Origin of the sequence: Asanoa sp. NPDC049475, assembly GCF_040676915.1 — a bacterium.
In the GTDB taxonomy this organism is placed as follows: domain Bacteria; phylum Actinomycetota; class Actinomycetes; order Mycobacteriales; family Micromonosporaceae; genus Asanoa.
Genome location: NZ_JBFAPY010000001.1, coordinates 931,616 through 1,043,824 on the forward strand (window position 1 = coordinate 931,616; position 112,209 = coordinate 1,043,824).

A 112,209-nucleotide genomic window follows, 5' to 3' on the forward strand; every position below is an offset into this window, starting at 1 on the left:
TGGTCGTGCCCAGCGGGCCGTGCCGGGTCGTGCCCAGCGGGCCGTGCCGGGTCGTGCCCAGCGGGCCGTGCCGGGTCGTGCCCAGCGGGCCGTGCCCAGCGGCCGTGCCGGGCTGGCACGCCTGCCGGGCACGGCCGCGGTTGGCCGGGACGGCTGTGGGCCGCCGGGCCGGGTGCCGTCAGGCTGGCAGGAAGACCTGTGGTTGGCCGGGAAGCTCGTGGAAGCGGCGCAGCCCGGCCGTCCCGGAAAGGATGCCTCCCCAGGCGGCGTAGGGAGGGTTGGCGGTGTCGAAGCCGCTCTGCACGAGGGTGAGCCGGGTCTTGCCCTCCGAGCCGGCCAGCTCCCAGGTGCCGACACCGGCCGGTCCGAAGTCGATCGAGAAGCGTGCGTCCGGCACCAGCTCCAGGATCTTGGCCGGGTTCGGGTTGGCGTCCAGGCCGCCCATCGCGAACCGGCCGCCCTCCCACGGCTCGATGCCGACCGGGAAGCCGAACCACTCGCTGGCCTGCTCGGAGTCAATCAGCGAGGCGAAGACCCGGTCGACCGGCGCGGCGACCTCGAACTCGGCGCGTAGGTCCTGCGCCGTGAAGTCGACCTTCGGCGTCAGGGCGCGACCCTCCAGGTGGTCGACGAGGTTGGCGACCGACAGCGCCCAGAAGGTCTGGAGGACGCCACGGATGCTGCTGCCGCTCATCATCTCGGCGAAGTCGAAGTGGCTCTGGTCGACGGCGATGATCGTGCTGTCCTCGCTCTCGGCCTCGAGCGCGATGTCGGCGGTGGTGTCGACCCCGTCCAGGCGCCAGGTGAACGCCACCCCATGCTCGTCGGCTCGGGTCGGACGCTGGTGCGGCGCATCGCCCTCGGGCGTGTAGCGGCCCCAGAACGCGTAGCGGTGCGGCAGGTCGACCTCGGCGTGCTCCGCGAGCCACACGCGCAGCTCGGCGGCGTCGGTCAGCGCGTGCCGTACCTGCTTGATCGGGGCGTTGACGCGGGCCTTGGCGATCACGGTCATCGTTCTTCTCCCTTGGGATAGCAGGCCACGGCGAGTTTGAAGGCGTCGCCTTCGGCACCGCCGTAGCGCGTGAACAGCTCTTGCAACGTCGACTGAAGGTCGTCGAGGAACTCCTGCCGCCGCTCGGGGCGGATGTGGATCTCACCGGAGACGCCGATCGACGGCAGCTCCGGCGCGGTGCGGTCGAGGGCGCCGATGTCGGCCTGCACCTCTTCCATCAGGTCGAGCAGGTAGCCGAGGCTCAGCTCGTCCTGGGCCTTGCGCAGGCCGATCCGGCCGACCAGCCGCGGCGACAGCCAGTAGGACCGCGCCTGTGCCTGGTAGATCCCCTCGCTGATGCCGCGCACCTTGCGCTCGGACACCTGGGTGACCAGGCCGGCGTCGACCAGCCGCTTGACGTGGTAGTAGACGCGCTGCGGCGTCTGGCCGAGCTCCGCCGCCACCTCGGTGCACGACCGGGGCTCGGCGAGTTGCCGCAGCACCTCGATGCGCTGCGGCTTGAGCAGTGCCTCGGCCTGCTCGATCTGCTCCAGGTACAGGACGTCTCTCATAACGAAAACAAGTCTTTACGTAAAAACAGATTTTGTCAATCAGGGTCTGATGGATCGACTGCGCGTCTGACCTGCGGGTTTTTTGCTAATTAGTCGGATTGGTGATGTGAAGAGTTCTTATGGTGAATCCGCACCCTCCAACGTGACGCCCGTGCAGGGCGTGGTTCGTGAGGAGTAGCCCATGTCCAGACGCGCCACCCTCGCAGCCATCGCTGCGGTCGCCGCCGCGGTGGGGTTCGGGGCCGCGCCCGCTGTGGCGGCGCCCGGCCCGACGGCCACGACCGGCATCACCTTCCAGATCACCGCGGGCGGCCTGACCATCACCGCGGGCGGCCTGACCATCACCGCACCGGGCAGCGTCAGCCTCCCCAACGGCGTATCCGGCGGGACGATCAACGGAGACATCGGCCCGGTCCAGGTCATCGACCAGCGCGGTCTGCTGGTCGCGGCATGGACCGCGACCGTCTCGTCGACCGACTACACCACCGGCGGCGGCACGGCGGCCGAGACGATCCCGAACTCCGCGGCCATCTACACCCCCGGTCTTCCGACGGCGACCACCGGTGTCCCGGTCCCGGTGGCCGGCCTGCCCGGCACGCTGGCCTCGCCCCGCACCGCGTACACCGCCACGGCGGTCGGCTCGAACTCGGTGACCTGGAACCCGAACCTGTCGATCGCCATCCCGGCGGCCGCGGTGGTCGGCACCTACACGGGAACGGTGACCCATTCGGTGGCGTAACCGGATGACGCACCTGGTGATGGCGATCGCGGCGCTGGGGGCCGCGGTCGTCATTCCGTCGCCTCCGGCCGCCGCGGCGGCCGAGGACGGGCAGGTGGGCATCCGGTTGCTCGAAGCGCCAGTGGCACGGCGGGACGACCCGCGGGCACACATGTACATTGTGGACCATCTCGCGCCCGGCATGCGGATCAGCCGACTCTTTCGAGGTCATCAACAAGACGGACGAGCGACGGGAGTTCGACATCTACGCCGGCTCGGCGAGCCTCCAGAACGACGAGTTCGTCTACGGCAAGGACCGCGAGACCAACGAGCTCAGCTCCTGGGTGACGTTGTCGAAGAACAAGGACACGCCGGACCCCGGCGAGACCGTCCAGATCGAGGCGACCGTCGTGGTGCCCAAGCAGGCGTCGCGAGGCGAGCGGTACGCCGTGATCTGGGCAGAGACCCGCGCCGCGCCGGACAAGCACGGCAACATCGGCGCGATCCGGCGTGCCGGGATCCGGATCTACCTCAGCGTCGGCCCGGGTGGTGAGCCGATCTCCAGCTTCGGCCAGGTCACCGTCTCGCGGGATGACGACGGCGTGCCGCAGATCTCGACCCTCGTCCACAACACGGGCGAGCGCGCGCTGGACATCAACGGCACGCTCAACCTGGAGGACGGGCCGGGCAGCATGCGAGCCGGCCCGTACAAGCTGGCCACGGTGACCACCCTCGCGCCCGGCGCCAGCGGCATCGTGGTGGCCGCCCTCGACGCGAAGCTGCCCGACGGCGCCTGGCGGCTAGAGCTGGACCTGGCCAGCGGCACGGTCAAACGCCATCTCGACCTAGCGGTCACGCTCCAACCGCCCGGCCTCAGCATGGTCGCCACGGTGATCGAGAACTGGTGGGGATGGTTCGGCGCCGGTGGCGCCGCGCTCGTGGCCATCGCCTTCGCGGCCCTGCTCCTCGTGCGGCGCCGCCGCCGCCGGCCGGCCGCGGCCGTCGCGTACCGGCCCCGGCACCTCTGACCGCGAAGCCCGGGGCCGGTCACGCGGCCCCGGGCAGGTTCCGCTGCATCAGGATCTCGTCCGGGTCCTCCTCGTTGGGCCCGGCGTCCCGGAAGCCGGCGCGTTCGTAGAGGCGGCGGGCCGGCGCGTTGTCCCTCCGCACCGCGAGCCTCAGCGAGGTCGCGCCGGACTCCGCCGCCCACGCGACGATCGCGGCAACGAGTGCGTCACCCACCCCACGGCCGCGCCCGGCCGGACTGACCCAAACAGAGATGATCTCGACGGTGTACGGGTCGGTCGGCACCCCGGTAGCCATCCCGACGGCCTCGTCACCGAGATAGGCCACGAGATCCCGGGCGCCGGGAAGACGCAACCGGTCGCGCCACCTCTCCTCCGCCGCGCCCTGCCAGTCAGCCAACTTGGACCCGAACGCATAGGGTGCCTCAGCCAAGGCAGCGAGCCGAAGATCCCGCCAAAGCTTCCAGTCGTCGTCGGACAAAACCCGAAGATCCACCATGCCGAGCAGGATGCCGGACCCACCCGACCACCGCCAACGGGTTAAAGCGGCCCGCGCAGCGGGCGATGCGCGCCCGGCCGCAGGGGTATCGCCGGTCGAGCGGCCTTGGCCGTTTCCAGCGGGTGGGGCGTTGGCGAGTTGCGCGGGTGTGGGCGTAAGCGGCCTGATCGGTTTCGACCGGCGGCGTGTGGGTGGCGGGGCGCGGGGGTCACCTCGGCCGCCTGGCGGATGGAGGCGAGCGGCGAGCGGAGCCCGTGGGAGGCGTCGGCGACGAACCGCTGCTGGCGGTCGCGCGCGGTCTGGCCGGTTGAGCGGCCTTGGCCGGCGTTCTGCGTGGGCGGGCGTGGGCGGTAGAACGGCCCTGGCCGGCATTTTGCGTTTGGTGGGCGTACGACGGCCTTGGTCAGGTTCTGCGTGGGTGGTTCCGGCGCGAAGCCAGTCAAGCGACCGCCGCCGGTTCCGAGGGCTCGCTCGCGCTTGTAACGGGCGCCGGTGCGCGCAGTCGGCGCACGCGAGGTGCCGTCAGCGCCCCCGCGGTGGCCAGCAACACCACGGCGGCGCAGCCCCACAGGGCAGGGGACGCGCCGGTCAGTGCGGCGATCGGACCCGCGACCAGCAGGCCAAGTGGTGCGAACGAGAGTGACCCGAGCAGATCCCACGAGCTGACCCGGGACAACGCGTCGGACGGCACCTCGCGTTGCAGAGTCGTCGACCACAGAACCCCGAAGATGTCGCCCGCCACGCCTGCCAGGAAGGCGCCGGCCACCACGACCAGCAATGGCGCCGCGCCGGCGAGCAGCGCCATCGGCAGGGCCGCGGTCGCCGTAATCAGCACCGCGACCAGGATCGGGCGGCTTGGGTGCACGCGGACCGCGATGCCGACTCCGAGGAACGTGCCGGCCGCCTGGGCCGCGGTGATCGCCGACCAGGCCGGTGCGCCGCCGAGCCGTTCGACCGCGAGCAGGGGGCCGAAGACCCCCACGTACGCGTTGATGGCGGCCACGACGAAGCCGTACTGCGCTGTCACCGCCCACAGCCACTGGCGCGACGAGAACTCACGCCAGCCGCGGCGTAGGTCGGACCAGGCGGTCGAGCGTGCCCGCTGCGCGGTGGCCGGCGTGCGGATGCCGGCGATCAGCGCCGCGGACACGAAGAACGACGCCGCGTTCAGGGCCACCGCCCAGCCCGCGCCGACCAGCGCCACCGTCGCGCCCGCCAGCGACAGGCCCAGGATCAGCCCGAGGTTGAAGCCGATGCGGAGCAGGCCGTTCGCGCTCTGCCGCCGCGCGGGCGGGACCAGGTCCGGCACGACACCGTCGTACGCCGGCAGGAACAGGGCACTGGCCACCCCGGCGAGCGCGGCGAAGACGCTGACCGCGGCCAGTGGCGCGTGGCCCGACAGGAACATGACGGTGAGGACCGTCCAGGCCACGCCGGCGAAGAGCTCGGCGGCGAGCAGCACGCGGCGGCGTGGAAAGCGGTCGCCGATCACGCCGCCGGCCAGGATCAGCACGAGCTGGGGGAGGGCCTGGCAGGCCAGCACGATCGACAGTGTCGTGGGTGAGGAGCCGGGCAGCGCCAGGACCGCGAAGGCCAGCGCCACCCGGCCGAAACCGGTGCCCAGCACGGAGATCGTGCGAGCGGTGAACAGGAGGGCGAAGGGCCGATCGGCCAGCAGGGCACGCATCGGCCGGGAACTCTAGTCCACCGTGTAGAGGTGGTGGGTGACGCCGGAGCGCAGGACGTCGCACTTCTCCAGGGTCAGCCGGAGCTGCGGGCCTTCGGCAGGGAACAGCCGCTGACCCACACCTACGACCAGAGGGTGGACCAGCAGGCTGAGGCGGTCGACGAGGCCGGCGGCGAGCAGAGCGCGGACCACGGAGATGCTGCCGACCACCGAGATCGGCCCGCCGGGGCCGGCCTTGAGCTCGGCCACGCGCGAGGTCAGGTCGCCCTCCGGGAGCAAACGCGAGTTGCGCCAGGCCAACGACGGCCGCGTGCGGGACACCACGACCTTGGCAGGTCGGTTCATCGGGCCGCCGATCGGGTCGTCGTCGGGCAGGGCGGCGAACGCGCCGGCGAAGCTGTCGTACGTGACCCGGCCGAGCAGCAGCGTGTCGGCCGGCTCCGACCAGATGGCCTGCATCATCTCCTCGTCGACGTACGGCATGTGCCACTTCTCCGGCGACTCGACGACGCCGTCCAGCGAGACGAACTGACCCACGGTGATCGTGCGCATGGTTGCTCCCAGCGAACCCAGGGCGGCCGTTCCGCCCGACACCCACACCGCGATCGGCGGGATCGGATTTCGACACGGACCGGCTAGATTTCTCGGAATGCGCTTCCTGATGACGTTGAACGCCCCGACCAGACCGCCGGATCAGGAGCTTTTCGCCGAGATGGGCAGGTTCGTCGACGAGCTCTCCAGGGCCGGCGTGCTGATCGCCACCGGCGGGCTGGGCCTGGAGGGCACCCACGTCTCGTCCCGCGGCGGCAAGGTGACGATGGTCGACGGTCCCTATCCGGAGACCAAGGAGACGATCGTCAGCTTCGCGCTGGTCGAGGTGGCGTCGAAGGACGAGGCGCTCGCGCTGTCGCGGCGGTTCTTCGGCATCGTCGGCGACGGCGAAGGCGATCTGCGCCAGGTGTTCGGTCCGGAGTAGCCATGGATCCACGGGCCACCGTCGAGTCGGTCTGGAAGCTCGAGTCGGCCCGGATCGTCGCGGCGCTGACCCGGTTGGTCCGCGACGTCGGGCTCGCCGAGGACCTCGCACAGGACGCGCTGCTCGCCGCGCTGGAGGAGTGGCCGGCCAAGGGTGTCCCGCCCAACCCGGGTGGCTGGCTGATGCTCACGGCCAAGCACCGGGCGATCGACCGGCTCCGCCGCGACGACCGGCTGCGCGCCAACCTGGCCGAGCTCGGCCGCGCCGCGGAGCACGAGCGGCAACCCGGCCCCGACGAGGCCGACGAGGACATCGAGGACGACGTCCTGAGGTTGATCTTCATCGCCTGCCACCCCGTGCTGTCCCGCGAGTCGAGCGTCGCGCTCACGCTCCGGATGATCGGCGGGCTGACCACGGCGGAGATCGCGCGCGCGTTCCTCGTGCCGGAACCGACGATCGGCCAGCGGATCTCCCGCGCCAAGCGGACGCTCGGCGAACGGAAGATCCCGTTCGAGGTTACCCCGCCCGACGAGCGCACCAGCCGGCTGGAAGCCGTCCTCGAAACGATCTATCTGATCTTCAACGAGGGGTACGCCGCGACAGCGGGCGACGACTGGATGCGTCCTGCGCTGGCCGAGGAGGCGATCCGCCTCGGCCGGATGCTGGCCGGGTTGACGCCGGACGAGCCCGAGGTGTACGGCCTGGTCGCGCTGATGGAGCTGAACGCGTCGCGGATGGCGGCCCGGCTGGGTCCCGGCGGCGAGCCGGTGCCGCTGCTGGAGCAGGACCGCGGCCGGTGGGACCAGGACCTGATCCGCAGCGGGTTCGCCGCCCTGCTGCGGGCACAGCGGTCCGACGGCCCGTACGTGCTCCAAGCCGCGATCGCCGCCAGCCACGCGCGGGCACGGACCGCCCAGGACACCGACTGGGAGAGCATCGCCGGCCTCTACGAGCTGCTGGTGCGCCGCACCCCGACCCCGGTGGTCGAGCTGAACCGGGCCGTGGCGGTCGCGATGGCCTTCGGCCCGGAGCGCGGACTGGCCATCGTCGACGCGCTGGCGGGCGAGCTACCCGACTATCACCTGCTGCCGGCCGTCCGCGGTGACCTGCTGCGCCGGCTCGGCCGGGACGCCGAGGCCCGCACCGAGTTCGCCCGCGCGGCCGAGCTTGCCCGCAACGCCAAGGAGCGTGACGTGCTCCTGGCGCGTGCCGCGATGTAGCCGGAATTTCCCATCAGTACATCCACATGTATCGACATGTTGGGGCCGATCGGGTCGACTGTTCCTCGTGAGCGGACACGAACACACCCACGAATCTGACCACCACCACGGCAGCAGCCTCACCAGGCGCGGCCTGCTGGCCGGTGCCGGCGGCCTGGTCGTGCTCGGGGCGACGCCGGGCAGCGCACAGGCCGCCCGCGTCCAGGTCGCGCCCGGCCTGGCCGCCGGCGCCGACCGGGCATCCCGGATCACCCAGGGCACCACCCTGGTCCACGGCGACCTGCACAACCACACCTTGATGTCCGACGGCGACGGCAACCCCGACCTCGTCTTCGGCTCGATGCGCGATGCCGGCCTCGACGTCGCCGCCCTGACCGACCACACCACGCTCTTCGCCATCGAAGGGCTGAGCAAGTCGGAGTGGAACCGGGCCGGCGCGCTCGCCGACGCCGCCAACGTGCCGGGCACCTACACGGCCCTGCGCGGGTTCGAATGGAGCCACCCGCTGCTCGGGCACGCCAACGTCTGGTTCACCAACAACTTCGCCGACCTGGGCGGCGCCAGCAGCATGGGCCGGTTCTTCAACTGGCTCGCGGGCTCCGGCGGCATCGCGGGGTTCAACCACCCCGGCCGGGAGATCCTCCGGTTCGACAACTTCACCTTCAACGGTGGCGTACGCGACCAGATGGTCAGCATGGAGATCTTCAACCGCGGTGACGACTACCTGTTCGACGGCTGGTCCGACACCGGCTCGTCCCCGTTGGTGGCCTGCCTGAACGCGGGCTGGCGGACCGGCATGGTCGGCGTCACCGACGAGCACGGCACCAACTGGGGCTTCCAGGAGGGGCTGGGCCGGGCGGGGCTCTGGGTCACCGGCAACACCCGCAACGAGGTCCTCAACGCGATGCGGGCCCGGCGGTTCTTCGCCACCCGGGTCAGCGGCTTCCGCCTGGACGCCACCGCGTCCGGCGTGCGGATGGGCGGCGTCCTCGGCATCACCTCGGGCGACGTGCGGTTCGCGGTCGACCTGGACCGCGGCCCGGAGTGGCTCGGCAAGCCGCTGCACATCCAGGTGCTGCGCCCCGACACCCGGGCGCCGAGGGTGGTCGACGTGATCGAGACGACCGCCGGCGCGGTCGCCGAGTTCACCGTGCCGTTGAACGTGGCCGACGGCAACTGGGTCGTCCTGCGGGTCTCCGACCCGAGCCGGCCGAACCCGTCGCCGGGTCCGGCCAACCACCCCTGCAACGACTTCGGTGTCGCGTACTCGAGCCCGTGGTGGCTCCAGCCGTAGCTGTGCGGTGCCGGCCGGCCCGCTGATCTGGCCAAATGCCACCCGTGGCAGTTGTTGGGAGGCAAGAATGAGAGCGGTGGACTAGTGCCGTCGTGATGCGGGGTTCACCGAAGACCAGGGTTTCCCCTGGGAGGCATCGATGGACACTCTGGTCATCGTCGTCATCGTGACGGCACTGGCCTTTGATTTCACCAATGGCTTTCATGACACCGCCAACGCGATGGCCACCTCGATCGCGACGAAGGCCCTGCGACCGCGGGTTGCCGTCGCCATCTCGGCGGTGCTCAACCTCGTGGGCGCGTTCCTCTCGGTCGAGGTCGCCAAGACGATCTCCAGCGGCCTGGTCGACGACGCGAAGATCACCCCTGCGGTGATCTTCGGTGGCCTGGTGGGCGCGATCCTCTGGAACCTCGTCACCTGGCTGGTCGGTCTGCCATCGAGCTCCTCCCACGCGCTGTTCGGTGGCCTGATCGGCGCCACCTGGATCGCGGCGGGTGGTGATGCGGTGAACTTCGGAACGGTCGTGACGAAGGTGATCGTCCCGGCGATCGCCTCGCCGATCATCGCCGGTGCGGTGGCCGCGACCGGAGTGTTCCTGCTCTACAACATCACCAGACGGGCGGCCAGACGCCGGACCAGGGAGGGTTTCCGGCACGGGCAGGTGGTCTCGGCGTCGCTGGTGTCGCTGGCGCACGGCGCCAACGACGCGCAGAAGACCATGGGTGTGATCACGCTGGTCCTGATCACGGCCGGCGTGCTGGGTGCGGGCAGCGGGCCGCCGCTCTGGGTGATCTTCACCTCCGGCCTCGCCATCGCGCTCGGCACCTACTTCGGCGGGTGGCGGATCATCCGTACCGTCGGACACCGGCTCACCAAGATCGAGCCGCAGCAGGGCTTCGCCGCGGAGACCAGCGCGGCGACCGTCATCCTCGCGTCGTCGCACCTCGGCTATCCGCTCTCGACCACCCAGGTCACGTCCGGCGCGGTGATCGGCTCCGGCATCGGCAAGAAGCTCTCCGAGGTCAAGTGGGGCGTCGCCGGCCGGATCGCGATCGCCTGGGGCCTGACCCTGCCGGCCGCGGCCGCGATCGGCGCGCTGGCGGGCCGGGTCGCGATCAGCGGGACCCCCGGCGTGCTCATCGTCGCGGGAGTGCTGGTCGCGTTGGCCACGACGTTCTACCTGCTGTCGCGGCGCAACAAGGTCGACAGCCACAACGTCAACGACGAGCCCACCGCGCCGAAGCCACGGTCGAAGGCCGCGGTCACCTCGAGGTACGCGCGATGAACGTTCCCTGGCGAGACCTCGGCACGGTCATGATGGTCGCCCTGTTCCTCGGCGGCGGTGTGATCGTGCTCTACGCGATCGGCGTCCGGGTGCTCAGCCCGGCGAGCGCTGACGGCGAGTCCGCGGGCCGCCCGACTCCGCTACGGATCGCGATCACCAGCCTGTGCTTCGCCGTCTGCGCGGCGGCAGTGGGATACGGGATCTATACGTTGCTCTAACAGCGGGTGGTGCGAGCCTGGCCGCACGGATACCGTGAAGGCGCCGAAACGCGGCCGACCCGGAGGTATCCCCGTGGGTACGGTGCTCGTCACCGAGCGCGACCAACTCGGCGTCGTCGTTGTCGAGATACACGGCGACGTAGGTGCCACCGACGCAGCCGACCTGCGGGCGGCGCTGGTGCGCGCGATCCGTCACACCGACTCGACCCGGGTGATCGTCGACCTGCGCGGAGCCGGGCACATCGAGCCCGAGGGCATCGGCGCAGTGGTCGCCGGGGCCGATGTGGCCAGCGACAGCGGCATATCGATGACGGTGCGCGAGGCCGCGCCCGACGTGGCCGAGCACCTGCTGGTCGCCGGGTTGCCGCGCGCCCAGGTCAGCCCGGCCGCGCGCGTCTGACCCGCATACCACCCCGGCATCGGGGTAGGAACAGGTCATGCGGACCGTGGTGGAGCGTGAGCGCAAGTTCGAGAGCCCCGACGGCTTCCGGATGCCGGACCTCTCCCGCGACGGCATCGCCGAGCTCGACGAGCCGGCCCTGTTCAAGCTCGACGCGACCTATTACGACACCCCCGAGCTGCGGCTGACCCGGGGCGCCCTGGCCCTGCGTCGCCGCACCGGCGGTGCCGACGCGGGCTGGCACCTCAAGGTCGGCGCCGCGGGTGGTGCCCGCACCGAGCACCAGCGTGCGCTGACCGGCGCCAAGACACCGCCGCGCGATCTCATGCGGCTGGTCCAGGCCGCGAGCCGAGGCGCGCCGGTGGAGCCGGTGGCCCGGATCGAGACCCGGCGCCGGGAATGGCGGCTCCTCGGTGCCGACGGTGCCGTGCTGGCCACGCTCGCCGACGACGCCGTGGTCGGTCACGACCTGGTCGACGACCGCCGCGTCGCCTGGCACGAGATCGAGGTGGAGCTCGTCGACGGCGACGAGGAGCTGCTCGACGCCGTCGAGCGGCGGCTGCGCAAGGCCGGCGCCCGACCAGGGTCGCCGGCGAAGATCCACCGCGTGCTGGGAGAGCGGCTCGGCGCGCTCACCGCGATCGACGCCGGCGCGGCCACGCCGGTGCTCGCCTACGCCGCCGCCTACCGGGACGACCTGGTCGCACATGAACCGGCGGCGCGCGAGGGCGACGTCGACGGGGTGCACGACATGCGGGTGGCGGTGCGCCGGTTGCGCAGCACGTTCCGCAGCTTCCGCAAGCTCTGGGACGCCGACCAGGTCGACGCCGTGCGCGCCGAGCTCAAGTGGCTGGGCGAGCAGCTCGGTGCCGTCCGCGACGCGCAGGTGATGGGACCTCGGCTGGCCAAGGCGGTGCGTCGGGAACCGGCCGAGCTGGTCCTCGGGCCGGTCGCCGCCGACCTGAGCGAGCGGTTCGCCGCGGACGAGGCCGCCGCGCTCACCCAGCTGCGCCGGGCGTTGAGCTCGCGCCGCTACGCCACCCTGCTGTCCACACTGGACGAGTTGGTGGAGACGCCGCCGGCGGTCGAGGTCAGCCCGCGCTGGGTTGACCGGCGGATCCACAAGGCGGTGCGCCGGGCCGACAGGCTGCTCGACACGGCGCTGGAACGGCAGGCCGAACGCGGTGTCGGCGACGACGATCCCGCGCTGCACGAGGCTCGCAAGGCGTACAAGCGCGCTCGTTATGCGGTCGAGGTCCGCAAGGTCGCGGGCGACAGGAACGCCCGCAAGCTGGTGCGTGGCCTCAAGGGTCTGCAGGACCTGCTCGGCGACCACCAGGACTCCGTCATCACCCGGCAGGTGCTGCGCGAGACCGGCGTCCGCGCCTACGGCCGCAAGGCCAACACCTTCACCTACGGCCTGTTGTACGCCGAGCAGGTCGCGCACGGCCGCGCGCTGGTCCGTGAGCTGCCCGCCGCGCAGGCCAAGGCCCGGCGTCGGAAGCTGCGTCGCTGGCTTCGCTAGACCCGCGTGGCCAGGGCCAGGAATCGGTGGTCCGCGTCGTCGTAGCGGTCGAGTCGCCAGCCGGCGGCGGCCGTGGACGCGGCCAGGGGACCACGTGACAGCGGCTCGTCGGCGCGGATCGGCCGGCCGTGCCGGGCGGCGAGCGCGACCCGTCCCGACGGATGGAAGATCACCAGCCGCCCACCGGGCCGGGTCACGCGGGCCAGTTCGCGCAGGCCGTCGGTCGGGTCGGGGAGGTGGGCGACCAGACCGGCCGCGAAGACCCCGTCGACCACCGCGTCGCGCAGCGGCAGGCGGCGGGCGTCGGCCAGCGACAGCGTGGCGGCCCGTCCGCGCGCCACGGCCAGCATCTCCGGTGTGATGTCGACACCGAGCACCAGCCCGGCCGGGCCGACCGCGGCCCGCAGTGCCGGCAGTGCCCGGCCGGTGCCGCAACCGACGTCGACCGCGGTGCCGCCGGCCGGCAGGTCCGCCTCGGCCACGGCGGCCGCGTAGGCGGGGAGGTCGTCACCGAACTTGGCGTCCCAGGTGGCCGCGCGAACGGCGAAGAAGGCCCGGCTCTCCAGCAGGTACCACCGGGTGCGGTCCGCCAGCCGTCGGTCGACGTGCCGGATGACCGGCCAGTCCGGGTCGTGCAGGTCGATCACGACGTCGGCCTGGTGCTCGGGGCCGTCCGCCCGGCCCGGCACGAGGCGCAACCAGACCAGCGCGTCGGGTCTTCGCGACCGCCAGCTCGAGCCGGCGGTCACCGTGACCCGCGGGTCGAGGGCCTGGATCAGCCGGTCTGCCACGAGCGCGTTGCGCTCACCGGCACCGTCGACCACCACCGTCGCCGGCGCCGCCGGGAGCAGATCGACGAGGTTGTCGATCATCTCTTGCCACCTGGTCACTGTTCCATCTTGCAGTTGCTGGCTTATTCTGGCCAGTGGCTGGGGAGGATGCCAACCTGGAGCCTGGTTTTTCATCGCATCTGCGATGCCTGAGACAAGGGAGGTGTCCGTGCGGGCACGTTGGACCAGCATCGTCCTGGCCGCCGTCACCGCCGCGAGCCTGACCGCGTGCGGCAGCTCCGACAAGGCCACCATCGGCGGCGGTGCCGGCGGGGTCTCCGGTCCGATCACCGTGTTCGCCGCCGCGTCGCTGACCGGCTCGTTCACGCAGATCGGCAAGGACTTCGAGGCGGCGAACCCGGGCACGACGGTGACGTTCAGCTTCGCCGGCAGCTCGGCCCTGGCCACCCAGATCAACCAGGGAGCGCCGGCCGACGTGTTCGCGTCCGCGGCCCCGGCCAACATGAAGACGGTCACCGACGCCGGCAACGCCGACGGCACGCCGCAGAGCTTCGCCAAGAACCAGCTCGTCATCGCGGTGCCGAAGGGCAACCCGCAGAACATCACCACGCTGGCCGGTCTGGCTCAGCCGAGGGTGAAGGTCGCGCTCTGCGCTCCGCAGGTGCCGTGCGGCAACGCCGCCCAGAAGGCGCTGCAGGCCGCCACCGTCACCGTCACCCCGGTCACGCAGGAGCAGGACGTGAAGGCGGCGCTGTCGAAGGTGACCCTCGGCGAGGTCGACGCCGCCCTCGTCTATCGCACCGACGCCAAGGCCGCGGCGGCCGACATCGACGGGATCGAGTTCCCCGAGTCGGCCGGCGCGATCAACGAGTATCCGATCGTCGTGCTCGAGAACGGCCCGAACACGGCAGGCGGCCAGGCGTTCGTCGCGTACGTGATGTCCGAGCCGGCCAGGAAGGTCCTGACGGACGCCGGCTTCCAGGCGCCGTGAGAGGTCGCCGGGCGCCGGTGGCGCTGGCCCTCCCCGCGGTGGTCGGCCTGCTGTTCCTGGTGCTGCCGCTGGTCGGCCTGCTCTACCGGGCGCCGTGGAGCACCCTGCCCGAGCGTCTGACCGAGCCGGGCATCCTGAGCGCGCTGCGGCTCTCGCTGCTGACGGCGACCATCGCGACGCTGGTCTGCCTGGTGCTGGGCGTGCCGCTGGCCTGGTTGCTGGCCCGGGTGTCGTTCCCTGGCCGCCGGATCGTGCGCGCGCTGGTGACCGTGCCGCTGGTGCTGCCACCCGTGGTCGGCGGCGTGGCCCTGCTGCTGGTGTTCGGCCGGCGGGGGCTGATCGGCGAGTGGCTCGACAGCACGTTCGGGATCACCCTGCCGTTCACGACGGCCGGGGTCGTCCTGGCGGAGGCGTTCGTCGCGATGCCATTCCTGATCATCGCGGTCGAGGGCGCGCTGCGCGGCGCCGACTCCCGCTACGAGGAGGCGGCGGCCACCCTCGGCGCCGGGCGCTGGACGACCTTCACCCACGTCACGCTCCCGCTCGTGGCGCCGGGAGTGGCCGCCGGTGCGGTGCTCTGCTGGGCGCGGGCACTCGGTGAGTTCGGTGCGACGATCACCTTCGCGGGCAACCTCCCGGGGCGGACCCAGACCATGCCGCTCGCGGTCTACCTGGCGCTCGAGACCGACCTGGAAGCGGCCATCGTGCTGAGCCTGCTGCTGTTGTTCGTGTCGGTGGTGATCCTTGCCAGTTTGCGCGACAAATGGATCTCGACCTCATGACCCTGCTCGACGCCCGGCTCGTCGTCGACCGCGGCACCTTCCGGCTCGACGCCCACGTGCGGATCGCGGCGGGGGAGGTGCTCGCGCTGCTCGGGCCCAACGGTGCCGGGAAGTCCACTGCCCTGCGGGCGCTGGCCGGGCTGGAGCCGCTGACCGCCGGGCACGTCACGCTCGGCGAGCGGGTCCTGGACCGTCCCGACAGTCGGGTGTGGACGCCACCCGAGCGTCGTCCGATCGGCGTGGTGTTCCAGGACTACCTGCTCTTCCCACACCTGTCGGCGCTCGACAACGTAGCGTTCGGCCCCCGGCGGCACGGCGTCGACCGGCGCCGGGCGCGGGCCGAGGCGGCGCGGTGGCTGGCCCGGGTGGGCCTAGGCCCGTTGGGCAAGCGCAAGCCGCGGCAGCTCTCCGGCGGTCAGGCACAGCGCGTGGCGTTGGCTCGAGCCCTGGCCACGCACCCGGAGCTGCTGCTGCTCGACGAGCCGCTGGCGGCGCTGGACGCGCGTACCCGGCTGGACACCCGGGTCGAGCTGCAACGCCACCTGGCCGAGCACCCCGGCGCGACGCTGCTGGTCACCCACGACCCGCTGGACGCGCTGGTGCTCGCCGACCGGCTGATGGTCATCGAGGACGGCGCCGTGGTGCAGGAGGGCGACGCGGCCGCGGTGACCGCCCGGCCGCGCACCGACTACGTCGCCCGGCTGGTCGGGCTCAACCTCTATCGCGGGAACGCGTCCGACCACGGGGTGCGGCTCGCCGACGGGTTCACCCTCGCGGTCACCGACCGGGTCAGCGGCGAGGCCTTCGTCGCGTTCCGGCCATCGGCCGTGGCGATCTACAGCGAGCGCCCGGCCGGCAGCCCCCGCAACGTGTGGGCGGCGACGGTCGGTGGCATCCAGCGGCACGGCGACAACCTGCGGGTGGTGCTGCACGGCCCGGTCGAGGCGGCGGCCGACGTCACGCCGCCGGCCGCCGCGGAGCTCGGCCTGACGCCCGGGCAGCAGGTCTGGGCGGCGGTCAAGGCGACGGAGACGCACGCCTATCCGGCGTGAACCAGCTCGCGTGCGGGTCTTGCCGGCCCGCTGGGCAGGTCGCGAGCGGTGCGGATCGGTCCGATCAGGAGGATCAGGCCGGACGCCACCGCCGCGAGCATGCTCAGCCAGATCGTGGGTCGCAAACCGAGGGTGGCGCCGAGCGCACCGCCGATCACCGCACCGAGCGGGATCGTGCCGTAGTTGAGCAGCTGCATGCTCACCGTGACCCGGCCGAGCAGGTGATGCGGCACGTACGTCTGGCGGAAGCTGCCTTTGACCACGTTGCCGGCGCTGACGCCGGCGATCAGCACGGCGACGCCGGCGACCGCCAGCGCGAGCCGTGGCCCCCGCTCCGCCAGCGGCAACAGCAGGCCGCACGGTGTCGCCAGCAGGTTGCTGGCCAGGAGGGCGCGGGCAGTCCCGAGGCGGCGACCGAGCGCGCTGCCCGCGGCCGCGCCGAGCACGCCGCCGAGGCTGGTCGCGGCGACCAGGCCGCCGACGACGCCGGGTGCCACGCCTACCTCGCGGACGAGGAACACCACCAGCACGGACTGGTAGCCGATCAGCGCGAGGTTGCTGACCGCGCCCCACACCGTCAGCACCCGCAGGTACGGGTCGCCCGCGACGAACCGCAGTCCCTCGGCCACCTCCGCCTTGAGCGACCGGCGCGGTCCACTATGGAGCTCTTCCCGCACGCGGACGCGCCACAGGCAGATCGCGGAGACGAGGAAGCTGACCGCGTCAACGAGCAGCCCGGTGACCGCGCCGGCGAGCTGGGTGAGCAGGCCGGCGATGCCCGGGCCGGCGACGTGCGCCGCCTGCTCGGTGCTCTGCAGCCGCGCGTTGCCGTGCGGCAGCTCGGTCCTTTCGAGCAGCGTCGGCAGGAAGACCTGGTCGGCGGTCTGGAAGAAGACGCCGGCCGTGCCGGTGACCAGTGCCGTCACGAACAGGTGGGTCAGCGTGAGCGAGTCGAGCCACCAGGCCACCGGGATGCTGACGACGGCGACCAGGCAGAGCAAATCGCAGGTCATCATCAACGGGCGGCGGGGGAGCCGGTCGACCCAGGCGCCGGCCGGTAGGCCGATCAGCAGCCACGGGAGCCACGTGAACGCGGCCAGCAGGGCGACCTGCAACGTGCCGGCGTCGAGGGTCGCCACCGCGGCCAACGGCAGGGCCACGGAGCTCACGCTGCTGCCGAGCTTGGAGGTGGCCTGGCCGAACCAGAACAGCCTGAAATCCCGGCTGGCCACCGTGCCGGCGGTCACGGCGTCGCCGGAATGCCGTGCGCGAACACGAAGACCGGGCGGCGGACCGCGCCGCTGTCTTGCTCGGCGTCGTCCCTGCGATCAATGTCAGCTTCCGCCTCAGCGTCGTGGCTGGTTTTGGCGTTGGCCTCGCGGGCGGCTGCGGCCTCTGACGATCGGGCCGACCAGCGGTCGAGGACGGCGACGATGTCGCGGCTGAGTTCGAGCAGCTCCGCGGGTGTGAGGTGCAGCCAGCGGTCCGCGGCAAACGCGCTCTCACCCCAGACGGCCTGTTCCTCGTCGGGCGCGCCGTACCACTCGCGGACCAGGCCCACCTGGTGGTCCAGGTTGAGCGACTCCGCGGCGCGCAGGACTGCGGCCTCGCCCGGGTCGTCGCCGAAGTCCCGGCCGGACCAGCGCAGCCCGGCGCTGACCGGGCGCCACCAGCGCTCGCGGCGGTCGCGGGCCAGCTCGGGCGCCTCTTCGACCAGGTCGCACTCGCGCATCACCTTCATGTGATGGCTGATGTTGGCCGGCGCCTGACCGGTCCGCTCGGCGAGCGCGCCGACGGGCTGCGGGCCGTAGACCGTGAGCACGTCGAGCAGCCGCCGGCGCAGCGGGTGGGACATCGCGGCGAGTACCCGCGAGTCGGTGACCTGTCGGACGTGACGTTCTGCCATGCGGCCAGCCTGGCATGGCAAGAATTGTTGCGCAACAGCTATTGCGAAAGATGTCTTTAGAAGTCGGTGGAGCGGGAGAGGTCCGCCCAGGTGGCGAGCTCGTCGGCCAGCGCCTGGTTGTGCCGCTGGGCGAGGCCCAGCGCGTCCGAGCCGAGCGGCAGGCGCTTCGGCGGGTCGTCCAGGTCGACCACGTCGACCAGCACCTGGGCCGCCTTGGCCGGGTCACCGGGCTCTTTGCCGCCGGCCTCCTCGCGGTAGCGGGACATGAAACCGACCGACTCGGCGTACTCGGGACCGCCGTCGTCGATCCGCATCGAGGACCCGGCCCAGTCGGTGCGGAAACCGCCGGGTTCGACGATCGTCACCTTGACGCCGAACGGCTCGAGCTCCGCGGCCAGCACCAGCGAGAAGCCCTCCACACCGAACTTCGCGGCCTGGTACGGCGCGATGCCCGGAGTGCCGCCCACGCGCCCGCCGATCGACGAGAACTGGAGATAGTGGCCGGACCGCTGAGCCCGGAAATGCGGCAGCGCCGCCTTCGAGACGTACACGACGCCCAGCAGGTTGGTCTCGATCTGCTGGCGGAACTCGTCGAGCGACGTGTGCTCGATCGGTGCGCTGTTGGCGCTTCCGGCGTTGTTGGCGACCACGTCGATCCGGCCGAACGTCCCGACCGCCGCGTCGACCGCGCCCTCCGCGGCGGCCGGGTCGCTGACGTCCAGCGCCACCGCGCTCACCCGGTCGCCGTAGGTCTCCACGAGGTCGCTCAGGTCGGCCGGCCGGCGTGCGGTGGCCACGACGTTGTCCCCCCGGTCGAGCGCGGCCGTGCAGAGCGCGCGCCCGAGCCCGCGCGAACTTCCTGTGACAAGCCAGGTCTTCGGCATGGTGGCACCCCCTTGCGCCAACCGTAGGCACGCTAACGTCGGCACATGTTGTCGACGATGCGGTTGCGACGGATGCGCGACGTACTGACCGGATACGTCGAACGGGGCGACGTGCCCGGTGTGGTGGCGCTGGTGAGCCGGCGCGGGCAGACGCACGTCGAGACGATCGGCACGACGGCGTACGGCGGCGGGCGCCCGATGAGCGCCGACACCATCTTCCGGGTCAGCTCGATGAGCAAGCCGGTCACGGCGGCCGCGACGATGATGTTGGTCGAGGAGTGCCGGATCCGGCTGGACGACCCGGTCGACGCCCTGCTGCCCGAGCTCGCCGACCGCCAGGTGCTGCGCAGCATGGGCGCGGGGCTGCACGACACCGTGCCGGCCTTCCGGCCCGTGACGGTGCGCGACTTGCTGACGTTCACGTGGGGCTTCGGGCAGGTGTACGCGCCTGCCGACGCGTACCCGGTGCTGAAAGCGGCTTGGGATCTGGGCATCGGGATGGGCGAGCCGCGGCCGCGCGCGATGCCCGACCAGGACGAGTGGCTCAAGCGGCTCGGCTCACTGCCGTTGATGGCGCAGCCGGGGGAGAAGTGGTTCTACAACACGGGTTCGGACGTGCTCGGCGTGCTGCTGTCGCGGGCTTCCGGACTGTCCTATGCGGACTTGCTGCGGGAGCGGGTGTTCTCGCCGTTGGGCATGCACGACACGGGGTTCGCTGTGGATCCCTCGGCGTTGGACCGGCTGGCGCACGGCTACTGGGGGGACCCGGTGGAGCCGCTGGACACGGTTTCGGAGTGGGCCAGTGTGCCGCCGTTCTTCTCCGGTGCCGGTGGCCTGGTTTCCACGGCGGAGGATTTCTTCGCCTTCGGGCGGATGATGCTGCGCACGGGGGAGCAGCGGCTGCTGTCGCGGCCCTCGCTGGCGACCATGACGGCCGACCACCTGACGCGGGAGCAGAAGGTGCTGCCGCACTGGGTGGCCGACGAGTTCTCGGGGGCCGGGTGGGGATTCGGCGGCAAGGTGACCAACCGGCGGCAGACGATCGCCGACACACCGGGCCGGTACGGGTGGGACGGCGGCCTCGGGACGTCGTGGCGGATCGACCCCTCGGAAGAGATGATCACCATTTTGATGACCCAGCGGGCGTGGTCGTCTCCGGAACCGCCGCCGATCCTGCGCGACTTCTGGACGTTGGCCTACCAGGCGATTGACGACTGACTGGTCAGCGCACGCGGCGGCCGCGCAGGATCACCGCGGTGGGCTTGTCCAGCTGGGCGAGATCCTCTCGCGGGTCTTGCGCGTAGACGACGGCGTCGGCGGGTGCACCCGGTTCGAGGCCTTCGCGGCCGAGGTACGCACGGGCTGACCAGGATCCCGCGGCCAGTGCGTCGTGTGCCGGCACGCCGGCTTCGACCAGTGCTTGGATCTCGTCGGCGACCCGGCCGTGTGGGCGCGAGTCGGTGCCGGCGAGCAGCGTCACGCCGGCCTCGGCCGCCGCGGCAACGAGCGCGGGGTGGGCACTCGCCCCGCCTACGTACCACCGTTTGCCCGGGCTGTCGGGTGCGTCCCTGCGCTTTTTCAGCGAGTCGGTGAGCGCGGCGAGGGTCGGGGTCAGGGCCGTGCCTTGTGCCGCCATCCGGGTCAGCAGCGCGGGGTCGAGCCACATGCCGTGTTCGAGCGAGTCGACGCCGGCCGCCACGGCGATCGCGCAGCCCTCGGCGTTCTGGGCGTGCACGGCGACGCGCCCGCCCACCGCATGCGCCGCGGCGACGACGTCCCGGACGACGGCTTCGGGGAACGGTGGGTCGCCGGGCTTCCAGTCGCCGATCAGCTTGACCCAGCCGGTCGCCGCGGCCTGGGTCGCCGCGAGCCCTGGCAGGTCGGCGTGGCTCGGGCGGCGGCCCCAGGCGTCGAAGAACTGGCCCTGCTGGGCGAACCAGGGACCGGCGTGCACCGCGCGGGGCAGGTCCGGGTCCTCGCCGAACCACGGCGGCGGGTGGCCGGCCAGCCCCGGCGCGCGGATCAGGGTGACGCCGCTGTCCGCGTGGCGGCGCAGGTCCGCGCGGAGGACGTCCTCGTCGAGCGGGGCACCGGGCTCCTCGGCACCGGGGTGGGTGTGCGCGTCCACCAGGCCGGGCAGCAGCCAGCCCTCGGCCGCCAGGTCGGCGCCGGGCACCGGGTCGGTGGTCCAGCGGTCGCCGTCGGCGTACAGGTCGATCGGTTCGCCGCTGGGCAGGGCACGGCCGCGGATGCGCAAGACGCTCATGGCCGGGAGGCTACGCGGTCTTTCTTGTCGTAGGGGCGCGCTAGCGTCCGGCGCATGCGAAACGACTTCGATTTCTTCGTGGGCACCTGGACGTCGCGGCAGCGACGACTGCGGTCGGTTCTTTCCGGCAGCACGGAGTGGTACGAGTTCGAGGGCTTCAGTCGCAGCTGGAGCGTGTTCGACGGCGCGGGCAACGTCGACGAGGTGACGTTTCCGTCGCAGGGTTTCGGTGGTGTCACGTTGCGGCTCTACGACGCCTCCCGTGACGAGTGGTCGCTCTACTGGGCCAGCAGCCGCACGGGGTTGTCCCTGCCTCCGGTGGTCGGGCGGTTCGACTCCGGGGTCGGAGTGTTCACGGCGGAGGAGGACTACGCCGGCCGCCCGATCACCGTGCGCTTCACCTGGTCCGACATCACGGCGAGTTCGTGTCGGTGGGCGCAGGCGTTCTCTGTCGACAAGGGAGAGACGTGGGAGACCAACTGGATCGCCGACTTCAGCCGCACCACGTCAGAAAATGTCGTAGCGACGCGCTAGCGTCCTGCCATGCGAAACGACTTCGATTTCCTCGTCGGCACCTGGACCTCGCGGCAGCGGCGGCTGCGGTCGATCCTTTCCGGCAGCACCGAGTGGTACGAGTTCGAGGGCACTAGTCGCAGCTGGAGCGTGTTCGACGGTGCCGGCAACATCGACGAGATCTCCTTCCCGTCGCAGGGCTTCGGCGGGGTGACCTTGCGGCTCTACGACGCCGAGCGTGACGAGTGGTCGCTCTACTGGGCGAGCAGCCGCACCGGGTTGTCGGTGCCGCCGGTGGTGGGCCGCTTCGGCGAGAACGGTGTCGGGGTGTTCACCGCGGAAGAGGTCTACGAAGGACGCCCGATCATGGTGCGCTTCATCTGGTCCGACATCACCGCGTCCTCGTGCCGCTGGGAGCAGGCTTTCTCGCCCGACCAGGGCGCGACCTGGGAGACCAACTGGGTCATGGAGTTCACTCGGAGCGGGGGGTGACCGCGGGCGCCGCACTGGCCTTCTGGGCCGCGGCCGAGGCTCGCGACTGGTCCGGGTTCGGTGCCCTGCTCGCCGACGACGTGGTCTACGAGCTACCGCAGACCCGGGAGCGCATCCGGGGCAAGGCCGCCTACCTGCGGTTCAATGTGGAATATCCCGGCGACTGGCATCTGACCGTGCGGCGGGTGGTGAGCGAAGGGCGGCAGGCGGCGACGTGGTGCCACTTCGTCACCGACGGCTCGCCGGCCGAGGCGGTGACGTTCTTCGAGTTCGACGAGGCTGGTCTGATCACGTCTCTCACCGAGTTCTGGCCCGAGCCCTACGAGCCGCCGCCGGGCCGCGAGCATCTGGTCGAACGCTTCTGACAGTCGCGGTTTACATGACATCGACGCGCGACGATGATCTGTGGAATGGGAGACAACCGTGAAAGCCAGGAGCGACCCACGGCTACCCGCCGGGCGTTCCTGTCCGCATCCGCAGTCACCGCCGCGGCGGCCGTTCCGCTGGTTGGCGCGGCACCCGCGCGGGCCGACGGCCGGTGGAGCGACCCACCGGTCAAGGGGCCGGGTCGTCGGCTGAGCCCACAACGCCCGAGTGCCGCGCTGCGCCGCGCGCTGCGCGAGATCGACGCCGACCGCATCGAGGCCGACGTGCGCCGGCTGGCCGCGTTCGGCACCCGGCACACGCTGTCGACGCAGACCGACCCCGTGCGTGGCATCGGCGCGGCCCGCGACTGGTTGTTCGACGAGTTCTCGCGGATCGCCGCGAAGTCGGGCGGCCGGATGACGGTCGAGAAGCAGTCGTTCACCCAGCCGGTGTCGCCGCGCATTCCGACCCCGACGGTGCTCACCAACGTGATCGCCACGTTGCGCGGCACTGTCACGCCCGAACGGGTCTACGTGCTGACGGGGCACTACGACTCGCGGATCTCCGACGTCATGAACTTCACCGACGACGCGCCCGGTGCCGACGACGACGCGTCCGGGGTGGCGATCCTGCTGGAGCTGGCGCGCGTGCTGGCGGGCCGCCCGCTCGAGTCGACGCTCGTGCTGGGCGCGGTGGCGGGTGAGGAGCAGGGCCTTTACGGCTCCATCTACCTGGCCCAGACGATGAAGGACGCCAACACCGACATCCAGGGCATGTTCTCCAACGACATCGTGGGTTCGAGCTGGGCCGACGACGGCACCCGCGAGCCGCGCACGGTCCGGTTGTTCGCGGAGGGCGTGCCGACCTCGGAGACACCGGCGCAGGGCAACACCCGACGTTCGGTCGGCGGCGAGAACGACTCGGCGAGCCGGCAGCTGGCCCGGTTCGTCGACGCCGTCGCCGACAACGACGAGACCGACATGCACGTCCGCGTGATCTGGCGGCGCGACCGCTATCTGCGCGGCAGCGACCACATCTCGTTCCTGGAGCGCGGCTATCCGGCGGGCCGGTTCACCGAGCCCAACGAGATCTTCGCGCACCAGCACCAGGACGTCCGAGTCGAGAACGGCGTCCAGTTCGGCGACCTGCCCGAGTTCTGCGACTTCGACTTCATCGCCCGGGTGGCCAGGGTGAACCTGGCGACGGTCTGGTCGCTGTCGCAAGCGCCCGGCACCCCGAAGGGCGTCGTGATCGTGACGACCAACCTGACCAACGACACCCAACTGCGCTGGCAGGCGGGCACCGAGCCGGACCTGGCGGGCTACGAGATCGTCTGGCGCGAGACCCGCGAGGACACCTGGACCCACGTCATCGACGCGGGCAACGTCACGGGCGCGACCGTCGACCTGTCGAAGGACAACGTCTTCTTCGGCGTCCGCGCCTACGACCGCGACGGCCACCGGAGCCCGGTCGCGTTCCCGGTGCCCGGCACGTGACATCGCCGTGAGCCGGGCCGCCGAGCAGGCGGCCCGGCTTGCCCGGCCGCGCCGTTGTGTCCGTCTACGGCGGCGTGGCGATCCGCGCCGTCGTGCCTTGCGACGATCGCGGAGTTCGGCACGACCGGGCTCACCGTCGGCCAGCCGGACGACGTAGACCTGTTCTCGGCGGAGTAGTGGCCGGGCACTGCGGTCGCCCACCGACGGACAGCGGGACCCTTCGACATGCGTGGTTTCCGGCTTGGCCGCATGATGCGCAGACTCATCCGGTCGCCCCGGGACGGCGCCGGAGGCGACTGTGTCCGGGTTGTCCTGCGTCGGGTCGTAGGCCGACGACTTCACGACGGTCCACCACAGCTCCTGGCCGACCGGCAGCGTCGTCGAGCTCGCGGAGAGGCCGACGGCACCGCCCCGGCGTCGATCCAGGAGATCGCGCGGTCCGCGCGGTGGTCCCCGTCCGTGTTCATGGTCATCGCCGCGACGCTCACCGTGGACGTGACGGTCGCCTAATTGCGTTGAGGGATCGGCGATTCCGGCGCAGGCTGGAGGTTCGCCAAACCCCCGGGGGACCACACCCATGCCGCTGCTTCGCGACCTCTGGTCGACCGCACCGCTACGGACCGCTGTCGTAGCGGTTCTCGTGTTGGTCAACGCGGTCGGGATGGCTCTGGCCGCGGCACTCGCCGGGCCCGTGCTGGTCGACCACTCGACGGCCGCCTTTGTCGCGTTGGCCATCGCGCTGACCGCCGCCGTGTTCAGCGACACCGCCACCGGGTTGTTGATGGCCCGGGTCAGCGCCGACTGGACCGCCGACGTGCGGCGGCGACTGTGCCGGGTCGCGCTCGGGCAGGACATTCCGAAGTTGGAGTCCACGCCGGTCGGCGAGCTGCTCGACCGGATCGACAACGACGTCTACCAGATCGGTGGTGACCTGCGGGGGAGCGGCATCCGGGTCGTCCAGTCCGTGGCGATCGGCCTGATCTCGGTGGTCACCGCACTGATCGTCTGGTGGCCGGCGGGCATCGGCATGGTCGTGGTCACCGCGATCCTCGTGCTCTGGCTGGCCAAGCCGACCCAACGGATCGCGCCGGCGCGGATGGCCGAGGAGGAGGCCTGGTCCGACCTCGCCGCCGTGATGGAGGAGTCCATCCACGGGCAGGACGACGTGCGTACCACCCTGGCTCGGCCGTATGTCCTTCGCTTGTTCGCCGCTCGTTCCCGCGAGGTGCTGCGGCTCGGTCGGGTCGTCTGGCGCCTCTCCGCCAAGGTCACCACGATGGCCGTCGGCGTGATGCGGGTCGGGGTCGCGTTCGCCGTTGTCGGCGGGGTGTGGGCGCTGACCACCGGGCGCATCGACGGCGCGCGGCTCACCGCGATCTGGCTGCTGGTCATCGGGTTCGCCGGCGTGGTCGAGCACATGAGCCGGATGGTCCCGGAGCTGCAGAACGCGCTCGGCGCCTGGGGACGGGTGCTGCTGCTCAAGGCCTCTCCGCAGGAGCCGGTGGGCGGCACCCCGCCGCCCGACGCCGACATCGCGGTGCGCGGGTTGACCTTCCGCTATCCGGCGGCCGAGTCGAGCGGGCGCCCCGCCGCGCTGCGCGACGTCGACCTCTCCTTCGTACGCGGCCGCTCGTACGCCGTGGTCGGTCGCACCGGTTCCGGCAAGTCGACGCTGGCCAAGGTGCTCACCCGCTCGGTCGACGTGCCGCGGGGCACGGTCCGGCTCGGCGACACCGACCTGGTCGACATCGACCTCGAGGGACTTCGCCGGTGGGTCGCGATCGTCCCGCAGCGCACCGAGATCCTGGCCGGCACGCTCGCCGAGAACGTGGCGCTCTTCGACCCCGAGCTGATCGGCCGGGCCGGCGCCGCGCTCGACGAGCTAGGCCTGTCGACCTGGGTCGCCGAGCTTCCCGACGGGTTGGAGACCCGGCTCGGCGAGGGCGGCAACGTGCTCTCCGCGGGCCAGGAGCAGCTTGTCGCGTTCGCCCGGATCCTCGTGCGCGACCCGCACGTGGTGATCCTCGACGAGGCGACCGCGCGGCTCGACCCCGTCACCGAGGGGCGGGTCCAGCAGGCCACGCAACGCCTGCTCCGTGACCGGATCGGCATCGTGATCGCCCACCGGCTGTCCTCGGTGCGCCGGTGCGACGAGGTGATCGTGCTGGCCGACGGCCAGGTGCTCGAGGCCGGTCCGCTGCGCGAGTCCGAGCGGTTCGCGACGCTGATGGCCCGCAGCCGCGGCGGCAGCGCCGGCGGCGTCGCACTCGCCGACCGCCCGAACGAAACCCACGACCACGACGGCGTCCGGGACGACCCGACCGGCGACCTGGTGCTCGGCGACGAGACGGCGACCAGCCAAGCTCCCGCCGTCGCGCGCCCGGCGACCGCCGTCACCGTCCCGCCCAAGGCCGACCCGCCGCCGATAGCCGAGCCGTCGAGGCCGGGCACGCTGCGCGAGATCCTGCGCCTGATGACCAACGACCCGCGGTTCGGCATCGCCGGCCTGGTCGTCTTCTGCGGCATGACGCTGCTCGGGCTCGACGGCTCGGTGCTCCCGTACCTCTGGGCCATCCTGGTCGACGGCAGCGGCGGCGTGTTCTGGCCGACCGTCGGCATCATCGCCGGCCTGCTGATCTACCTGCCGATGCCGTACGTGAGCTCCGTCTGGTACCCGGAGTGGTGGGTCCGGCAGATGCTGCGCATCAGCCTGCGGTTGCTGCACGGCCAGACCGGCCCGCGCCGGGTCAGCAAGCACACCCCGGCCGAGGTGGTCGCGCAGGCCGGCGACACCGAGCGCGTGGTGCTGATGGCCGACCACCTGGTCGACCAGACGATCTGCGTGTTCCTGCTGGTCTCGATGACGTTGGTGTCGCAGTCGCTGGTGCCGGCCGCGTTCTTCCTGGCGACCGTGCTGATCTCGGGCCTCGTGGCGACCGCGTTCGGCGGACGCCTGGAGAGACTGGCCCGCAGCACCGTGGCCGCCCGGGCCGCGTTCGCCACCGCGTTGGTCTCCTCACTCTCGGCGGCGCGCACGGTCAAGCTGGCCGGCGCCAGCGAGCCGGTGCTCGCCCACCTGGCCCACCTCGACTTCCTGCGCAGCGACAAGCAGCGACGGGAGATCTCCACACAGGTGCTGGCCCGGTCGACGCCGTCGATGATCAGTGGTCTGTTGCCGATCGGCGCCTGGGCGCTTTATCTGAGCGGCGGCCTGTCCGGCGGAGCGGCCCTGGTCACGGTGGCAACGCTCGGCGCTGCCCGGTGGTTCGCCTGGACCACCGCCTCGCTGGTCGCCCAGCTGCCGTCGGCGCGCGTCTGGACCAGGCGCACCGCGGCGATGGCCGGGCGGCCGGACTACTCGGCCGAGGTGCCCGGCGTCGACATCTCGCTCGGCATCGCGCCGGCGCCGGTGGCCGCACCCCGCACGCCGCTGCGGGAGCTGGAGCTGCGTGGGTTCTCCGCCGTGCACGAGGACGGCACCATCGGCGTACGCGACGTCGACCTGACCCTGCGCCGCGGCCAGCTCGTGCTCGTGGTCGGCCCGGTCGGTGCCGGCAAGTCGTCCCTGCTGCGGGCGATGGCCGGCATCGTGCACCACGGCGGCCTGCTGCGGTGGAACGACGAGGCGGTCACCGAACCCGAGCTGTTCCTGCGCCCCAACCAGGTCGGCTACGTCGGCCAGCTGCCCCGCGTGCTGTCGGGCACCGTCGCCGACAACATCGAGCTCGGCCACCAGGTCGACGCGGAGAAGGCGGTGACCATCGCCCAGCTCTCGCACGACCTCGCCGCGGCGGGCGGTGGCCTCGGCCTGCTGATCGGGCACAAGGGCACCCGACTATCCGGCGGCCAGCTGCAACGGCTGGCACTGGCCCGGGCGTTGGCGCCGCGCACCGAGTTGCTGATCGCCGACGACGTGTCGTCCGCGCTCGACGTGACGACGGAGCTCGACCTCTGGCGGGCGCTGCGGGCGACGGGAGTCACGGTGATCGGCTCGACGTCGAAGCAGGCCGCGCTCGCCCAGGCCGACCACGTCGTCGTGCTGACCGAGGGCACCGTCGCGGCGAGCGGCCCGTGGCACGAGCTGGCGCCGCGCTGGGGGCATCTCGCGGGCTGACGTGGGCTATCTTCATGGCCGGCACGTGAGGCACGGGGGTGAACAATGGCGGAACTGACGGCGTCCGGGCGCGCCGCCCGGGTCGTCGCGGCGGCCATCGGGGTCGCGCTGCTGCTCGCCGGCACCGTGTGGGGCCAGGACGACAAGTTCCCGTTCGGCCCGTTCAGCATGTACGCGGGCGTCAACGGCCCCAACGAGCCGGCGCCGGACACGCGCGTCGAGGGCACCGACCGCACCGGTCGCACGATCGTGCTCAACGAGCGCAACGCGGGCGTACGCCGGGCCGAGATCGAGGGCCAGGAAGGCGCGTACGTCGACGATCCCAGCCGGCTGGCCCGCATCGCGGATGGTTATCAAGGCCTCAATCCGGGGGCGCCACCGCTAGACAAGGTGGCGCTGATCGTGCGGCTGCACGAGATCAAGCGCAGCAGCGCGACGGGCAAATGGCACGACGACGTCCGCGCGGTCTGGCAGCGGCCGGCATGAGGGCCTGGCTGTTCGAGCGGGTCCCGCGCGGCCGGGTCGCCGCGCTGCGCACGCTGACGTACCTCTTCATCGTCTTCGATCTGCTCGTCTACAGCTCCTGGGTGCGCACGCGGGGCGACGTGCCGACCGACCTCTACCAGCCACTGTGGATCGGTCGCGAGCTGCACCTGCCGGCGCCGACCGCGACGCTCGTCAACGTGGTGTTCTGGGCGTTGCTGGTGCTGGCGCCGCTGGCCGCGACCGGCCGCTTCCCGCGCCTGCTCGGCTGGCTCGTCTTCGGGCTCTACTTCGAGTGGCTGATCATCGCGATGAGCTACGGGAAGGTCGACCACGATCGGTTCGCGTTCCTGATCGCGCTGGCCGTGCTGCCCACGGTCGGCCGCGCGCGGCACGGCGACCGGTCGCAGAGCGAGGCGGCGGGCTGGGCGCTGCGGATGATCCAGATCGCGGTGGTCGCCACGTACTTCCTCGCGGCCTGGGCCAAGATCCGCTTCGGCGGGCTCGGCTGGATGACCGGCTCGGTGCTGGCGCGCGCCTTCATCCGGCGCGGCTCGGAGCTCGCGGACCTCATCGCCAGCGTGCCGTACCTGATGATCGCGGCGCAGATCGGCATGGTCACGTTCGAAGCACTCAGCCCGCTGGTGTTCGCGCTGAAGGGCCGCTACCGCTACGCCGCGATCGCCTTCTTCTATTCGTTCCACCTGCTGTCGTTCGCCACGATCTCGATCTCGTTCGCGCCGCACCTGATCGCGATGACCTCGTTCCTCCCGCTGGAGCGGGTGCGCCCGATCGAATGGCTCCGCAGCCGGACAAGGCCGAAGCCGGCCGTGGATACCCTTGAACCGGTGGGCGCCGAGGCAGGCGGAGGTTGACGGCATGACCGAAACATTCGTGTACGACGGCGACTGCGCATTCTGCACGATGTGCGCACGCTTCATCGAACGCCGCATCCACACGGGCGCCACGGTCATCCCGTGGCAGTTCGCCGACCTGGACGCCCTGGGCCTGACCCGCGCCGAGTGCATCGAGGCGGTGCAATGGGTGCCGACGACCGGCCCGACCTCGGCCGGCCCGGTGGCGATCGCCGATCTGCTGCGGTCGAGTGGCCCGGTGTGGCGGCTGGCAGGCCGCATCCTCGGCCTGCGGCCGGTGACTGCGCTGGCCTGGCCGGCCTACCGCTGGGTGGCCCGCAACCGCCACCGCCTACCGGGCGGCACCGCCGCCTGCGCCATCCCGGCCGACTCGCCAGCCCGCCGCCCAGCCGCCTGACACTTTTATCCGCACCACCTTCGCCTGGGGGCGGCGGGTCGGCCGTCTGGCCGCTCGCCATTCGGTGCCGCAACCTTCGCGATCCCTGCGGTCGGTCTGGCGGCCTGAGGATCGCCCGGCGGCGCTTGCGCCAGCGCGGTCGCTGCGGGTCTGAGGATTGCCCGCCGGCGGCTCCGTCGGCGCGATTCCCGGCTGGTCCGATGGTCTGAGGATTGGCTGGCGGTGTTTGCGTCGTCGGGGTCGCTGTGGCCGTTCTGATGGTCTGAGGATTGGCGGGGCGGCGCTTCGGTCGTCGGGGTCGCTGTGGCCGTTCTGATGGTCTGAGGATTGCCCGGCGGCGCCTCCGTCGGAGCGGTCCCCGTGGCCGTTCTGAGGGTCTGAGGACTGCCCGGCGGCGCCTCCGCCGGCAGGATCCCCGGCCCGCGTGACGGTCTCGCCAGAAGGGGGCAGGCCGAGGTGGCGTGACGAGCGTGACGGGTGCTGACCTCGGTTATTACGGGCTCGTGACATTCCGGGGATCGGTCCCGGACATCGCGCTGGCACCGTGCCTTGCGTGATCAGCCACCCGACCACCTCGCCCGGTGCGGCATCCTTCGCCGTCGGTGCGACCCGGGCGCTCGCCGAAGCCGAGATCGATCTCGACGCCATCGAAGCCAACGCCAGGGTGATCGCGGACGTCACCGGGAACGATCTGATGGCCGTCGTCAAGGCCGACGGGTTCGGGCACGGTGCCGTGCCGGTCGCTCGGGCCGCGCTGGCCGGCGGCGCTACCTGGCTCGGGGTCACCTCCGCCGCCGAGGCGCTCGCGCTGCGAGCCGACGGCATCAGCGCGCCGATCCTCAGTTGGCTGCATCACCCCGACGAGGACTTCGGTCCCCTGCTCGCCGCCGGCGTCGACATCGGGGTCTCGACCATGACCCACCTGCGTGCGGTGGCCAGGGATGCCGCAAGGCTCAGAACGACGGCGATGGTGCAGCTCAAGGTCGACACCGGGCTGTCGCGCAACGGCGCTCGCGGCACCGACTGGGCCGATCTCGTCGCGCTGGCTCGGGCGTACGAGATGGCCGGCAGCGTCAAGGTTCGGGGCGTCTGGTCGCATCTCGCCGATGCCGACCAGCCGGGCTCGCCGCTGGTCCGCCGCCAGGTCACGGCGTTCCGGACCGCCGTTCGGGTGGCCCGCGCCGCCCGGCTCGACCCGGTGCTGCTGCACCTGGCCAACTCCGCCGCCGCGCTGACGGCGGCCAACACCCGGTTCGACATCTGCCGGATCGGGCTCGCGCTCTACGGTGTGGAGCCTGTCGCCGGGGCCGGTGGCGGCCTGCGCCCGGCCATGACGTTGCGGTCGTCCGTCGTCAATCTCAAGCAGGTGCCGGCCGGCGCGGGCGTCTCGTACGGCCCGGACCACGTCACCGCCGAGCCCACCACGCTCGCCCTCGTGCCGGTCGGCTTCGCCGACGGGATTCCGCGAGCGGCGCAGGGCCGGGCCAAGGTCTGGGTCGGCGGCGCCCGCTGCCCGGTCGTCGGGCGGATCACGATGGACCAATGCGTGGTCGACGTCGGCGACCGGCCCGTCCGGCTCGGTGACCCGGTCACCGTCTTCGGCCCGGGGCCGGACGAGCCGACCGTCGCCGAGTGGGCCCGCTGGGCCGGCACCAACCCCAACGACCTGCTCACCGGGATCGGCCCGCGGGTCGCCCGCCGCTATCTGGGGGTGGCCGCATGAGGATCGCCGTGCTGTTCGGTGGGCGCAGCGGGGAACACGAAGTCTCCCGCAAGTCCGCCGCGAGCATCATCGCCAACCTGAGCGACGCGTACGCCGTGACCGAGGTCCTGATCGGCCGCGACGGGCAGTGGCACGTCGACCGGACGCCGGTCACCTTCGCGGCCGCGCTCGACGTGCTCGGCGCCCAGGACGTCGTCTTTCCCGCACTACACGGCCCGTACGGCGAGGACGGCACGGTCCAGGCCATGCTCGAGTGGCTGGGCGTGCCGTACGTCGGCAACGGGGTCCTCGCCAGCGCCGCCGGCATGGACAAGGCCGTCACGAAGACGCTGCTCGCGGCCGACGGCCTGCGCGTCGCCGACGGTGTCACGTTGCGCGCGGGCGAGCACCTGACGCCAAAAGACCAGGAGCGGCTGGGCCTGCCCGTCTTCGTCAAGCCGGCCCGCGCGGGTTCCAGCCTCGGCGTGTCCCGGGTGACCGATTGGTGGCAACTGCCCGAGGCGCTCGCCGCGGCGTGGATGTTCGACCAGAAGATCATCGTCGAGCCGGCGGTGGCAGGTCGCGAGGTCGACGTCGCCGTGCTGGAGCACCCGGACGGCCGGGTCGTGGCCGGGCCTCCGCTGGAGATCACGGTCACGGGTGACGGCTTCTTCGACTACGACGCCAAGTACGCGGGCGGCGCGCGCTTCCAGATCCCGGCAGACCTGCACCCGAGCACCACCGAGGTGCTCCAGGACCGGGCGATCCGGGCGTTCAACGCGCTCGGCTGTCGCGGCCTGATCCGCGTGGACTTCTTCCTGCCAGAGGACAAGCCCGGCAGTGAGCCGGTGGTCAACGAGGTCAACACGTTCCCCGGGTTCACCAGCGCGTCCCAGTACCCGCAGATCTGGCAGCGCGCCGGCATCGACTACCCGGAGCTGCTCGACATCCTCATCGCGGGCGCGGTCAGCGATAGACGGGGCACCTCAGTGGTCCCCGGGTCTGCGAGGCGTTGACCAGCGTCACCGGCGTCGGTCCGGAGATCGCCTGAACGGTGCAGACGATCTGCACCGTCGCCAGCACCGACAGCGAGCGCACGTCGGTGGACAACGACACGAGCACGCCGTCGCCGGCGATGCCGACCTTCGTCGGCGTGATCCCGGCCGGCACCTCGCTGGTGAACCCGGCCTTGGTCTCGGCGGGCGTCGGCCCCGCAGCGAGCTCCCGCAGCACGTCGTCCAACTTCAACGGCTTGAGACCACGCAGTACGACCGCCGGCTGCCCGTCGGAGATCAGGTAGAACCGCGTGCCCTCGACCGTGCCGGCCGGTGCCGGGCCGCCGGTGATCACGTCGCTGGGCCGGACGCCGCAACCGCCCAGCAGGAGGGCGAGCAGCGCCCCGGCGGCCAACAGCAGGCGCTTCATGCGTTGCCTCCGGTCGGGACGCGCAGGGTGAAGACCGCGCCGTGCGGCGAGCGGTTTTCGGCGACCAGCGTGCCGCCGTGCAGGCGGGCGTTCTCGAGCGCGATGGCCAGCCCGAGCCCGGCGCCCTCGGACCGGGACCGCGCGCTGTCGGCCTTGTAGAACCGGTCGAAGACATGGTCGCGCACCTCGGGCGCGAGGCCGGGACCCTGGTCGGCGACCGTCACCTCGACCCAACCGTCGACCACCCGCAGGTCGACCGTGACCGGTGCGCCCCCGTGCCGCAGCGCGTTGCCGACCAGGTTCGCCACGATCACGTCGAGCCGGCGTGGGTCCAGCCACGCGACGATGCCTTCCGGGAGCGAGGCGGTGACCTGGTCGGTCCAGCCGCGGCAGTGCAGGGCGAACCGGATCGCGGCGGCGACGTCGATGTTGTCGCAGGACAGCGCCGCCGTGCCGGCGTCGAAGCGGCTGATCTCGATCAGGTCCTCGACGAGTTGGGCCAGGTTCTGCGTCTCCTGGCTGACCAGCCGGGCGGCCTTGCCGGCGTCGCCGGGCAGCCGCTCCGCCTCCTCGTCGAGGACGTCCGTCACGGCGGTCATCGCGGCGAGCGGCGTACGCAGCTCGTGCGAGACGTCGGCCACGAACCGCCGGGCGTCGGCCTCCATCCGGCGCAGCTCGCCGACCTGCCGCTCCAGCCGCTCGGCGGTCTGGTTGAAGATCAGCGCCACCCCGGCCAGCTCGTCGCTGCCGCGCACGGTCGCGCGGGTGCGAAGGTCGCCCTCGCCGAGCCGGCGGGCGGCCCGGCCGAGCTCGCTGACCGGTCGCAGCACGCCGCGGGCGGCCAGCAGGGCGAGCAGCACCGCCAGCACCAGCGACGCGGCGCCGGTCGACCAGGCCAGCGCGGCGAGCTGGTCGATGCTGTGCTGCTCGTCGACGAGGGGATGCAGCAGGTAGACCTCGATGCCGGTCGGCTCGGTGCCGCCGTCCGGCCGTTTGCTCTTCAACTGCGTGCCGATCGCGAGGGTCGGGTCGCCGAACCGGGAGAACCGTTGCCAGACCACGTTGCCCTCACCGACCGCGGCGCGCAGCTGCTGGGGTAGCTCGCTGGGATCGAGCCCGGCCGTGGCGTACTCGTTGTGGTAGACCACCGCGGCCGCGTCCGGACCCTCGGCGACGACGGAGGCGATCGCGTTGAGCTCCTCCTCGCTGGGCGGGAGCTGGCGCACCGGATCGAGCCGGCTGACCTCGTCGACCAGCGACAGCACGGCGGCGTCCTGGGCCTTCTGGAGGACCACGGTGCGGGCCTGTCCGTAGCTGACCCCGGCCACCAGCGCGGTGGTGGTCAGCCCCAGCATCGCGAAGGCGAGCAGCAGCCGGCCACGCAGCCCGAGACCCCAACCACTCACAGCGGCCCGAACCGGTATCCGAAGCCGCGGACCGTCTGCACGTACACCGGTGCGGTGGTGTCGTTCTCGATCTTCGCCCGCAGCCGTTGCACGCAGGCGTCGACCAGGCGCGAGTCGCCGAGGTAGCCCTGGTCCCAGACAGCCTCGAGGAGCTGCTGGCGGCTGTAGACCCGGCCGGGGGTCGCCGAGAGCTCAAGCAGCAGCCGGAGCTCGGTCGGTGCGAGGCCGACCGGCGCGCCGTCCTTGCGGACCACCAGGGCGGCGCGGTCGATGGTCAGCTCGCGGTGCCGTTCCTCGGGGACGGGGTCGGTGGAACGGGCCACACCGCGCCGCAGCACGGCACGGATCCGGGCCTCGAGCACGCGGGCCTGCACGGGCTTGACCACGTAGTCGTCGGCGCCGGCCTCGAGCCCGGCCACCACGTCCATGTCGTCGTCGCGGGCGGTGAGCATGATGATCGGCAGGTCCTGGTTGGCTCGGATCCGGCGGCAGACCTCGAAACCGTCCATGCCCGGCAGCATCAGGTCGAGCACGACGACGTCGGCGGGCGTCGCCGACAGGTGCGCCAGAGCCTTCTCGCCGGTCTCGAAGGCCTCCACCGTGTGCCCCTGCCGCGTGAGCGCGATCCGCAGACCCTCCCGTACCGTGTGATGGTCTTCGATCAGCAGCACCCGCGACATGGCACAACTATGGCATCAGCGGGAAACTCGACCGGACCTCACGTTGTGCGTTTGGCCACGTGGAACGGTTACCAACCCGTAGCGTGACGTGGCGATGACTGAGATCCTGGCTCAGGACTACCTGCTCGAAGCCCGTCAGATGCAGGCCCTCTCGTTCGTGGTGCACATCCCGCTGGTCTGCTTCGGCATCGCGTTCCCGGCGCTCGTGCTCTTCGTCGAATGGCGCTACCTGCGCACGGGCGACGAGCTCTATCGCACGCTCGCGCGCCGCTGGTCGAAGGTGATGGTCGCGCTGTTCGCCGCGGGGGTGGTGACCGGCACGATCCTCAGCTTCGAGCTCGGCCTGCTCTGGCCGAACTTCACCGCGACCTTCGGCGAGGTGTTCGGCCTCGGCTTCGCCATCGAGGGCTTCTCCTTCTTCCTGGAAGCCATCTTCATCGGGATCTACGTGTACGGGTGGGACCGGCTCTCGCCGCGCGCCCATTTCCTGTCGGGGCTGCCGATCGCGGTCGCCGGCGTCGTGGGCTCGTTCATGGTGATCGCGGTGAACGGGTGGATGAACCACCCGGAGGGCTTCACCTACGAGAACGGCCGGGTCACCTCGTCCAACGCGGCCCGCGCGCTGTTCGGCAACTCCTACTTCTGGCACGAGTTCGTCCACATGTACGTCGCCGGCTTCATCGTCACCGGCTTCCTGGTCGCCGCCGCGTACGCCGTCTACGCGCTGCGCGGCCGATGGGGCCGTTACGAGCGGACCGCCTTCGCCGTGCCGATGACCGCGGCCGCCGTCGCCTCGCCCGTGCAGCTGCTGGTCGGCGACTGGGCCGCCCGCGAGGTGGCGAAGAACCAGCCGGTAAAGCTGGCGGCGATGGAGGGGTTGGGCCAGACCACCAAGGGCGCGGCGCTGCACGTCGCCGGCTGGTACCAGAACGGCGACGTGGTCTGGGGCCTCGGCATACCCAAGCTGCTCTCGCTGCTGGCCTTCCATGACATCAACTCGACCGTGCTGGGCCTGGACACCGTGCCGCTGGACGACCAGCCGCCCGTCAACGTGGTCCGCTACGCGTTCCAGAGCATGGTCGTCGCCGGGTCGATCATGGCGCTGGTCGCCGTGCTCTTCCTCTTCCTGCGCTGGCGCAAGGGGACCCTCCCGGCCAGCCCGTGGTTCTACCGGGCGGTGGTGCTCTGCGGCCCGCTCTCGATCGTCGCCCTGCTGTCGGGCTGGATCACCACCGAGGTCGGTCGGCAACCCTGGGTCGTGTACGGCTTCATGCGCACCGAGGACGCGGTCACCGGGGCCTCCGGCATCCCCGTCGGCTACGGCGCCCTCGCCGCCGTCTACCTCGGGCTGTTGATCGCGGTCGGCTGGGTGCTGGTGCGCCTGTCGCGCGTGCCGATGGCGGAGCCGCCCGACGACCGGATCGACACCACGCACCCGCTCAGCCACGCCGAGTGACGGCATGGCCCTCCAGACCATCCCCGCGGCCGTCGTCGTCATCGGCCTGATCCTCTACACGCTGCTGGCCGGTGCGGACTTCGGCGCCGGCGTCTGGCAGCTCTCGGCGGGCGGTGGCGAGCACGGGCGGCGGATCCGGGACCACGCGCACCACGCGAACGCGCCGGTGTGGGAGGCCAACCACGTCTGGCTGATCCTCGTCATCACGGTGCTCTGGACGGCGTACCCGTCGGTGTTCGGGGCGATCTTCTCCACGCTGGCGATCCCGATCTTCCTCGCGGCGCTCGGCATCGTCCTGCGCGGGATGTCGTACGCCCTGCAGAACGCGGCCAACGCCCGCCAGCGCCGCTACATCGACCTGTCGTTCGCGGCCGCGTCGATCATGACGCCGTACATGCTGGGCAGTGTGATCGGCGCGGTCGCCAGCGGCCGGGTGCCGCCGGGCAACGCGCTCGGTGCCGAGGTGGCCAGCTGGACCAACGCGACCTCGATCCTGGCCGGTTTCCTCGCGGTGGCCACCGGCGCGTTCCTGGCCGCGGTGTTCCTGGCCGCCGACGCGGAGCGGTTGCGCGAGCCCGACCTGGTCGAGGCGTTCCGGGGCCGGGCGTTGCTCGCGGGCGTGGTGGCCGGTGGGCTCGCGGTGGGTGGCCTGTTCGTGGTGCGTGCCGACGTGCCCCGGCTGTTCGACGGGCTGACCTCCGGCTGGGGGCTCGTGCCGGTGGTGGTCAGCGGGGTGGCCGGCCTGGTGTCGATGGCCCTGGTCGTGCTGCGCCGGTTCACGGAGGCCCGGTTGAGCGCGGCGCTGGCGGTCGCCGCGGTCATCATCGGCTGGGCGGTCGCGCAGCGGCCGTACCTGCTGCCGACCACGGTCACCATCGAGGACGCGGCGGCCAACGACACCACGATGATCGCGCTGATCGTCTCGTTGGCCGTCGGCGCGGTGGTGCTGTTCCCGAGCCTCGCCCTGCTGTTCCGGCTCACGCTGTCCGGCAGCTTCGACCCGACCTCGCAGGGACCGCCGCCGGTGCCGGGTGGAGCGGTGTCCCGCGAGCGGCGCAAGCACGCGGCGCAGACCGGCATCGGGTTCCTGGTCGCCGGGTTCGTGCTGTTGACGATCGCGGAGCCGGCCGTGTCGCACATCTTCGGACTCATCTTCCTCGGCATCGCGACGTTCGCGGGCTTCCGCGCGGTCGGCCCGGTGGAGCTCGCGTCGCGCCCGTCGCCGGAGGTGGCGGGCCGGTCGTTGCGGGAGCTGCTGCGCCGTCCCCGCTAACACTTCGGATATTTCGGACTTGGGTGGTGTGTGCCTGGGGCGGAAGTCCGGCTCCTGCCAGCAGATTCCCAGGTCAGAGCCTTGTATTCTGCCCGTCATGGACATTGGCAAGGAGACGCACGAATACGAGTTCGCGCCCCTGCACAGCGACCCGTTCGCGCCCCCGGTCGAACCCGCCATCCCCGCCCCGGTCGAACCGGCGCCTGTCAAGGAGCCAGCAACCACGTGACCCGGTCGCACTTCCAGGACCAGTTCAGCGCCGACCGACCAGCGACCCTGGTGGCCGGCGCGCTTCGCGGTTACCGCCAGTGGGAAGTCACCCTCGACATGCGGCTCAAGGCGGTGACCCAGAACCACATCTGGCACTCGCCGATGCGCGCGGTCTGCCGCCACCCCGAGACCGACCACGCCGCTCCGCACGCCGACTGTGCCTGCGGCATCTACGCCTGCCACCGTCCGGACGACGAGCAGCTGGCGACCCGCTCGGTGCTGCACCCCGGTTGCGTCGTCACCGGCGTGGTCGAGGCGTGGGGCCGGGTCGAGGTCGGCGAGCGCGGCTTCCGCGCTCAGCACAGCCGGATCGTCGCGCTGGAGTACGCCATGCCGACCCAGGCCAACCTGGTCCGGGCGCTCGGCGAGTCGCGCTACATCTTCGACGAGCGCCGGCGCACCGCGCTGCCGGACGGCCGGGTGGTGAAGACCGTGGAGCTCGTTCTCTATCTCGGTCACCCGCGCAAGTGGCAGGACCGGCTGGCCGAGAGCTATCCGTCGGTGAAGGTGTTCGACGACCGCGCGTCGATGATCTCGGCGTTCCCGCCGGTCGACGTCTCCGGCCTGCTACCCCGCTAGGCCGGCGCGCCGCCGCTCCAGGAAGCGGCGTTCGGCCGCGTTGTCGGTGCGCGCGATCGCCTCGTCGTACGCGCCGACCGCCTCGCCGCCGCGACCCGACCGGCGCAACAGGTCGGCGCGCACCGCGTGGTACAGGTGGTACCGGTCGAGGTCGAGCGCGTCCACGATGGTCAGGGCGGCCTGCGGACCGTCGACCTCCGCGACCGCGACCGCCTGGTGCAGTTTCGCCACCGGGCTGGGCGCGACCACCAGCAACTGGTCGTACAGCCGCACGATCTGCTGCCAGTCGGTGTCGCCGGCGTCCGTGTGCACGGCATTGATCGCGGCCTGGATCTGGTAGGGACCCGGCCGGCCGAGCGCCAGGCAGGAGCGGACGATCGCCCGGCCCTCATGGATCATCGCCGCGTCCCAGCGACCGCGGTCCTGGTCGGCCAGCAGCACCAGGTCGCCCTCGGCCGTGGTGCGGGCCGCCCGGCGGGCGTCGGTGAGCAGCATCAGCGCGAGCAGCCCGGCGACCTCGGGCTCGTCCGGCAGCAGGCCGGCCAGCAGCCGGCCGAGCCGGATCGCCTCGGTGCTCAGCGGCTCCCGGGTGAGCTCGTCGCCGGACGTCGCCGTGTAGCCCTCGTTGAAGATCAGGTAGACCACGGCGAGCACCGCCCGCAGCCGCTCGGGCAGGTCGGCTTCGGCCGGCACCCGGTAGGGAATCCCGGCGTCGCGGATCTTGCCCTTGGCCCGCACGAGGCGCTGCGCCATGGTCGGCTCCGGCACCAGGAACGCGCGGGCGATCTCGGCCGTGGTCAGCCCGCCGAGCAGCCGCAGCGTGAGCGCCACCCGGGCCGGCAGGGCCAGCGCCGGGTGGCAACACGTGAAGATCAGTCGCAGCGTGTCGTCGCCGACCGGGTCCGGCTCGGCCGGCTCCGGTGCCGCGAACAGCAGCGCGGCCTCGGCCTGGCGGGAGTCGCGGGTCGACTCCCGGCGGGCGTGGTCGATGGCGCGGTTGCGGGCGGTGGTGATGATCCAGCCGGCCGGGCTCGGTGGCAGGCCGGTCTCCGGCCAGCGGCGGACCGCGGTGGTGAAGGCGTCCTGGACCGCGTCCTCGGCGGCGTCGATGTCGCCGAGGACGCGCACCAGGACAGCGACGGCGCGACCGTACTCGGCCCGGAAGACCTGGGCGATCTGTGCGGCGGACGTCGCGGTCACAACCGCCAACGTTAGGCCAGATGCTCGCCCGGCTCACCGTGGAAGGGCCGGACCTCGATCGGGAGGCGGGTGGCCCGGGCGTAGCGGCGGCCCCATTCGAGCGCCTCGTCGAGGTCGTCCGCCGCGAGCACGGTGAGGCCGCCGACGTGCTCCTTGCCCTCCGCGTACGGCCCGTCGGTGGTGACGATCTCGGCGCCGTCGAGCTTGACCACTGTCGCGGTGCTCGGCGGGTGCAGGCCGCCCGCGAAGACCCACGCGCCGGATGCCCGGAGCTCCTCGTTGACGACCTCGACGTCCTTAATGATCGGTTCGAGCTGCTCGGGCGGCAGCAGTCGGCCGTCGCCGGGCTGCTGGACCGTCAGCAGGTAGTGCCTCATCAGGGTGTCCCTCCATCCGCGGCCGGCGTCGGTGCCGGCCCGTCGACCCCTACACGAACGGGAGGCCGACGGATCGACACCGCGCGGTACAGCAACACGATGCCGATGATCTGGGCGAGGTGGTAGAGGGAGTCACCGTCCAGGTAGACGGCGCCCGTGAGGTTGTCGGAGATCGCCTTGGTGCCGGCCGCGGCGGCGCTCGCCACGATCGCGAGCAGCACCGGCAGGGCCAGCGGGTGCCGGCGGCGCGCCGCCCATGCCCACAGCCCGATGATGCAGGCGAAGGTGATCGACTCGCAGAGGATCAGCGCGCCGACGCCCGCTCCGGTGGTGATGACCAGGCCGAGGTACGCGCCGAGCCCGGCCGCGCGGAGTATCCAGAACACCCGCCGGTGGCCCGGGCCTAACACCTCCTCCACCGTGGCGGCCAGCAGGTAGGAGATGCCGAGCACGACCGTGACACTGATCAGGGTCCAGCTCACGGTCGCCACCGCCGGCCACCGGACGAGGAAACCGTGATGGACGAAACCGGCCAGCGCGGACGCCGCCAGACAGGCGAGGGCGAACTCCCAGTAACGGTGGGTCGGCGCCACCCGGCGGCGGAGCAGGGCGATGGCCAGCCCGCACACGACCAGACCGAGCAGCAGGTCGGTCAGGGCTTGTGCGGGTTGCACCAACATCACTCCACGCTACGCGCGCCCGCCACCTCGACTTCATCTTCCCGTAGGGAAACGTCGATAGCTTGCGCTCCATGTCGGCCATCCCGGAAGTCAGCGTCGTCATTCCCACGCGTTCGCGGCCGGCCCTGGTCACCCGCGCGGTGCGGAGCGCGCTCGGCCAGACCTTCGACAACATCGAGGTCATCGTGGTGGTCGACGGCCCTGACGAGGAGACCGTCGCGACGTTGCGGGAGCTCGACGATCCGCGCCTGCGGACGGTCGTGCTGCCCCGGCGCGGCGGGGCGCCGAACGCCCGCAACGCCGGTGTCGGAGCGGCGCAGGCGCCCTGGACCGCGATGCTCGACGACGACGACGAGTGGCTGCCCGACAAGCTGGCCGTCCAGCTCGACGAGGCCAAGGCCGCGAACGTCCCGCTGCCGGTGGTCACCTGCCGGCTGGTCAACCGCACGCCACGGGCTGACGTCGTCATGCCACGCCGGCTGCCCGACCACGGCGAGCCGCGCAGCGAGTACCTGACGGTCCGGCGCGGCCTGACCCACGGCGACGGCTTCGTGCAGACCTCAATGATCCTGGCGCCGACCGAGCTGTTCCGGAAGGTGCCGTTCACCGTCGGGCTGCCCCGGCTCCAGGAGCTGGACTGGACGCTGCGCGCGCTCGCCGTGGACGGTGTCGACCTGTTCGTCGCACCCGAGGCACTGCTCGTCTGGCACACCGACGAGAACCGGCCGCGGCTGAGCCTCGCGTCACCGTGGGAGAAGATGTTCGGCTGGTCGCGGGCCAACCGGTCCCTGTTCAGCCCGCGGGCGTACGCGGCGGTCACGCTGAGCGTGATCAGCTCGATGGCGGTGGCCAGCGGCAGCTTCCGGGTGTTCCGCGAGATCCTGGGCGAGGCCCGTCGGCACGGGCGGCCCGGCGTGCTCGACTACGTGACGTTCCTGCAGATCTGGCTGCTGCCGCCGGGGCTGCGGGCGAAGCTGCGCGACCTGGTGCTGCGGCGGCGACCCGTGGCTAGCCCCGGCGGATCAGTCGCGCCCTGAGCTGACGGCCGGTGAGCCGGCCGACCATCACCGTCGCCCGGGCCAGCGAGCGCACCCCGCCGACCTCCAGGGTGGACGGCATGGGCCGCTTCCGCCGACCCGGCGCGGCCGCCGCGTCCTCCTCGTCGGCGGTGAGGCCGACGGCCGCAGGCGACTCGGCCCGGCTGCCGTACACGGCAGTCACCGCTTCCCGCAACGACTCGCCGGGCGCCCGCACGAGCTCAGCCCGCCGGACCGCCGCGGTGCGCCACAACAGCGCTGAGCCGACCTCGATCACCCCGACCTGGTGGTGGTCGGCCAGCTCCACGAGGTGGCGCAGTCCGTCGGGGGCGAGGCGGTGGGACGGCGGCAGTTCGAGCAGGTAGGGCGCGGGGAACGCGGACAGCGGCTCGGTGACGAGTCGCACCCTCGGCTCACCGCGGTACGTGGCCGCGATCAGGCGCAGGTCGAGGTTGGGGTCGGCGAGCGGCGACACCCGGACGTCGTCCAGCTTGTTCCACGGGCCTAGCAGGTTGACCCGCACGTCGAGGTCGGTGCCGCGGAGCACCGCGTCGGCCGCCGCCCGGATCGTCTCCAACGGCTCGTCGCCGACCGGGATGACCACCTCGGCCAGGGGTACGGTCCACACGGTGCCGCCGGACCGCCGGGTGTGCCGGGGATAAGGGATCCGGTCGGCGAAGAACGCCTGGTTGTAGCGGGCCACCTGCTCCCGGGCCTTCATTACCTGCGTGCGGCCGAGGTGCCACGCGCGGGCTTTGGGCTCGGGCACGAACACGGCCCCGGCCTGCGCGAGGCGGTAGCCGAACTCGGTGTCCTCGCCGAGCCGCAGGTCGGTGTCGAACCCGCCGGCCGCATCGTAGAGCTCCCGGGTCAGGGCGGCGGTCGCACCGACGTGGATCCGGAACGCCAGGTGGTCGGCGGTGCGGAGCTGGTCGGTCTGCGTGATGTAGCGCTCGACGTAGCTGTGCGGCTCGCCGGTCGCGCCGCCGAACAGGCCGTCCGGCTCGCCCCGGCGCCAGGCGTCGTCGACGGTTCGCGCGGCCGGCCACGGGCCGTGCGTCTCCGGGTCGACGAACCGCTTGTAGCCCAGCGTCACGGCGTACGGCAGGACGTGCTGCCACCGGGCCTGCGCCGCCACGTGCTCCGGGTAGACCACCATGTCGGCGTCCAGCCAGTGCAGGATCTCGCCGCTGCTGTGCCGGACGCCCCACGCCAGCGCGTTGGCCCGGCCCCAGCCCTGCTCGACCCGGACCAGCTTGGTGCGGACCGGCCGGATCTGCGGCAGCTCCAGCGCCGGCTCCGAGCCGTCGTCGACGACGACCACCTCGAGCAGGTCGGCCGGGTACGTCTGCCGGCTCAGCGAGGCCAGCGTGAGGTCGAGGGTCGCCTGCGCCCGGTAGGCCGGGATGATCACGCTGACCGACCGGATCGGTTGCCAGCCGGCAAGCTCCGGCACCGCGACCGTCGACCAGTCGTTGCGGAGCACCCGCGGAACGGCCTCCATGCCCAACCTTCCGCGCTGCGGCCACCTGGCCGGTGATGGTAGCCCGCTCGGATGAAGCCCCGGTGGACGGCGGATGGACCGTTTGGACCGGGCGGCAAGGGGTAGGCGCGAAGACAATCCCCCTTCCGCTGTCGCGCACAAGGAGGAGTCGCGTGTTGTTGCTGCGAGATCTCGCCCATCAGGCACCACTGCGGTTGGCCACGGGAGCCTTCGTGCTCAACTCCGGCCTGGCCAAGCGGGGTGCCGACTCGGACGCGGCGGCCGGCATGCACGGCTTCGCCACGACGGCGTACCCCTTCCTGGGCCGGATGGAGCCTCGCAAGTTCGCCAAGCTCCTGTCGACCGCGGAGATCACCGTGGGTGCGGTGCTGCTGTTCCCGCTGGTGCCGGAGGGGCTGGCGGGGCTCACGTTGACCGGGTTCGCCGCCGGGCTGGTGGGTCTCTACCTCAAGACTCCGGGCATGCGCCTCGACGGCAGCCTGCGGCCCACCGAGGCGGGCACGCCGCTGGCCAAGGACACCTGGCTGCTCGGCATCGGGCTGTCGCTGCTCGCCGACGACCTCGTCCGCACGTTCTACCGGGTGCGTGGCTGACAGCTGGCTGCGGGGGCGCCTGCGCTCTACCTGGATCGACCGCTGGGTGGTGCTGGAGCTCGGTGTGGCGGCCGGGCTGGCGTGGTTCATCGCCGGCACGGTCCTCGGGCAGGCCAACGCCTTCTTCGCGCCGGCCGCCGCCGTGCTGGTCGTCGGCGGCTCGATCGGCCGGCAACTGCGGCAGACCGTTGAGCTGATCGTCGGCGTGACGGTGGGGCTCATCCTCGCCGACGGCCTGGTGCACCTCATCGGGAGAGGCCCGATCCAGCTCGCCGTGGTGGTGGTGCTGGCCGCCGGCCTGGCCCTGCTGGTCAGCGGCGGGAAGATGCTCCTGAACCAGGCGACCACGACGGCGGTGCTGATCGTCGCGCTCTATCCCTCGGCCAACGCGGGGATCTTCTACGAGCGCTGGCTGGACGCGCTGATCGGCGCCGGGGTGGCACTCGGCGTGCGGGCGGTGGTCGTGCCGCTGATGCCGCTGGCCCTTCGCCGCGCGACCGGCGCGCTGCGCGCCCAGTTGGCCGAGGCGTTCGACGGTGCGGACGCGGGGCTGCGCGCGGCCGACCAGCCGGTCACGCGCAGCGCCGCCGACCGGCTCGAGTCGGCGCAGGCGGGGCTGCGGGACGTGGCGGACGAGACCCGGCGGCTCGCGAAGCTGATCTCGGTGGCGCTCGCCCACTACCGGACCCGGCGCATGCTGGCCGGGGTGGAGGCCAAACTGCCGCACCTGGGAGCCGCCCTCACCCACGCCCATCTCGCGCTGCGGGCACAGGCGGACGAGTTGCCGGCCAAGGTGCCTGCCGACCTGGTCGACGCCGTCGCGGCGCTCGGGCGCGCCACCGACGAGCTCGTCGAGTCGTTGGTGGCCAGGAAGGGCCGGACCGGTGCCGCCGTCCCGGCGGGTCGGCTCGCCGACGTGTCGCCGCCCGTCGCGGAGCAGGTCCGCTCAGCCGCTGGCGAGCTCGCGCGGGCCGCCGCCCCGTCCGGGGTTTGAGGAAACCGGCCCGACCGGGGTCCGGGGCTGGCTGTAATGGCTGTATATGCGGGCGCGGGTCCGCGAGCCGGTGAGGTGGTTGATGCGGGTGTCGCCAGTGGCCAGCGGGAGCCGAGTGGTCAGCGTCGGCGCCTACCGGCCGGCGCGGGCGGTGACCAACGCCGAGATCTGTGAGCGGATCGATTCGACCGACGAGTGGATTCGGCGGCGGTCCGGCATCGTCAGCCGCCGGTTCGGCGACGAGACCGAGACCGTGATCAGCATGGCGGCGGCCGCCGGGCGGCAGGCGGTCGAGCGCGCGGGCCTCGAACCGGCCGACATCGACATGGTGCTGCTGGCCACCATGTCCCGCGTTCAGCAGACGCCGCCGGCCGCGCCGCAGGTGGCCCACGACCTCGGCGCGACCTCCGCCGCGGCGCTCGACCTCGGTGCGGCCTGCGCCGGCTTCTGCCACGGCATCGCGATCGCCGACGGGCTGATCTGGGCGGGCAGCGCGCGGAACGTGCTGGTGATCGGCTCGGAGAAGATGACGGACATCATCGACCCCACCGACCGGACGGTGGCCTTCCTGTTCGCCGACGGCGCCGGTGCGGTGGTCGTCGGCCCCGCGTCCGAGCCCGGCGTCGGGCCGGTGGTCTGGGGCTCCGACGGCGCCCGGGCCGGACTGATCGGGCACCCGGAGCCGTACACCAGCATGCTCGAGAAGCCGGACTTCTGGCCGACCATGGCGATGGCCGGGCCGGAGGTGTTCCGCTGGGCGGTGCAGGAGGTCACCGCGACCGCCCGCGCGGCGGTCACCATGGCCGGGCTGGTCCCCGCCGAGGTGGCGGCGTTCGTGCCGCACCAGGCCAACGCCCGGATCACCGACCGGATGGTCGCCGGGCTGGACCTGACGGAGTCGTGTGTGGTCGCCCGCGACATCGAGACGGCCGGCAACACCTCGGCCGCCTCGATCCCGTTGGCGCTGGACGCGCTGCTCGCCACCGCCGACGCCCCGCGCGGCCCGGCCCTGCTGGTGGGCTTCGGCGCGGGGCTGTCGTACTCGGCGATGGTGGTGGATCTGCCTTAAGCCGCGGCTCCGCGGTGCTCGAAGGCGGTCAGGCCGAAGTCCGCCGGTCGCACGTGGTCGAGGTCGAGCTCCGGGTAGAGCACGTGCTGTCCGAGCAGCGCGTGCACCCGCTTGCCAGCCTCGTCGACCACGTCGGGCGTGGTGCTGAACTTGGCCTTGCTGCCCGCCGGCGTAGTCGCGCCCAGCACCCGGGCGACGATGTCGGCGATCTCGTCCATCTCGGCGGTGCCCATGCCGAGTGTGGTCAGCGCCGGCGTGCCCAGCCGCAGGCCGCTCGTGTACCAGGCGCCGTTCGGGTCGCCGGGCAGGCTGTTGCGGTTGAGCGTCATGCCGCAGTCGCGCAGCGCCTGTTCGGCCTGCCGGCCGGTGAGGCCGAAGCCCTCCTCGACGTCGACCAGCAGCAGGTGGTTGTCGGTGCCGCCGGTCAGCACCGGGACACCGCGCTTCAGGAGGCCGTCGGCGAGCGCCTGCGAGTTGGCGACGATCCGCTGCGCGTAGTCGGCGAACTCGGGCCGGGAGGCCTCGCGCAGCGCGACGGCCTTCGCGGCCATCACGTGCGAGAGCGGGCCGCCGAGGATCGCGGGGCAGCCCTTGTCCATGGCCTCCGCGTAGTCGGCCGTCGAGAGCACCATGCCGCCACGCGGGCCGCGCAGGGTCTTGTGCGTGGTCGTGGTGACGACGTGCGCGTGCGCGACCGGGTCGAAATCGCCGGTGAACACCTTGCCGGCGACCAGACCGGCGAAGTGCGCCATGTCGACCATCAGCGTCGCGCCGACCTCGTCGGCGATCGAGCGCAGTTCGGCGAAGTTGATTTTCCGGGAGTACGCGGAGTAGCCGGCGAGCAGGATCAGCGGGCGCACCTCGCGCGCCTTCCGCCGCACCTCCGCGAGGTCGAGCAGCTTGGTCTCCGGGTCGACGGAGTAGGAATGCGCCTCGAACATCCGGCTGGAGATGTTGAACCGGTAGCCGTGCGTCAGGTGCCCGCCGGAGTAGTAGTCCATCGCGAGCAGCCGCTGGTTGTTGAGCTCGGCGCGAAGCTCGGCGAACTGCTCGGCGGTGATCTGCGGCAGGCGGGCCGGCGCGTCGGCGGTGCCGAACCGGGTGAGCACGTCGGCCTCGACCCGGGTGGCGAGGATGGCCAGGAAGGCGACCAGGTTGGCGTCGGCACCGGAGTGCGGCTGCACGTACGCGTGCGCGGCGCCGAACAGATCGGTGGCCAGCTTGGCGGCGGTCGCCTCGATGGTGTCGACGTTGTCGCAACCGGCGTAGAAGCGGTGGCCGGGGAAGCCCTCGGCGTACTTGTCGGTCAGCAGCGAGCCCTGCGCCGCCTGCACGGCGAGCGAGCTGAAGTTCTCGGAAGCGATGAGCTTGAGATGCGACCGCTGGTCGAGCAGTTCCTGCACGGTCGCCGCGGCGATGCCGGGATCGACCGCCCGCACCGCGTCGAGCATCGCGTAGAACCCGATGGCGGACGGATCCAACCGCCCGTGATCAACCGCGCCCAGATACCTACCGACGATCGTCTCCATGCCGGACATTCTCCGCCAGGCGGCTCAGGCGCCGGTTACCGGGTGTCGCGACGGAGGGGACCCCGGTCGACAGGGTCCCCTCCGTCGACGCTCAGGCCAGGAAGGCCTGGAACTCGGCGGCTCGGACGAAATCGTCCTGGATGCTGCCGGCCGCGCAGTCAGTGGTGAACTGCGGGTCCTGGTCCTGTTCACCGGCGTAGTCGGGTGCGCCGGTGCACTGGTTGGTGACCACCTCGAAGCGCAGGTGGGTGGCCAGGGTCAGCGGGATCCGGAAGCTTTCGAAGATCAGCTCCGGCGCCCTCGGCCGCGGTGCGACCGACGGGAACGCGTCCTTCGGGCTGGTGTAGACCGACCGGAAGTCGGCCGCGTCCGCGCAGGTCACGCTGCCGCGCGCCGTGCAGGCCGAGACCTTGAACGCGCGCAGCGCGCTGAACCTGTTCTGGCCCCCGGCGTCCGGGTCGCCGGTGATCGCCGGGCGCAGCATGGCGCTGACGTTGACCCGGCTGACCAGTTGCGGGCCGCCGGCCAGGTCGACCGTGACCTGCTTGCCGGCGATCGGGCTGTTCAGCGACGCCCAGTTGGTGGCCTCGTCCTCGTCGATCAGCCTGGCCTGGTTGACGCCGTCGCCGGTGGCGGTGGCGCCGGCCGCGGCCGATGCGACGTTCGGGAGCATGACCACCGGCAGCGGCACGGTCGCTCCGGCCTTGACGGTGATCGGGCCGACCCGCGCCAGGCCACGGCCGGGCGCCTGCACGACGAACTCGTAGGTGCCGGGCACCAGGCGGACCTCGCTGCCCAGCGGCGTCGCGGCGTCGGTGTCGGCCACCGGCACCGCTCGGGCCTGGTAACGGCCCACGAACAGCTTCGCGTTCTCCAGAGGGCCGGTGCCGTTGCCGAGGGCGATCGGCTTGAAGAGCAGCCGGGCCTCGTCGGCGTGCGGGGACTCGAAGCTCGGCACCGGGTTGACGTCGGCCGGACCCGCGCTGACCGCACCCGCGCCCAGGCCGCGCTTGGCGAACGCGTTCCAGAGCAGGTCCTGGTTGGCCCCGCCGAAGCGGATGTTGTCGGCGGCCAGCAGCGCGTCGCGGGAGTCGACCATGCTGACCCCGCTGACGGCCATCAACAGGTACGAGTCGAAGACGAGCTGGATCCAGCGCCGGTTGCCGGGGCAAGCCGTGACCGGTCGCTCACCGTTGGCGCACGCCTTCTGGATCGCCGCGTTGCCCGACCCGTACCGCTTCATCATGGCGGCCCGGATGTCGAAGTTGGTCGCCGTCCACACCTCGCCGGAGGCGTGCACCTGGAGGCCGACGAAGTCGTAGTCGACCGAGCTGTAGTTGAGCGGGCTCTGGCTCATGTTGTAGTTGCGGATGCCGGCGACCGGGTCCGAGGTGACGTACTGGCCGATCGTGTAGCCGCGCAGGCCCGGCGGCGCGTAGCCGTGCTCGTAGGCGTATTCCATCGCGAGTTGGTCGGACCAGCTCTCGCTCATGCCCTGCGGGCTGGACAGGCCCATGTTCGGGCCGGCGATCATGCGGCCGGTCACGGCGTGGCCGTATTCGTGCGCGATCACGGACATGTCGTAGTCGCCGTCGACGCACGGCGCGTAGAAGCTGGCCGGGACCGACTGCCACAGGTACATGTTGGTGATCGGCGCGGTGCCTTCGGGCGGCGTGATCTGGTTGGCGTTGTCGCGGGCCGCGAACGAGGGGAACCCGCCGGCGACGCCACCGGCCTGCGCGTTGCCCTGCTCGAAGTCGTTGCCCAGACCGCCCTTGCCGAAGTTGTCACCCTGCATGTTCCAGGCCTCTTCGGTGAAGCCCAGGTGGTACGTCCAGTCGTGCATCCGGTTGTGCATGCCGAACAGGTTGGCCCGGGCGGCGTCGATGTCGTTGCGCTCCGGCGAGGTGAACACGGCCGGGTCGCAGCCCCGCTCGTACCACTGGTTGGTCCAGGGGTAGCTGTAGTCGCGGTCCGCCCGTGGCGTGGCGGTCTCCGTGCCGACGGTGAACGGGTCGGCGCTGTTCCAGTTGTGCACCGCGATCGAGTTGTTGCCGCGGGTCGTGTTGGTGGACAGGCCGGTGGCCGGGTCGACGTCCCAGGGCAGCGGCGAGGCCGACGTGCCGACCGTCTCGTCGCAGCCGGGGTCGCGGGTCCAGCACCAGTCGACGCGGGTGTCGGCGGAGCCGTAGTCGACGCGCGGCGACTGCGGGAAGACCTGCCAGTGCGGGTTGTCGGAGTCGTGGTCGACCAGGTCCTCGCGGACCAGCACACCGCCGTCGCGAGCGTCCACATAGGTCGAGTAGCCGACCGGCTCGGCGCCGTTGGCCACCAGCACGACCTGGTACGCGGAGCGGGCGCCCCGGTCGGCGGTGGGCACGGCCACCAGGTCGGTGCGCATGACCCGCGCACCGGGCGCCGCGGCGTCGGTGAGCGCGATCCGTTCGGCGTCGGCGGTGGACAGCGTCGCCGGCTCGGGCGCACCACCGTCGCGGGCCAGCGAGGAGCTGACGTGCCAGATCGACCCCGCCCGCACGCCGACGCTCAGGATGCCGTCGTGGCCGGCCGGCAGGTCGCCGAACCGTTGCCGCATGACGACGACGGCGCCTTCGCCCATCGGCCGCACGGTCAGCGGCTCGAGCGCGGCGGCGCCGGACTCGGACAGGCCGAGCAGGTCGCGGTTCGCGGCGACGTAGTCGCGGACGGCCCGCACCGGGTCGGCGGACAGCCCGGTGGCCAGCGCCTGGTCGGTGGGGGAGAGCACCGCGGTGGTGCCGAGGTTGTTGAAGGTCGCCCGCGCCTGTGCGCGGTTGGCCCGGTCGCGCTGCGCGCTGGTGGGCGCGACCGCGCCGCGGCGGTTGTCCTTGTCGCGGGAGCCGACGTGGTCGCCCTGCACCACCGCACCACCGTCGGCCGGCCCTCGCTGCTGTGGTGCCTGACGTGCGGCACCGCCTGCCGCACCCGACGCGAGAACCAGCGCCGCCGCGGTCAGCAGCACGGTGGACCCTCGCGAGCCAAGAAGTCGTCTTTGCACGGCCCCTCCCCTCCGGACGGCAGCGTTGCCGTCGGAGGGAAATTTACGTGCGTCACTGACTTCGGGCCATCCCCTTTATGGATGTGAGTCGATTAAGCAACGAGAGCTTTCGCTCGGTGCCGGGCGTACGCCTTCCCCGGGCTCGCCAGGACGGTGTCGTAGGTCCACGGGTACTCGGTGACGCGGTCGCCGAGAGCGGCGAAGCAGGCGGCAGCGGCCTGGCGGTCACCAGTCATCGAGAACGCGTACGCGAACAGGTTCATGGCCCAGACCGAGCCCGCCCGGGGGCGGTAGTCGGCGTGGAGGACCGACCGGGCGGCCGCGGCGTGCAGCTCCTCGCGCACCGCCGGCGCGGTCCAGTAGCCACCGCGGTCGTCCATGGACGCCTCGACGTGCGCGTCCGGGATGAGCGCGCCGAGCAGGCTGCCGTCCGGAGCCGCGGCGAACGAGGCGCGGGCGAAGCCGAACATCTCGTCGTCGCTGCCGAACCACTTGCGGCACAGGTACTGCAGCCGGTGCTGGTGCGCGAAGGAGTGGTGCGGATGGCGCTCGACCACGGCGGCGAACCGCTGCGCGGCCTCGTCCGGCTCGACCTGGCGGCCCCGCGCGGAGAGCACCAGGAACGCGCGCGCGGTGACCGCGCCGGCGTCGAGCGCGATCGCCTGGTCCAGGTCGTCCTCGGCCAGCCGCAGCCGGCGGAAGAACTCCTGGAACTGCTCCTTCGTCACGTACTTGGCCCGGGCCGCGGTGCGGGCCTGCCAGGCCCAGCCGATCGCGTACGCGCCGCGCACAGTCAGCGGCAACGGGTCGCCGGCCGCACCCGCCACCCACGATCCCAGGGCCGGCCACAGGTCCGGAAGCTCGCTGATCCGGCTCAGGTGGTGCGCCCGGTCGTCGGCGTCCGGCACGCCGTGCAGCAAGGTCTCGGCGGTCGCCCAGTCGTGCCTGGTCAGGGCGTCGTGCAAGGCCCGCGTGGTCGGGTCGCCCGCGGCCGGGTCGAGCCGCGGGGCAGGTGTTCGGGTGAACGGCCACATGGCCGCCGATCGTAAAGGGTGGTGATCTTCGATTGGAAGGGGTCTTGCCGTCCGAAGATCAACGTCGTACGTTGCCCTGCGCCAGGTCGCGCGGCGCCTGGTGAGAACGGGGAGGAACCAATGATCGGCGCGGTGCGCGCACTCGTCTCGGTCGTCATGCTGGCCGGCTTCTACGTCGTGGCACTGGTCCAGCTCGCGGCCCTGGTCGTGGTCGGAATCCTGGTGCACGACCGGGTATCGGGGCTGGCCGCGGTCAAGCTCGTGGTGCCGGTGCTGATCGCGTCGATCGGTGCGCTGGCGGTCGCGATGTGGCGGGCGATCCGCGACAAGCCCGAGCTGGACGAGGGCGTGCCGCTGACCGAGGCCGAGGCTCCCGAGCTGTGGGCGACCGTCCGTGAGCTGGCCGCCGCGGTGCGCACCCGGATGCCCGACGAGATCCGGCTCGTGCCCGAGGTCAACGCCGCCGTGAGCGAGCACCCCCGGCTGCTCGGCCTGCTCGGCGGTCGGCGCTACCTCTACATCGGACTGCCGCTGCTCCAGGCGATGACCGTCGACCAGCTCCGCGCGGTGATCGCGCACGAGCTCGGCCACTACTCGGGCATGCACACCCAGCTCGCCGGCGTCGCCTACCGGGGCCGGCTCACCATCGCCGGCACGATCGGCCGGCTCTCCACGTACAACCCGTTGGGCTGGGTCTTCCGGGGTTATGCCCGCCTCTACCGGTTGCTCGACAACGTGGTCTCGCGGCGACAGGAGCTGGAGGCCGACCGCGCCGCCGTGCGGGTCGCCGGTCGGGCCGCGGCCATCTCGGCGCTGCGCGAGCTGCCCGGCCTGTCCGCCGCGTGGGCGTTCTTCTTCCAGCGGTACGTCGAGCTGGGCTGGAGTGCCCGCTACGCGCCGGACGACCTGTTCGGCGGGTTCGGCGCGCTGCTGGACGCCCGGACCGACGAGCTCGCGGCGCTGCGCGAGCGTGAGCCCGAGGTGCGCGGCTCGGCGTGGGACACGCACCCGCCGATCGGGGCGCGCGTGGCGGTGATGGCGGACGCGCCCGAGGTCGACCGTGCCCCGGACACCCGCAGGGCGGGCGCGTTGCTCCCGGACCTGCGTGCCACGGGCATGCGGATGCAGCAGCTGATGGTCGACATCGGCGACCGGCAGGTGCTGCCCTGGCCGGACTTCACGGCGGCCGCGATCGCGTCCGCAGACCAGCGCCAGGCCGATGCCCTGTTCCGCGCCTCGGCCCGGTCCACCGGCACCGAGCGGGCCGGCCTGGAGACCGTCCTCGGCGTGGTGGCCGACGGCAAGCTCGGCGAGTTCGCGGCGCCGTTCTTCGAGAACGCCACCAGGCGCGAGGCAGCGGTCCAGTTCGCCGGGCCGATGACGCTGCTGCTCCGGGTCGCCGCGGTGCGCTCGGGGGCCGGCCGCTGGCAGCACTCGTGGTCGAAACCGGCCGTGTTCACCGGCAACGACGGCGAGCCGCTGCCGCTGCGCGAGATCGCCGAGCTCGCGGTGTCGCCGGACACCCTCGACGAGGCCCGCAAGCGGCTCGTGGACCTGGGCATCGACCCGGCTGCCGCGGCGATGGTGGAGGAGCGGGCGACGGCGCGCGGGTCGCAGGTCATCGCCGCGCTGGCCAACGTCAAGATCGACGACGTGGGGCACGATCTGCTGGTGCTCGACAACGGCTTCGTCTTCGTGTCGGACCCGGGCGACGTCGACAAGGGCAGAGACCGGCTGCGCGTGCTCGTCGGCTCCGCGCCCGCCGAGGCGCTGGCCGAGCGGCACCGCTTCCTCCCGTACGAGGAGGTCGCTGTGACGACCATCGAGAAGCGCACGCCGATCCGGGCGACGCTCACCCTGCACGACGGCCGCCGGATCACGATCCGCGAGAAGTGGGACGGCGAGGATCTGGAGCGCAAGAGCCGCGAGATCCTCACTGACGTCCTCAACGAGCTCAACGCGTAGGTGTGACTTCGGCGGATAATCCGCTACGGACCGAAATGGGTATGCTGGACGGCATGACCTCCATGGCTCCGCGGCGCGACAGCCCCGACCTGTCGTTCCTGCTCGACCACACCAGTCACGTGCTGCGTTCCCGGATGGCCGCGGCGCTCGCCGAGATCGGCCTCACCGCGCGGATGCACTGCGTGCTGGTGCACGCCCTGGAGGAGGAGCGCACCCAGATCCAGCTCGCCGAGATCGGTGACATGGACAAGACCACGATGGTGGTCACGGTCGACGCGCTGGAGGAGGCCGGGCTGGCCGAGCGCCGGCCGTCCAGCACCGACCGGCGGGCGCGGATCATCGCGGTGACGCCCGAGGGCGCCCGCGTCGCCAAGCGCAGTCAGCAGATCGTCGACGCCGTGCACGACGAGGCGCTGGGCGCGCTGCCGGCCACCGAGCGCAAGACCTTCCTCCGTGCCCTGGAACGCCTGGTCGGCGAGCATCTCGCCACTCCCGTCGAGACCACCCGGCCGGTGCGGCGCGCGCGAAACTAGTCCGTTAAAGATTGTCCGCAACGGAACTATCCACTACGGTCCTTCTTATGAAGAACCGTTGGACTGCTGCCGGCGTGCTCGCGACGGGCTCGTTGATGACCATCCTCGACGGCAGCATCGTCACCGTCGCCATGCCCGCCATCCAGGCCGATCTCGGCTTCTCGCCCGCCGATCTGAGCTGGGTGGTCAACGCCTACCTGATCGCCTTCGGCAGCCTGCTGCTGCTCGCCGGCCGGCTCGGCGACCTGCTCGGTCGCAAGTGGATGTTCCTGGCCGGAACCGGCGTGTTCACCGCGGCATCGCTGCTGGCGGGTGCCGCCACCAGCCCGGCACTGCTGATCGTCGCCCGCTTCCTCCAGGGCGTCGGCAGCGCGATGGCCATGGCGGTCAGCCTCGGGATCCTGGTCACGCTGTTCACCGTGCCGGCCGAGCGGTCCCGCGCGATCGCCCTGTTCAGCTTCACCGGCGCGGCCGGGGCGGCGATCGGCCAGGTGCTCGGCGGCGTGCTCACCGACGCGCTCGGCTGGCACTGGATCTTCCTGATCAACCTGCCGATCGGCCTCGCCACCCTGGTGCTGGGTCACCGCACGCTGCCGGCGGAGCGCGGGCTCGGGCTGCGCTCCGGTGCCGACCTCGCCGGCGCGTCGCTGGTCACCGCCGGTCTCGTGACGGGCATCTACGCCGTGGTCGAGCTCGACAGGTCCGGGCCGCTGCGCACCGCCGGTCTGTTCGCTCTCGCGGTCGCCCTGCTGGCCGGCTTCGTGGTGCGCCAGGCCACGGCCCGCGACCCGTTGGTGCCGGTGCGGGTGCTGCGGGCGCCCGGTGTCGCCGTGGCCAACCTGGTGCAGGTGCTCACGCTCGCCGCCTGCTTCGCGTTCCAGGTGCTGGTGACCCTCTACCTGCAGAACGTGCTCGGGTACGACGCCCTGCGCACCGGCCTGGCCATGCTGCCGGCGGCCGTGGCGATCGGCGCCGTCTCGCTGGGACTCTCGGCGCGGCTCAACGCGCGGTTCGGCGAACGCCGGATGCTGCTGGTCGGCCTGGTGATGTTGGCCGGCGTGCTCGGACTGCTGACCCGGGTGCCGGTGCACGCCGGCTACGTGGTCGACGTGCTGCCGGTGATGCTGCTCGCAGCCGGATTCGGCCTGGTGCTCCCGGCCCTCGCGACGTTGGCCATGTCAGGTGCGCGCGGAGACGACGCCGGCCTGGTATCCGGGCTGTTCAACACGACGCAGCAGATCGGGATGGCGCTCGGTGTCGCGGTGCTGGCGACCCTGGCGGCGGCCCGCACCGACGCGCTGCGGGCCGCCGGCCAGGGTGTGGCCGAGGCGCTGACCGGTGGCTACCGGCTGGCCTTCGCCGTCGGCGCGGGGCTGGTGGCGGTCGCGTTCGTGACCGCGGCGCTGCTGCTGCGGCCCGCGCCGGCTCAGATCGTCACGGAGTCGCCGAGCCCGATCCGCGTGTAGGTGGTCCGGCCCTTCTCTTCCAGCCAGGCGTCGAAGTTCGCGTTGCCGATCGTCGAGAGGAGCGCGTCGTGGATCGGGAAGGCGCGGGCCGGCGCCACCGCGCGGGTGAAGTCCAGCGACTCGGCCATCTTGACCCACGGCCCGCTGGCCGGCACGAGCAGGGTTTCGACCGGCTCGGTCGGCACGAAGTAGGAGTCGCCGGGGTGGTAGACGCCGTCGACGACGAAGCCGAGGTTGGCGCAGCCGGGCAGGCCCTCGTAGGTCTTGGCGTGCGCGCCACCCACGGCCACGACGTCGAAACCCGCGACGGTGAATCGGTCACCCACGGCCACCGGCTGGATCACGGCCGCGACGGCGGTCGCCTTCTCCTCCTCGGCCGCGGCCCGCAGTGAGGCGTCGCCGTGAATCCGCAGCTCGCGCGTCTCCAGCAGAGCAGCGATCCGCTCGACGGCGAAGTGGTCGGCGTGCTCGTGGGTGACCAGGATGTCGGTGATGCCCTCGTAGGCCGCCGGCTCGGTCCAGATGCCCGGATCCACCAGCAGACGCCGGTCGCCGTCGTCGAACCGTACGCAGGCGTGCGTGTACTTGGTGAGCAGCATGATCACACCTTACTTTGCGGTGTGGCCGCACAATCGTGGCATGGTCTGGTGGGGTAGGGCCGCCTGTCCGGTGCGGCCGGTCGAGGCGGAGTGGGTGGACACGTCTCTCGACTGGCTGCTGGCCGAGTTCGGCGACGAACGGTTGCGGGGCACGGTCGTGCTGCCGAACGACGAGTTCTTCCCCGGCGTCTACCGCGGCAGCCGCGACGACGTCGAGTCGGTGCTCCGCCGGGCACCATCGGCTGCGCGACGGCCGTTCGGTGATCGGGATTCGCGACGACCAGGCGGCGGCCCCGATGGCGCTCGTGGCGACCATCAGCCACGAGCTCGGCCATGTGCTCCTCATCGGTGACGGTCGAATCTCGGCGGGTCGCGAGGACCACGAGCCGCTCACCGACCTGCTCACGGTCTTCTTCGGGCTGGGCATCTTCGGCGCCAACGCGGCGTTCGACTACAGCCGCGACGGGGGTTATGCGCGCACCTCCCGCCTGGGCTACCTGACCGAGCCGATGTTCGGCTACGCCCTGGCCCGCTACGCCTGGCTGCGCGGCGACGCGAACCCCGCCTGGGCCACGCACCTGGACACCAACCCGCGGACGTTCCTCAAACGAGGGCTGCGGTTCCTCGAACGGGTGCGTGTGTAGCCCACCTGACGGCGCCGGGGCGATGGTGGCGCGAGACTGCCGTGATGACCACCACCGCGACACCGCGCCGGCGGTTGACCGCCATCCGGGCCGCCCGGCTGTTCGACGGGACGGGCGATGCGCTGACCCCGCAACCGGTGGTCACCGTCGACTCCGACTCCGGCCGGATCGTCTCCGTCGGCACGGCCGGTCCCGCCGAAGCTGAGGTCGTCGACCTCGGCGCCGCCACGCTGGTGCCCGGGCTGGTCGACGGGCACGTCCACCTGGCGTTCGACGCCTCTCCCGACCCGGTCGGCGCCCTGGCCGCCCGTGACGACGCGGCCGCGTACGCCGCGATGACGGTCGCCGCCCGGCGCACCGCCGCCGGCGGCGTGACCACCGTGCGCGACCTCGGCGACCGGAACTACCTGGCGTTGCGGGTGCGCGACGCCGCCGCGGCCGACCGCACGCTGCCGACGATCGTCGCGTCCGGCCCTCCGATCACCACACCCGGCGGCCACTGCCACTACCTCGGCGCGGAGGCGTCCGGTGCCGACGGGATCCGGGCCGCCGTGCGCGCGCACGCCGACCGGGGTGTCGACGTCATCAAGATCATGGCGAGCGGCGGCAACCTGACCCCGGGCAGCCGGCCGGAGCTCTCGCAGTTCACGCTGGACGAGCTTCGGGTCGCGGTCGGCGAGGCGCACGCGTGCGGCCTGCCGATCACCGCGCACGTGCACGGACTGCGGGCCGTCCGCGACGCCCTCGCCGCGGGCGTCGACGGCCTCGAGCACGTCACCCTGATGACCGCCGACGGGGTCGACGAGATGCCCGACGACCTCGTCGCGGCGCTCGCCGCCGCTCCCGTCACGATCGGGCTCACGCTCGGCGTCGTCCTGGCGCCGGGCGCGGAGGTGCTGCCCGCCATGGCGAAGCGCATGCCGACCATCTCGGCCAACGTGCGCAAGCTGTACGCCGGTGGCGTCGACCTGATCGCCGGCACCGACGCCGGCATCGGGCCGATCAAGCCACCCGACGTGCTGCGCTCCGCGATCGGCATGCTGTCCGGGGCGGTCGGCATGACCCCGGCCGAGGCGCTGCGCACCAACACCTCCCGCGCGGCCGAGGTGCTCGGCCTGGGCGACCGCAAGGGCCGGATCGCTCCCGGGTACGACGCCGACCTGCTCGCCGTCGACGGCGATCCGCTCACCGACCCGGCGGCCCTGGACGCGATCCGGGCCGTCTACGCGCGCGGCGAACGGCTCTGACGGCCGGGCACGACCAGACCCGACTCGTACGCCAGGACGACCGCCTGCACCCGGTCGCGCAGGCCGAGCTTGGCCAGCAGGTTGCTGACGTGCGTCTTGACCGTGTGCCCGGTGACGAACAACCGGCCGGCGATCTCCGCGTTGGACAGGCCGCGGGCCAGCAGGTGCAGGGTGTCGGTCTCCCGGCCGGTGAGCAGGTCCAGCCGGGCCGGCGGGCCGGGCGTCTCGCGTCCCTTCTCCACCATCTGGGCGATCAGCCGCCGGGTCACGGTCGGCGCCAGCAGCGCGTCGCCGGCCGCGACCGTGCGGACGGCGGCGACGAGGTCGCCCCGGCGGGTGTTCTTGAGCAGGAAGCCGCTGGCACCCGCGTGCAGCGCGGCGTACACGTACTCGTCGAGGTCGAAGGTCGTCAGCACCAGCACGCGCGCCTCGGTGCCGGCACAGACCCGGGTCGTCGCCTGGATGCCGTCCAGCTTCGGCATGCGGATGTCCATCAGCACGACGTCGGGCCGGCACCATGGCGGTCACCCGGAAACCGGTGCGTCCGTCGGTGCGCGGGCCGGCTTGCAGGGTGCCGCCGATGGCCGTCGTCCGCTCGCGCATGCCGATCAGCCCCTGGCCCGGAGTCGTCGGCCCGGACGAGCCGTCGTCGGACACCTCGATGCGCAGCCCGTCGCGGGACCAGGCGAGGCCGACCTCGACCTCTGTCGCGTTGACGTGACGCACCACATTGGTCAGTGACTCCTGCACGACGCGGTACGCCACCGTGCCCAGCAAGGGCGGCAGCGACCGTGCCGTGCCGTGCTGGGCGACCGTGACCCGCAGCCCGGTCGCGCCCGCTCGTTCGACCAATGTGGACAGCTCCGCCAGCTGTGGCTGTGGGGCCAGGTTGTCGGCGGGTTCGCGTACCGTGCCGAGGTCTGCCGCAGTTGGGCCAGGGCTTCGCGGGCGGTGTCGCCGATGACGTCGAAGGCCCGCGCTCCCGGGCGGCGACCGCGACCTGCTCCTCGGCGTGCCGGCGGCCGCGCTCCTCGAGCAGTGCGATCCGGTCGCGGCGGGCACGGGTGCTGGTGCCGAGGGCGTACGCGACGGCGAAGAGCAGACCGACGAACGAGACGGCGCGCACGGACCCGCCCGGCACGACGATCGAGATGGCGACCCCGGCCGCCGTGCCCAGCACCCCGACCGTGCGCCCGACGGGACCGCACAGGGAGGCGAACGTGTAGGTCGCGACCAGTTGCCCGACCGGCTGCTCGTCGATGGCGCCGAGCATGCTCAACCAGGCCGTGCCGATGCCACAGCTGGCGAGTGCGCAGACGAGCAGGACCAGACCGCCGCGGGCGGCCTTGCCGGGGGCTTTTAAGATCAACTTCACCATGGTGTCGTTCAGAGGTTCCACGTCGCAGCGGCTGCGGGCCGTCGCTTCGCTCGCCGGTCTGGCTGCCGTCGTCGTCTACGCCTGGGGGCTGCTGCACGTCGGCTACGCGGTGCTGCGCGCCGAGGACGGTGGCACCGGGTCGTCGCCGGTCGAGCCCTGCCGCGCCGCTGGGCCGTCCCTGGCCAGCCAGGTCGACGGGTATGACGTCGACTTCCTGCCACTCCGCTTCCAGTGCCGGCTCAGCGGCGGCGGCGCTTACCCGGCCCCGTCCGTTCCCCGTTATGTCAACCCGGCCGCGGCCGTCCTGGTATTGACCGCGGCCGGCTCCATGATCGGCGCGTACGCGTCCGACCGCGGGAGGTGAGGGCGTCCTAGTCGCGGGCCAGGTGTTCGCGGTGGTCGCGGGCGAACTCGGCCAGGCTGCGCGGCGGCCGGCCGACGACACCGGCGACGTGGTCGTTGGCGAAGTCGCCCCAGCCCGCGCCGTACGCGACGCGGTACTCGGCGAGCACCTCGGACATCCACCGGTCGAGGCCGAACGCCAGAAGGCGGGCGAGGGTCTCTTCCGCGCTTTCCGGCACGTAGCGCACCGGCCGGTCGAGGGTCCGCTCGAACTCCTCCGCCACCTCGTGGAGCGAGAGGCTCTCCGGCCCGGTCAGGGTGTAGATCTTGCCCGCGTGCGGCTCCGGCCGCTGGAGGATCTCGGCCGCCACCGCCGCGATGTCGCGGATGTCGACGAAGCCGACCTTGCTCTCGCCCATGAGGCCGTTGAGCTCGCCGCCGCCGACCGAGCCGAAGAGGTTCTGCATGAAGTGGCTGGGGCGCAGGATGGTCCAGGGGATGCCCGAGTTCTGCAGCTCCACGTCTGACAGGGCGTGCAGCCGCCCGTTGCGGGTGGGCGCGTCGAAGGCCGCGCCGATCGCGGACATCCGGACGATGTGCTCGACCCCGGCCTGCCTGGCGGCCCAGACCGCGTTCATACTCTGGCTCGGCGCCATCGGGCCCATCGCGTTGAGCAGCCACACAGTGCGTATGCCGGCGAACGCCGGACCCAGCGTGTCGGGGTGGTCGAGGTCGCCGACGACGTACTCGACGCCGCCTCGGTCAGTCGCCTGGGACTTGTCGCGCACCAGGGCGCGCAGCGGGGCCTTGCCGGCCAGCTCCCGGATTACCTCCCGGGATACGGCACCGTTCGCTCCAGTGATGAGAATGGTCATGGCGAAGACGATATAGTCCAAGCATGTGACCGTCCAACGATTGGACCAAAATATGAACCGCAGCACACGCAAGGAGCGGGAGCCCGACCTCGGGATCCTGGCCGTCCAACTGTCGGCCCGGGTCCAGCGGCAGATCTTCGCCCGCGCGTCGGAGCAGGGCTTCGCGGACGCCCGCCCCCGGCACGGCGCTGTGCTCGCCTTCCTGGACGCCGGCGGGACCCGGCCGGGTGAGCTGGCCCGGCTGGCGGGCCGCAACAAGCAGACGATGGGCGCGATCGTGGACGAGCTCGAACGGCTGGGCTACGTCCGCCGTGAGCCCGACCCGGCCGACCGCCGGGCCAAGCTGATCGTGCCGACCGAGCGCGGGCTGCGGTTCATGGAGGTCACCGACAACCTGGTCGCCGAGATCGAGCGCGACCTGTCAGCCGCGCTCGGTGCGGACACCTACCGCGCGTTCCGGGCGGCCCTGCACGACGGGGTCGCCAGCCTTCCGGCGACCGGTCAGGACCCCGACGCCTGAGCCGGCGGGTCAGGACGGGCCCTTGCGGTCCCCGTACCTCCGGCGGAACTTCTCGATCTGGCCCGCGCTGTCGAGGACGCGCTGGCGGCCGGTCCAGAACGGGTGGCTCGCGGAGGAGATCTCGACATCGATCACCGGGTACGTGTTCCCGTCCGTCCACTCGATCGTCTTGTCGCTGGTCTCGGTGGAGCGGGTCAGGATCGCGAAGTCCGCGCCGCGATCGCGGAAGACCACCGGTTGGTACTTCGGGTGGGTGTTGGGCTTCATGTCACTCCTTGGGCGGTTCCGGCCTCTCGACCAACCCGTCACCTACCCGCCACCACTGCGATCCCACGTGCGATGGTGTGCCGATGACCGAACCCACCGTGCGGCTCGTGCCGTGGTCGGCCGACGACCTGCCGTTGCTGCGCCGGATCAACACGCCGGAGATGCGCGCGCACGTCGGCGGCACGGAGAGCGAGGAGCAGGTGCTGGCGCGCCACCTTCGCTACCTCGCGCTCGAGAACGGGTGCATGTTCCGGGTGGAGCTGCCCGGCGGAGAGCCGGCGGGCAGCGTCGCTTTCTGGAGCCGGGTCTGGCACGACGAGCCCGTGTACGAGTCGGGCTGGGGTGTCCTGCCGGAGTTCCAGGGGCGGGGCATCGCGAGCGCGGCCGTGCGGGCCGTCCTGGCGGCCGCCCGTGCGGACGGCCGCCACCGGTGGCTGCACGCGTTCCCGAGCGTGGCCAACGCGGCGTCGAACGCGGTCTGCCGTAAGACGGGTTTCACCCTCGTCGGCGAGACGGAGTTCGAGTACCCGCCCGGACGTTTCATGCGCAGCAACGACTGGCGCTACGACCTCTCGGCGTGACCACATCGGACAGTGCCTAGAGGTGCATGCCGCCCGAGACCTCGATGCGCTGGCCGTTGACCCAGCGGTTGTCGGCGCGCAGCAGCGAGGCGATCGCGCCGCCGGCGTCGTCCGCGACCGCGATGCGGCCTAGTGCGGTCAGGCCGGCGATGTGCTCCTGGACCCGCGGGTTGTCGCGCAGCAGGCCGCCGCTGAAGTCGGTGGCGACGGCGCCCGGTGCCACGGTGTTGACGCGGATGCCGCGGCGGCCGAGGTCCTGGGCGAGGTAGCGGGTGAGCACCTCGACCGCGCCCTTGGCCGCGCTGTAGACGATGCGCTCGGGCACGTAGAAACGGGTCATCGCGGACGAGACGTTGACGATGGCGCCGTTGTCGGCCAGCAGGCCGGCGAGCTTCTGGGTGAGGAAGTAGACGCCCTTGAAGTACATGTTCACGACCCGGTCGAAGTTCTCCTCCGTCACTTCTCCGAAGGACATCGGGATCTGCGTGCCGGCGTTGTTGATCAGGTAGTCGAAGGTGTTCCGGTCCCACGTCCGCCGCAGCACGTCTGTCACGGAGGCCACGAAGCCGTCGAACGTCTCGACCGCGCCGGAGTCGAGCTCCATGGCCACAGCGGTGGCACCAAGCTCGGCGATCTCCTGGACCACCGCAGCGGCCTCGTCCGGGTGCGTGCGGTAGGTCAGGATGACGTCGACCCCTTCGCGGGCCAGGTGCAGCGCGGTGCTGCGCCCGATGCCCCGGTTGCCGCCGGTGATGAGTGCGATCTGCGATGAGTTGGTCATGGCGCCAACTCTCCGCGACCTGGAGATCGGAGCCAGTGTCCGCTTTCCCTAGGAGTGGCAGGGCCACCCACGTGTTGACAGGCAAGTGCTCACTTGCATAACGTGCGGGTCGTGGGAGACGTCTTCAAAGCCCTGGCCGATCCCACGCGACGCACGATCCTCGACGAGCTGACCGACCGCGACGGCCAGACGCTCTTCGAGATCTGCGCGCGTCTGGCGTCCAAACACGGGCTCGGCTCGTCGCGGCAGGCCATCTCGCAGCACCTCGACGCCCTCGAGGCCGCGGGTCTGGTCGAGACCCGACGCGAGGGCCGCTACAAGTACCACTACATCAACACCGCGCCGCTCGAACCGATCGTGGAGCGGTGGCTGAGGAAGGGATCGAGATGAGGATTCACCTGGCCAGCGTGCTGGTCGACGACCAGCGAAAGGCGCTGCGGTTCTACACCGAGGTGCTCGGCTTCAAGGAGAAGACCAACGTGCCGCTCGGCGAGCACGCGTGGATCACCGTGGTGTCCCCCGAGGACCCGGACGGCACGGAGCTCGTCCTCGAACCCGACGAGCACCCGGCGGTCAAGCCGTTCAAGAGCGGGCTGGTCGCCGACGGCATCCCGTTCACGTCGTTCGCGGTCGAGGACGTCCGGGCGGAGTACGAGCGGCTCCGCGAGCTGGGGGTGCACTTCACCCAGGAGCCCACGGAGATGGGACCGGTGACCACGGCGGTGCTCGACGACACCTGCGGCAACCTCATCCAGATCGCCCAGATGAACGCCTGAACGGCAAAGCGAAAGGCTCCGCCCCGGGCGAACCCGGGTCGGAGCCTTCGCGTTTGGTGCTGAACCGTCAGCGAGTGCTGGAGAAGACCCGGCCGGACAGCTCCGGAAGGCTCTTCGCGGCACGCGCGGTGTCCGACGGGAAGAACTCGAACAGACCGCCCATGTCGGCGACGACGTTGAGCGAACCACCGTTGTTGTAGATCAGGAAATCGTTGGTGGAGGAGAGCAGGACGTTCGTGCCGTTGGACACCGTCTCACCCTGGAAGGGGTTGAGGGTGCTCACGTTCGGACGGTCGTCGCCGTCGTTCGGGTAGACCGTCAGGTAGGTGTTGACCGTCGGCTTCACCGCCGTGATGTTGAGCGAGAGCGCAACAGTCTCGGGGGTGATCGTCGACGGGGCGTTGACGACCCGGTTGCCCACACCAACCGGGGCACCCGTGCGGGTGTCCAGGATGCGCTGCGGCGTGACCGGCTTGAACTTCAGGCCCTCGATCGTGTCCTTGAAGTAGACACCGAACACGTCGACGAGCCAGTGGGTGGTGGTGCTGGTGTAGACGCCGAACATCGGCAGGCTCGGGTCCCCGCAGAAGTCGCAGGGCGCGGTCGGCACGACGCCGCTGTTGGGCCAGATGCCGCCCTTGCCGTAGTTGACCGCCGAGACTCCCGCCGGCGGGTTGCCGGCACCGTTCCAGGTGGTCAGGTAGCCGCTGCTGGCCGGGTTGACGGCGGTCACGTTCACGGCGACGGCCGAGACGGCCGAGTCGACCACGGGGTCGTCGAACGTGAAAGCGTACGAGATCCAGCTCTGCGACGGCACCGGCGCGAGCGGGGCCCCGGTGTCGGGGTCCTTGCGGGTGTCGTCCTGCCGGAACGGCGTCACCGGGAAGTAGGTGCTGCCCGGGGTCGCGTTCTCGTCACCGCTGTAGTAGCCGGCCACGTCGGCGATGATGTGCGCGCCGAGGCTGCTCTGGAAGATCTTGACGACACCGCTGGCGCCGACGGCGACGGTGACCGAGTTGGCCCGCGTCACGCCCTTGGCGAAGCTGATGGAGGCGGCGGTCGGCCGTGCGGCACCGTCGGGGTAAGCGGTCAGGTAACCGTTGCCCTGGGCACCAGTGACCGTCAGGTTGAGCACGACGGCCGAGACGTTCGCCCCCGGGACCCCGGCGCGGCCGTTGACCTGGAGGTTGACGGTGCCACCCGCCGGGACGATCCCCTGGGGAGCGCCGTTGCCGCTGCGGGTGTCGAGGATCCGGCTCGGTGCGAGCGGCGTGAAGGTGCCGACCGCTCCGACCGGCGCCGCGGAAGCGGCGGTCGCCGTGACGAAGACGGAGCCGGTGACAGCGAGAGCAGCCGCTGCCGTGCCGGCGAGGACTGTGCGCAATACGCGCATTGATCACCCCGTGTGACTGGACGAAGAAATGGGATTGGGAGGGCATCGATACCAGACCACTCCGCGGGCTGTGGCGCAAGGCCGCGGGACAAGGTTGGACCGAACCGTTGTGATCATCGACCAAGACGGTCAGCCCTGGCAATGGTTTCGCGGTTCGAATCGGCATCCGTCGTGATGTCGACCACTGTGGACAGGCCCGGTTGGTTCCCGCCTAGGCCTTCGTCGGCATTGCCCGTTTCGGTTGACCACGCGGCGATCTGGGATGACGATCGAGGTGCCGGCTCGGAACCGCCGCACGCGGCGCTCACCCGGCGCGGATACCCCAGTTACCGACGGTGCTGTGGGTGGGGGAGGTGGCGACGTGAAGGTCGTCGCGGCACAGCTCGACGCGCTGCACGCGGCCGCCGAAGACCTGGCCGGTGAGTTGGGGTTGCGCCCGTTGCTGGAGCGAATCCTGCGCCGCTGCACCGATCTGCTGGACTGCGACGCCGGATCCGTCTCGAGCGTCGACGAAGCGGCCGGCACCTATCGCAAAGAGGCCGACATCGGCGTCAGATGCCAGTCCGGCCGCGTGTTTCCGTTGGCGGAGGGCATGACCGGCGAAGTTGTACGCCGCCGCGGGCCGGTCTGGTTCGACCGGTACGAGGACGTGGCGGGCGGCCACGTCAGCGAGGCCGACCGCGCGACCCTGCGCGGCGTCATCGGCGTGCCGATCGAGTGGCGCGGCCGGATCATCGGCGCCTGCGTGGTGTTCAGCCGGGACGAACGTCGCGTGTTCACCGAGGCGGACGCGGAGCTCCTGCGCGGGTTCGCCCGGCATGCCGCCGTGGCCCTGGTCAACGCCAACTCGCACGAGGCGGCCGAGGAACGCGCCCGGCTCCAGGCCGCCGGCGCGGAGCGCGAACGGCTCCTCGTCGAGGTGCAGGGCCTGCTGGCCAAGGGTCTCGTCGACCTGACCGCGGAGCTCGACCAGGCCGAGATGTACGCACCAGCCACGGTCACCGGACATCTGCGTCGCGCCCGGGCCGAAGCGGAGAACACGATGACCGCGGTGCGGCTGTCGCTGGGCGCCGCCGGCCACTCGCCGCTGGAGGGCCGGACCCTCGAGGACGCGCTGCGCGCGGAGCTCGGCTGGGCGCGCCGGGCGCGGGGCGCCGACGTGCGGCTGGTCGTCGCCGGAGCGCCGGTGCCGCTGGACCGCGCCCTGGCCGAACACGTGTTGAGCGTGGCGCAGGAGGCCGTGTCCAACATCGTGCGGCATTCGGGCGCGTCCACGATCCGGCTCGGGCTGGTCTACAACTCGGCCGCGCTGGCCCTGCTCGTGCAGGACGACGGGCACGGGTTCGTGCTCGACTCGGACGACCAACGCGCGGGGCTCGGCCTGCGCCGGATGGTCGAGCTGTGCGGCAGCGTCGGCGGTTCGGCCACGATCGAGTCCGTGCCCGGCTGGGGGACGATCGTGCGGGCCTCCTTCCCGTACCAGCGCGGCGCCGGCGCCGACGACCAGGAACGCATCGACGTGCTCGTCGTCGCGTCCCGGCCGCTGTCGCGGGCCGGGATATCGCGCCTGTTGGCCTGGTCCGGCCCGAGCCTCGCGGTGATCGGTGAGGCGGCGACCGAGGAGGACGCGCTCTCGGCGATCGACTCCGCTCGCCCTGCCGTGGTCGTGGTCGGCCCCGATCTCGACGACCAGGACGAGCTGATCAGGAAGGCCGTCGCCGGGGGAGTCTCCGTGGTCGCGATGTGCGCCGCGGGCGACCACCACGCCGTCGCCGAGGCGCTGCTCGCGGGCACGCACAGCTGCGTCGAGACCACCGCCGACGGGCCGACGCTGGCCCGGGCCGTCGTGGCCGCCTCCCGCGGCGAGTCCCTGGTGTCGGACAGCGGCGTCTGGGCCGGACGGCTGTCCAGCGAGCCCAACCCGGCCGGCCTGACCCCTCGCGAGCTGGAGGTGTACGCCCTGGTCAGCCAGGGTCTCTCCGACAAGATGATCGCCGCCCGGCTGGGGATCGCGGTGAAGACCGTCGGCAAGCACGTCGGCGCCGTGCTCCGCAAGACCGGGTCGCGCGGCCGCGCCGAGTTGATCGCCCGAGGGCTGCCGGCGCGGTAGGGACGTTACCCATGCCGTGCGGGTAGTTTCCCTGATGCCGCGCACACCGTGGCGCTTCTAGCGTTCGCCGTATGGGTGTGGTGCCGCTCAAGGAGATCGTCGACCGGGCGATGCGCGACCACTACGGGGTTGCCGCGATCAACATCGTCAACGACCTGACGCTGGAAAGCGTACTCGCGGCCGCGGTCGAACGGCGTTCACCGATGATCGTGCAGACCTCGGTCAAGACGGTGAAGTCCATCGGTTCCGACGTGCTGATGGCGATGTGGCGCGCGATGACGGCCGGCATCGAGGTGCCGGTCTGCCTCCACCTCGACCACTGCCCGGAGCGGGCGGTGATCACCGAGTGCCTCGACAAGGGCTGGAACTCGGTGCTGTTCGACGCCTCCACCATGCCGGTGGAGGAGAACCTGCGCCAGACGATCGAGGTGGTCGCCGAGGCCCGGGCGCACGGCGCGCACGTCGAGGGCGAGATCGAGGCCATCAAGGGCGTCGAGGACGACGTGGGCAGCGACGAGGTCTCCAAGCGGCAGTCACTGGAGGTCTCGGTGCACTTCGTCGAGACGTCCGGAGTCGACGTGTTCGCGCCGTCGATCGGGAACGCGCACGGTGTCTACTCGGCCGCGCCGCAGCTCGACGGCCAGCGCGTGACCGACATCGTGGCGGCGACCGGCGTGCCGATCGCCCTGCACGGCGGCACCGGCCTGACCGACGAGCAGTTCACGGAGCTCATCGCCCGCGGCTGCGCCAAGGTCAACGTGTCCACCGCGTTGAAGGTGACCTACATGCAGTCGAACCTGGCGTTCCTGCGCGAGACGGAAGAGCGCGGGAAGTGGGACCCGCCCTCGCTGTTCCGGCACGTCAGTGCCGACGTCACCGCGATGGCCGCCGGCTACGTCGACCGCTTCGGCAGCGCGGGGCGGGCATGGTGACCGCCCTCGTCTTCGACTGCGACGGGGTCCTGGCCGACACCGAGCGCTACGGACACCTCCCCGCGTTCAACCAGACCTTCGCGGAGTTCGGCCTGCCGGTGCGGTGGGACGAGGAGGAGTACGGCCGCAGGCTCGCGATCGGTGGCGGCAAGGAGCGCATGAAGAGCCTGCTGACGCCCGAGTTCGTCGCCGAGGCCGGCCTGCCCACCGACGAGGCCGGACAGGCCGAGGCCGTCGCCGCCTGGCACCGCCGCAAGACCGAGATCTACACCGCCATGGTCGAGGCGGGGAAACTGCCGGCCCGCCCGGGAATCGCCCGGATCGTCGAGGAGGCGTACGCCGCCGGCTGGCCGCTCGCGGTGGCGTCCACCTCGGCCGAGCAGTCCGTGCGCGCGGTGCTGGAGCACGCGGTCGGGCCTGAGCGGGCGCGCGACTTCACCGTGCTCGCCGGCGACGTCGTGCCGCACAAGAAGCCGGCTCCCGACATCTACCTGCTCACCCTCGACCGCCTCGGACTGCCGGCGGACGACGCCATCGTGGTGGAGGACTCGCACAACGGGCTCGAGGCGGCCAGGGCGGCCGGGATCGCCTGCGTGGTGACTGTCAACGGCTACACCGCCGACGAGGACTTCACCGATGCCGCGTTCGTCGTCGACTCGCTCGGTGAGCCGGGCGCCGCACCGGTCACCGTGCTGGCCAACCACAGCCCGGCGCGGCCCGGCGCGTACGTCACGCTGGCCGACCTCGCGGCCGTCTTCGGCGAAAGGGACAACCGATGACCGACGAACCGCTCGGCCAGGTGGAGTTCGTGGTGCGCACGATCGCGGACACCGCCGTGGCGAACGAGAAGTACTTCGGGGACCTGGACGCGGTCGTCGGTGACGGCGACTTCGGCTATTCGCTGGCGCGCGGCTTCGAGCTGGTCATCCGCGACTGGGACGACTTCGACCGCACCGACGCGGCCACCTTCCTGCGCAAGGTCGCCGTCGTCATCACCAGCCGGATCGGCGGCACCTCGGGACCGTTGTGGGGCACCGCGTTCCTGCGCGCGGCCACCGCGGTGACCGGGAAGTCCGAAGTAGATGGTACGACCGCCGTCGCGATGCTGCGCGCGGCGAGCGAGGGCATCGCGACCCGCGGCAACGCCAGCCTCGGCGACAAGACCCTGCTCGACTCGCTGGTGCCCGCCACCGACGAGATCGAGCGCCAGATCGGCCTCGGCAGCGACGGACCGACCACGGTCCGGGCCGCCGCGACCGTCGCCCGGGCCACCGCCGAGGAGACCAGCAAGCTGCAGGCCCGGCGCGGCAGGCAGAGCTACACCGGCGAGCGCAGCATCGGCAGCGTCGACCCCGGAGCGATCGCCGTCGCCGTCATCTTCGAAGCCCTTGCCGACACCTGGGCCGTTTGATCTAAGGGGGAGCCGCCATGAAGAAGTTCGTCAACGATCCCAACCAGTTCGTCCCCGAGATGCTCAAGGGCGTCGCGCTGGCGAACCCGGACACGCTTCGCTACGTGCCCGAATACAACCTGATCATGCGCGCGGACTCGCCGAACGACGATCGGGTCTCCCTCATCCAGGGCTCCGGCTCCGGCCACGAGCCCGCCCACGCGATGATCGTCGGCAAGGGCATGCTCGACGCCGCCTGCCCCGGCGACGTGTTCTCCGCGCCGCCCATGGACTACGTGCTGGAGACGAGCAAGATGCTCGCCTCGCCGAAGGGCGTGCTGCACATCATCAACAACTACACCGGTGACCGGATGGCCTTCGACATGGGCAAGGAGCTGGCCGAGGCGGAGGGCGTCCAGATCAAGACCCTGCTGGTCGACGACGACGTCGCGGTGGCGGACTCCACGTACACCATCGGTCGTCGTGGTGTGGCGGGCAACTTCTTCGTCATCAAGGTCGTCGGCGCGGCGGCCGAGCAGGGCGCCGACATCGACGAGCTCGTGCGGCTCGGCGAGAAGGTCAACTCGGTTACCCGGACCATGGGCATGGCGCTCACGTCGTGCACCCCGCCCGCCAAGGGCTCGCCGCTGTTCGACCTGGGCGCCGACGAGATGGAGATGGGCGTCGGGATCCACGGCGAGCCGGGTCGTCGCCGCGAGAAGCTGGCCGACGCCAACACGATCGTCGACGAGCTCCTGGAGGCCGTCGTGACCGACCTGCCGTACCAGAAGGGTGACGACGTCGCTCTGATGATCAACGGCCTCGGCGGTACGCCCATCGGCGAGCTCTACATCCTCTACGGCCGCGCCGCCGAGCAGCTCGAGGCCCGGGGCATCCACGTCCGCCGCAACTACGTCGGCGAGTACTGCACCTCGCTCGACATGGCCGGCGCGTCGCTGACCCTCGTCAGGCTCGACGACGAGATCGTCAACGGGCTGTCCGCGCCGGCCGAGATCGCGATCCGCACCTTCTAGGTAGTGGCGTCGGCACCCGCCGGCGTGCGTGTCGAACGCCTCGGCGTCCGTGTAGACCTCGTTCAGGTAGAAGAGGTTCGGGTCCTGCTCGTCGGCGGTCACCTTGATGCGGACCTTGGTTCAGTGAATGAACCAGAACGGGTACGCTTTCGGCGTGGCCTTGCCCAGCACCTACGCGGACCGCAACTGCTCACTGGCACGCGCCCTGGAGGTCGTCGGCGAGCGCTGGACGCTCCTGATCGTTCGCGACGCGTTCTACGGCGTGCGCCGCTTCGGCGACTTCGCCACGCAGCTCGGCATACCCCGCGCCAGCCTCACCACGAGGCTGAAGGCGCTGGTCGAGGAGGGCGTGCTCGAACGGGACGCAGACGGATACCGGCTGACCCCCAAGGGCGTCGCTCTCTGGCCGACCGTACGCGCGCTGATGGCCTGGGGAGACGAGTTCTACTCGCCGGCCGGCGTGCGGCGCGCGCTGCGCCACGACGAGGACGGCGGCCTGCTCGACGCCGGCGGACGCTGCGCGGAGTGCGGTGCGGTGGTCGGCGTCCCGGACACCCGGATCGAGCCCGGCCCCGGTTTCCAGCCGACGGCGACGAACCCTGACGTCGTCTCACAGGCGATGAACCAGCCCCGCCGCCTGCTCGACCCCATCAAGCTCTAGCAGTCGCGACGCGTAAGTCAGTGGGACGGCAAGCGGCCTCTGCCGCCGGTGGTCTCACCGCGACAACCAACCCATCACCGTCAAGGTAGGCGACGCGTACGTGACGGTGCGGCGCTACCTCGACGACGCCCCGCGCCGGACTGTGCTTCGACCCTGACGCCGACGAGATCGTCCGAGACCTGGAGACGGCGATCGGCGACCGCCTGAGCACGCGGGAGGCGGCGACGGGCGCGCGGATGTCGGCGATCCTCGCCGACATCGGTCCGGTGGGCGACGCGAACCCGTCGCCACCCCGCGGCCGGTTCTGGTGCCGGATCGACGAGAAGAAGTGGGTCGGCGGCATCTGCGGCGGCCTGGCGGCCTACGGCGAGCTCAGCCTCGACTGGACCCGAACGATCGCGCTCGCCCTGCTCGTCTTCAGGGGCGGCCTGCTCGCGATCCCTTACCTGGTGCTGCTGTTCGTGCTGCCCGTCGTCCCGACTTTCGCCGAGTACGAGCGCCGACGCGACACCCCGCGCCACCCCTGAGCGCGGCACCCGGCGGTCGCGACGTCGGTGGCGAGTCGTCGCCAACCTTGCCCGCGGATCTTGCTGGCGCGTCCCGTCCTCCCGCAGCCTGCGTCCATGTCGCTGCTCGCAGTGGGGGAGGACGGCGTGGTGGGTGCTTTCTGGAGGCGGTGGGCGCGCGCATCGCTGGCGGTGGTGGTCGTGGCTGCCGCCGGTGCCGTGGTCGCGCCGGTCGCGGTCACGTCGCCCGCTGTGGCCGCGACCGCGGCGTGCGCGGACGTGGCGGCGTCGGAGGGTGCCGCGTTGGCCGCCGCCGCCGCGTGCGACCGCTCCGTGGTGGTCGGTGGCTCGCAGTCCGAGTACACGCGGGTGGTGGCGCAGCCGGACGGTCGGCTGACGTTCGAGTCCGCGGTCGTTCCGCAGCGAACCCGACGAGCCGACGGCTCCTGGGCGCCGGTGGACCTGAACCTGCGGGTGGGCGCCGACCGGCTGTTGCGGCCGAACGCGTCGGTGGCCGGTGTCGCGTTCTCCGGTGGCGGCGACGGCCCGTTGGTGTCGCTGACGCGGGGCGGACGGTCACTGCGGTTGTCCTGGCCGGGCGTGCTTCCGGAGCCGACCGTGGCGGGGGACTCCGCGACGTACGCGGGTGTGCTGCCGGACGTGGACCTGGTGGTCCGGGCGACGCACACCGGCTTCACCCACGTGCTCGTGGTCAAGACCGCGGCAGCGGCGGCCAACCCGCGCGTGCGCACGTTGTCGTTCGCCGTCGGGGGTGATGCCAGGATGGAGCGGCTGGGTAACGGAGCGCTGCGGGCCGTGGCCGGCAACACCCTGGTCGCCGAGGCCGAACCGGCGGTGATGTGGGACTCCACGCCCGCGAGCGGCGGCACCTCCAGGGCCGCGGCGTCCGCCGACCGGACACGGTCGACGCCGGCCGCCGCGGGGGACGGCGCGAAGGTCGCCCCCGTGGCCACCCGGGTGGCCAGCAGCGGCGCCCTGGAACTCGTTCCGGACGCCTCGCTGCTGCACGGCCCGGACGTGACGTACCCGGTCTTCGTGGACCCCTCGTGGTCGGTGTCGAAGACGAAGTGGGCTTACGCGACCCACAACAACTGCACGAACACCGACTACTCGGTGGCCCGGGTCGGGCTGAGCCCGGAGGGCCCGTGCGCCGGGGTGCGCTTCCGTTCCTTCTTCGAGTTCCCGACCTCGAACGGCACGGTGTCGCTGAAAGGCAAGCACATCGAGTCGGCGTACGTGCAGATGAAGCTCGACCACTCGTGGTCCTGCGGCAACACCTGGGCGCACATGTACCTGACGCCGGTCATCAACGCCACCATGAAGGCTTCGTGGTCCTCGATGCGGCTCAAGTCCTGGCTGGACTCCGCCGAGGGCCATGCCAACGAGGGCTCGGGCTGCTCGGACTCCCCGCAGGCCGACATGATCATGAACTTCACCGGCTCGAAGGTCACCGAACAGACGCAGACCGCGGCCAACGGCGGCTGGCCCTCGATCACGGTCGGCTTCTGCGCCTGCAACGAGAAAGGCGAATGGGAGACGGCCCAGGATCGATGGAAGAAGTTCTTCCCGGCCAACGCCAAGCTGGTCGTCGACTACGACTCCAAACCCGGCAAGCCCACCGGCCTGCACGTCGCCGACGTCGCCTGCCCGACGTCGGGCGTCCTGAGCATCGGCACCCTGACACCGAAATTCTCCGCCGTGTATCCCGACGGCGACTCCGGACAGACGCTGACCGGGACGTACGAGTGGATCGAGGTGCCGGCCGGCGGGATCGGCACCGTCACGGACACCTCTCCGGCCCGGCTGACTCCACCTCCGACCGCACCGGCCACCGCGAACGGACGGGCGACCACCGCCGCGGTGACGGTCGTCAAGAACAAGACGTATGCGTACCGGGTCACGGCTGTGGACCCAGCCCCGTACTCGCAGTGGAGCGGCTGGTCGACCTGGTGCCAGTTCGCCGTCGACACGACAGTGCCACCCGCGCCGACGATCACCTCGGGTGCGGTCCCTGGGCCCGGCGCCCCGATCACCTTCACCTTCACCACGACGACCACTGACGTCGTCAAGTTCCGCTACGGCTGGACGAGCTCCCCCACGACCGAGGTCAGCGCGAGCGGGACGACCACCAAGACCGCCAGCGCCACCCTGACGGTGCCGAGGTACGGCCAGAACACCCTCTGGGTGCGGGGCATCGACGCCACCGGCAACCTGGGTAACCTCGGCTCCAAGGACCTGACCGTGGCGCGGCCGTCGCCGCCGGTGGCCCGCTGGGGCCTGGAGACCTACCCCGGGCAGACCCAGGCTCAGGCGCTGGAGGACAAGCAGCCGGCGCTGAGCTTCAACACCCCGCTCACCGCGACCAACGTCACGTGGGCCGACGGGATCCGGCTCGTCGGCGGTCAGACGGCGCGGTTCAACGGCACGTCCTCGCGCGCGCTCACGTCCGGGCCGGCTGTGAACACCTCGGCCTCGTTCAGCGTGGCCGCCTGGGTGCGGGTCGACTCGTACACGGGCTGCACCAACCTCTCGGCGGTCTCCGCCGACGGAAACGCGGCGAGCGCCTTCATCCTCCAGTACGACTGCTGGTCGGACCGGTACCGGATGCGCGTGGCGGACAAGGACGGCGGCGCCTTCGTTGAAGCGGCCTCGACGACCCCCACGGCGCTTCGCCAGTGGACCCACCTCGCAGGTGTGTGGGACGAGCTGGAACAGAAGGTCAAGCTGTACGTCAACGGTGCGCTGGTCTCCTCGGTCACCCCGCCCAGCAGCTGGTTGACCAGTCGCGGCGGCGGATACATCGCGATGGGCGTCCTCGCCGTCGGTCGTAGCCGTCACTTCGGCATCGACGACTCCTACTTCAAGGGTGAGATCGCCGACGTGCAGGTCTTCGACCGCGCGCTGGTGGACCAGGACCTGACCGGCCAGCTCGCGTCCGACCCGGGCTCGGGCGGCGTGGACGAGCCGGGAATCCTGGCGCCGGTCCAGGTAGGACGGTGGGACTTCGAGCTCGCCCGGCCGTGCTACGTGCAGGATCTCGCCGACACCTGCGACGCCGGCGACGGGACACCCTTCGGTCGGTGGCTGGCGCTCAACCGGGGCGCTTCGATCGAGGCGGGCAACCAGGGCAACGGCCTGCACCTGGACGGCTACTTCTTCCCCGACGAGAACCCCGAGCCGTGGCAGGCGACCCAGGAATGGGCTCGCTCCGCCTACAAGACGGGGTCGAGCGCACCGGACGAGGACGGCAACCAGCGGACTCTCTGGCAGAACACGCCGGTCGTCCGCACCGATCAGTCGTTCAGCGTCTCGGCCTGGGCCCGGGTGAGCCGCACGGACGTCTATCAGACGGTCCTGGCGGCCGACGGGTCGGTCAACAGCGGCTTCTACCTCTACTACGGCACTGACAACGGGGGCACCTGGAAGTTCAAGGTGTTGAAGGACGCCGGCACGGCGGACGACGGCACCGCGCCGACGATCGCCGGGGCCCCGGCGCCGGACGCCGAGGAGACCTGGCATCACCTGGTGGGTGTCCTCGACGCCGGACGCCGGCAACTTCGGCTCTACGTGGACGGGAGCCTCAAGGCCACCTCGCCGATGAACACTGCCTGGCAGCCGTGGCAGGCGAACGGTCCGCTGACGGTCGGCCGGACCTGGGCCAACGGGAACCCGTTGTTCGGTGCTGTCGACGACATCGGCGTCTACCAGGGCGCACTGACGGACGCGCAGGTCAGGGCCATCTACAACGAGCAGGCCCAGAAGGACCCCCAACTCTGACGGCGTACGCCGCCCGACCCTTCCTTTCGCTTCGCAGAACCTGACCCGTGGTGGAGGCATTGGTGTTCGACGTGGAGATACCGGTCAAGGGCCCACAGCCGGTCCGCCGGCGCGCCCGCAAGCTGCTCGCCGCGGGCATCGTGGGCGCGCTGATCGGCGGAGCGCTGGTCGTCGTCCCCGCGCAGGCGGATCCCGCACCGGCCCAGGGCCGGCCGGCAGCGCAGCGGGAGAAGCTGGATGCCGACGGCGCACCGGTGCGGACCAGAGCCTGGCCGTACACGCCGCAACGGCGGGCGTCGCTGCCCGAACCGGTCTGGCCGGCGCCCGGCACCGCCCGCGTGAGCCTGCCCGCGGCGGCGGAGCGGCGGGCCGGTGGCGGGCCGACGCGGGCGGGCAACCTGCCGGTGTTCGTGGACCGGGGCGCCGGTTCCGCGGGAGAACGGGTCGACGCGCTCACCGTGCGGGTCCTGGACCGGGCTACCGCTCCCGCGCAGTGGCGTGACGGGCTGCTGATGCGGGTCGGCAACCCGTCGGCCGCGGGCACGGGTGGCGCGGCGCGGGTGTCCGTCGACTACAGCGCCTTCCGGCACGCCTACGGCGGCGACTGGGCGTCCCGGCTGCGCCTGTGGCAGTTGCCCGAGTGCGCCACGACCACCCCGGCCGCCCGAGGGTGCGCCGCGACGGCGCTGCCGTCCACGAACGACACGCGGTCCGCGAGGGTGACCGCGCAGGTTCCGCTGGGTTCGTCCGACACGCTCGTGGCGCTGGCCGCCGGCCCGTCCGGATCCGGTGGCGACTTCACCGCCACCTCCCTCGCTCCCTCGGCCACGTGGGCCGCGGGTGGCAACAGCGGCGGGTTCACCTGGACGTACCCGATGAACGCACCGCCGGCCATCGCGGGGCCGGTGCCGGACCTGGCGCTGGCCTACTCGTCGTCGAGTGTGGACGGCAGGTCGGAGGTCACCAACAACCAGCCTTCCTGGATCGGAGAGGGGTTCGAGTACTCGCCGGGCTCGATCGAGCGTCGCTACGTGCCCTGCGCCGAGGACATGGCGGGCTCCGCGAACAACACCAGGGAAACCGGTGACCTGTGCTGGCGTTCCGACAACGCGGTGCTCACCCTCGACGGCCAGGGCACCGAGCTCGTGTACGAGGAGGGCAAGGGCTGGCACGCGCGCCAGGAGAACGGCTCGAGGATCGAGAAGCTGACCGGGGCCAGCGGCAACGGCGACAACAACGGCGAGTACTGGAAGGTCACGACCGCCGACGGCACGCAGTACTTCTTCGGCCTGCACAGCCTGCCCGGCCAGTCGTCGGTGACGGACTCGACATGGACGGTGCCGGTCGCCGGCAACCACCCGGCCGCGGGCGGAAAGCCGGCCGATCCGTGCTACGCCTCGACGTTCGCCGGCTCGTTCTGCTCGCAGGCGTGGCGCTGGAACCTGGACTACGTGGTCGACGTGCGCGGCAACACGATGTCCTACTGGTATGCCAAAGAGAGCAACAGGTACGCCCGCAACTTGTCCGAGAGTGACGCGGCGTCCTACACCCGCGGCGGCACACTGAGTCGCATCGACTACGGCACCTGGTACCGCGGCGCCACCGACCGTTCGGTGACGCCGGTCGCGCAGGTGCTCTTCGAGCCGGCGAACAGGTGTGTGACCTCCTCGTGCGGCACGCACAACGCGACCAACTGGCCCGACACCCCGTGGGACCAGGAGTGCACCGGCAGCACGTGCGCGAAGAACTACTCGCCGACGTTCTGGTCGACCAAGCGACTCGCCAAGATCACTACCAAGGTCTGGGACACCACCGGGACGACGGCCAGATGGCAGGACGTCTCCTCCTGGACGCTCACCCACACCTTCCCGTCGTCCGGCGACGGGTCCAACCACGCCGGCATGTGGCTCGAGAAGATCGTGCAGGCTGGTCTGGTCGGAACGGCGGTGACCATGCCTCCGGTCACCTTCACGCCGGTGTCGATGCCGAACCGGGTGCTGACCATGAACACCGCGACCAGCAACTGGCAGCGGATCGACTACATCATCACCGAGACCGGCGCGAAGATCGACGTCGACTACGACTCGCCGGAGTGCTCGGAGTCGAACCTGCCGGCGGCGGCGGACACCAACACCATGCGTTGCTACCCCGTCATGGTCGTCGACCCCGACGACCCGACCGGTAAGGGTCTGGTCCCGGAGTGGTGGCACAAGCACCGGGTGAAGTCGGTGTCCACTTCGGATCTCCCGACGGATCAGTCCGGTCATCAGGCGCCACCGACCTTCACCTACTACAAGTACGTCGGAGCGCCCGCGTGGCACTACGCCGACGACGACGGCCTGACCAAACCGAAGAGCAAGACCTGGAACCAGTTCCGCGGCTACGACACGGTCGAGGTGCGTGTCGGCGACGTGCCCGGCGCCCAGTCCCTGACCCGCACCCGTTACCTGCGCGGCATGCACGGCGACCGCGTCGGCGGCGGCACCCGCAGCGTGACCGTGCCCGCCTCCTTCGGCTCGGAGACCGTCTACGACGAGGACCAGTTCGCCGGGATGGTGCGCGAGCAGACCACCTACAACGGCGTCGAGACCAAGCCGGTGGGAAGGACCGTGCACGTGCCGTGGATGTCTCCGCCGACCGCGTCGCGGACCATCAACGGCGACACCGTGACCGCACGCTACATCAACACCAGGGTCACCTACAGCGGGACGGCGCTCGGACCCGACGGGGCGCGCGGTTGGCGCACCACCCGGACACAGTCGTGGTTCTCCGACGACTACGGCCTGACCGACCGCACCCAGGACGACGGCGACGTCGCCAAGGCCGGTGACGAGAAATGCACCACCTACCTCTACAACCGCAACCTCGCGAGCAACCTCCTGACGCTGCTGAAGCAGACCACCACGACCACGCTGGCGTGCGGCACGGCGCCGACCAGGCCCGAGCATGTCGTCTCGGACTCGCGCACCTACTACGACGGCGCCACCAGCGTCGCGACCGCACCGACCTACGGATCCGTGACGAAGACGGAACATCTCAAGGACTGGAGCCAGGCCGGCGGAACGGTGTGGCAGACGTCCAGCGAGTCGACCTTCGACGCGTTCGGCCGGGTCCGGACCGCGACCGACCTGCGGGGCAACACCACCCAGACCGACTACACCCCTGCCGGGGCCGGCCCGGTGACCCGGCTGACCACCACTGGCCCCGCGCCCTACAACTGGGTCAGCAAGACCGACGTCAACCCGTACTGGGGCTCGACCACCAGGACAGAGGACCCCAACGGTGCCATTACCGACGTGTCCTACGACGGACTCGGCCGAGTCTGGCGGGTGTGGAACGTCGGCTGGGCCAAGCAGGACCACGATTCCAGCCCTTCGGCCGAGTACACCTATGCGCTCGCGCCGGACCGTGACGCCTACCCGTACGTCGTGTCCAAGACACTGCATGCCGGCGGCGGTTACCGCACCGTGTATGACATCAGCGACTCGCTGATGCGACCGCGGCAGACGCAGACCGCGGCGGTTGGCGGCGACCGGATCGTCACCGACACCCTCTACGACAAGCTGGGCCGAGCCGCCACCAGCTACAGCGCGCACGCCGAGCCGGGCACCCCGTCCGGCAAGCCGTGGTGGGAGCCCGAATGGTCGGTGCCCGCGGTGAACCGGACGCTGTTCGACAACGCCGACCGGCCCGTGGCACAGGTCTTCCTCAGCGGGAACGGCGAGGACAACCTGGTCGAGCAGTGGCGCACCACCACCGCCTACGAAGGTGACCTGACCAAGGTCACTCCGCCCAAGGGCGGCACACCGACCACGACGATCAACGACGTCGAGGGTCGCATCGTCGAACTGCGCCAGCACACGACGGACCAGGGCGTGGCCGGCGCCTATCAGTCGACGCGCTATGCCTACGGTGCCAAGGACGAGCTCATGTCCGTCACCGACCATCTCGGCAACGCCTGGAAGTACACGTTCGACATCAAGGGCCGCCGCATCTCCGTCGAGGACCCGGACAAGGGCACCAGCACCACCGGGTACAACGACTACAACGACGTCGTCGAGACCAAGGACGCGCGCGGCAAGACGCTCTGGGCGGTCTACGACACGCTCGGCCGCAAGACCGAGCTCCGCGACACCTCGTCGACCGGGCGGCTGCGGGCCAAGTGGAAGTACGACGTTCTTTACACGGGCTCCACCCTCAACGCGAAGGCGAAGCTCACCGAGTCCTATCGCTACGAGTACGACCAGTCCGGCACCGCGAGCATTTACAAGTGGCAGGTCGGCGGGTTCAACATCAGGTCGCAGCCCACCACCGTGAACTACGTGATCCCGCCGGTCGAGGGCGCCAGCCTCGCCAACACGTGGAGCTACGGCTACGGCTACTCGACCTACGACGGCAGCCCCACCAGCGTCCTCTACCCGGCCGGTGGCGGCCTGACCAACGAGACGGTCACGACCGGCTACGACGCCACCACCGGTCTGCCCACGAAGCTGGACACCACCATGACCGGTGTGAGCGCCTACGTCGCCGCGCAGGACTACACCGGCTTCGGCGAGCCCACGAAGACGCTGCTCAAGACCGCGAGCGGGCAGTACGTCGAAGACGAGACGTACTACGACGAGGCGACCCGTCGCGTCAGCCGCAACACCGTCAAACCCGAGTCCGCCGGAAAGTTCGTGTCCGACCGCAACTACGACTACGACGACTCGGGAAACATCGTCTCGATCGTCGACCAGCCGCAGGTGGGCAGCCGCGACGCCCAGTGCTTCCGACAGGACGCGCTGCGTCGGCTCACGAGCGCCTGGACTCCCAAGACAGGCGTCGACTGCGAAGCCGCCCCGAGCCTCGCGAACCTGGGCGGTCCGGCCCCGTACTGGCTGGACTGGACCTTCGACACGATGGGCAACCGCACCCAGGAGGTCGCACACACGACGGCCGGCGACACGAAGCGCACCTATGCCGTGCCGGCCGGGGGACCGAACGTCGTGCGCCCGCACGCGGTCACCCAGGTCACCACCGAGGCTCCCGGTGTGGCGGCGGTCGTCACCAACTACGCCTACGACAACTCAGGCAACACCTCCTGCCGGCCCACCGGCAGCGCCGCCAACACGTGCCCTCCCGGCGCCAACTCCCAGACGCTCACCTGGGACGCCGAGGGTCGGCTGGCCGGCGTCTCGGCCGGCGGCAACAGCATCGAGACCAACGTCTACGACGCGGACGGTGCGCGACTCGTCCGGCGGGACGCGGGCGGGGTCACGCTGTTCCTGCCCGGTCAGGAGGTGCGCCGGGACAACAGTGGAGCCGTCAGCGGCACCCGCTTCTACAGCTTCAACGGCAAGGTCGTCGCGACCCGCAAGGCCGCTGGGCTCACCTGGGTCGCCTCCGACCACCAGGGCACCCAGCACACCAGTGTGGATGCGGCCAGCCAGGCCGTGACGGTGCGCCGGCAGACTCCGTACGGGCAGCCCCGCGGCGTCGATCCCGCGTGGCCCAACGCGAAGGGGTTCGTGGGCGGCGACAAGGATCCGACGGGCATGGTCCACCTGGGTGCCCGCAAGTACGATCCCGCTCTCGGTCGGTTCATCTCCGTCGACCCGGTGCAGGACATGGCCGATCCGCAGCAGTGGCACGGCTACAGCTACGCCAACAACAACCCCGTCACCCAGAGCGACCCGACCGGCCTGGCGCCCTGCGAACCCGGCGAGGACTGCTCCGGTTACATACCCGGCAACGAGAAGGCCAACAAGAAGGCCAAGAAGACCAACTCCTGCTGGCCGACCAGGTGCGGCCTGCCCGCCGGCAAGGGCAACGGCGGCGGAGGCGGCGGTAAGGGCGGCGACGGCTGGCGCGGCGTCCCGTGGGCCGCTCCCAAACCGGGGCTGGCAGGACTTCCGGTCGTCCCGACTCTCACCACTCCGTGGATGCCGGTAGCACCTCCGACACGGCCCTGCCAGAACTACAATTCCAGCTACTCTTCGCCAGCGGCATGCGAAGACGCGCACGCGGTCGCCGCCGCGGCCGCAGCCGCGGAGGCTCGCGAAGCCAAGGCCGCCGCCGACGAGGAATATGCGGCCGCTTGGAAGAAGTGGTATTCCAACGACGCCAACACAAACGACAACGTCTACTGCATCATCCCGTGGGGATGTCGTGACCCGAAGCCGGTCTATCCCGACCCGACCGAGGCCCTGGCGCGCAAACGTGCGGGTCAGCAGCAGGCTGACAAGCAAAGCAACTGGTCGGCGAACATGAGCGTCGGGCTGTTCTGTGTGGGCGTCTGCTTCGGCTTCCAACTGGAACGCGACGGCTTGAAAGGTGTGGTGGGCTGCTGCGGGATCGGGGTCACCGGTCCAGGGGTCGGGGTCGGCGGCCAATATGCCGACGGCAATCCGCGACCCTTGTCGGGCCAGGTCTGCGCGGGGATCGGCGGCAACGGATGCCTCCAGGTGGGACCCACTGACAAGGGCAATCCCGCGGTCTCGGTCTCGCTGAACACGGGAGCGGCGCTCTTCGTAGGCGGGGTGTACACGTTCAAACTTCCTCCGCCCTCCTGATGGACCGGTGGCGGCGGGCGGGCAACCGCCCGCCGCTACGCCGGAAGGTCGGCGATCTCGTGGTCCTCGTCCCAGCCCAGCCTGCGCACCAACGCCTGCGCTTCGGGCGCGCCCACTCCTCGGTAGAGCTCGTACGCCTCGGTCAGGAGCAGCACCGCGGACGGATCACCGGCCTGTTCCGCCACCGTGGCCAACGCGACCAACGCGCGTGCGCGCAGCGCGGGGACGTTCTCGTCGGTCCAGAACCTCAGCGAACTGCGCAGCAGGGCCTGCGCGCGGGGGTCCTGGCGGCGGGCGCGGGTCTCGCCGAGGCTCAGCTCCGTCAGCGCCAGACCCCAGGTGTGGCCGCGGCCCCGGAATATCTCGGCGGCCTCGGCGAACGCCTCCTCCGCCTCCAGCGCGCGGGCCGGGTCCCGGTCGAGCGCCTCTCCGAGCGTTCGCAGGCTCTGCGCGGCGCCGGCGAGATCGTTCATGTCCCGGAAGAGCCGGGCGGCCTGGCGAGCGGCTCGTCCCGCCCGGTCGACGCGCCCGGCGGCGAGCAGCGCGCTGGCCAGTCCACGCGACGCGTACGCCAGGGCGAACCGGTCTCCGCTCCGACGTGCGGTCAGCAGCGCCGTCTGGAGCGTCGTGACGGCTTCGTCGACGGCGCCCCGTTGGCGCAGCACAAAGGCGAGGTTGGCCATCGCGATCACGGTGACCGGATCCCGATCGGTTCTGGCCAGATTTTCCACCGCGCTGCGCAGCTGCTCCTCGGCCGCGTCCAGTTGTCCGGTGAGGCCGAGGACATAGCCGAGGTCTTTGCGGGCCATGGCCGCCCCGGCGGAGTCGCCGACCCGTTCGGCCAGGTCACGGGCGGCACCGAGGGTGGTCTGGGCACCTTCGAGGTCGTCGGACTCGACGAGGCAGGTGCCGAGCCCACGCAGGACGGCCGCCTCGGCGACCGGGTCACCGGCGGCACGGCAGGCGGCCAGTGCCGTCTCCATGACTCGGCGCCAGTCGTCGTAGTAGCCCCGCAGCTCGTAGAACTCGGCAGCGCAGGCGGCCAGGCCGCGGGCCGGCCCGACAAGTCCGGCATCGGCACACGCGGACACGAGTGCGGTGAGCGCCTCGCGTTCAGTCTCGAACCATTCGACCGGTCGGGCCGCGACGGCCGCGGCGACCACCGGATCCGGATCCGGAACCACGACGGCGGGGTCGTCGAGGTGGAAGCGCTCACACTCGAGCGCGGGCCGTGCCCGTCGCGCCAGTCCCAGCCACGTGTGCGCGACCCGGGCGAACGCCGTCGACCACTCGGCCTCGCTGATCTCGTTCTCGCGACATTCCCGGGCGTACAGGCGGGTGATCTCATGGAACCGGTATCGCCGCAGCCCCAGCCCGTCCGGGCCGACGGGTTCGATGAGCCTGGCGTCGAGGAGCTCCTCGACCGCGACGGATGCCGCCGCGGATGGTGCGCCCAGCAGCGCCGGCACGGCCCACTCGGGCATGGCGCGCACACCGAGGCTGCTCAACGCACCGAGCAGTGCGAAGGCGCGCGCGGCCGGCCGGCTCAGCGCCTGGTAGGTCACCTGCAGGGTGAGGCGCACAGCAAGGTCGCCGTGGCGCATCTCGTCGAGGCGGCGCCGTTCGTCGGTCAGCCGCTCGCCGATCATGCGCACGGTCCATTGGGGTCGCGCGGCGAGTCGGGCGGCGACGACGCGGACGGCCAGAGGAAGGTTGTCGCACGCGGCGACGAGGGTGGCCGCCGCGTCCGGCTCGGCCAGCACGCGTTCGGCGCCGGCCACCTGGCACAGCAGGTCGATCGACGACGTGGTGGGCAGTGGCCGCAGGTCGATGGTCGTCACACCGGCCAGTCCGGTCAGCGACAGCCGGCTCGTCACGACCACAGCGACACCGTCGGGAGGCATAAGGGCTTCGACCTGGCGGTGCCCCGCGGCGTTGTCGAGGACCAGGAGCATCCGCCGCCCGGCGATCCGCGTGCGGAACAACGCCGCCCGCGCGTCGACGCCGGCCGGGAGCGCCGAGCCGTCCACGCCGAGCATCCTGAGCAGCAGCGCGAGCACGTCGGCGGGCTCCGCCGGAGCTCTGTCCTGTCCGCCGAGCACCGCGTAGAGCTGGCCGTCGGGAAAGCGGGACGCCAGCCGGTGGCTGGCATGGATCGCCAGCGCGCTCTTGCCGACGCCGGGCGGTCCCGAGATCGCCGCCACCCGGGCGGGGGTCGCTCGTGGGTGCAGGATCGCGTCCAACAGGCCCAGTTCCTTGTCGCGGCCCACGAAGTCGGCGAGGTCAGGGGGCAGGTGGCGGATCGGCTCCGCCGCGCCGCGTGGCGCCACCGCGGACCCGCTGCGGTTGCCCCAGAACAGCGACCTGCCGGCGTCGACGAAGGCCTCGCGTTCTTCGCCGCTGAGGTCGAGCGCGGTCGCCAGCCACTCGACGGTGCGCGGTCGTGGCCCCCGCCCCCGGCCCCGCTCCATCTCACCGATGGAGCGTGAGCTGATGCCGGCGCGTTCGGCGAGGGCTTCCTGGGTGAGCTGGCCGCGAAGGCGGTAGCTGCGAAGCTGCGTCGCGAATCCGTCGTCCAACCTCGACCCCCCAGTCGTCCGGTGCGAGGCCAGGCTACCGAACGTCCGGCTCAACGTCGGATCGAACGTCCTGGTTCTCTCGGGCTCCGTGCGGTGTGATGAGTTGACCTTGGACGGTGCCGGCCGCATCCGAGGCTGTCTATCGCGTGGGGGGAGCTCGGCATGTCACGGACGTACCCGCCGGAGGACCGTCAGCTTGCCTGTCTTGGCGTGGTCCCGGCCCATCTGCGGCCGGTGCTGGTCGCTCTGCTGTCCGGCGCCCCCGACACGGTCGCCTCTCGCCGACTCAACGTCTCGGAGCGCACCTACAGCCGTCGGCTGGCCGAGTTGTTGGACTTCTTCGACTCACGGACGCGGTTCCAGGTCGGCGTCCAGGTCGGCCTGTCCGGTTGGACGACGCCCGCACCTGACCAGCTCCTGCGGACCGGGTCCGGAGTAGCCCTGCTGGTGGCCGCGACCTGGCCTTCGTTCACGGAAGCCGCTCAGCCGCAGGTCGACGCGGACCCGGTGGGGCGCTGATCACGCGCGGGCGCCGCCGTCGACGCGGAGGATCGTGCCTGTCACCCAGGAGGCGCGGTCGCTCAGGAGCCAGGCGGCGGCTTCCGCGATCTCGTCCGGCCGCGCGGCGCGGCGCAGGGGTGTGCGGGCCGTGAGGCGTTCGACCAGGCCGGGGGAGTGGGCCGCCCAGGTGTCGATCATCTTTGTCGGGGTGTTGCCCGGTGCGATCGCGTTGACGCGGATGCCTTCCGGCCCGTACGTGACGGCCGCCGACTCGGTCAGGCTGTTGACCGCGCGCTTCATCGCGCCATACGCCGGAAGCTGTGGGTTGCCCATCAGGCTGCCGATGGACGAGTTGTTGACGATGGCGCCCGTGCCGGCGGTGGCCCGGATCGCGTTGACCTCGGCGACCATGGCCAGCCAGACGCCCTTGAGGTTCACGGCGTAGAGGTGGTCGAACTGCTCCTCCGTCAGCTCGTCCATCGGGCCGGGCGGCACGAACGCCGCACCGTTGTTGAACGCGACGTCGAGCCGCCCGTGCAGGTCGATGGCGCGCGCCACCGCCGCCCTGACGCTGGCGCTGTCTCCCAGGTCACACAGCACGTGGTCCGCGGTGCCGCCCGCCGCCCGGATGTCCGCGGTCACCGCTTCCAACTCGCTGCGGGTGCGAGCGGCCAGCACCACGCGGGCGCCCTCCCGGGCGAACAGCCGTGCGGCGGCGGCGCCGATGCCACGGCCCGCGCCGGTGACGAAAGCGATCTTGTCCGTCAAGAGTGTTGTCATGGCTCCGAGCCTTCGGCGTCACGGTGCTGCCATCCAGGCACCCCCTGTGCCTGGCTGACCGGCCCGTCACCGGCGCAGACTGGGAACGGTGAACAGAGCCGAACTGGCGGCCTTCCTGCGCAGCCGCCGCGAGCGGATCGCCCCGACCGAGGTCGACCCGCGGCGCCGCACCCCGGGCCTGCGCCGCGAGGAGGTGGCGCGGTTGGCCTTCATCTCGATCGAGTACTACACGCGTCTCGAGCAGGCCCGCGGCCCGCGCCCGTCGCGCGAGGTGCTGGCCGGTCTCGCCCGGGCGCTCCGCCTGACGGACGCCGAACGCATCCACCTCCACCACCTCGCCGGCGCGCCGCCGGCGCCGCCGCCCGGACCGCCGCGAGAGGTGCGCCCGAGCGTCCTCGACCTGCTCCGCCGCCTGCCGGGCGCGGCCGCTTTCGTGACGTCCGCGACGTACGACGTGCTCGCCTGGAACGATCTCGCCGCCGCCCTGATGGAGGACTTCTCCGCGGTGCCGCGCCGCGACCGCAACCTGCTGCGCCGCGCCTTCCTCGATCCGGATCCGGACGGACGCCGGCTGTACGGAGTCTCCGACCCCGACACCTTCGGCCGCACCGCGACCCACCACCTGCGCGCCGCCGCGGCTCGCTATCCGGACGATCCCGAGCTGAACGCGCTCGTGGCCGACCTTCTCGCCGGAAGCGCCGAGTTCGCGCGGCTGTGGCGCTCACACGACGTCTCGGCCCAGCACACCCTGCGCAAGACCTTCGAGCACCGGCAGGTCGGCCCGGTCACGGTCAACTGCGACGTGCTCGACATCGCCAACCAGGACCAGCGGATGGTCATCTACACGGCCGATCCCGGGTCGCCGTCGGAGGAAGCCCTGCGTTTGCTGGCGGTGATCGGCACCCACCGCATGGTCAGCGCGCGATCTTGACCTCAAGCTGGGTTCACGTGCTTCGCTGGCGGGCGTGAACCAAGAAGGACTGCGCGTCGCGATCACCGGTGGGGCACGTGACACCGGCCGGCTGCTGGCGGAAGCCTTCGCCGCACGCGGCGCATCGGTATTCCTGTCGGCCCGGGACAAGGCGGTCGCCGATGGTGTTGCCAGTGCGATCAACCAGCGCGGGCCGGGTCGGGCCGAGGCCTTTCACTGCCACCTCGCCCGCCCGGACTCGGTGCGCGCGTTCGCCGCCGCGTTGGCCGGGCGGACGGACCACCTCGACGTCCTGGTCCACAATGGAGCCCTTTACGTCGAAGGTGACGACCTCGGCGACGTCCCGGACGACACGATCGAGGAGGTGATGGCGGGCGGCACCGGCACTGTGCTGCTGACCAGGCATCTGCTGCCGCTGCTGCGGGCCTCGCGTCGGCCCGACGTCGTCAACATGATCTCGGCTTGCGGTGAGGTCGGACACCATCGTTCAGGGGCGCATCCCGCTTTCTACGCGGCGAAGCACGCACACGCCGGACTCGCCGGGATTCTGTCGCACCGCCTGCGGGCCGAGGGGGTTCGGGTGATCTCCCTGTTCCCGCCGGACTTCGTCCAGGACGGGCCACGCCGGGCCGACAGCGACCTCACCGCCTCGTCGGTGGTCGACTGCGTGCTGTTCGCCGTGGGCCAGCCGCGCGACTGCTTCATCCGCGAGTTCCACTTCGAGCAGATCCCTTGATCGCTGCGCCCGCGATGACCACGTCCAGGCAGTCGCGGAACAGGTCGCCCACGGTGCGGCCGGGTTGGAAGTAGTCGGCGACCGCGGCCACGACGGTCGGGTGCTGTTCGGTGAACGTCGCCAGGTCGAAGCCTTTCAGCGCCTCCGCGTCCGGGCGGGGGGACTGCTCCTCGAGGACGTGGCCGACCGTGAAGCGTTCGACGGTCAGGACGATCACGCGGGCCTCGCGCAGCGGCACGCCGCGTGCCACGAGGGTGCTCATGGCCAGTTCGGAGATCGCTGCCATCGTGCGCGAGAGCTGGGAGCTGGACACGACCCGGGCGCCGTCCGGATGGGCGAGCAGGGCTCGACGCAGCCGCTCGGCGAGCCCGCTCAGCCAGTCCTGCCAGGGTTGGTCCGGCTCGGGCGGTGACATGTCGCCGAACTCCTGGTCGAGGATCGCGTCGGCGATCGCGGTGACCAGGGCCGCCTTGTTCGGCAGATGCCAGTAGAGGGTCGGCGACCGCACGCCCAGGCGTGCGGCGAGCTTGCGGGTCGTCACGCCGTCGAGGCCCTCGGCGTCCAGCAGGTTGACGGCCTCGGTGACGATCCGCTGTCGGTCCAATGCCAATTCTTGGTACCTCCCGGTCGTACTCTATCAGTGCTAGAGTCTCTCTATCACTGATAGAGAGAGGGGCAATGACGGTGTCGTTCCACGATCTGCTGCATCGCATTCCGGGGGTGCCCGCGCACACCGAGCCGCCGCCCGGACACCAGGGCACGCGCCTTTCACTGAACCGCAGGTGGAACCACACGTCCGCGCGCCGGGCCAGGTTCCTGCCGGCCTGGCAACGCCGGATCGCGGCGCTCTTCGACCGGGAGCGGCGATGAAGGCCGCGGTGCTGCACGAGCTCGGCGGCGTCCCTCGCTACGAGGACTTCCCGGATCCCGTGGCCGGCGACGACGAGGTGCTCATCGACGTGATCGCCGTGGCGGTCGAGAACGTCGACAAGCGCATCGCGGCCGGCACGCACTACGCGAGCCAGGACTACGTCGCCCAGTTGCCGGCGATCCCCGCGTTCGACGGCATCGGCGCCCTGCCGGACGGCACGGTCGTCGGGTTCGGCAACCCGCGCCGGCCCTATGGCGCCCTCGCCGAGAAGACCGTGGTGCCAAACGGCAACCACGTGCCGATCCCGAAGGGCATCGACCCGGCGACCGCGACCGTGCTCGGCACGGCGATCACCGGCATGTCCCTCAAGACCGCCGCCGGCTTGGTCCCAGGCGAGACCGTGCTCGTCCAGGGGGCCACCGGAGTCGCGGGACGACTCGCGGTGAAAGTGGCCCGGTTGCTCGGCGCCGGGCGCATCATCGCGACGGGCCGCGACGACGACCAACTACGCGCGCTGGACGCCGACGAGGTGATCAACACCGCGGTGCCGGACGAAGCGCTGGCGCACGCGTACCTCGATGCCAAAGCCGACGTCGTGCTGGACTACCTGTGGGGCCGCCCCACGGAGATCCTGCTGCGCGCGCTCGTGCCGAGGTCTTTCGCCTTCCCGAAACCGACGCGGCTGATCCAGGTCGGCGACTCCGCCGGCGCTGAGCTGAACCTCGCGGCGGAAAGCCTGCGCACCTCCGGCGTCGAGATCTGCGGCGCGGCCAAAGGGCTCAACCCACAGACCGTGCGGGAGGTGTACGGCCAGGTGGTGACCTGGGCGCAGACCGGCGAGCTCACCTTCGACCTGGTGCGGGTCCCGCTGAGCGACATCGAGACGGCCTGGCAACGCACAGACCTGAAGGGCAGCAGGCTCGTCGTGTTCCCGTGACGAGCGGGCGGTCCGTCCGCGGGTCCGACGCTCGAATCCACGCCTCTGGAGCCGCTCCGTCGGGTGATCAGAACGTTGTCGCGAGCCACGCCGCGGTTGCCGCAAGGGCGATCAGGGCCGCGTTCAGGCCGGTTTCCTTGATCTCGCCGCGGGAGACGTGGAGGGCAGTCGCCAGGACCTGCAGGACGACGAATCCGACAGCGGCCGCGAGCGCGAGCACCGGCGCGATCCCCGTCGACGGAGGCAGGATCAGTCCGATCGCCCCGAGGACCTCGACGGCGCCGATGACCCGGACCAGGGCCATCGGGACGACATCGACCCATCCCATCATCGGTGCCAGCTGCTCCTGACTCTGCACGATCTTCTTCCCGCCGGCGAAGAGGAAGAACAAGCCGAGTAGTCCGGCAACGATCCAGTACGCGATGACCACCGCGGGCCTCCATTGGTTACGACTTGTAAGTAGCACCATGGTGAGTGATCATCGGAGGGTCTACAAAAGGCACAACCCTGTGCCTTACTGACACCAGGGGCACGATGTCGACGTACGAGAAGGCCTGCCTGATCCGAGGCGACGGCGGTCGCGCCATCCGCGGAATCCTCGACCGCATCGGCGACAAGTGGAGCCTGCTCGTCGTCACGACCCTGCACGGCGAACGCTTCCGCTTCACCGAGCTGCTGCACCGCATCCCGGGCGTATCCCAGCGGATGCTGACCTTGACGCTGCGGCACCTGGAACGCGACGGCCTGGTCGCGCGCACGGTGTTCGCGGAGGTTCCGCCGCGGGTGGAGTACGAGCTCACGGCGGTGGGCCGCACGCTGATCGAACCGGCCGTGGCCCTGGCCGAGTGGGCGATCGAGCACAACCCGGACATCGAGATCAGCCAGCAGACGTACGACTCCCGCGAAGGCAGGAAACCCTAACAGGGCCCGCCAACGCCGAGGTCCTCCCGCATGGCGCGGCGCATCTCCGTCACGTGGTCCAAGACTGTTCCGTCGCAGTATTCGACAACAGATTCCGGCTTTGGTTCGCCGGTCGACGACAACGCCCGCAATTGCTGATATCCACGGGCAAGCAGCACATTGAGCCCCGAAGCAAGCGCGAGAATATCGTCGGGCAGAACCATCTGAGCGGTGTCGTAGCGATCCTGGTACGCCAACCACGCGTCACGTGCTTTGGTCAGGTCCTGCTCGCTCGTTCGCATGGTCTCTTTGTGGTGGCGCGCAACCGCGTTGATCTCGTTGCGACATGTGCGAGCCAGCGCGTTGAGGGCGGTGTACTCGGCTCGGCGTTCTTCGAACGTGATGCGCCGACGGGCCTCTTCGCGCTCTTCGCGGCGGATCTCGCGATCCCTTGCGGCGGCGAGCCCACTCGTCCTCGCGGCGGTACGTTGAGCCAGGATCGGTGAAACAAGCGTGCCGATGACTCCGACGGCGGCGACCAGCAGCGCGGTCAGTCCAGCACCCATTCAAGAACACTCCGCTCGCGGGCGATTCCGTCGGTCGTCGTCCGCATCGATACTCGCTGGCCCACAAGCGCCGCGTCAATGAAGCCTGTCAGTATGCGAGATCCCTGAGGCCATAACTCACCGTCGGAGTCCTGCGAGCGGCCTGAACGAGAGCTGGATTTGTGCTGGGAGACGGCGAGCCCTAGCCTGCGCACGAGTTGATCGCTCGGGAGGCCAGCGATCACGGATACATCCAGAAACGTTCGAGACCTGGTCCCGAACGGGGGCAGAAGGGGACAACCTCAGATGAGGACCGTATCGATCAAATGGGCGATTCCGGTCGCCGTCGCGGCTGCGCTGCTCGCGGGTTGCGGTAGCAAGGACGGCGGTACGGCGGGGTCGCCGGCGCCGGCCGCCACCTCCGCTTCGCCGACCGCTGTCGCGCTCGCCGACAAGGCGGGCGAGGAGATCCTGGCGGAGTCCCGGGCCGCGATCGAGGAAGCGAAGTCGTTCCGGCTCAAGGGCAGCGTCGTGGAAGACGGCCAGACCATCGCGATGGACCTCAAGCTCAACGGCGACGCGGTGCAGGGCACGCTCTCGATGGGCAAGGGCCAGGGCACGGTCGAGATCCTCGCCGTCGACGGGCAGCAGTTCATCCGTCCGGACAAGAAGTTCTGGGACGTGAACGGAGGTGCCGGCGCGGGCGACACCATGGCCCAGCTGATGGGCAAGAAGTGGGCCAAGCTCTCCACCAAGGACGAGGACCTGGCGGCGCTGTTCGCGCCGGTGTCCGCCCTCGGCGAACTGCTGAAGCCGGACGGTGGCGCGGTGGTCAAGGGTGAGACCAAGAAGATCGGCGCTGTCGACGCGATCGCGTTGATGGACAGCGCGGGCGCCAAGGAAAAGCTGTGGATCGCGACGACCGGCAAGCCGTACCCGGTGCTGCTGGAGAGCCCGGCCGACGGGACCATGGCGTTCAGCGACTTTGGCAAGGACCCGGGCATCAAGACGCCGGCCGCCAAGGACGTCATCGACTTCGACAAGCTGATCGGCAACTGACGACAGCGCGCCGGCCGCCGGGCAACCGGCGGCCGGTGAACGACCGGGACGATCGTCGTGCGCGTCTTCACGGAGTACCAGCTCGGTGCCGGTGTCGGACAAACACCGCCGTCCGGTGTGGACGGATCGACCGCCGCACCGTCGGCCCGAGAGCTCCCGGGCCTTCGTGACCTCGCCGACGCCGCGGCGGCGCAGCGGTTCCCCGGGAGCGGGCTCGCTATGACCTGTGGGCTGCGCTTTCGGCGAGCGGCCTCGCGTACCGGATGACATCGCTGCCTCTGCGGCGCCAGTTCGGGCGAGCGTCACGCCGGCGGCGGCTACGGGGCTGGTCGTGCCGGCCCAGACACCGTCGGGAGGTCTCTGACCGATCGGCTCTGGCCCATGATCGACTGGCTCGCTACCCTTCAGATGATCATGCTCTGACGGGGGTTGTGCGATGCGGGTTGGCCGCGGCCTGGCGCTGCTGTGTGTCGGTGTGTTGGTGACGGCCGGTCTGTCGGCCGCCGGTGGGAGCGCCGCCGCGGCGGCCGATCCGCTTCCGCCGATCCGGGTCTCGTTGCCGTGCGACGGAACGCCGGACGGCGTCAACGGGAGCTACTGCTCGATCACGAACGCGGTGCGGGCGGCGCAGCCGGGCCAGACCGTCGAGGTGTGGCCGGCCGTCTACGACGAGTCGGTGGTGGTGGACAACTCCGGTCTGCCGGGTAAGCCGATCACGATTAAGGCGCTCCGCGGCCCGGGTCCGCGCACCACCGTGCGGGGCGCCCAAACCGGTCCGGCGTTCCTGGTCTCCGGCGCGCACGACGTCGTCATCGAGGGATTCGACATCGGCATGACCGTGCTCAAGTCCGCCGTACTCGTCGAGAACTCCAGCGATGTCACGGTGACCGACGGGTGGATCCTCGCCTCTCGGGGCTCGGCCGTCGAAATCAAGGGTGACTCGCACCGGGTCACCGTGAGCGGGATGCTCGCCCGCAGCACCAACGTGTCGGTGTTCGCCGTGCACGACGGGGCCACCGACACCATGCTCACCGGCAACAGCCTCTTCGCGCAGACGGCTCCGAGCGCTTCGCCGGTGGCCATCGCCGTCGACGGCGCGCCCCGGACCACGATCACCAACAACACGATCGTGACCGACTGCCTGGCGGGCATCGCCGTACGCGGTGCTTCGGCGGGATTCGGTCTCTACAACTCGATCGTGCGGACCAACCAGCCCGGCCTGACCGGACGCTGTACGGCCTCGTCGGGCCAGACGTCGGCGACCGCGACGCCGGTGTCGGTCGACGGCGCGGCCGCGACCGACAGCCACGTCGACTACAACGTCATCGACCCCGGACACGGTGGGCCGCTGTACGCGTGGGGCGGCACGGCGTACGCGAACCCGGCCGATCTGCGCGCCGCGACCGGGCAGGCCGCACACGACATCGCGGCCGACCCGTTGCTGGCCGCGAGCAACCAGGAACCGGCCGGATGGGCCGTGCGGGCCGAGTCGCCCGCGATCGACTCAGCTCTGGCGAACGCACCGGGCCTGCTGAGCCGGGACCTGCGCGGCAACCCGCACGCTGACAACCCGGACGTCCCCAACGTGGGCGGTGGCTACGTCGACCGTGGCGCGACGGAACTGCTTCCGGCTCCTCAGGTCACGTCCGCCATCACTCGGGCCCCCGATGGCGGCAGTCTCGACGCGGTGGCGACCGTGACGGCCACCTACCCGTGGCAGACGGACGGGCCGGCCGGCACCTTCAGCTTCGCTCAGCCGGGCCGGTTGCCGGTCGTCAACCACACCGGCAGCGCGCGCTTCACCTTCGAGAAGCTCGGGCCTGCGTGTGTCGAGGTGCAACTCAGCACCGTGGGCTTCCGTTCGTCGTACCCGTACGTCGAGGCCTACAAGGCCCGGCCGTGCGTCGTGCTCGGCGCCTCGTTAACACCGGTGACGCCGCGACGCCTGCTCGACACCCGAGCCCTCAACGGCGCGCCACTGACGGCGGGCAGTGAGGTGCGCCTCGAGTTGCCGGCGCCGATGTCGACGGCGGCCGCCGTCGTCCTCAACGTCACCGTGACCCAGCCCACCGGCAACGGCTACCTGACCGTCTACCCGGGCGACGGAGACCGGCCGCTGGCATCCAACATCAACTTCCTGCCCGGCCGGACGATCGCCAACCTGGTGACGGTCCCGGTGGGCGCCGGCCGCGTCAATCTGTTCAACGGCAGCGGGGGCTGGCTTCATGTGATCGTCGACGTCGCCGGCTATTACTCCAGCACCGGCTCCGGACTGACGGCGGCGAGCCCGGTGCGGGTCCTCGACACCCGTGGTGCGATCGGCGTGCCCGGCACGACGCCGGTCGGTCCCAACGGGAAGGTGACGGTCGACCTGTCGGGGCGGGTGCCGGCGGGCACGACCGCGGCCGTGCTCAACCTGACCGCCACGAAGCCGACGACCAGTGGCCACATCACCGTCTTCCCGCCCGGCGCGGCGGTGCCGACCACGTCGAACGTCAACTTCCTCGCCGGCGAGACGGTGAACAACATGGTGATCGCACCGGTGGTGAACGGCAAGGTCGCGTTCGCCTTCGGTGGCTCGGGCACCGTACACCTGCTCGCCGATCTGACCGGTTGGTTCGGGTCCGGTGGAACCGACACCTACCTGCCGACCGCGCCGACCCGGATCCTCGACACCCGCACGACGGCAACCTCCGTCGGCCCGGGACAGACGGTACGGGTCACGGTGAACGCCACTGCGTGCGGCGCGACGCCGTGCCCGCGCTCGGCGGTCGTGGCGAACCTGACCGTGACCAACGCGAAGGCGGCTGGGTATCTGTCGGTCTACCCGTTCGGCCAGCCTCGCCCGGTCGTGTCGGCGCTCAACTTCACCGCCGGGCAGACCGTTGCCAACCTGATCACCGTCGGCCTGGGTCAGGACTCGTTCCTCGTCTACAACAGCGCGAGCAGCCCCGTCGACGTGGTCGTGGACCAGGCCGGGTTCTACGTTTCGCCGGCCTGACCCCATCCCGCACGGCGGCCTCTGACTCTATTCCGATCGGCCAGCGCCCATGATCGACTGATTCGCAGGTCCCCAGATGATCACGTCCTGCTTGGGGCTGTGCGATGTGGGTTGGCCGCGCGGGGTGGGCTGGGCCGGCGAGGTTCCGAGGTCGGCGGCTCGTCTTCAACGAAGGGGGATCTGGCTCACCTCGACCGGCGCCGAGTCGACGTGCGCTACCGCAGCCTCGACGTGGTCGAGCGCAAGCTGGCCGAGGCGCGACTGCCGTGCCACCTCACAGTTCCACGCCGCGCCGACAGGCCTTGCTGTCCGAGATCTGATGCCCCTCTTCGCCACCACGGCGAATCGTCTCGATTCGCGGGGCGCGCCGGGGAGCTGGCAGAGGCAGCCGACGCCCTGGCCGCACACCGTGTGGCGGCGCCTGAGCCTCCCGCCCTAGCCCTGCCGCGTGGACGTCGAGATAGACAGTGACGCTCAGCCCCGGACGGAAGGCCCCGCAAGGAGCGCCCCCCACATCTGCGAGTTGGGGGTGAAGTTGAAGATGGAGCAGACGACTGACGGTCGCCTGAGCTCGTTTGCGTCGTCCACACCGGAGTGATCGTGTGCGAGCCTCGGGCGCCGGCGATTGCCTGAAGGACGGCCGCCGAGGTCGGCGTCGGAGAGAAGACGGGTACGAAATCGAGAAGCCGGGTGGCGTTGCCGACTATGACCTTCGCCGTGCCGCTCGCGCCTGGGACGCGGCGTGGGCAACGTTCGCTTCGGCAAAGGCCGTGAACCGGCCGAGGGCGTCCCGACCGAGATGCATGGCTTCGACGAGCGTGGTCCCGCACCCACATGTGGGGTCGAGGACCAGCCGGCGCCGTCGACTGGCCCGGCCATCAACCTCGCATCCACCAAATACGCAGCCGCTGGGCCCGCGCTCGATCGAACGGGTTCGGCGAGCGGGACGAGCGCATGAACTGCGGCGCGTTAAAGCGGAAACGGCATCCCACCCGGCACTTGCTCGACAGGCGACCGAGAATCGCCCGCAGGCGGGCGCAAACCTCCGGATCGGCCAGGTCACCGCCGCCGCGAACGCGAACCGGTCAAAGAGGGCCAGCGCCCACGACTGGGCGGCGTCCCGGGGCGGAGCCCCGCGGCGTGGGGTCTGGGGCTCGGGTCCCAGGCAAGAAATAAGCACAATTTCTCGCTCGCGGAGCGATCGATAAATTGTGCCCCCGGCGGGATACAGCCCACAACTGCGCACCGTCTGGCCGGTTGTCCCTGGTCACGGACGTGTATGTGGGCGATTGACCGCGCCGTAGGGGGTCGCTGGGTGGGCAGCTGGTGTGGGGACCTGCGCACGGGGTGGGTAGCGTGAGCCGATGCGTTCAGTGGCAGACATTCGGCGACGCTGGCTCGACCGGGTGCCGCCGATGGTCACGAGGCCCGGGATGTGGGCGAGCAGCGGGCAGGCGTTCGACTGGATGGCCAGGGGCCTTCTCGCGGATCTATGTTTCCTTGACGAACGCGACGCCGACCAGGCAGCGGTCGAGACGATGCTCAGCTCGTACGGGAAGCTGGGCGTTGCTGGACCCTTCATCGCGATGTTCGGCAAAGACCGTAGCTGTGTGGCCGAGGTCGCCTCAGTCCTCGCAGAACAGTTCCACCGCCTGGCTTACCTTCAGGTGACGCGGCTGCTCGACGCAGACGAGTGGGACCACCTCAACGCGGGCCTCCTGCAACGATTCGACGGGCAGGACGTTCGTCGCAGTGAGGTCGAAGCCTGCTACGGGCCGCCTAGCCTCGTCATTGAAAAGCGTGTGCTCTGCTACGCCAGGGCTAACAGGCCCGGCTGGCTCTTCTTCGACTGCTTCGAAGACCAGGGATCCGGGGAGTATGTACCGGGTGCGGGCCGCTACGAGTGGCGACGGAACGAGGATCTGTTGGTGCGAGCGGTACGCCGTCCCGCACCAGACTTCGAAGCTGGCCTCGTCCTGACGCTGTACGGCAAGGTCATGCGGTGGGGACCCGGCTGGTGGCTCGACCAGGCCGATGGGCTGTCCGACGAACAGCAGGCCATTGCCGCCCAGCTACGCGCTGTCCGAGCCAGTGACCCATCCCAGTCGCTACATACTCGCGATGACGACCACCGGCGCTGATCCCAGGAGCGTCCGGCCATATCGTCCTCGATGAGGTAAGGCTCTACGCTTCGATCCCGTAGACGTTCGCGGTCAGCTGAGGGTTCGTCGGCGAACCGGCGGCAACCGTCAGCCTCGCAATAAGAATCGGGTCGGTGGGTCGAGCGCAGGTTCGACCCCACCTCGACAGCCGAAACGCGCCCCCATGGCTTTGGAGGTCTCCACCAGCACCGTTTGTAGGTCAGTGCTGACACCACCCGGCCCAGGAGGGCACCCTAGTGTTGGTGGGAGTTGACTCCACCCTGGCGGGCGCGCAAGCGGAGCGAGTCCGAGCAGATTGATCGGAGGTGGGCGCGTGTCGGCGACGAAGCTCCTGGTGCTCGGTATCGTGCACCTCTCCGGCGGCGCGCATGGCTACCAGGTGCGGTCCGAACTGCAGAGCTGGCGTGCGGAGATTTGGGCCAAGATCAAGCCCGGCTCGATTTATCACGCGCTGAAGAAGGCGTCGGCTGATGGCCTCCTCACCGAACACGCCGAGCCGGGCAACTCCGGGCCGGAGCGCGTTCTGTACCGCGCGACAGCTCGGGGACGTGACGAGATAGTCAAACTGGTCCGAGACGGTCTGCGGCGCACCCACGACCCGGACATGCTCAACGCGTCCATCGCCATGTTGCCCATGCTGACCAGGACAGATGCCATCGCGCACGTTAACGAGCGGGTCGCGCGCCTGGAAGCGGAGCTCGTAGAGCAGGCCAAGTGGCGGGAGAACCCGAGCCCCGGCATTCCCGAACACGTCCGCGATCAGGCCGAACTGTGGGCGGGACACGCACGCACCGAACTGGAGTGGGCGAAGAGCCTGAGCAAACGACTGTCTGAGGGCGCCTACACCATGGCCGATGATCCGGGTTCGTGGCGAACGGTCCCCGATCCCCTCAAGATGCGCTTCTAATCAACCTTGACTAGTCGTTCCTCCTCATGTACTTTGGCCAAGTAGTCAAACTTGACTAGTTCAACCAATCCGTTCGCGACACCGAGAGAAGGACTCGAACCCATGGGAAAGCTCGCGATCGAGACGAGAGGGTTGAAGAAGAGCTTTGGCAAGACCCACGCGGTCGCCGGTGTGGACCTGGCCGTGAGCGCCGGGGGCGTGTACGGCGTGCTCGGCCCGAACGGGGCGGGCAAGACCACCACGATCCGCATGCTGGCCACGCTCCTGCGCCCCGACGCCGGAGAGGCGCAAGTGCTCGGCTACGACGTCGTGCGTGACGCCCAGGCGGTGCGGAGCAGGGTGGGCCTCACCGGGCAGTTCGCGTCGGTCGACGAGGACCTCACCGGGGTGGAGAACCTATTGCTGCTCGCCAGGCTGCTCGGCTACTCACGCCGCCGAGGCAGGGAGCGGGCGACCGACCTGCTCGACGCGTTCGGTCTTGCCGGCGCGGCCGACCGGCAGGTGAAGAAGTACTCCGGCGGGATGCGCCGGCGCATCGACATCGCGGCGAGCCTGGTCGTCACCCCCGAACTGATCTTCCTCGACGAGCCCACGACCGGGCTCGACCCGCGCAGCAGGAACCAGGTGTGGGAGATCGTCAGGGGCATGGTCGCCGAGGGCGCCACCGTGTTGCTGACCACGCAGTACCTCGATGAGGCCGACCAGCTGGCCGACCGCATCGCGGTGATCGACCACGGCAAGGTCATCGCCGAGGGCTCCAGCGGCCAGCTCAAGGCATCGGTCGGCGCCGGCTCGCTGCACGTACGCCTCCGTGGCCCCGAGCAGCGGGCCGAGGCCGAACGGGTCCTCGCCGGCGTCCTCGAGGTGCCGGTCGAGCCGTCCGCTGACCCGGCCGCGCTGTCCGCGCGGATCTCCGACCCCGAGCGGGTCACCCGTTCCCTGGCCGAGCTGTCCCGCAGCGGCATCGACGTCACCGAGTTCGCGCTCGGTCAGCCGAGCCTGGACGAGGTGTTCCTCGCCCTGACCGGACACGCCGCCGAGGAGACACCCCAGGAGGATGCCGCATGAATGCCACGACCGCAGAACAGGCGTCGGCGCCGGTCACCGAGGACGCGCTGCGCAGTGTGCTGGCCGGCGAGCGGCCGTCTAGCCCCGGTCCGGTGCTCACCTCGTTGACATTCGGCTGGCGCGCTTTGCTGAAGATCAAACACGTCCCGGAGCAGCTCGTCGACGTGACCATGTTCCCGATCATGTTCACGCTGATGTTCACCTACCTGTTCGGCGGCGCGCTCGCCGGGTCGACACAGGCGTACCTACAGTTCCTGCTGCCCGGCATCCTGGTGCAGGCGAACGTCATGATCACCATGAACACCGGCATAACGCTGAACACCGACATCCAGAACGGGGTGTTCGACAGGTTCAGGTCACTTCCGGTGTGGCGACCCTCCCCGCTGGTCGGCGCCCTGCTCGGCGATGTGATGCGCTACTCGATCGGGTCGGCGATCGTGATCACGCTCGGCCTGGTCCTAGGGTTCCGGCCGGAGGGTGGCGCCGTCGGCGTGGTGCTCTCGGTCGCGCTGCTGCTGGTGTTCTCATTCTGCCTGTCGTGGCTGTGGACGATGCTCAGCCTGATCCTGCGCACGCCGAACTCGGTGGCGGGGGTCAGCATGATGGTGATGTTCCCGCTCACGTTCGTGAGCAACATCTTCGTGGACCCGAAGACGATGCCCGGGTGGATGCAGGCGGTCATCGAGGTCAACCCGATCACCCACCTGGCAACCGTGGTACGCGGCCTGATGCACGGCTCGGTGCCCGCCGGGGAAATCGGCTGGGTGCTCGTCTCGTCCGTACTTCTGGTCGCGGTCTTCGGTCCCATCACCATGGTCCTCTACCGCAACAAGAAGTAGATGCCGCTACCGCGAGCACTTGGTCGAAATCAACTCCGACAACCCGGCCTACTCGGCCAATTCCATCACCGGTACCAGGCCCGGACACGACAAGGGGAGCCGAATGAGCACCATCCCCACGAACAACTCGGAAACCGTTGCGCACACGCCCGGGCGGGCGAGCAGCATCGGGGTCTGGATTCTGCAAGTCGTGCTGGCGGCGACAATCGCCGGCGGCGGAATCTCGAAGCTCGCCGGCGACCCGGTCATGGTGGACATGTTCGCCGACATCGGGGCTGGCCAGTGGCTCCGGTACCTGGTCGGAGCGCTGGAGGTCGCGGGAGGGGTTGGACTTCTGATCCCGGCTCTAGCGGGCCTGGCCAGTCTCGGGTTGGCGGCATTGCTGACCGGTGCTGTCATCACCGATCAGTTCGTGCTCGAGCAGAGCCCTTGGCAGCCGCTCGCCTTTCTCGTCGTGGCGGCCGTGATCGCAAGGGCGCGGTGGTCGCGCACCGAGGCCGTTGTCGGCACGCTGCTCAGGCGCTGAGACAAACCTCTCGAACGGAGATGTGAGATGAACGAGATGGCCTTTCGCGTGACATCAAATGATGGCACCACCATCGCCTACGGCAGGGAAGGAAGCGGTCCGGCCGTCATTCTGGTGGGCGGGGCACTCGACGACGGGGTGGAGAATGCGCCCTTGGCGCCGGCTCTCGCCGAGCACTTCACGGTCTACAACTATGCCCGTCGGGGACGCGGCGCGAGCGGCTTCACCGAGCCTTACGCCGTGCAAAGGGAGATCGAGGACCTGGATGCGTTGATCGCGGAGGCGGGCGGCTCGGCACACCTGTTCGGGGCGTCCTCTGGTGGAGCGCTGGCGTTGGAAGCCGCCGCGGCCGGGTCAGCCATCGACACGATCGCCGTGTGGGAGGTGCCCTACGTGGTCGGAGACGACATACGCCCGCGATTCGAGGAGTACATCGCGGACACCCGACGCGCCTTCGACGCCGGGCGAGACGAGGAGGTTCTCGAACTGTTCATGCGCATGTCCGGCGCCTCCGACGACAACATCGCGGCCAGGAAAGCGGCAGGCAAGCAGACGGCGCATTGGGCGCATTCGGTCGCCCTCGCGCCCACGCTGGTCCACGACAGCGTCTTCCTCAACCGCTACCAATTGCCGGCCGATCGACTGGCAACGGTCACCCAACCGGTCCTGGTCACCACCGGAGGACCGATCACGGTCCCCTATATGGCAGGCCTGCCCTCGGACTTTTTCGACCGCGCAGCCGACGAGCTTGCAGACCTACTACCCCACGCTCAACGGGAGACCCTCGAGGGGCCGGATCACGTCGTCGACCCACAGACCGTCGGCCCGCTGTTGCTACGGTTCTTCAGCAGCGAACACTGAGGGGCCCGCGAGGTGTTGCGGGAAGACCGATTAGGCACCGCGCAAGCAGATCTTCGTCGCGCCAGAAACACGGGGCGGACAGGTGGTGTCGAGGTTGATGTCGTCGGCGGCATCACAGGCCTGACCCTGGGTGTGCTCGTCACCAACGCCTTCGTCGCCACGCAAGGCCGGGCCGTCGTACTGACCTGGGCTTCAGTGGGACTCGACCTGGCCTACTCGCGGCTCATCGGCTCCGTCGTCGGTCGTACCCCGCACTCCGGGCCCGCCTCAGTACCGCCCACCGAACCCCTGCGCAGCACATGACCAGGCACCTCGGTACGGCCAGTAATTCCGGGCTGTGGTCGCATGCGGTCACGCTGGGGTCGAAGTCGGCGCGTCGGCTGGCGAACAGGACTTGCTGTTGCTGGGCCGCAAACTGGGCCGTCTCGGCGTCGTCGGCGATCTGCCGGTCGAGGTCGGCTTTCAACTGCTCCGCGGACATCGCGGGGTGGTCTGGCTCGGCCCGCTGCCAGCGGCCCATGACCGCTATCGCGGCGTCGAGTTCCGCGGCTCGGTCCTCCGCAACCCAGGGGCTCCAGCCCGCCAGGTCGTGGATTGCTCGGAGCGTGGCGCGCGCCGCGGCCAACTCCGCCTCCGTGGACGGTCCAGCACCCGGTCTGGGCTTCCACATCATCGCGTCGACCACCACGACCTGGTCGCTGGTTTCACAGCTGATCACCTGGCACCTCCTGTCTGCGCCGACCGGTACGACCGCATCCTTCCCGCCGCCAGCCACTACTGAGCCGGGGCTCGCTCAATCGAGTGAACTGCCCAACGGCCGGCGTTGAGAACGGGACGCTGTCTGAAGGTCCGTGGCGCCTGCTGGCTGGTTAGGCGTGCGGGTGTCATTCGAGCGATAGGCGTAGACCGTGCGTCGAACTAGGCGCGGCCGATGGTTAACGTCCAGACATGGTGACGCAGCGGCTGGTGGTGACCTGGTGACGAGTTACCGACGTCGCGGGCATTGGCGAACGGGAAAGGGCGGCACCCGGCATTGGGTGAGTGCCCATGGGGTGACGCGCTCGTCTGGCATGTCGTCGGCGTCGCTTCGGCGGAGCTACGCGGGGTCACCTTCAGAGGTGGCCATGGGGGTGGGGTGGATCAGCCCGAATGCCCGCTGTCCGGTTTGCGGGGCGTCGGTCTACTTCTACTCCAGTGGGCACGGCAGCCGCGTCTTCTTCGATGAGATCGGGCCGCCTTGGCCTAAGCATCCGTGTACCGACGATCCGACGCGGCGAGTGACGCTGGCAGGTGGGCGTCAGGCACCGAGCCTTCGCGAATTCAATGCCACGCGGTCCGCCAGCACGGTGCGCGATCGTCGGTGGAAGCTCTACGCGATCACGGGCATCACGATCGAGGACGGCCAGTCACGGATTGCTCTCCAGCGGATCGATGCGTCTACACCAGGGCCCGATTGGGCCGCCTCGGAGCCGCTGCCATCGCGGGTGGGCGACGTTGTCTTCGTACGGGCGTATCAGATGTCCTACTTCGACATCGACGCGTGCGAACCCGCAGTCGTCGAGGATGCCAGGCGTGCGGCCCAGATCGCTCGGAAGCTGGTCACCGATCGGGACAAGGACCACGTCATGGGGATGATCAACGAGCGGGTCGCCGCGGGCGAGATGACGCTCGACGAGACGACGGACGTGGTGCTTGCGGTCCTGGCAGCCCGGACCCGCGGGGAGGTCGCGGCCGCTCTCGAGATCGGAGTGACGGACCTGAAGGTGGCGCCGGCTCGGTTCGGCGACCTGTGTCTGCTTGCGATCGCTCTCGTGCTGGTGGTCGCGGCGACCAGCATTGCTGAGGGTGGACGGTCTTTCCAGTTGATGCTTCCTGGGTTGGTGCTCATGGCGGCGGCGGTCTACCGCCTCAAACCCGATCTGGATCGTGCGTCCAGGATTTCCTTTGCTGTGGTGACGGCCCTGGTAGCGATCTGCCCCGCCGGTGTGCTCGGCGGTGCCATCCAGACCGAGATCCTCCAGTGAGGAGACGCCGGGCGTGATCGCCGCCTCAATCTCAACCAGTTTGCCTACCGCTAGCTCGGATTCCGCTTAAGACGCAGGCAAGCGGCACGGCAGTGACGTGGCTTCCTTGCGCAGCGGTGGTCGACCGACCGCTGGCCGCGATGGCCGCGATGACCGTTGGCCTGGACCTTGGTCCGTCGTGCCAATGGGATTGGTCCTGGATGGTTCAGCCTTCCTGGCCGGCGAGGCCGCCGATGGTACGGAGGGCGTGGCGGATACGAGACCCCGCGTCGAAGAGCCAGGAGATGTAGTCCTCCCAGCTGTCGGTGTCTTCGATTGGGCTGTTCGGTCGGTCATCCGCGATACGGCAGGCTTTCTTGCCTTCTAGCGGTTGCCAGCTCAGCGGCTGGCCGTAGGCGTCTTCGAACTGCGGGCGCACAGCGGCCAGGCGGTCGAACGCTGCCCGGTTCGCGGCGGCGTCTTGTGAGCCGAAGTACAGCTCGCTGCGCAGTGCACGCGTTGCGGTGAACGAGTAGCCGTACGAGGCGATCGTCGTGCCTGCGGGCAGTGTCGTCCAGGACGCTGTCGTCGGGATGGTGGACCTTGTCCAGGTAGGGTGCTCGGTCTGGAGTCGTTCGAGCATGCGGCCCCAGAAGCGCTGGTAGAGGGCTGCCCGCGGCGTCAAGGTGTTGGGGCCGGTGGTGCTGCTTCGAACTTGTTTGCCCCAGTCGTTTGGCTGCGCGACGAGCCGGAACAGTGGTGCAGGCGGGGATGCGCCAATCCGGACGACGCCGATCTCGACGCCGAAGAATCGTGTTTCCTCGGAGGTCCGTTCGTTGAGCCAGGCCAGCGCAGCGCGGTGCTCGTCGCGGAACCGTGGCGCGCACCAGACGATGGTGGTGGGGCTGGTGCCGCCGGCGTAGGTGAGCAACTGGCCAAGGTGTGTGTGGTCGGTGGCGTCGAGCTGGTTTTCGACAATTACTCGGTCGCCGGTCGACAGGTCCGTGCCGATGAGGTCTAGTGCGAAGCCGCCGACCTTGTGCTCGGCTTCGGTGAGCTCGAGGTCCATGCCGAGGGCTTCGCCGAGTACGTCGGCGTTCTTTAGGAGCCATCGCGTGAAGTCGTGCGCCTCGTGCTTCCACACCGTCCGCGGGTCAACGGTCTCCAAGCGACCGAGCAGCCGACCAGGGTCTGCCTCCGCGGCACCCATCGACTCGGATGGTCCTCGCGGAGCGGCGACCCGATCAGTTGTTGCTTTTTCTTCAGGTTTGACCGGTGGCACCGATGTGTCGTCGGGCATATCTCGTAGCCTGCCATTTACGTGTTTGGAGGGATAGCGAACGGCGTGGTGGTCAGTTGATCGAGCACAAGTTCGAGCCCTACCTCGACGCGACCGTCACGACTCGAAACGCGCCCCCAGACGCGTCAAGGCGTAGGTCCTGAGCTGGGCCAACGAGGCCAAGGCGCAGGTCTAAGAGTGCGGCGGGATACACCCCACGACTGCGCACCGTTCAGGCAGTTGTCCCTGGTCACGGACGCGTACGTCGGTGATCGACGGTGCCGCAGGAACGTCTGAGGATATCCCGGCACTATCCCGCCGTCGCTCGCCGCCGACACGAGTTCAGTTCGGCGATGGAGCGAGGCGCGCACGTTCGCTCCACGCACTCGAGCCATGCGCGTCCGCAAACGCAATCCCGCGTTACCAAGTTTGATCGAGCACAGGTTCGAGCCCCACCTCGACACGGTTTCACGACCCGAAACGCGCCCCGAGACGCGGTGTGGCACAGGCCCTGACCTGGGCGGATACCGGTCGACGCGCAGGTTGATCTCGATGGCCGGATACAACCCGCAACTGCGCACCGCCCGGGCGGTTCTCCCTGGTCACGGACGTCTTTGTCGGCGATTGACCGCGCCGTAGGGGGTTTGTGGATGGTCTGCCGCCACGCAACCTGCGCAAGCTCGCGGCGCGGACTGTGGATCACGGCGGCAATGTTGCCAATCCGCTTGTTGTTGTGAGTGCCGCTGTGCATGGGCCTGTCACGATGTCAGCGTGGCAGACTTTTGGGGATCGATCATCGGGGCAATGATCGGCGCCGGAGCAGCGGTCGTGGTGGGTCTCCTAGCGGCAAGGTGGGGGGCGAGGTACGCGGCGGTGCACCACCGTGCAGCGCAGATGCAGGACACGCTAGTGGTCCTGTACGCGGATGTGTACTCCGACATCGCCATGTCTGAGCGCGAGCTCTTCTGTTTGACAGAGCCAGGCGCGAAGATGCACGGCACCGGACCGGACCGCGCGCTGGTCGGCGGCCGCCTTATGCTTCTTAGTCCGCCGCAAGTGACCAGGGCGTGGGAGGCGTACATTGTGGAGTTTGACTTCCTACAGGAGTACGTCCGATCCGCAACAAGCGTTCCGCATGGTGGCCTGCTCGACGCAGACGACAAACAGCTTGCTCGTTGCAGGCTGGCAATCGAGGAGCTCAAAGCCGTGGTGCAGGCGCATCTCGCAGCGAGTCAGAGCTAGCGTCGCGATACCTTCGGCTAGGTCAGCCAGCGCCAGCGCCAGGGCCGTGGCGTCGGGCTCGGCGATGGAGTAAAGGAGGTCGAGCCGCCCGCCCCGGATTGCGGCGCCAGCGGCGCGTGACGCGAGGGCCGGGCCGCCTGTACATCAGCCGGGACGTGCTCAAGTCCAAATTTGCCCTGCAAGACCAGTCTGGACAGGTGACGAGGTGGTGGCGTCAGAGGTCGACGAGCGGTGCTGACGATGACCGAGGAGCTACTGAGATCGGGCCTCGCCGAGGAGAAGGGTCATCGAACGCTGACGCAATTCCTTGCAACGCCGTACCCTGGCGAGCCAGCCCGGTCTATCTCGTCGTCCGCGCTCGTCGCAACTCACGCGAGATCGTTCCCGCATCGCGTCCGATACTGCGGCCGATCTCCCGCACACCCTTGGCCTGTGCCCGCAGCAGCGCGATCTCCTCGCGTTCGGCGAATGAGAGATAGCGGCCCGAGGGCTCATCCAGGCTGATCGGCGGCATGCCGCCAGCGTGGCGAAACCACCGCACCCCAACCGGCCACGACACGCCAACGCCAAGCGCGGCCTCGACTGTCGTGATCCCCGCCGCGGTCAGCCGCCAGAACTCCCGCTGCACAGCGCACGAGGGCTCAGGCCGACCCGGCGACCGCAGCGCCCGGTCCGCCGCCCACTGCCTCCGCGCACCTTCCGGCACCCGCTCCAACTTCATGTTCCCACCCATCGCACACCTCCGTGATCGAGGTGTTGCGACGACCGATTGAATTCGCCTTGGGTGCCGTGGTCGGAGTGGACCACGGTCTGTCCGGCTGGGGGTCGGCGGCGCCAGCGTGCCATTTCCAGGGCGTCGACGACCAGCTCGGCGCGTAGGTGGTCGGCGCGTAGGTGGTCGGCGATCGACCAGCCCACCACCCGGCGAGCGAACACGTCCAGGACGACGGCGCAGTAGACCCAGCCCTCGCGGGTGCGGTGCTGGGTGTCGGGTCGGACCGGGGCGCCCTGCATACCTTTCGGTGTGTGGGTTTCCCCGGCCCGCCCGCCGAACCGGACGTGCGGCTTCCACCGCATCCGGCTCTCCACGTGTTATCCGGTGGCTGCGACGCGTGGTCGCGTTCTCGCCCATGGAGTAGGGATCTGCGCTCCCCGATAGCGGTAGCGGGTAATCGTCACCGTTGCGGGGCGGAACAGGTCGATCCCTTCGGCGTGGATCTGCCAGCCGGGCAGGAACCGCCGAACCAGGGTGTGCATGTTGAGCCCGGGATGCCGCTTACGGAGCCATCCGACCACCCGCCAGAACGCGTAGTGGTCGAGGTAGCCGAATGTCCGTGAGCTGACCCCGTGGTGGAAGTAGATGCACCAGCCCCGCAGCGCCGGATTGAGCTGACGTAGCAGGTCTGCGAGTGTTCGATGTCGTGCGCGGCGCGTCAGTGTCCGTACCTTCTCGACGATCGAGGTCAACGCCTTCTTCGACGGGTAGGTATAGACAGCGCGTTTGCTGCTTCGACCGGGCCACGGGCGGCGCTGGATGCGCCAGCCGAGGAAGTCGAAGCCTTCGTCGATGTGACAGATCTTGGTCTTGGCGACCGATAGGGTTAAACCCATTGGAGCCAGCACCGCCGCCACCTCAGCCCAAAGCGCTTCCGCGTGGGCGCGTTGCCCGCCGACCATGACCACGAAGTCGTCCGCGTAGCGGACGAGTTTCATGACCGGGTCGCCGGCGCGCCGGTGTTTGGCGCGTGTCCATTCCGGACCGAGCGCCTGCCATTTCGCGGCGAAGTGCTCGTCCAGCACGGAAAGGGCGATGTTGGCCAACAGTGGTGACAAGATCCCGCCCTGGGGTGTGCCGGTCCGGGTCTCCCGCGTCACCTGATCCTCACCGAGGATCCCCGCGCGCAGGAACGCCGACACCAGCCGCAGGACACGTTTGTCTCCGATGCGATGCCGCACCCGACCCATCAAGGCCGTGTGGTCGATCTCGTCGAAGCACGCCACGATGTCCGCCTCGAACACCCACTCGTAGTTGCGGGTCGGTGAGGCGAGGTAATGGATCTCGGCGATCGCGTCCTGCGCCCGTCGTCGCGGACGAAAGCCGTAGGAACACGGCTGGAAATCCGCCTCGAAGATCGGCTCCAGGACCAGTTTCAACGCGGCCTGCACGACCCGGTCCCGGACGGTGGGGATCCCTAACCGGCGGACCTTGCCGCCCGCCTTCGGAATCGACACCTGCCGAACCCGCTGCGCAACGAACGTCGAACCCCGAAGGTCTCGGCGCAAGCCCGCAAGCAGCTGGCGTGCGTCGAGGTCGTCGATGAACCTCGCGACGACCCGATCCACCCCAGCCGTTCGTGCACCCCGATTGCCCCGCACCCGGTCCCACGCCACCACGAGGAACGCCGGGTCCGCGACAAGGTTGTGCAGATCATCGAAACGGCGGCCCGGATCGGCCGCCGCCCACTGGTGCAGCTTGGTCTGCATCACCAGTACCCGTGCCTCCGCCTCGCCCAGATCGGGCCAGCCGAGGTCACCGTCGCCGGTATTCACCAGCGGCTCCTGGCCGTGCGTCACTGCTGCGAACACGCTGGACCCCTTCGCCATGTGACCGGCTTTCCCGGCCTCGGACTACTACGGGTCCTCCGCCCCATCCCGGTGGCATCAGCGGGCAATGCGCCTTCCCCACCAGGCAACTGGCCGCCACCTGGTGTCGGGACCGCCGGGACGGTTCCCACGTTCATCCCACAACCGTTCGACGGGACCGGCATCCAGCTATGCCCCTGCAACATCGCCACGACTACGCCGCAGACCTTCATCGTGGCCTCCCGACCGGCGACATCACCCAGCCCAGGAGTTCCCCGCACGACATGACATGCGGGTGCGCGTTGCTACCCAGCCCAGATCCGCCAGGTTCGAGCTGGTGGCTCTCTTGAGGAGCGTTCAGCCGCTGGTTCCTCACGTATGCCTCTCCGCCTCGCTAGCCGAGCCCGGGCCATCTGGCAGTACTGACCCGCCTCGTCGTTGTCAGGGCCGCTTCCGCCCAGACCCCTCATCCCCGGGGCTGAACTGCCCTCAGCTTCACCGGCCTGCTGCGACAGACCGGCAGCGGTGGCCTCCCACCACCGGCGGTTGCAGAACGCCTCGTGGCGCTCGATGTCGGTGACCCACAACCGGTCCGGCCCGTCTGCGGTGAACCGACGTTGCACGAGGTCGGCTGACGGCCGGGCGTGTGGGTCGCGGATCGTGCATCCTCGCCGGCGTCGGCGGTAGACGCCTTCCAGACCGGCGGCGCGCATGAGCCGTTCCACGCGTTTGCGGCCGCAGCGGACCCCAGCGGCCAGGCGCAGCTCGGCGTGGACACGCGGGGACCCGTAACTGCCCCGCGACATGTGCTGGATGTCGGCGATCAGCTCACCGAGGGCCTCATCGGCGACTGACCGCGGCGAGGGTGGCCGGTCTTTCCAGTCGTAGAACCCGGACGTCGAGACTCCCAGGACCCGGCACGCCACCGCTATCGCTATGCCTTGGGCAGCGAGGTCCACGACGACCGGGTAGATCATTTTGGGAGGACGTTCTCCCGAGCGAAAAAGGCCGCGGCCCGACGCAGGATCTCGTTCTCGACCTCGAGCCGCCGCTTCTCCTTGCGCAGCGCGGCCAGTTCCTGACGTTCGTCGCTGGTCAAGCCTTCCCGCTTGCCGTCGTCGGCGTCAGCTTGGGCCAGCCAGTTACGCAGACACGACTCGGAGATACCGAGATCCTTCGCGACCAGGCGGATCGGCTTGTCCCGCAGCCGGGCCAACTCGACCGCACGCTGACGGAACTCCGGTGGGTGTGGTGCGGGCATCCAGACTCCTCCCTCGGCGACCAGTGTCGCCGCAGATCAGATGTCCGGAAACCCGGGGGAAGCTCAGCCCCGCGTTAACAAGATCCTGGTGAGTGGATCGAGCGCAGGTTAATGCCTCACCTAGACGCGGCTTCACGACCCGAAACGCGCCCCGAGACGCGCCGAGGCATAGGCCCTGAGCTGGTCGGATATCCGCGGAGGCGCAGGTTGATCTCGAAGGCGGGGTACAACCCACAACTGCGCACCGACCGGGCGGTTGTCCCTGGCCATGGACGTCTACATCGGCGATTGACCGCACCTTAGGCGGTTGCTGGGGCCAGCTGGTGTGGGGACCTGCGCGCGGGCGGCATGGGTGTGCATCATCGCGATTACATAGGACTGCTAGTCAAGTCCTCCGCTGCGATCTCCGTCCGGAGGACACACCAACGACGCGCTCCAGGCGGTCACGGCGCTACCCGAGAACGCCGTGGTGGTCACCGGCGAGATGCGGCGATTCCCGAATCGGGCGAAGGCGGCGAAGGTCAAGAGGTGTAGTCTCCGGAGCAGCTTCTGGAGCGGATCGGCTTTCAGGGCTAGGGCGCCGAGCCGGTCACCGAATCTGCGTGAGCCCTGGGACGTTGACTTCGTACGGTAGCGCCCAACTCAGGTCGCCCCTCCCGCATTCAATGAGCAATCGCAACGGCTTGCTGTGCTGATCTTTTCGCCACATGAAGTCGTTGGCGCCCGGAGGCGCCAAGGTCCGCTCGATGAAGCAAACCAGGGGATCGGTGACGAGCACGCCTTCCTTGAACTCGATCACCCGCCGCTCCTCGTCGACTCCATCGACCCCGGAGCGGAGGCGGTAGGGCGAGTACAGGTATCCGGCAGCCTGAGGTCTCCCAGCCTGGTCGTCGCGGATCGTGACGCGAGCCCAGTCAAGACGCTCCAGTGCGGTTGGTCCGACCAAGTTGATGTGAAACCACCCCTCGTCCGCTCCCATCGACCATCGGATGCCGAAGCTGAACTCGGGTGTGAGCCGGTCTCGCCGGCGCTCATGCTCGGCGCTAGCGGCGATAGAGCGCGACGCTTCAGCAGCGTCAGCGGCACGTTCCGCGGCGGTGGCCGCTTGGACGGCGGCCTTCGCGTTGATGGCGGCCGCGGTCACAGCTCCAATTCCGATGATGGAACTGGCGGTGAGGTTGACCCAGTCGGCTGCTGGCATGCGCTCCAGTTTGGACCTGACAGCCATGGCACGTCGTCGACCGTTCGGCGCGATTCCATGGGCGACTAAGAGACGTTCGACGGATGCCACGTTGCCGCGACGAGGCCCTAGCCTCGCCGGGTGGCTGTCGACTGGGGATCGTTGCCGGACTGGCTCGCCGGCATCGCTGGAACGATCGTCGCCGGTGGTCTGTTCTGGGAGGTCCGGCAGCGCCGACTTGCCGACGCGCGGGCCGACGCGGAACGACGTGACGCCGAAGCGTCCCATGCGCGCCTCGTCTCTACCCATGTCGAGACGACGCTCGACGACCGGTGCATTCTGCGTGTTGTGAACGACGGGCCGGGGCCGATTCAGGTCATCGAGATCTGGTTCCGTGCCGGCGATGCGACCACCTTCGACATGATCACGACGGAGGTAATTCGCGGCGGGACCACGATCCCGGCAAGCTCGCTCAGCCAGTTCGACGTGCGCACACCACTCGTCGACGTCCTCGGAGAGGTCGAGGACCTGGAGGTGGCGGTCGAGTTCATCGACCTCCACGGCTTTCAGTGGTCGCGGGTCGGTATGGAGCAACCGCAGCGGGTCTTGCCGCTCGCCGTATCCGAGTCCAAGCCGCGGTGGAAGCGGGCGTTCCGGCGCAGCTAGGGCAAGCGTCACGTTCGTGTCTCGACGGTCGTGTTCGCGGGATCCACGACAACCGCGAGCGACCGGTAGAAAATGTGAGGCTGTTCTCGGCGACAGGTGGCACGCTTCCGTCCATGGAGGACTCGGAGAAGGCGCATTACGACGCGATGGTCAGGGATCTCGACGTGGTCGACGACTGGGCGAAGCGGGTCGACCCATCCTCCGGAGGCAGTAACGTCCAGCCCGGCAGCCCGCTCGCCGGCGACGACCGCCATGCCAACCCGCACTACGTTTCTCACTCCGCTTGGCGGTCGCTCAGCACGGCGGTCGACCACATCCAGGTCCACCGGGCCGTCGTCCGAGACGCGGCCACGCTGCACCTCTACGCGCCGTACACCCTCCTGCGTGGCGCGTTCGAAAACGCAGCGACCGCAGTATGGCTCCTTAGTCCGGACAACCGGAACGTCCGCATCTGTCGGACACTGCGTCTCGCGGCGAAGGACATCAAAGGCGACGAGAAGATCCGCGTTCTCATGGGCGTTGCAGCGAACCGGCCGGTCGGGGAACGTCTAGCCAAGCTCGAAGCGATCGCTGACCGCAGAGGTATCGACCGCAAGCAAGCGCTCGAACGCTTGCCCATAACCGAGGTCGTGCAGACGGTCGGGGACGAGACGGAGTTTGGCCGTGTAGTCGCGACGGTGATCTGGAGCCTGTGCAGCGGCACCGCCCACGGCGACTTCTGGCCGATGCTGTCGCTTCAACATCATGTCGAGATACCGGGCGCTCCTCCGGGCGTCGCGTACC

106 protein-coding genes and 4 pseudogenes (1 of these 110 running past the window's edge) are annotated in these 112,209 nt (G+C 70.6%); 70 read left to right on the forward strand and 40 right to left on the reverse strand.

Going from position 1 to position 112,209, the window contains the following annotated elements; all coding sequences use genetic code 11:
- Positions 1–178: 178 nt before the first annotated feature.
- Entirely contained in the window at positions 179–1,012 is an 834-nt protein-coding gene (locus tag AB0J88_RS04440; protein WP_364352174.1) for an SRPBCC family protein, read from the reverse strand.
- Positions 1,009–1,563: a helix-turn-helix domain-containing protein gene (locus AB0J88_RS04445; RefSeq protein ID WP_364352177.1), complete on the reverse strand. Its 555-nt coding sequence runs from the start codon at positions 1,561–1,563 to the stop codon at positions 1,009–1,011. Before AB0J88_RS04445 ends, AB0J88_RS04440 begins: the two co-directional genes overlap by 4 nt.
- Positions 1,564–1,744: 181 nt before the next feature.
- Here AB0J88_RS04445 and AB0J88_RS04450 point away from each other — a divergent pair, with 181 nt between their 5' ends.
- Positions 1,745–2,302 carry a hypothetical protein gene (locus AB0J88_RS04450; RefSeq protein ID WP_364352180.1) on the forward strand — a complete coding sequence of 186 codons (558 nt, stop codon included), beginning with the start codon at positions 1,745–1,747 and terminating at the stop codon, positions 2,300–2,302.
- Positions 2,303–2,460: 158 nt separating this feature from the next.
- A complete protein-coding gene (locus tag AB0J88_RS04455; RefSeq protein WP_364352183.1) occupies positions 2,461–3,309 on the forward strand; it encodes a hypothetical protein in 849 nt (282 codons plus the stop codon).
- A gap of 19 nt (positions 3,310–3,328) precedes the next feature.
- On the opposite strand, the gene AB0J88_RS04460 is transcribed toward AB0J88_RS04455, so the two are convergent.
- The 3 genes from AB0J88_RS04460 to AB0J88_RS04470 form a co-directional block, all read right to left on the reverse strand.
- A complete protein-coding gene (locus AB0J88_RS04460) occupies positions 3,329–3,805 on the reverse strand; it encodes a GNAT family N-acetyltransferase (RefSeq protein WP_364737790.1) in 477 nt (158 codons plus the stop codon).
- Positions 3,806–4,244: 439 nt separating this feature from the next.
- The gene (locus AB0J88_RS04465) at positions 4,245–5,492 is read right to left on the reverse strand and encodes an MFS transporter (RefSeq protein ID WP_364352188.1); all 1,248 of its coding nucleotides are present in this window, start codon (positions 5,490–5,492) and stop codon (positions 4,245–4,247) included.
- A 12-nt stretch (positions 5,493–5,504) separates the two neighbouring features.
- A complete protein-coding gene (locus tag AB0J88_RS04470; protein ID WP_364352191.1) occupies positions 5,505–6,044 on the reverse strand; it encodes a dihydrofolate reductase family protein in 540 nt (179 codons plus the stop codon).
- Between the two features lie 97 nt (positions 6,045–6,141).
- Here AB0J88_RS04470 and AB0J88_RS04475 point away from each other — a divergent pair, with 97 nt between their 5' ends.
- The 7 genes from AB0J88_RS04475 to AB0J88_RS04505 all read left to right on the forward strand — a co-directional run bounded on the left by AB0J88_RS04475 (position 6,142) and on the right by AB0J88_RS04505 (position 12,410).
- Positions 6,142–6,468: a YciI family protein gene (locus AB0J88_RS04475; RefSeq protein WP_364352194.1), complete on the forward strand. Its 327-nt coding sequence runs from the start codon at positions 6,142–6,144 to the stop codon at positions 6,466–6,468.
- Positions 6,469–6,470: 2 nt separating this feature from the next.
- Positions 6,471–7,688 carry a sigma-70 family RNA polymerase sigma factor gene (locus tag AB0J88_RS04480; protein ID WP_364352197.1) on the forward strand — a complete coding sequence of 406 codons (1,218 nt, stop codon included), beginning with the start codon at positions 6,471–6,473 and terminating at the stop codon, positions 7,686–7,688.
- A 67-nt stretch (positions 7,689–7,755) separates the two neighbouring features.
- Positions 7,756–8,982 carry a CehA/McbA family metallohydrolase gene (locus tag AB0J88_RS04485; RefSeq protein ID WP_364352200.1) on the forward strand — a complete coding sequence of 409 codons (1,227 nt, stop codon included), beginning with the start codon at positions 7,756–7,758 and terminating at the stop codon, positions 8,980–8,982.
- A 139-nt stretch (positions 8,983–9,121) separates the two neighbouring features.
- Positions 9,122–10,267, forward strand: a complete 1,146-nt coding sequence (locus AB0J88_RS04490; protein WP_364352203.1) for an inorganic phosphate transporter — start codon at positions 9,122–9,124, stop codon at positions 10,265–10,267.
- A complete protein-coding gene (locus AB0J88_RS04495; RefSeq protein ID WP_364352206.1) occupies positions 10,264–10,485 on the forward strand; it encodes a hypothetical protein in 222 nt (73 codons plus the stop codon). The genes AB0J88_RS04490 and AB0J88_RS04495 overlap by 4 nt, the downstream gene beginning before the upstream one ends.
- 73 nt (positions 10,486–10,558) lie before the next feature.
- Positions 10,559–10,885, forward strand: coding sequence for an STAS domain-containing protein (locus AB0J88_RS04500; protein WP_364352209.1), 327 nt, complete (start codon positions 10,559–10,561; stop codon positions 10,883–10,885).
- 37 nt (positions 10,886–10,922) lie between these two features.
- Positions 10,923–12,410, forward strand: a complete 1,488-nt coding sequence (locus AB0J88_RS04505) for a CYTH and CHAD domain-containing protein (protein WP_364352212.1) — start codon at positions 10,923–10,925, stop codon at positions 12,408–12,410.
- Here AB0J88_RS04505 and AB0J88_RS04510 read toward each other — a convergent pair.
- The gene (locus AB0J88_RS04510) at positions 12,407–13,300 is read right to left on the reverse strand and encodes a methyltransferase domain-containing protein (protein ID WP_364352215.1); all 894 of its coding nucleotides are present in this window, start codon (positions 13,298–13,300) and stop codon (positions 12,407–12,409) included. The genes AB0J88_RS04505 and AB0J88_RS04510 overlap by 4 nt on opposite strands.
- A gap of 109 nt (positions 13,301–13,409) precedes the next feature.
- On the opposite strand from AB0J88_RS04510, the gene modA reads away from it, so the two are divergent.
- The 3 genes from modA to AB0J88_RS04525 are packed head-to-tail and all read left to right on the forward strand — an operon-like array spanning position 13,410 to position 16,026.
- Positions 13,410–14,192, forward strand: a complete 783-nt coding sequence (gene modA / locus AB0J88_RS04515; protein WP_364352218.1) for a molybdate ABC transporter substrate-binding protein — start codon at positions 13,410–13,412, stop codon at positions 14,190–14,192.
- Complete coding sequence (locus tag AB0J88_RS04520) at positions 14,189–14,974, forward strand: ABC transporter permease (protein WP_364352221.1); 786 nt, start codon at positions 14,189–14,191, stop codon at positions 14,972–14,974. Before modA ends, AB0J88_RS04520 begins: the two co-directional genes overlap by 4 nt.
- Positions 14,971–16,026 (forward strand): ABC transporter ATP-binding protein, encoded by a 1,056-nt coding sequence (locus tag AB0J88_RS04525; protein WP_364352979.1) that lies wholly within the window; start codon positions 14,971–14,973, stop codon positions 16,024–16,026. The genes AB0J88_RS04520 and AB0J88_RS04525 overlap by 4 nt, the downstream gene beginning before the upstream one ends.
- Here the strand turns inward: AB0J88_RS04525 and AB0J88_RS04530 are convergent.
- From AB0J88_RS04530 to AB0J88_RS04540, 3 genes are read right to left on the reverse strand one after another with little or no spacing between them, the layout of a single operon-like run.
- The gene (locus AB0J88_RS04530) at positions 16,014–17,273 is read right to left on the reverse strand and encodes an MFS transporter (RefSeq protein WP_364352224.1); all 1,260 of its coding nucleotides are present in this window, start codon (positions 17,271–17,273) and stop codon (positions 16,014–16,016) included. The genes AB0J88_RS04525 and AB0J88_RS04530 overlap by 13 nt on opposite strands.
- Positions 17,270–17,932: a metalloregulator ArsR/SmtB family transcription factor gene (locus AB0J88_RS04535; protein ID WP_364352227.1), complete on the reverse strand. Its 663-nt coding sequence runs from the start codon at positions 17,930–17,932 to the stop codon at positions 17,270–17,272. The genes AB0J88_RS04530 and AB0J88_RS04535 overlap by 4 nt, the downstream gene beginning before the upstream one ends.
- Before the next feature lie 56 nt (positions 17,933–17,988).
- Entirely contained in the window at positions 17,989–18,816 is an 828-nt protein-coding gene (locus AB0J88_RS04540; RefSeq protein ID WP_364352230.1) for an SDR family NAD(P)-dependent oxidoreductase, read from the reverse strand.
- Positions 18,817–18,861: 45 nt separating this feature from the next.
- Between AB0J88_RS04540 and AB0J88_RS04545 the strand changes: the two genes are divergently transcribed.
- On the forward strand, positions 18,862–20,034 hold the full coding sequence (locus tag AB0J88_RS04545; protein ID WP_364352233.1) for a serine hydrolase domain-containing protein: 1,173 nt from the start codon (positions 18,862–18,864) through the stop codon (positions 20,032–20,034).
- A gap of 4 nt (positions 20,035–20,038) precedes the next feature.
- Here the strand turns inward: AB0J88_RS04545 and AB0J88_RS04550 are convergent, their stop codons facing one another.
- Positions 20,039–21,082 (reverse strand): amidohydrolase family protein, encoded by a 1,044-nt coding sequence (locus AB0J88_RS04550; RefSeq protein WP_364352236.1) that lies wholly within the window; start codon positions 21,080–21,082, stop codon positions 20,039–20,041.
- A 54-nt stretch (positions 21,083–21,136) separates the two neighbouring features.
- Here AB0J88_RS04550 and AB0J88_RS04555 point away from each other — a divergent pair, with 54 nt between their 5' ends.
- From AB0J88_RS04555 to AB0J88_RS04600, 10 genes are all read left to right on the forward strand, one after another.
- A complete protein-coding gene (locus tag AB0J88_RS04555) occupies positions 21,137–21,616 on the forward strand; it encodes a hypothetical protein (protein WP_364352239.1) in 480 nt (159 codons plus the stop codon).
- A gap of 9 nt (positions 21,617–21,625) precedes the next feature.
- Entirely contained in the window at positions 21,626–22,087 is a 462-nt protein-coding gene (locus AB0J88_RS04560; protein WP_364352242.1) for a hypothetical protein, read from the forward strand.
- Positions 22,084–22,452: a nuclear transport factor 2 family protein gene (locus AB0J88_RS04565; RefSeq protein WP_364352245.1), complete on the forward strand. Its 369-nt coding sequence runs from the start codon at positions 22,084–22,086 to the stop codon at positions 22,450–22,452. Before AB0J88_RS04560 ends, AB0J88_RS04565 begins: the two co-directional genes overlap by 4 nt.
- Before the next feature lie 45 nt (positions 22,453–22,497).
- Positions 22,498–23,949 carry a M28 family metallopeptidase gene (locus AB0J88_RS04570; protein ID WP_364352248.1) on the forward strand — a complete coding sequence of 484 codons (1,452 nt, stop codon included), beginning with the start codon at positions 22,498–22,500 and terminating at the stop codon, positions 23,947–23,949.
- A gap of 577 nt (positions 23,950–24,526) precedes the next feature.
- Positions 24,527–28,063 (forward strand): ABC transporter ATP-binding protein, encoded by a 3,537-nt coding sequence (locus AB0J88_RS04575; RefSeq protein ID WP_364352250.1) that lies wholly within the window; start codon positions 24,527–24,529, stop codon positions 28,061–28,063.
- 45 nt (positions 28,064–28,108) lie between these two features.
- Entirely contained in the window at positions 28,109–28,549 is a 441-nt protein-coding gene (locus tag AB0J88_RS04580; RefSeq protein WP_364352253.1) for a hypothetical protein, read from the forward strand.
- Positions 28,546–29,421: an MFS transporter permease gene (locus tag AB0J88_RS04585; protein ID WP_364352256.1), complete on the forward strand. Its 876-nt coding sequence runs from the start codon at positions 28,546–28,548 to the stop codon at positions 29,419–29,421. Before AB0J88_RS04580 ends, AB0J88_RS04585 begins: the two co-directional genes overlap by 4 nt.
- A 4-nt stretch (positions 29,422–29,425) precedes the next feature.
- The gene (locus tag AB0J88_RS04590; RefSeq protein WP_364352259.1) at positions 29,426–29,818 is read left to right on the forward strand and encodes a DCC1-like thiol-disulfide oxidoreductase family protein; all 393 of its coding nucleotides are present in this window, start codon (positions 29,426–29,428) and stop codon (positions 29,816–29,818) included.
- Positions 29,819–30,371: 553 nt separating this feature from the next.
- Positions 30,372–31,541, forward strand: coding sequence for an alanine racemase (gene alr / locus AB0J88_RS04595; protein ID WP_364352262.1), 1,170 nt, complete (start codon positions 30,372–30,374; stop codon positions 31,539–31,541).
- Positions 31,538–32,536 carry a D-alanine--D-alanine ligase family protein gene (locus AB0J88_RS04600; protein WP_364352265.1) on the forward strand — a complete coding sequence of 333 codons (999 nt, stop codon included), beginning with the start codon at positions 31,538–31,540 and terminating at the stop codon, positions 32,534–32,536. The genes alr and AB0J88_RS04600 overlap by 4 nt, the downstream gene beginning before the upstream one ends.
- On the opposite strand, the gene AB0J88_RS04605 is transcribed toward AB0J88_RS04600, so the two are convergent.
- From AB0J88_RS04605 to AB0J88_RS04615, 3 genes are read right to left on the reverse strand one after another with little or no spacing between them, the layout of a single operon-like run.
- Complete coding sequence (locus tag AB0J88_RS04605; RefSeq protein WP_364352268.1) at positions 32,487–32,945, reverse strand: hypothetical protein; 459 nt, start codon at positions 32,943–32,945, stop codon at positions 32,487–32,489. The genes AB0J88_RS04600 and AB0J88_RS04605 overlap by 50 nt on opposite strands.
- Positions 32,942–34,351: a HAMP domain-containing sensor histidine kinase gene (locus tag AB0J88_RS04610; RefSeq protein WP_364352271.1), complete on the reverse strand. Its 1,410-nt coding sequence runs from the start codon at positions 34,349–34,351 to the stop codon at positions 32,942–32,944. The genes AB0J88_RS04605 and AB0J88_RS04610 overlap by 4 nt, the downstream gene beginning before the upstream one ends.
- Positions 34,348–35,031 (reverse strand): response regulator transcription factor, encoded by a 684-nt coding sequence (locus tag AB0J88_RS04615; RefSeq protein ID WP_364352274.1) that lies wholly within the window; start codon positions 35,029–35,031, stop codon positions 34,348–34,350. Before AB0J88_RS04615 ends, AB0J88_RS04610 begins: the two co-directional genes overlap by 4 nt.
- Positions 35,032–35,125: 94 nt before the next feature.
- Here AB0J88_RS04615 and AB0J88_RS04620 point away from each other — a divergent pair, with 94 nt between their 5' ends.
- The 4 genes from AB0J88_RS04620 to AB0J88_RS04635 all read left to right on the forward strand — a co-directional run bounded on the left by AB0J88_RS04620 (position 35,126) and on the right by AB0J88_RS04635 (position 38,609).
- Positions 35,126–36,487 (forward strand): cytochrome ubiquinol oxidase subunit I, encoded by a 1,362-nt coding sequence (locus AB0J88_RS04620; RefSeq protein ID WP_364352277.1) that lies wholly within the window; start codon positions 35,126–35,128, stop codon positions 36,485–36,487.
- A 4-nt stretch (positions 36,488–36,491) separates the two neighbouring features.
- Positions 36,492–37,760 carry a cytochrome d ubiquinol oxidase subunit II gene (locus tag AB0J88_RS04625; RefSeq protein ID WP_364352280.1) on the forward strand — a complete coding sequence of 423 codons (1,269 nt, stop codon included), beginning with the start codon at positions 36,492–36,494 and terminating at the stop codon, positions 37,758–37,760.
- Between the two features lie 97 nt (positions 37,761–37,857).
- Positions 37,858–37,989, forward strand: a complete 132-nt coding sequence (locus AB0J88_RS04630) for a hypothetical protein (protein ID WP_275414253.1) — start codon at positions 37,858–37,860, stop codon at positions 37,987–37,989.
- On the forward strand, positions 37,986–38,609 hold the full coding sequence (locus AB0J88_RS04635) for a hypothetical protein (protein WP_364352282.1): 624 nt from the start codon (positions 37,986–37,988) through the stop codon (positions 38,607–38,609). The genes AB0J88_RS04630 and AB0J88_RS04635 overlap by 4 nt, the downstream gene beginning before the upstream one ends.
- Here the strand turns inward: AB0J88_RS04635 and AB0J88_RS04640 are convergent.
- From AB0J88_RS04640 to AB0J88_RS04650, 3 genes are read right to left on the reverse strand one after another with little or no spacing between them, the layout of a single operon-like run.
- Positions 38,598–39,809 carry an RNA polymerase sigma factor gene (locus AB0J88_RS04640; protein ID WP_364352285.1) on the reverse strand — a complete coding sequence of 404 codons (1,212 nt, stop codon included), beginning with the start codon at positions 39,807–39,809 and terminating at the stop codon, positions 38,598–38,600. The two genes, AB0J88_RS04635 and AB0J88_RS04640, sit on opposite strands and share 12 nt — an antisense overlap.
- A gap of 11 nt (positions 39,810–39,820) precedes the next feature.
- Positions 39,821–40,186, reverse strand: a complete 366-nt coding sequence (locus AB0J88_RS04645) for a YciI family protein (RefSeq protein WP_364352288.1) — start codon at positions 40,184–40,186, stop codon at positions 39,821–39,823.
- Positions 40,186–40,866 (reverse strand): hypothetical protein, encoded by a 681-nt coding sequence (locus AB0J88_RS04650; RefSeq protein WP_364352291.1) that lies wholly within the window; start codon positions 40,864–40,866, stop codon positions 40,186–40,188. Before AB0J88_RS04650 ends, AB0J88_RS04645 begins: the two co-directional genes overlap by 1 nt.
- A 71-nt stretch (positions 40,867–40,937) precedes the next feature.
- On the opposite strand from AB0J88_RS04650, the gene AB0J88_RS04655 reads away from it, so the two are divergent.
- Positions 40,938–41,903 carry a glycosyltransferase family 2 protein gene (locus AB0J88_RS04655; protein ID WP_364352294.1) on the forward strand — a complete coding sequence of 322 codons (966 nt, stop codon included), beginning with the start codon at positions 40,938–40,940 and terminating at the stop codon, positions 41,901–41,903.
- Here AB0J88_RS04655 and AB0J88_RS04660 read toward each other — a convergent pair.
- Positions 41,875–43,407, reverse strand: coding sequence for a glycosyltransferase (locus tag AB0J88_RS04660; RefSeq protein ID WP_364352297.1), 1,533 nt, complete (start codon positions 43,405–43,407; stop codon positions 41,875–41,877). The genes AB0J88_RS04655 and AB0J88_RS04660 overlap by 29 nt on opposite strands.
- A gap of 152 nt (positions 43,408–43,559) precedes the next feature.
- Here AB0J88_RS04660 and AB0J88_RS04665 point away from each other — a divergent pair, with 152 nt between their 5' ends.
- From AB0J88_RS04665 to AB0J88_RS04675, 3 genes are all read left to right on the forward strand, one after another.
- Positions 43,560–44,000, forward strand: a complete 441-nt coding sequence (locus tag AB0J88_RS04665; protein ID WP_364352300.1) for a hypothetical protein — start codon at positions 43,560–43,562, stop codon at positions 43,998–44,000.
- Positions 43,993–44,994: an FUSC family protein gene (locus tag AB0J88_RS04670; protein WP_364352303.1), complete on the forward strand. Its 1,002-nt coding sequence runs from the start codon at positions 43,993–43,995 to the stop codon at positions 44,992–44,994. Before AB0J88_RS04665 ends, AB0J88_RS04670 begins: the two co-directional genes overlap by 8 nt.
- Positions 44,995–45,076: 82 nt before the next feature.
- Positions 45,077–46,063: a beta-ketoacyl-ACP synthase 3 gene (locus tag AB0J88_RS04675; protein ID WP_364352306.1), complete on the forward strand. Its 987-nt coding sequence runs from the start codon at positions 45,077–45,079 to the stop codon at positions 46,061–46,063.
- Here the strand turns inward: AB0J88_RS04675 and AB0J88_RS04680 are convergent.
- The 3 genes from AB0J88_RS04680 to AB0J88_RS04690 all read right to left on the reverse strand — a co-directional run bounded on the left by AB0J88_RS04680 (position 46,060) and on the right by AB0J88_RS04690 (position 51,660).
- On the reverse strand, positions 46,060–47,592 hold the full coding sequence (locus AB0J88_RS04680) for a glycine hydroxymethyltransferase (protein WP_364352309.1): 1,533 nt from the start codon (positions 47,590–47,592) through the stop codon (positions 46,060–46,062). The genes AB0J88_RS04675 and AB0J88_RS04680 overlap by 4 nt on opposite strands.
- Positions 47,593–47,683: 91 nt before the next feature.
- Positions 47,684–50,590, reverse strand: coding sequence for a M36 family metallopeptidase (locus AB0J88_RS04685; RefSeq protein WP_364352311.1), 2,907 nt, complete (start codon positions 50,588–50,590; stop codon positions 47,684–47,686).
- A gap of 128 nt (positions 50,591–50,718) precedes the next feature.
- Complete coding sequence (locus AB0J88_RS04690) at positions 50,719–51,660, reverse strand: DUF4034 domain-containing protein (RefSeq protein WP_364352314.1); 942 nt, start codon at positions 51,658–51,660, stop codon at positions 50,719–50,721.
- Positions 51,661–51,780: 120 nt separating this feature from the next.
- Between AB0J88_RS04690 and AB0J88_RS04695 the strand changes: the two genes are divergently transcribed.
- Genes AB0J88_RS04695 through AB0J88_RS04705 form a run of 3 tightly spaced genes read left to right on the forward strand, consistent with a single transcriptional unit; the run spans position 51,781 to position 55,624 of the window.
- Positions 51,781–53,625 (forward strand): M48 family metalloprotease, encoded by a 1,845-nt coding sequence (locus tag AB0J88_RS04695; RefSeq protein ID WP_364352317.1) that lies wholly within the window; start codon positions 51,781–51,783, stop codon positions 53,623–53,625.
- Positions 53,626–53,678: 53 nt separating this feature from the next.
- A complete protein-coding gene (locus AB0J88_RS04700) occupies positions 53,679–54,158 on the forward strand; it encodes a MarR family winged helix-turn-helix transcriptional regulator (protein WP_364352320.1) in 480 nt (159 codons plus the stop codon).
- Between the two features lie 47 nt (positions 54,159–54,205).
- Positions 54,206–55,624 (forward strand): MFS transporter, encoded by a 1,419-nt coding sequence (locus AB0J88_RS04705; RefSeq protein ID WP_364352323.1) that lies wholly within the window; start codon positions 54,206–54,208, stop codon positions 55,622–55,624.
- Here AB0J88_RS04705 and AB0J88_RS04710 read toward each other — a convergent pair.
- Positions 55,585–56,223, reverse strand: coding sequence for an MBL fold metallo-hydrolase (locus AB0J88_RS04710; RefSeq protein WP_364352326.1), 639 nt, complete (start codon positions 56,221–56,223; stop codon positions 55,585–55,587). The two genes, AB0J88_RS04705 and AB0J88_RS04710, sit on opposite strands and share 40 nt — an antisense overlap.
- A gap of 260 nt (positions 56,224–56,483) precedes the next feature.
- On the opposite strand from AB0J88_RS04710, the gene AB0J88_RS04715 reads away from it, so the two are divergent.
- Positions 56,484–56,867 (forward strand): hypothetical protein, encoded by a 384-nt coding sequence (locus AB0J88_RS04715; RefSeq protein WP_364352329.1) that lies wholly within the window; start codon positions 56,484–56,486, stop codon positions 56,865–56,867.
- A gap of 44 nt (positions 56,868–56,911) precedes the next feature.
- On the forward strand, positions 56,912–58,114 hold the full coding sequence (locus AB0J88_RS04720; RefSeq protein ID WP_364352332.1) for an amidohydrolase family protein: 1,203 nt from the start codon (positions 56,912–56,914) through the stop codon (positions 58,112–58,114).
- Here AB0J88_RS04720 and AB0J88_RS04725 read toward each other — a convergent pair.
- Positions 58,090–58,626, reverse strand: a pseudogene (locus AB0J88_RS04725) (response regulator transcription factor); the annotation flags it as partial. The gene AB0J88_RS04720 and the pseudogene AB0J88_RS04725 sit on opposite strands and share 25 nt — an antisense overlap.
- A 68-nt stretch (positions 58,627–58,694) precedes the next feature.
- Between AB0J88_RS04725 and AB0J88_RS04730 the strand changes: the two are divergent.
- The 3 genes from AB0J88_RS04730 (at position 58,695) to AB0J88_RS04740 (ending at position 59,856) form a co-directional block, all read left to right on the forward strand.
- The gene (locus tag AB0J88_RS04730) at positions 58,695–58,835 is read left to right on the forward strand and encodes a hypothetical protein (protein WP_364352335.1); all 141 of its coding nucleotides are present in this window, start codon (positions 58,695–58,697) and stop codon (positions 58,833–58,835) included.
- A 208-nt stretch (positions 58,836–59,043) separates the two neighbouring features.
- Positions 59,044–59,340 (forward strand): hypothetical protein, encoded by a 297-nt coding sequence (locus tag AB0J88_RS04735; protein WP_364352338.1) that lies wholly within the window; start codon positions 59,044–59,046, stop codon positions 59,338–59,340.
- A 150-nt stretch (positions 59,341–59,490) separates the two neighbouring features.
- Positions 59,491–59,856 carry a hypothetical protein gene (locus AB0J88_RS04740; RefSeq protein WP_364352341.1) on the forward strand — a complete coding sequence of 122 codons (366 nt, stop codon included), beginning with the start codon at positions 59,491–59,493 and terminating at the stop codon, positions 59,854–59,856.
- Between the two features lie 7 nt (positions 59,857–59,863).
- On the opposite strand, the gene AB0J88_RS04745 is transcribed toward AB0J88_RS04740, so the two are convergent.
- Positions 59,864–60,709 carry an SDR family oxidoreductase gene (locus AB0J88_RS04745; protein ID WP_364352344.1) on the reverse strand — a complete coding sequence of 282 codons (846 nt, stop codon included), beginning with the start codon at positions 60,707–60,709 and terminating at the stop codon, positions 59,864–59,866.
- A 52-nt stretch (positions 60,710–60,761) separates the two neighbouring features.
- Here AB0J88_RS04745 and AB0J88_RS04750 point away from each other — a divergent pair, with 52 nt between their 5' ends.
- Positions 60,762–61,229 carry a MarR family transcriptional regulator gene (locus tag AB0J88_RS04750; protein WP_364352347.1) on the forward strand — a complete coding sequence of 156 codons (468 nt, stop codon included), beginning with the start codon at positions 60,762–60,764 and terminating at the stop codon, positions 61,227–61,229.
- 9 nt (positions 61,230–61,238) lie between these two features.
- On the opposite strand, the gene AB0J88_RS04755 is transcribed toward AB0J88_RS04750, so the two are convergent.
- Positions 61,239–61,496, reverse strand: coding sequence for a type B 50S ribosomal protein L31 (locus tag AB0J88_RS04755; protein ID WP_364352350.1), 258 nt, complete (start codon positions 61,494–61,496; stop codon positions 61,239–61,241).
- An 83-nt stretch (positions 61,497–61,579) separates the two neighbouring features.
- Between AB0J88_RS04755 and AB0J88_RS04760 the strand changes: the two genes are divergently transcribed.
- Complete coding sequence (locus AB0J88_RS04760) at positions 61,580–62,077, forward strand: GNAT family N-acetyltransferase (protein ID WP_364352353.1); 498 nt, start codon at positions 61,580–61,582, stop codon at positions 62,075–62,077.
- A 16-nt stretch (positions 62,078–62,093) separates the two neighbouring features.
- Here AB0J88_RS04760 and AB0J88_RS04765 read toward each other — a convergent pair whose 3' ends face one another.
- Positions 62,094–62,858 (reverse strand): SDR family oxidoreductase, encoded by a 765-nt coding sequence (locus tag AB0J88_RS04765; protein ID WP_364352356.1) that lies wholly within the window; start codon positions 62,856–62,858, stop codon positions 62,094–62,096.
- Positions 62,859–62,969: 111 nt separating this feature from the next.
- On the opposite strand from AB0J88_RS04765, the gene AB0J88_RS04770 reads away from it, so the two are divergent.
- A complete protein-coding gene (locus tag AB0J88_RS04770; RefSeq protein ID WP_364352359.1) occupies positions 62,970–63,248 on the forward strand; it encodes a metalloregulator ArsR/SmtB family transcription factor in 279 nt (92 codons plus the stop codon).
- A complete protein-coding gene (locus AB0J88_RS04775) occupies positions 63,245–63,634 on the forward strand; it encodes a VOC family protein (RefSeq protein WP_364352982.1) in 390 nt (129 codons plus the stop codon). Before AB0J88_RS04770 ends, AB0J88_RS04775 begins: the two co-directional genes overlap by 4 nt.
- A gap of 67 nt (positions 63,635–63,701) precedes the next feature.
- On the opposite strand, the gene AB0J88_RS04780 is transcribed toward AB0J88_RS04775, so the two are convergent.
- Positions 63,702–65,027 (reverse strand): hypothetical protein, encoded by a 1,326-nt coding sequence (locus AB0J88_RS04780; protein ID WP_364352362.1) that lies wholly within the window; start codon positions 65,025–65,027, stop codon positions 63,702–63,704.
- 361 nt (positions 65,028–65,388) lie between these two features.
- On the opposite strand from AB0J88_RS04780, the gene AB0J88_RS04785 reads away from it, so the two are divergent.
- From AB0J88_RS04785 to AB0J88_RS04825, 9 genes are all read left to right on the forward strand, one after another.
- A complete protein-coding gene (locus tag AB0J88_RS04785) occupies positions 65,389–67,137 on the forward strand; it encodes a GAF domain-containing protein (RefSeq protein WP_364352365.1) in 1,749 nt (582 codons plus the stop codon).
- A 71-nt stretch (positions 67,138–67,208) separates the two neighbouring features.
- Complete coding sequence (locus AB0J88_RS04790) at positions 67,209–68,069, forward strand: class II fructose-bisphosphate aldolase (protein WP_364352368.1); 861 nt, start codon at positions 67,209–67,211, stop codon at positions 68,067–68,069.
- The gene (locus tag AB0J88_RS04795) at positions 68,063–68,848 is read left to right on the forward strand and encodes an HAD-IA family hydrolase (RefSeq protein ID WP_364352371.1); all 786 of its coding nucleotides are present in this window, start codon (positions 68,063–68,065) and stop codon (positions 68,846–68,848) included. Before AB0J88_RS04790 ends, AB0J88_RS04795 begins: the two co-directional genes overlap by 7 nt.
- Positions 68,845–69,480 (forward strand): dihydroxyacetone kinase subunit DhaL, encoded by a 636-nt coding sequence (gene dhaL, locus AB0J88_RS04800; protein ID WP_364352374.1) that lies wholly within the window; start codon positions 68,845–68,847, stop codon positions 69,478–69,480. Before AB0J88_RS04795 ends, dhaL begins: the two co-directional genes overlap by 4 nt.
- A 17-nt stretch (positions 69,481–69,497) precedes the next feature.
- Positions 69,498–70,493, forward strand: coding sequence for a dihydroxyacetone kinase subunit DhaK (dhaK, locus tag AB0J88_RS04805; protein WP_364352377.1), 996 nt, complete (start codon positions 69,498–69,500; stop codon positions 70,491–70,493).
- Between the two features lie 154 nt (positions 70,494–70,647).
- Positions 70,648–71,154: a helix-turn-helix domain-containing protein gene (locus tag AB0J88_RS04810; RefSeq protein ID WP_364352380.1), complete on the forward strand. Its 507-nt coding sequence runs from the start codon at positions 70,648–70,650 to the stop codon at positions 71,152–71,154.
- A gap of 236 nt (positions 71,155–71,390) precedes the next feature.
- Complete coding sequence (locus AB0J88_RS04815) at positions 71,391–71,681, forward strand: PspC domain-containing protein (RefSeq protein ID WP_364352383.1); 291 nt, start codon at positions 71,391–71,393, stop codon at positions 71,679–71,681.
- 96 nt (positions 71,682–71,777) lie between these two features.
- Positions 71,778–75,458 carry a LamG domain-containing protein gene (locus AB0J88_RS04820; RefSeq protein ID WP_364352386.1) on the forward strand — a complete coding sequence of 1,227 codons (3,681 nt, stop codon included), beginning with the start codon at positions 71,778–71,780 and terminating at the stop codon, positions 75,456–75,458.
- A 62-nt stretch (positions 75,459–75,520) separates the two neighbouring features.
- Positions 75,521–82,009 (forward strand): RHS repeat-associated core domain-containing protein, encoded by a 6,489-nt coding sequence (locus AB0J88_RS04825; RefSeq protein WP_364352389.1) that lies wholly within the window; start codon positions 75,521–75,523, stop codon positions 82,007–82,009.
- A 35-nt stretch (positions 82,010–82,044) separates the two neighbouring features.
- On the opposite strand, the gene AB0J88_RS04830 is transcribed toward AB0J88_RS04825, so the two are convergent.
- Positions 82,045–84,588, reverse strand: a complete 2,544-nt coding sequence (locus AB0J88_RS04830; protein ID WP_364352392.1) for a tetratricopeptide repeat protein — start codon at positions 84,586–84,588, stop codon at positions 82,045–82,047.
- Positions 84,589–84,750: 162 nt separating this feature from the next.
- Here AB0J88_RS04830 and AB0J88_RS04835 point away from each other — a divergent pair, with 162 nt between their 5' ends.
- The gene (locus AB0J88_RS04835; protein WP_364352394.1) at positions 84,751–85,107 is read left to right on the forward strand and encodes a hypothetical protein; all 357 of its coding nucleotides are present in this window, start codon (positions 84,751–84,753) and stop codon (positions 85,105–85,107) included.
- Here the strand turns inward: AB0J88_RS04835 and AB0J88_RS04840 are convergent, their stop codons facing one another.
- Positions 85,108–85,869 (reverse strand): glucose 1-dehydrogenase, encoded by a 762-nt coding sequence (locus AB0J88_RS04840; RefSeq protein ID WP_364352397.1) that lies wholly within the window; start codon positions 85,867–85,869, stop codon positions 85,108–85,110. It lies immediately after the preceding gene.
- An 88-nt stretch (positions 85,870–85,957) separates the two neighbouring features.
- Here AB0J88_RS04840 and AB0J88_RS04845 point away from each other — a divergent pair, with 88 nt between their 5' ends.
- Together AB0J88_RS04845 and AB0J88_RS04850 are read left to right on the forward strand one after the other, a co-directional pair.
- Positions 85,958–86,800: a helix-turn-helix transcriptional regulator gene (locus AB0J88_RS04845; RefSeq protein ID WP_364352400.1), complete on the forward strand. Its 843-nt coding sequence runs from the start codon at positions 85,958–85,960 to the stop codon at positions 86,798–86,800.
- A gap of 34 nt (positions 86,801–86,834) precedes the next feature.
- A complete protein-coding gene (locus AB0J88_RS04850; protein WP_364352403.1) occupies positions 86,835–87,536 on the forward strand; it encodes an SDR family oxidoreductase in 702 nt (233 codons plus the stop codon).
- Here the strand turns inward: AB0J88_RS04850 and AB0J88_RS04855 are convergent.
- A complete protein-coding gene (locus AB0J88_RS04855; protein ID WP_364352406.1) occupies positions 87,502–88,146 on the reverse strand; it encodes a TetR/AcrR family transcriptional regulator C-terminal domain-containing protein in 645 nt (214 codons plus the stop codon). The two genes, AB0J88_RS04850 and AB0J88_RS04855, sit on opposite strands and share 35 nt — an antisense overlap.
- 68 nt (positions 88,147–88,214) lie before the next feature.
- Here AB0J88_RS04855 and AB0J88_RS04860 point away from each other — a divergent pair, with 68 nt between their 5' ends.
- On the forward strand, positions 88,215–88,406 hold the full coding sequence (locus AB0J88_RS04860) for a hypothetical protein (protein WP_364352408.1): 192 nt from the start codon (positions 88,215–88,217) through the stop codon (positions 88,404–88,406).
- The gene (locus AB0J88_RS04865; protein ID WP_364352411.1) at positions 88,403–89,344 is read left to right on the forward strand and encodes a zinc-binding alcohol dehydrogenase family protein; all 942 of its coding nucleotides are present in this window, start codon (positions 88,403–88,405) and stop codon (positions 89,342–89,344) included. The genes AB0J88_RS04860 and AB0J88_RS04865 overlap by 4 nt, the downstream gene beginning before the upstream one ends.
- Before the next feature lie 67 nt (positions 89,345–89,411).
- Here the strand turns inward: AB0J88_RS04865 and AB0J88_RS04870 are convergent, their stop codons facing one another.
- Positions 89,412–89,774, reverse strand: a complete 363-nt coding sequence (locus AB0J88_RS04870) for a DoxX family protein (RefSeq protein WP_364352414.1) — start codon at positions 89,772–89,774, stop codon at positions 89,412–89,414.
- Positions 89,775–89,878: 104 nt separating this feature from the next.
- Here AB0J88_RS04870 and AB0J88_RS04875 point away from each other — a divergent pair, with 104 nt between their 5' ends.
- Positions 89,879–90,265 carry a helix-turn-helix domain-containing protein gene (locus tag AB0J88_RS04875; RefSeq protein ID WP_364352417.1) on the forward strand — a complete coding sequence of 129 codons (387 nt, stop codon included), beginning with the start codon at positions 89,879–89,881 and terminating at the stop codon, positions 90,263–90,265.
- On the opposite strand, the gene AB0J88_RS04880 is transcribed toward AB0J88_RS04875, so the two are convergent.
- Positions 90,262–90,810 (reverse strand): hypothetical protein, encoded by a 549-nt coding sequence (locus AB0J88_RS04880; protein ID WP_364352420.1) that lies wholly within the window; start codon positions 90,808–90,810, stop codon positions 90,262–90,264. The genes AB0J88_RS04875 and AB0J88_RS04880 overlap by 4 nt on opposite strands.
- A gap of 285 nt (positions 90,811–91,095) precedes the next feature.
- Between AB0J88_RS04880 and AB0J88_RS04885 the strand changes: the two genes are divergently transcribed.
- Both AB0J88_RS04885 and AB0J88_RS04890 read left to right on the forward strand, forming a co-directional pair.
- The gene (locus AB0J88_RS04885; RefSeq protein WP_364352423.1) at positions 91,096–91,848 is read left to right on the forward strand and encodes a hypothetical protein; all 753 of its coding nucleotides are present in this window, start codon (positions 91,096–91,098) and stop codon (positions 91,846–91,848) included.
- 436 nt (positions 91,849–92,284) lie between these two features.
- Positions 92,285–94,849, forward strand: a complete 2,565-nt coding sequence (locus tag AB0J88_RS04890; RefSeq protein ID WP_364352426.1) for a hypothetical protein — start codon at positions 92,285–92,287, stop codon at positions 94,847–94,849.
- 668 nt (positions 94,850–95,517) lie between these two features.
- Here AB0J88_RS04890 and AB0J88_RS04895 read toward each other — a convergent pair.
- A pseudogene (locus tag AB0J88_RS04895) lies at positions 95,518–95,702 on the reverse strand (DNA methylase); the annotation flags it as partial.
- A 511-nt stretch (positions 95,703–96,213) separates the two neighbouring features.
- Here AB0J88_RS04895 and AB0J88_RS04900 point away from each other — a divergent pair.
- The 6 genes from AB0J88_RS04900 (at position 96,214) to AB0J88_RS04925 (ending at position 101,212) form a co-directional block, all read left to right on the forward strand.
- Positions 96,214–96,990 (forward strand): hypothetical protein, encoded by a 777-nt coding sequence (locus AB0J88_RS04900; protein WP_364352429.1) that lies wholly within the window; start codon positions 96,214–96,216, stop codon positions 96,988–96,990.
- 334 nt (positions 96,991–97,324) lie between these two features.
- Positions 97,325–97,918 carry a PadR family transcriptional regulator gene (locus AB0J88_RS04905; protein WP_364352432.1) on the forward strand — a complete coding sequence of 198 codons (594 nt, stop codon included), beginning with the start codon at positions 97,325–97,327 and terminating at the stop codon, positions 97,916–97,918.
- Between the two features lie 102 nt (positions 97,919–98,020).
- Positions 98,021–98,986 carry an ATP-binding cassette domain-containing protein gene (locus AB0J88_RS04910; RefSeq protein WP_364352435.1) on the forward strand — a complete coding sequence of 322 codons (966 nt, stop codon included), beginning with the start codon at positions 98,021–98,023 and terminating at the stop codon, positions 98,984–98,986.
- Entirely contained in the window at positions 98,983–99,825 is an 843-nt protein-coding gene (locus tag AB0J88_RS04915; protein WP_364352438.1) for an ABC transporter permease, read from the forward strand. The genes AB0J88_RS04910 and AB0J88_RS04915 overlap by 4 nt, the downstream gene beginning before the upstream one ends.
- 19 nt (positions 99,826–99,844) lie before the next feature.
- Positions 99,845–100,351, forward strand: a complete 507-nt coding sequence (locus AB0J88_RS04920) for a DoxX family protein (RefSeq protein WP_364352441.1) — start codon at positions 99,845–99,847, stop codon at positions 100,349–100,351.
- A gap of 27 nt (positions 100,352–100,378) precedes the next feature.
- Complete coding sequence (locus tag AB0J88_RS04925) at positions 100,379–101,212, forward strand: alpha/beta fold hydrolase (RefSeq protein WP_364352444.1); 834 nt, start codon at positions 100,379–100,381, stop codon at positions 101,210–101,212.
- Positions 101,213–101,435: 223 nt separating this feature from the next.
- On the opposite strand, the gene AB0J88_RS04930 is transcribed toward AB0J88_RS04925, so the two are convergent.
- Positions 101,436–101,930 (reverse strand): hypothetical protein, encoded by a 495-nt coding sequence (locus AB0J88_RS04930; protein ID WP_364352447.1) that lies wholly within the window; start codon positions 101,928–101,930, stop codon positions 101,436–101,438.
- A gap of 406 nt (positions 101,931–102,336) precedes the next feature.
- Between AB0J88_RS04930 and AB0J88_RS04935 the strand changes: the two genes are divergently transcribed.
- Entirely contained in the window at positions 102,337–103,236 is a 900-nt protein-coding gene (locus AB0J88_RS04935) for a DUF1707 domain-containing protein (RefSeq protein WP_364352985.1), read from the forward strand.
- A 205-nt stretch (positions 103,237–103,441) separates the two neighbouring features.
- On the opposite strand, the gene AB0J88_RS04940 is transcribed toward AB0J88_RS04935, so the two are convergent.
- Complete coding sequence (locus tag AB0J88_RS04940; RefSeq protein WP_364352450.1) at positions 103,442–104,515, reverse strand: DUF4268 domain-containing protein; 1,074 nt, start codon at positions 104,513–104,515, stop codon at positions 103,442–103,444.
- Positions 104,516–105,265: 750 nt separating this feature from the next.
- On the opposite strand from AB0J88_RS04940, the gene AB0J88_RS04945 reads away from it, so the two are divergent.
- Positions 105,266–105,736 carry a hypothetical protein gene (locus tag AB0J88_RS04945; protein WP_364352453.1) on the forward strand — a complete coding sequence of 157 codons (471 nt, stop codon included), beginning with the start codon at positions 105,266–105,268 and terminating at the stop codon, positions 105,734–105,736.
- A 358-nt stretch (positions 105,737–106,094) separates the two neighbouring features.
- Here the strand turns inward: AB0J88_RS04945 and AB0J88_RS04950 are convergent.
- The 6 genes and pseudogenes from AB0J88_RS04950 to AB0J88_RS04975 all read right to left on the reverse strand — a co-directional run.
- A pseudogene (locus AB0J88_RS04950) lies at positions 106,095–106,457 on the reverse strand (helix-turn-helix domain-containing protein); the annotation flags it as partial.
- Positions 106,454–106,711: pseudogene (locus AB0J88_RS04955) on the reverse strand (DDE-type integrase/transposase/recombinase); the annotation flags it as partial. The pseudogenes AB0J88_RS04955 and AB0J88_RS04950, both read right to left, overlap by 4 nt.
- 117 nt (positions 106,712–106,828) lie before the next feature.
- Positions 106,829–108,322 (reverse strand): group II intron reverse transcriptase/maturase, encoded by a 1,494-nt coding sequence (gene ltrA / locus AB0J88_RS04960; protein ID WP_364352456.1) that lies wholly within the window; start codon positions 108,320–108,322, stop codon positions 106,829–106,831.
- A 302-nt stretch (positions 108,323–108,624) separates the two neighbouring features.
- Positions 108,625–109,296, reverse strand: coding sequence for an IS3 family transposase (locus AB0J88_RS04965; RefSeq protein WP_364352459.1), 672 nt, complete (start codon positions 109,294–109,296; stop codon positions 108,625–108,627).
- Positions 109,293–109,580: a transposase gene (locus AB0J88_RS04970; RefSeq protein WP_364352462.1), complete on the reverse strand. Its 288-nt coding sequence runs from the start codon at positions 109,578–109,580 to the stop codon at positions 109,293–109,295. The genes AB0J88_RS04965 and AB0J88_RS04970 overlap by 4 nt, the downstream gene beginning before the upstream one ends.
- A 589-nt stretch (positions 109,581–110,169) precedes the next feature.
- Positions 110,170–110,781 carry a hypothetical protein gene (locus AB0J88_RS04975; protein ID WP_364352464.1) on the reverse strand — a complete coding sequence of 204 codons (612 nt, stop codon included), beginning with the start codon at positions 110,779–110,781 and terminating at the stop codon, positions 110,170–110,172.
- A 120-nt stretch (positions 110,782–110,901) separates the two neighbouring features.
- Here AB0J88_RS04975 and AB0J88_RS04980 point away from each other — a divergent pair, with 120 nt between their 5' ends.
- Together AB0J88_RS04980 and AB0J88_RS04985 are read left to right on the forward strand one after the other, a co-directional pair.
- Positions 110,902–111,426, forward strand: a complete 525-nt coding sequence (locus AB0J88_RS04980; RefSeq protein ID WP_364352467.1) for a hypothetical protein — start codon at positions 110,902–110,904, stop codon at positions 111,424–111,426.
- Between the two features lie 113 nt (positions 111,427–111,539).
- Positions 111,540–112,209: the 5' portion of a hypothetical protein gene (locus tag AB0J88_RS04985; RefSeq protein WP_364352470.1), read on the forward strand. The gene runs 110 nt beyond the window's last position; only the first 670 of its 780 coding nucleotides appear in the window; the start codon lies at positions 111,540–111,542; its stop codon lies beyond the right edge, outside the window.

Excerpts from the sequence above, each read along its gene's own strand:
- AB0J88_RS04440 (WP_364352174.1), bottom strand. The coding sequence starts at position 1,012 with ATGACCGTGATCGCCAAGGCCCGCGTCAACGCCCCGATCAAGCAGGTA.
- AB0J88_RS04445 (WP_364352177.1), bottom strand. The coding sequence starts at position 1,563 with ATGAGAGACGTCCTGTACCTGGAGCAGATCGAGCAGGCCGAGGCACTG.
- AB0J88_RS04450 (WP_364352180.1), top strand. The coding sequence starts at position 1,745 with ATGTCCAGACGCGCCACCCTCGCAGCCATCGCTGCGGTCGCCGCCGCG.
- AB0J88_RS04460 (WP_364737790.1), bottom strand. The coding sequence starts at position 3,805 with ATGGTGGATCTTCGGGTTTTGTCCGACGACGACTGGAAGCTTTGGCGG.
- AB0J88_RS04465 (WP_364352188.1), bottom strand. The coding sequence starts at position 5,492 with ATGCGTGCCCTGCTGGCCGATCGGCCCTTCGCCCTCCTGTTCACCGCT.
- AB0J88_RS04470 (WP_364352191.1), bottom strand. The coding sequence starts at position 6,044 with ATGCGCACGATCACCGTGGGTCAGTTCGTCTCGCTGGACGGCGTCGTC.
- AB0J88_RS04475 (WP_364352194.1), top strand. The coding sequence starts at position 6,142 with ATGCGCTTCCTGATGACGTTGAACGCCCCGACCAGACCGCCGGATCAG.
- AB0J88_RS04480 (WP_364352197.1), top strand. The coding sequence starts at position 6,471 with ATGGATCCACGGGCCACCGTCGAGTCGGTCTGGAAGCTCGAGTCGGCC.
- AB0J88_RS04490 (WP_364352203.1), top strand. The coding sequence starts at position 9,122 with ATGGACACTCTGGTCATCGTCGTCATCGTGACGGCACTGGCCTTTGAT.
- AB0J88_RS04495 (WP_364352206.1), top strand. The coding sequence starts at position 10,264 with ATGAACGTTCCCTGGCGAGACCTCGGCACGGTCATGATGGTCGCCCTG.
- AB0J88_RS04505 (WP_364352212.1), top strand. The coding sequence starts at position 10,923 with ATGCGGACCGTGGTGGAGCGTGAGCGCAAGTTCGAGAGCCCCGACGGC.
- AB0J88_RS04525 (WP_364352979.1), top strand. The coding sequence starts at position 14,971 with ATGACCCTGCTCGACGCCCGGCTCGTCGTCGACCGCGGCACCTTCCGG.
- AB0J88_RS04535 (WP_364352227.1), bottom strand. The coding sequence starts at position 17,932 with ATGGCAGAACGTCACGTCCGACAGGTCACCGACTCGCGGGTACTCGCC.
- AB0J88_RS04540 (WP_364352230.1), bottom strand. The coding sequence starts at position 18,816 with ATGCCGAAGACCTGGCTTGTCACAGGAAGTTCGCGCGGGCTCGGGCGC.
- AB0J88_RS04545 (WP_364352233.1), top strand. The coding sequence starts at position 18,862 with ATGTTGTCGACGATGCGGTTGCGACGGATGCGCGACGTACTGACCGGA.
- AB0J88_RS04550 (WP_364352236.1), bottom strand. The coding sequence starts at position 21,082 with ATGAGCGTCTTGCGCATCCGCGGCCGTGCCCTGCCCAGCGGCGAACCG.
- AB0J88_RS04555 (WP_364352239.1), top strand. The coding sequence starts at position 21,137 with ATGCGAAACGACTTCGATTTCTTCGTGGGCACCTGGACGTCGCGGCAG.
- AB0J88_RS04560 (WP_364352242.1), top strand. The coding sequence starts at position 21,626 with ATGCGAAACGACTTCGATTTCCTCGTCGGCACCTGGACCTCGCGGCAG.
- AB0J88_RS04570 (WP_364352248.1), top strand. The coding sequence starts at position 22,498 with ATGGGAGACAACCGTGAAAGCCAGGAGCGACCCACGGCTACCCGCCGG.
- AB0J88_RS04575 (WP_364352250.1), top strand. The coding sequence starts at position 24,527 with ATGCCGCTGCTTCGCGACCTCTGGTCGACCGCACCGCTACGGACCGCT.
- AB0J88_RS04580 (WP_364352253.1), top strand. The coding sequence starts at position 28,109 with ATGGCGGAACTGACGGCGTCCGGGCGCGCCGCCCGGGTCGTCGCGGCG.
- AB0J88_RS04585 (WP_364352256.1), top strand. The coding sequence starts at position 28,546 with ATGAGGGCCTGGCTGTTCGAGCGGGTCCCGCGCGGCCGGGTCGCCGCG.
- AB0J88_RS04590 (WP_364352259.1), top strand. The coding sequence starts at position 29,426 with ATGACCGAAACATTCGTGTACGACGGCGACTGCGCATTCTGCACGATG.
- AB0J88_RS04600 (WP_364352265.1), top strand. The coding sequence starts at position 31,538 with ATGAGGATCGCCGTGCTGTTCGGTGGGCGCAGCGGGGAACACGAAGTC.
- AB0J88_RS04605 (WP_364352268.1), bottom strand. The coding sequence starts at position 32,945 with ATGAAGCGCCTGCTGTTGGCCGCCGGGGCGCTGCTCGCCCTCCTGCTG.
- AB0J88_RS04615 (WP_364352274.1), bottom strand. The coding sequence starts at position 35,031 with ATGTCGCGGGTGCTGCTGATCGAAGACCATCACACGGTACGGGAGGGT.
- AB0J88_RS04620 (WP_364352277.1), top strand. The coding sequence starts at position 35,126 with ATGACTGAGATCCTGGCTCAGGACTACCTGCTCGAAGCCCGTCAGATG.
- AB0J88_RS04625 (WP_364352280.1), top strand. The coding sequence starts at position 36,492 with ATGGCCCTCCAGACCATCCCCGCGGCCGTCGTCGTCATCGGCCTGATC.
- AB0J88_RS04630 (WP_275414253.1), top strand. The coding sequence starts at position 37,858 with ATGGACATTGGCAAGGAGACGCACGAATACGAGTTCGCGCCCCTGCAC.
- AB0J88_RS04645 (WP_364352288.1), bottom strand. The coding sequence starts at position 40,186 with ATGAGGCACTACCTGCTGACGGTCCAGCAGCCCGGCGACGGCCGACTG.
- AB0J88_RS04650 (WP_364352291.1), bottom strand. The coding sequence starts at position 40,866 with ATGTTGGTGCAACCCGCACAAGCCCTGACCGACCTGCTGCTCGGTCTG.
- AB0J88_RS04655 (WP_364352294.1), top strand. The coding sequence starts at position 40,938 with ATGTCGGCCATCCCGGAAGTCAGCGTCGTCATTCCCACGCGTTCGCGG.
- AB0J88_RS04660 (WP_364352297.1), bottom strand. The coding sequence starts at position 43,407 with ATGGAGGCCGTTCCGCGGGTGCTCCGCAACGACTGGTCGACGGTCGCG.
- AB0J88_RS04675 (WP_364352306.1), top strand. The coding sequence starts at position 45,077 with ATGCGGGTGTCGCCAGTGGCCAGCGGGAGCCGAGTGGTCAGCGTCGGC.
- AB0J88_RS04680 (WP_364352309.1), bottom strand. The coding sequence starts at position 47,592 with ATGGAGACGATCGTCGGTAGGTATCTGGGCGCGGTTGATCACGGGCGG.
- AB0J88_RS04690 (WP_364352314.1), bottom strand. The coding sequence starts at position 51,660 with ATGTGGCCGTTCACCCGAACACCTGCCCCGCGGCTCGACCCGGCCGCG.
- AB0J88_RS04695 (WP_364352317.1), top strand. The coding sequence starts at position 51,781 with ATGATCGGCGCGGTGCGCGCACTCGTCTCGGTCGTCATGCTGGCCGGC.
- AB0J88_RS04700 (WP_364352320.1), top strand. The coding sequence starts at position 53,679 with ATGACCTCCATGGCTCCGCGGCGCGACAGCCCCGACCTGTCGTTCCTG.
- AB0J88_RS04705 (WP_364352323.1), top strand. The coding sequence starts at position 54,206 with ATGAAGAACCGTTGGACTGCTGCCGGCGTGCTCGCGACGGGCTCGTTG.
- AB0J88_RS04710 (WP_364352326.1), bottom strand. The coding sequence starts at position 56,223 with ATGCTGCTCACCAAGTACACGCACGCCTGCGTACGGTTCGACGACGGC.
- AB0J88_RS04720 (WP_364352332.1), top strand. The coding sequence starts at position 56,912 with ATGACCACCACCGCGACACCGCGCCGGCGGTTGACCGCCATCCGGGCC.
- AB0J88_RS04730 (WP_364352335.1), top strand. The coding sequence starts at position 58,695 with ATGGCCGTCGTCCGCTCGCGCATGCCGATCAGCCCCTGGCCCGGAGTC.
- AB0J88_RS04740 (WP_364352341.1), top strand. The coding sequence starts at position 59,491 with ATGGTGTCGTTCAGAGGTTCCACGTCGCAGCGGCTGCGGGCCGTCGCT.
- AB0J88_RS04745 (WP_364352344.1), bottom strand. The coding sequence starts at position 60,709 with ATGACCATTCTCATCACTGGAGCGAACGGTGCCGTATCCCGGGAGGTA.
- AB0J88_RS04750 (WP_364352347.1), top strand. The coding sequence starts at position 60,762 with ATGAACCGCAGCACACGCAAGGAGCGGGAGCCCGACCTCGGGATCCTG.
- AB0J88_RS04755 (WP_364352350.1), bottom strand. The coding sequence starts at position 61,496 with ATGAAGCCCAACACCCACCCGAAGTACCAACCGGTGGTCTTCCGCGAT.
- AB0J88_RS04760 (WP_364352353.1), top strand. The coding sequence starts at position 61,580 with ATGACCGAACCCACCGTGCGGCTCGTGCCGTGGTCGGCCGACGACCTG.
- AB0J88_RS04765 (WP_364352356.1), bottom strand. The coding sequence starts at position 62,858 with ATGACCAACTCATCGCAGATCGCACTCATCACCGGCGGCAACCGGGGC.
- AB0J88_RS04775 (WP_364352982.1), top strand. The coding sequence starts at position 63,245 with ATGAGGATTCACCTGGCCAGCGTGCTGGTCGACGACCAGCGAAAGGCG.
- AB0J88_RS04780 (WP_364352362.1), bottom strand. The coding sequence starts at position 65,027 with ATGCGCGTATTGCGCACAGTCCTCGCCGGCACGGCAGCGGCTGCTCTC.
- AB0J88_RS04790 (WP_364352368.1), top strand. The coding sequence starts at position 67,209 with ATGGGTGTGGTGCCGCTCAAGGAGATCGTCGACCGGGCGATGCGCGAC.
- AB0J88_RS04795 (WP_364352371.1), top strand. The coding sequence starts at position 68,063 with ATGGTGACCGCCCTCGTCTTCGACTGCGACGGGGTCCTGGCCGACACC.
- dhaL (WP_364352374.1), top strand. The coding sequence starts at position 68,845 with ATGACCGACGAACCGCTCGGCCAGGTGGAGTTCGTGGTGCGCACGATC.
- dhaK (WP_364352377.1), top strand. The coding sequence starts at position 69,498 with ATGAAGAAGTTCGTCAACGATCCCAACCAGTTCGTCCCCGAGATGCTC.
- AB0J88_RS04815 (WP_364352383.1), top strand. The coding sequence starts at position 71,391 with ATGTCGGCGATCCTCGCCGACATCGGTCCGGTGGGCGACGCGAACCCG.
- AB0J88_RS04820 (WP_364352386.1), top strand. The coding sequence starts at position 71,778 with ATGTCGCTGCTCGCAGTGGGGGAGGACGGCGTGGTGGGTGCTTTCTGG.
- AB0J88_RS04835 (WP_364352394.1), top strand. The coding sequence starts at position 84,751 with ATGTCACGGACGTACCCGCCGGAGGACCGTCAGCTTGCCTGTCTTGGC.
- AB0J88_RS04840 (WP_364352397.1), bottom strand. The coding sequence starts at position 85,869 with ATGACAACACTCTTGACGGACAAGATCGCTTTCGTCACCGGCGCGGGC.
- AB0J88_RS04860 (WP_364352408.1), top strand. The coding sequence starts at position 88,215 with ATGACGGTGTCGTTCCACGATCTGCTGCATCGCATTCCGGGGGTGCCC.
- AB0J88_RS04865 (WP_364352411.1), top strand. The coding sequence starts at position 88,403 with ATGAAGGCCGCGGTGCTGCACGAGCTCGGCGGCGTCCCTCGCTACGAG.
- AB0J88_RS04875 (WP_364352417.1), top strand. The coding sequence starts at position 89,879 with ATGTCGACGTACGAGAAGGCCTGCCTGATCCGAGGCGACGGCGGTCGC.
- AB0J88_RS04880 (WP_364352420.1), bottom strand. The coding sequence starts at position 90,810 with ATGGGTGCTGGACTGACCGCGCTGCTGGTCGCCGCCGTCGGAGTCATC.
- AB0J88_RS04885 (WP_364352423.1), top strand. The coding sequence starts at position 91,096 with ATGAGGACCGTATCGATCAAATGGGCGATTCCGGTCGCCGTCGCGGCT.
- AB0J88_RS04890 (WP_364352426.1), top strand. The coding sequence starts at position 92,285 with ATGCGGGTTGGCCGCGGCCTGGCGCTGCTGTGTGTCGGTGTGTTGGTG.
- AB0J88_RS04900 (WP_364352429.1), top strand. The coding sequence starts at position 96,214 with ATGCGTTCAGTGGCAGACATTCGGCGACGCTGGCTCGACCGGGTGCCG.
- AB0J88_RS04910 (WP_364352435.1), top strand. The coding sequence starts at position 98,021 with ATGGGAAAGCTCGCGATCGAGACGAGAGGGTTGAAGAAGAGCTTTGGC.
- AB0J88_RS04915 (WP_364352438.1), top strand. The coding sequence starts at position 98,983 with ATGAATGCCACGACCGCAGAACAGGCGTCGGCGCCGGTCACCGAGGAC.
- AB0J88_RS04925 (WP_364352444.1), top strand. The coding sequence starts at position 100,379 with ATGAACGAGATGGCCTTTCGCGTGACATCAAATGATGGCACCACCATC.
- AB0J88_RS04935 (WP_364352985.1), top strand. The coding sequence starts at position 102,337 with ATGGGGGTGGGGTGGATCAGCCCGAATGCCCGCTGTCCGGTTTGCGGG.
- AB0J88_RS04940 (WP_364352450.1), bottom strand. The coding sequence starts at position 104,515 with ATGCCCGACGACACATCGGTGCCACCGGTCAAACCTGAAGAAAAAGCA.
- AB0J88_RS04965 (WP_364352459.1), bottom strand. The coding sequence starts at position 109,296 with ATGATCTACCCGGTCGTCGTGGACCTCGCTGCCCAAGGCATAGCGATA.
- AB0J88_RS04970 (WP_364352462.1), bottom strand. The coding sequence starts at position 109,580 with ATGCCCGCACCACACCCACCGGAGTTCCGTCAGCGTGCGGTCGAGTTG.
- AB0J88_RS04975 (WP_364352464.1), bottom strand. The coding sequence starts at position 110,781 with ATGCCAGCAGCCGACTGGGTCAACCTCACCGCCAGTTCCATCATCGGA.